The sequence below is a fragment of the Streptomyces sp. NPDC021100 genome, assembly GCF_044333095.1.
GTDB lineage: Bacteria > Actinomycetota > Actinomycetes > Streptomycetales > Streptomycetaceae > Streptomyces.
In genome coordinates this window covers 165,916-252,118 of sequence record NZ_JBIRQH010000011.1, presented here as the reverse complement: position 1 = coordinate 252,118, position 86,203 = coordinate 165,916, and the positions used below count along the sequence as shown (strand labels likewise).

At 72.1% G+C, this 86,203-nt stretch carries 74 protein-coding genes, 1 tRNA gene, 1 pseudogene and 1 CRISPR repeat array; of the genes and pseudogenes, 47 read left to right on the top strand and 29 right to left on the bottom strand.

Features of this window, described 5'->3' with window-relative positions:
- Positions 1 to 199: 199 nt before the first annotated feature.
- The 3 genes from ybaK to ACH4PU_RS21440 all read right to left on the bottom strand — a co-directional run bounded on the left by ybaK (position 200) and on the right by ACH4PU_RS21440 (position 3,113).
- Positions 200 to 697 carry a Cys-tRNA(Pro) deacylase gene (gene ybaK / locus ACH4PU_RS21450; protein WP_398274174.1) on the bottom strand — a complete coding sequence of 166 codons (498 nt, stop codon included), beginning with the start codon at positions 695 to 697 and terminating at the stop codon, positions 200 to 202.
- A gap of 16 nt (positions 698 to 713) precedes the next feature.
- Entirely contained in the window at positions 714 to 1,451 is a 738-nt protein-coding gene (locus ACH4PU_RS21445; RefSeq protein ID WP_398274171.1) for an LON peptidase substrate-binding domain-containing protein, read from the bottom strand.
- Between the two features lie 63 nt (positions 1,452 to 1,514).
- Positions 1,515 to 3,113 (bottom strand): oxidoreductase, encoded by a 1,599-nt coding sequence (locus tag ACH4PU_RS21440; protein ID WP_398274168.1) that lies wholly within the window; start codon positions 3,111 to 3,113, stop codon positions 1,515 to 1,517.
- A gap of 245 nt (positions 3,114 to 3,358) precedes the next feature.
- Between ACH4PU_RS21440 and hisD the strand changes: the two genes are divergently transcribed.
- The 8 genes from hisD to hisF are packed head-to-tail and all read left to right on the top strand — an operon-like array spanning position 3,359 to position 9,051.
- Entirely contained in the window at positions 3,359 to 4,684 is a 1,326-nt protein-coding gene (hisD, locus tag ACH4PU_RS21435) for a histidinol dehydrogenase (protein ID WP_398274165.1), read from the top strand.
- Positions 4,681 to 5,784 carry a histidinol-phosphate transaminase gene (locus tag ACH4PU_RS21430; RefSeq protein ID WP_398274162.1) on the top strand — a complete coding sequence of 368 codons (1,104 nt, stop codon included), beginning with the start codon at positions 4,681 to 4,683 and terminating at the stop codon, positions 5,782 to 5,784. The genes hisD and ACH4PU_RS21430 overlap by 4 nt, the downstream gene beginning before the upstream one ends.
- A complete protein-coding gene (gene hisB / locus ACH4PU_RS21425; RefSeq protein ID WP_398274158.1) occupies positions 5,781 to 6,377 on the top strand; it encodes an imidazoleglycerol-phosphate dehydratase HisB in 597 nt (198 codons plus the stop codon). The genes ACH4PU_RS21430 and hisB overlap by 4 nt, the downstream gene beginning before the upstream one ends.
- Positions 6,374 to 6,541: a hypothetical protein gene (locus tag ACH4PU_RS21420; RefSeq protein ID WP_223766975.1), complete on the top strand. Its 168-nt coding sequence runs from the start codon at positions 6,374 to 6,376 to the stop codon at positions 6,539 to 6,541. Before hisB ends, ACH4PU_RS21420 begins: the two co-directional genes overlap by 4 nt.
- On the top strand, positions 6,538 to 7,173 hold the full coding sequence (gene hisH / locus ACH4PU_RS21415) for an imidazole glycerol phosphate synthase subunit HisH (protein WP_398274154.1): 636 nt from the start codon (positions 6,538 to 6,540) through the stop codon (positions 7,171 to 7,173). The genes ACH4PU_RS21420 and hisH overlap by 4 nt, the downstream gene beginning before the upstream one ends.
- On the top strand, positions 7,173 to 7,898 hold the full coding sequence (gene priA, locus ACH4PU_RS21410) for a bifunctional 1-(5-phosphoribosyl)-5-((5-phosphoribosylamino)methylideneamino)imidazole-4-carboxamide isomerase/phosphoribosylanthranilate isomerase PriA (RefSeq protein ID WP_398274150.1): 726 nt from the start codon (positions 7,173 to 7,175) through the stop codon (positions 7,896 to 7,898). Before hisH ends, priA begins: the two co-directional genes overlap by 1 nt.
- Complete coding sequence (locus ACH4PU_RS21405; RefSeq protein WP_398274147.1) at positions 7,895 to 8,299, top strand: RidA family protein; 405 nt, start codon at positions 7,895 to 7,897, stop codon at positions 8,297 to 8,299. Before priA ends, ACH4PU_RS21405 begins: the two co-directional genes overlap by 4 nt.
- Positions 8,296 to 9,051, top strand: coding sequence for an imidazole glycerol phosphate synthase subunit HisF (gene hisF, locus ACH4PU_RS21400; protein ID WP_004955311.1), 756 nt, complete (start codon positions 8,296 to 8,298; stop codon positions 9,049 to 9,051). The genes ACH4PU_RS21405 and hisF overlap by 4 nt, the downstream gene beginning before the upstream one ends.
- Positions 9,052 to 9,272: 221 nt before the next feature.
- Here the strand turns inward: hisF and ACH4PU_RS21395 are convergent, their stop codons facing one another.
- Both ACH4PU_RS21395 and ACH4PU_RS21390 read right to left on the bottom strand, forming a co-directional pair.
- Complete coding sequence (locus ACH4PU_RS21395) at positions 9,273 to 9,905, bottom strand: TIGR03085 family metal-binding protein (protein ID WP_398274143.1); 633 nt, start codon at positions 9,903 to 9,905, stop codon at positions 9,273 to 9,275.
- A 71-nt stretch (positions 9,906 to 9,976) separates the two neighbouring features.
- On the bottom strand, positions 9,977 to 10,870 hold the full coding sequence (locus tag ACH4PU_RS21390; RefSeq protein ID WP_398274140.1) for a hypothetical protein: 894 nt from the start codon (positions 10,868 to 10,870) through the stop codon (positions 9,977 to 9,979).
- A 64-nt stretch (positions 10,871 to 10,934) separates the two neighbouring features.
- Here ACH4PU_RS21390 and hisI point away from each other — a divergent pair, with 64 nt between their 5' ends.
- The 15 genes from hisI (at position 10,935) to ACH4PU_RS21315 (ending at position 27,994) form a co-directional block, all read left to right on the top strand.
- Complete coding sequence (gene hisI / locus ACH4PU_RS21385) at positions 10,935 to 11,360, top strand: phosphoribosyl-AMP cyclohydrolase (protein ID WP_398274137.1); 426 nt, start codon at positions 10,935 to 10,937, stop codon at positions 11,358 to 11,360.
- Positions 11,361 to 11,371: 11 nt separating this feature from the next.
- Entirely contained in the window at positions 11,372 to 12,922 is a 1,551-nt protein-coding gene (locus ACH4PU_RS21380; RefSeq protein ID WP_398274134.1) for an anthranilate synthase component I, read from the top strand.
- A 43-nt stretch (positions 12,923 to 12,965) separates the two neighbouring features.
- Positions 12,966 to 13,616: a TIGR02234 family membrane protein gene (locus ACH4PU_RS21375; RefSeq protein ID WP_398274131.1), complete on the top strand. Its 651-nt coding sequence runs from the start codon at positions 12,966 to 12,968 to the stop codon at positions 13,614 to 13,616.
- A 150-nt stretch (positions 13,617 to 13,766) separates the two neighbouring features.
- The gene (locus tag ACH4PU_RS21370; RefSeq protein WP_398274127.1) at positions 13,767 to 14,009 is read left to right on the top strand and encodes an HGxxPAAW family protein; all 243 of its coding nucleotides are present in this window, start codon (positions 13,767 to 13,769) and stop codon (positions 14,007 to 14,009) included.
- A 131-nt stretch (positions 14,010 to 14,140) separates the two neighbouring features.
- Entirely contained in the window at positions 14,141 to 14,590 is a 450-nt protein-coding gene (locus ACH4PU_RS21365) for a DUF2752 domain-containing protein (RefSeq protein ID WP_398274124.1), read from the top strand.
- A 136-nt stretch (positions 14,591 to 14,726) separates the two neighbouring features.
- Positions 14,727 to 15,536 (top strand): indole-3-glycerol phosphate synthase TrpC, encoded by an 810-nt coding sequence (gene trpC / locus ACH4PU_RS21360; RefSeq protein ID WP_398274121.1) that lies wholly within the window; start codon positions 14,727 to 14,729, stop codon positions 15,534 to 15,536.
- 7 nt (positions 15,537 to 15,543) lie between these two features.
- Positions 15,544 to 15,696: a tryptophan biosynthesis modulator TrpM gene (gene trpM / locus ACH4PU_RS21355; RefSeq protein WP_398274117.1), complete on the top strand. Its 153-nt coding sequence runs from the start codon at positions 15,544 to 15,546 to the stop codon at positions 15,694 to 15,696.
- A 70-nt stretch (positions 15,697 to 15,766) separates the two neighbouring features.
- Positions 15,767 to 17,050 (top strand): tryptophan synthase subunit beta, encoded by a 1,284-nt coding sequence (gene trpB, locus ACH4PU_RS21350; protein WP_398274114.1) that lies wholly within the window; start codon positions 15,767 to 15,769, stop codon positions 17,048 to 17,050.
- Entirely contained in the window at positions 17,047 to 17,865 is an 819-nt protein-coding gene (gene trpA, locus ACH4PU_RS21345) for a tryptophan synthase subunit alpha (protein ID WP_398274111.1), read from the top strand. The genes trpB and trpA overlap by 4 nt, the downstream gene beginning before the upstream one ends.
- 128 nt (positions 17,866 to 17,993) lie before the next feature.
- Positions 17,994 to 18,782: a thioredoxin domain-containing protein gene (locus ACH4PU_RS21340; RefSeq protein WP_398274108.1), complete on the top strand. Its 789-nt coding sequence runs from the start codon at positions 17,994 to 17,996 to the stop codon at positions 18,780 to 18,782.
- Between the two features lie 111 nt (positions 18,783 to 18,893).
- On the top strand, positions 18,894 to 19,844 hold the full coding sequence (lgt, locus tag ACH4PU_RS21335) for a prolipoprotein diacylglyceryl transferase (RefSeq protein WP_398274105.1): 951 nt from the start codon (positions 18,894 to 18,896) through the stop codon (positions 19,842 to 19,844).
- 349 nt (positions 19,845 to 20,193) lie between these two features.
- Positions 20,194 to 20,925 (top strand): VIT1/CCC1 transporter family protein, encoded by a 732-nt coding sequence (locus ACH4PU_RS21330; RefSeq protein ID WP_398274102.1) that lies wholly within the window; start codon positions 20,194 to 20,196, stop codon positions 20,923 to 20,925.
- A 316-nt stretch (positions 20,926 to 21,241) separates the two neighbouring features.
- Entirely contained in the window at positions 21,242 to 25,789 is a 4,548-nt protein-coding gene (gltB, locus tag ACH4PU_RS21325) for a glutamate synthase large subunit (RefSeq protein WP_398274100.1), read from the top strand.
- Positions 25,782 to 27,242 (top strand): glutamate synthase subunit beta, encoded by a 1,461-nt coding sequence (locus ACH4PU_RS21320; protein WP_398274097.1) that lies wholly within the window; start codon positions 25,782 to 25,784, stop codon positions 27,240 to 27,242. The genes gltB and ACH4PU_RS21320 overlap by 8 nt, the downstream gene beginning before the upstream one ends.
- A gap of 185 nt (positions 27,243 to 27,427) precedes the next feature.
- The gene (locus ACH4PU_RS21315) at positions 27,428 to 27,994 is read left to right on the top strand and encodes a hypothetical protein (protein ID WP_398274094.1); all 567 of its coding nucleotides are present in this window, start codon (positions 27,428 to 27,430) and stop codon (positions 27,992 to 27,994) included.
- A gap of 121 nt (positions 27,995 to 28,115) precedes the next feature.
- A CRISPR array of direct repeats spans positions 28,116 to 28,814; the repeat unit is 28 nt; unit sequence GTGGTCCCCGCGCACGCGGGGGTGGCCC.
- A gap of 38 nt (positions 28,815 to 28,852) precedes the next feature.
- On the opposite strand, the pseudogene ACH4PU_RS21310 reads toward ACH4PU_RS21315, so the two are convergent.
- Both ACH4PU_RS21310 and ACH4PU_RS21305 read right to left on the bottom strand, forming a co-directional pair.
- Positions 28,853 to 29,038 (bottom strand): annotated as a pseudogene (locus ACH4PU_RS21310) (DUF397 domain-containing protein); the annotation flags it as partial.
- Entirely contained in the window at positions 29,035 to 29,916 is an 882-nt protein-coding gene (locus ACH4PU_RS21305) for a helix-turn-helix domain-containing protein (RefSeq protein ID WP_398274091.1), read from the bottom strand. The gene ACH4PU_RS21305 and the pseudogene ACH4PU_RS21310, both read right to left, overlap by 4 nt.
- A 282-nt stretch (positions 29,917 to 30,198) precedes the next feature.
- Between ACH4PU_RS21305 and ACH4PU_RS21300 the strand changes: the two genes are divergently transcribed.
- The 3 genes from ACH4PU_RS21300 (at position 30,199) to ACH4PU_RS21290 (ending at position 33,810) form a co-directional block, all read left to right on the top strand.
- Positions 30,199 to 30,744 carry a hypothetical protein gene (locus ACH4PU_RS21300; protein WP_398274088.1) on the top strand — a complete coding sequence of 182 codons (546 nt, stop codon included), beginning with the start codon at positions 30,199 to 30,201 and terminating at the stop codon, positions 30,742 to 30,744.
- A 134-nt stretch (positions 30,745 to 30,878) separates the two neighbouring features.
- Positions 30,879 to 32,870 carry a flavin monoamine oxidase family protein gene (locus ACH4PU_RS21295; protein ID WP_398274085.1) on the top strand — a complete coding sequence of 664 codons (1,992 nt, stop codon included), beginning with the start codon at positions 30,879 to 30,881 and terminating at the stop codon, positions 32,868 to 32,870.
- A 61-nt stretch (positions 32,871 to 32,931) separates the two neighbouring features.
- Entirely contained in the window at positions 32,932 to 33,810 is an 879-nt protein-coding gene (locus tag ACH4PU_RS21290) for a hypothetical protein (RefSeq protein WP_398274082.1), read from the top strand.
- 76 nt (positions 33,811 to 33,886) lie between these two features.
- Here the strand turns inward: ACH4PU_RS21290 and ACH4PU_RS21285 are convergent, their stop codons facing one another.
- Positions 33,887 to 34,543: a hypothetical protein gene (locus tag ACH4PU_RS21285; protein ID WP_398274079.1), complete on the bottom strand. Its 657-nt coding sequence runs from the start codon at positions 34,541 to 34,543 to the stop codon at positions 33,887 to 33,889.
- A 130-nt stretch (positions 34,544 to 34,673) separates the two neighbouring features.
- Here ACH4PU_RS21285 and ACH4PU_RS21280 point away from each other — a divergent pair, with 130 nt between their 5' ends.
- Positions 34,674 to 35,207 (top strand): hypothetical protein, encoded by a 534-nt coding sequence (locus tag ACH4PU_RS21280; RefSeq protein ID WP_398274076.1) that lies wholly within the window; start codon positions 34,674 to 34,676, stop codon positions 35,205 to 35,207.
- Positions 35,208 to 35,243: 36 nt separating this feature from the next.
- Here the strand turns inward: ACH4PU_RS21280 and ACH4PU_RS21275 are convergent, their stop codons facing one another.
- From ACH4PU_RS21275 to ACH4PU_RS21265, 3 genes are all read right to left on the bottom strand, one after another.
- On the bottom strand, positions 35,244 to 35,912 hold the full coding sequence (locus tag ACH4PU_RS21275; RefSeq protein WP_398274074.1) for a calcium-binding protein: 669 nt from the start codon (positions 35,910 to 35,912) through the stop codon (positions 35,244 to 35,246).
- On the bottom strand, positions 35,909 to 37,165 hold the full coding sequence (gene wecB / locus ACH4PU_RS21270; RefSeq protein ID WP_398274071.1) for a non-hydrolyzing UDP-N-acetylglucosamine 2-epimerase: 1,257 nt from the start codon (positions 37,163 to 37,165) through the stop codon (positions 35,909 to 35,911). The genes ACH4PU_RS21275 and wecB overlap by 4 nt, the downstream gene beginning before the upstream one ends.
- A gap of 217 nt (positions 37,166 to 37,382) precedes the next feature.
- Positions 37,383 to 38,750, bottom strand: a complete 1,368-nt coding sequence (locus ACH4PU_RS21265; RefSeq protein ID WP_398274068.1) for a glycosyltransferase — start codon at positions 38,748 to 38,750, stop codon at positions 37,383 to 37,385.
- A gap of 687 nt (positions 38,751 to 39,437) precedes the next feature.
- Here ACH4PU_RS21265 and ACH4PU_RS21260 point away from each other — a divergent pair.
- Together ACH4PU_RS21260 and ACH4PU_RS21255 are read left to right on the top strand one after the other, a co-directional pair.
- Complete coding sequence (locus ACH4PU_RS21260; protein ID WP_398274065.1) at positions 39,438 to 41,282, top strand: DUF2334 domain-containing protein; 1,845 nt, start codon at positions 39,438 to 39,440, stop codon at positions 41,280 to 41,282.
- Positions 41,279 to 42,361: a glycoside hydrolase family 113 gene (locus tag ACH4PU_RS21255; protein ID WP_398274062.1), complete on the top strand. Its 1,083-nt coding sequence runs from the start codon at positions 41,279 to 41,281 to the stop codon at positions 42,359 to 42,361. Before ACH4PU_RS21260 ends, ACH4PU_RS21255 begins: the two co-directional genes overlap by 4 nt.
- A 122-nt stretch (positions 42,362 to 42,483) precedes the next feature.
- Here the strand turns inward: ACH4PU_RS21255 and ACH4PU_RS21250 are convergent, their stop codons facing one another.
- Positions 42,484 to 43,380, bottom strand: coding sequence for a hypothetical protein (locus tag ACH4PU_RS21250; protein WP_398274189.1), 897 nt, complete (start codon positions 43,378 to 43,380; stop codon positions 42,484 to 42,486).
- A 248-nt stretch (positions 43,381 to 43,628) separates the two neighbouring features.
- Here ACH4PU_RS21250 and ACH4PU_RS21245 point away from each other — a divergent pair, with 248 nt between their 5' ends.
- The 4 genes from ACH4PU_RS21245 (at position 43,629) to ACH4PU_RS21230 (ending at position 47,370) form a co-directional block, all read left to right on the top strand.
- Positions 43,629 to 44,420 (top strand): serine protease, encoded by a 792-nt coding sequence (locus ACH4PU_RS21245; RefSeq protein ID WP_398274059.1) that lies wholly within the window; start codon positions 43,629 to 43,631, stop codon positions 44,418 to 44,420.
- Between the two features lie 312 nt (positions 44,421 to 44,732).
- Entirely contained in the window at positions 44,733 to 45,329 is a 597-nt protein-coding gene (locus ACH4PU_RS21240; protein WP_398274056.1) for a hypothetical protein, read from the top strand.
- A 206-nt stretch (positions 45,330 to 45,535) separates the two neighbouring features.
- Positions 45,536 to 46,222, top strand: coding sequence for a response regulator (locus ACH4PU_RS21235; protein ID WP_398274053.1), 687 nt, complete (start codon positions 45,536 to 45,538; stop codon positions 46,220 to 46,222).
- Entirely contained in the window at positions 46,219 to 47,370 is a 1,152-nt protein-coding gene (locus ACH4PU_RS21230) for a sensor histidine kinase (protein WP_398274050.1), read from the top strand. The genes ACH4PU_RS21235 and ACH4PU_RS21230 overlap by 4 nt, the downstream gene beginning before the upstream one ends.
- Before the next feature lie 75 nt (positions 47,371 to 47,445).
- Here ACH4PU_RS21230 and ACH4PU_RS21225 read toward each other — a convergent pair whose 3' ends face one another.
- Entirely contained in the window at positions 47,446 to 48,135 is a 690-nt protein-coding gene (locus tag ACH4PU_RS21225) for a ClpP family protease (protein ID WP_398274047.1), read from the bottom strand.
- Positions 48,136 to 48,224: 89 nt separating this feature from the next.
- Here ACH4PU_RS21225 and ACH4PU_RS21220 point away from each other — a divergent pair, with 89 nt between their 5' ends.
- A complete protein-coding gene (locus ACH4PU_RS21220) occupies positions 48,225 to 49,280 on the top strand; it encodes a LysR family transcriptional regulator (RefSeq protein ID WP_398274044.1) in 1,056 nt (351 codons plus the stop codon).
- Between the two features lie 104 nt (positions 49,281 to 49,384).
- Here the strand turns inward: ACH4PU_RS21220 and ACH4PU_RS21215 are convergent, their stop codons facing one another.
- Entirely contained in the window at positions 49,385 to 49,759 is a 375-nt protein-coding gene (locus tag ACH4PU_RS21215) for a VOC family protein (RefSeq protein WP_398274041.1), read from the bottom strand.
- A gap of 489 nt (positions 49,760 to 50,248) precedes the next feature.
- Entirely contained in the window at positions 50,249 to 52,003 is a 1,755-nt protein-coding gene (locus ACH4PU_RS21210) for a beta-galactosidase family protein (RefSeq protein ID WP_398274038.1), read from the bottom strand.
- 353 nt (positions 52,004 to 52,356) lie between these two features.
- Between ACH4PU_RS21210 and ACH4PU_RS21205 the strand changes: the two genes are divergently transcribed.
- Positions 52,357 to 52,755: a chorismate mutase gene (locus tag ACH4PU_RS21205; protein WP_398274035.1), complete on the top strand. Its 399-nt coding sequence runs from the start codon at positions 52,357 to 52,359 to the stop codon at positions 52,753 to 52,755.
- A 226-nt stretch (positions 52,756 to 52,981) separates the two neighbouring features.
- Complete coding sequence (gene pepN / locus ACH4PU_RS21200) at positions 52,982 to 55,498, top strand: aminopeptidase N (RefSeq protein ID WP_398274032.1); 2,517 nt, start codon at positions 52,982 to 52,984, stop codon at positions 55,496 to 55,498.
- Between the two features lie 107 nt (positions 55,499 to 55,605).
- Here the strand turns inward: pepN and ACH4PU_RS21195 are convergent, their stop codons facing one another.
- Positions 55,606 to 56,160 (bottom strand): F0F1 ATP synthase subunit B, encoded by a 555-nt coding sequence (locus ACH4PU_RS21195; protein ID WP_398274029.1) that lies wholly within the window; start codon positions 56,158 to 56,160, stop codon positions 55,606 to 55,608.
- Between the two features lie 251 nt (positions 56,161 to 56,411).
- Between ACH4PU_RS21195 and ACH4PU_RS21190 the strand changes: the two genes are divergently transcribed.
- Positions 56,412 to 57,842, top strand: coding sequence for a lysine N(6)-hydroxylase/L-ornithine N(5)-oxygenase family protein (locus ACH4PU_RS21190; RefSeq protein WP_398274026.1), 1,431 nt, complete (start codon positions 56,412 to 56,414; stop codon positions 57,840 to 57,842).
- Here ACH4PU_RS21190 and ACH4PU_RS21185 read toward each other — a convergent pair.
- Complete coding sequence (locus tag ACH4PU_RS21185; protein ID WP_398274186.1) at positions 57,798 to 59,630, bottom strand: bifunctional metallophosphatase/5'-nucleotidase; 1,833 nt, start codon at positions 59,628 to 59,630, stop codon at positions 57,798 to 57,800. The two genes, ACH4PU_RS21190 and ACH4PU_RS21185, sit on opposite strands and share 45 nt — an antisense overlap.
- A 222-nt stretch (positions 59,631 to 59,852) precedes the next feature.
- Here ACH4PU_RS21185 and ACH4PU_RS21180 point away from each other — a divergent pair, with 222 nt between their 5' ends.
- Both ACH4PU_RS21180 and pyk read left to right on the top strand, forming a co-directional pair.
- A complete protein-coding gene (locus ACH4PU_RS21180; RefSeq protein WP_185943685.1) occupies positions 59,853 to 60,545 on the top strand; it encodes an SIMPL domain-containing protein in 693 nt (230 codons plus the stop codon).
- A 155-nt stretch (positions 60,546 to 60,700) separates the two neighbouring features.
- Complete coding sequence (gene pyk, locus ACH4PU_RS21175; protein WP_185943686.1) at positions 60,701 to 62,137, top strand: pyruvate kinase; 1,437 nt, start codon at positions 60,701 to 60,703, stop codon at positions 62,135 to 62,137.
- Between the two features lie 15 nt (positions 62,138 to 62,152).
- On the opposite strand, the gene ACH4PU_RS21170 is transcribed toward pyk, so the two are convergent.
- Positions 62,153 to 62,941: a helix-turn-helix domain-containing protein gene (locus ACH4PU_RS21170; RefSeq protein WP_398274021.1), complete on the bottom strand. Its 789-nt coding sequence runs from the start codon at positions 62,939 to 62,941 to the stop codon at positions 62,153 to 62,155.
- Between the two features lie 86 nt (positions 62,942 to 63,027).
- A tRNA-Leu gene (locus ACH4PU_RS21165) sits at positions 63,028 to 63,111 on the bottom strand.
- Positions 63,112 to 63,200: 89 nt separating this feature from the next.
- Here ACH4PU_RS21165 and ACH4PU_RS21160 point away from each other — a divergent pair.
- Entirely contained in the window at positions 63,201 to 63,860 is a 660-nt protein-coding gene (locus ACH4PU_RS21160) for an ANTAR domain-containing response regulator (protein WP_185943688.1), read from the top strand.
- A gap of 81 nt (positions 63,861 to 63,941) precedes the next feature.
- On the opposite strand, the gene ACH4PU_RS21155 is transcribed toward ACH4PU_RS21160, so the two are convergent.
- The 7 genes from ACH4PU_RS21155 to ACH4PU_RS21125 form a co-directional block, all read right to left on the bottom strand.
- A complete protein-coding gene (locus ACH4PU_RS21155) occupies positions 63,942 to 64,658 on the bottom strand; it encodes an ABC transporter ATP-binding protein (protein ID WP_398274017.1) in 717 nt (238 codons plus the stop codon).
- Positions 64,655 to 65,578, bottom strand: a complete 924-nt coding sequence (locus ACH4PU_RS21150) for an ABC transporter ATP-binding protein (RefSeq protein WP_398274183.1) — start codon at positions 65,576 to 65,578, stop codon at positions 64,655 to 64,657. The genes ACH4PU_RS21155 and ACH4PU_RS21150 overlap by 4 nt, the downstream gene beginning before the upstream one ends.
- 77 nt (positions 65,579 to 65,655) lie before the next feature.
- Positions 65,656 to 67,548: a branched-chain amino acid ABC transporter permease gene (locus ACH4PU_RS21145; protein ID WP_398274014.1), complete on the bottom strand. Its 1,893-nt coding sequence runs from the start codon at positions 67,546 to 67,548 to the stop codon at positions 65,656 to 65,658.
- A gap of 59 nt (positions 67,549 to 67,607) precedes the next feature.
- On the bottom strand, positions 67,608 to 68,537 hold the full coding sequence (locus tag ACH4PU_RS21140; protein ID WP_398274011.1) for a branched-chain amino acid ABC transporter permease: 930 nt from the start codon (positions 68,535 to 68,537) through the stop codon (positions 67,608 to 67,610).
- A 226-nt stretch (positions 68,538 to 68,763) separates the two neighbouring features.
- Entirely contained in the window at positions 68,764 to 69,987 is a 1,224-nt protein-coding gene (locus ACH4PU_RS21135; protein WP_398274180.1) for a branched-chain amino acid ABC transporter substrate-binding protein, read from the bottom strand.
- Between the two features lie 296 nt (positions 69,988 to 70,283).
- Positions 70,284 to 70,751 (bottom strand): PaaI family thioesterase, encoded by a 468-nt coding sequence (locus tag ACH4PU_RS21130; protein WP_398274008.1) that lies wholly within the window; start codon positions 70,749 to 70,751, stop codon positions 70,284 to 70,286.
- 93 nt (positions 70,752 to 70,844) lie between these two features.
- Entirely contained in the window at positions 70,845 to 73,139 is a 2,295-nt protein-coding gene (locus ACH4PU_RS21125; RefSeq protein ID WP_398274005.1) for an FdhF/YdeP family oxidoreductase, read from the bottom strand.
- A 129-nt stretch (positions 73,140 to 73,268) separates the two neighbouring features.
- Here ACH4PU_RS21125 and polA point away from each other — a divergent pair, with 129 nt between their 5' ends.
- Positions 73,269 to 76,121 carry a DNA polymerase I gene (polA, locus tag ACH4PU_RS21120; RefSeq protein ID WP_398274002.1) on the top strand — a complete coding sequence of 951 codons (2,853 nt, stop codon included), beginning with the start codon at positions 73,269 to 73,271 and terminating at the stop codon, positions 76,119 to 76,121.
- 214 nt (positions 76,122 to 76,335) lie between these two features.
- Positions 76,336 to 76,527 carry a hypothetical protein gene (locus ACH4PU_RS21115; RefSeq protein WP_004953055.1) on the top strand — a complete coding sequence of 64 codons (192 nt, stop codon included), beginning with the start codon at positions 76,336 to 76,338 and terminating at the stop codon, positions 76,525 to 76,527.
- 19 nt (positions 76,528 to 76,546) lie between these two features.
- On the opposite strand, the gene hrpB is transcribed toward ACH4PU_RS21115, so the two are convergent.
- The gene (gene hrpB, locus ACH4PU_RS21110) at positions 76,547 to 79,084 is read right to left on the bottom strand and encodes an ATP-dependent helicase HrpB (protein ID WP_398273997.1); all 2,538 of its coding nucleotides are present in this window, start codon (positions 79,082 to 79,084) and stop codon (positions 76,547 to 76,549) included.
- Between the two features lie 223 nt (positions 79,085 to 79,307).
- Here hrpB and ACH4PU_RS21105 point away from each other — a divergent pair, with 223 nt between their 5' ends.
- Positions 79,308 to 80,843: an L-lactate permease gene (locus tag ACH4PU_RS21105; RefSeq protein WP_398273994.1), complete on the top strand. Its 1,536-nt coding sequence runs from the start codon at positions 79,308 to 79,310 to the stop codon at positions 80,841 to 80,843.
- A gap of 86 nt (positions 80,844 to 80,929) precedes the next feature.
- On the opposite strand, the gene ACH4PU_RS21100 is transcribed toward ACH4PU_RS21105, so the two are convergent.
- Entirely contained in the window at positions 80,930 to 81,781 is an 852-nt protein-coding gene (locus tag ACH4PU_RS21100) for a class I SAM-dependent methyltransferase (RefSeq protein WP_398273991.1), read from the bottom strand.
- Between the two features lie 372 nt (positions 81,782 to 82,153).
- Between ACH4PU_RS21100 and rpsA the strand changes: the two genes are divergently transcribed.
- From rpsA to ACH4PU_RS21080, 4 genes are all read left to right on the top strand, one after another.
- Entirely contained in the window at positions 82,154 to 83,659 is a 1,506-nt protein-coding gene (gene rpsA, locus ACH4PU_RS21095) for a 30S ribosomal protein S1 (RefSeq protein WP_185943698.1), read from the top strand.
- 160 nt (positions 83,660 to 83,819) lie between these two features.
- Positions 83,820 to 84,764: a proteasome assembly chaperone family protein gene (locus ACH4PU_RS21090; protein WP_398273988.1), complete on the top strand. Its 945-nt coding sequence runs from the start codon at positions 83,820 to 83,822 to the stop codon at positions 84,762 to 84,764.
- Between the two features lie 25 nt (positions 84,765 to 84,789).
- Positions 84,790 to 85,404, top strand: coding sequence for a dephospho-CoA kinase (coaE, locus tag ACH4PU_RS21085; RefSeq protein WP_398273985.1), 615 nt, complete (start codon positions 84,790 to 84,792; stop codon positions 85,402 to 85,404).
- A 104-nt stretch (positions 85,405 to 85,508) separates the two neighbouring features.
- Positions 85,509 to 85,877 (top strand): tetratricopeptide repeat protein, encoded by a 369-nt coding sequence (locus ACH4PU_RS21080; protein WP_185943701.1) that lies wholly within the window; start codon positions 85,509 to 85,511, stop codon positions 85,875 to 85,877.
- A gap of 31 nt (positions 85,878 to 85,908) precedes the next feature.
- Here ACH4PU_RS21080 and ACH4PU_RS21075 read toward each other — a convergent pair whose 3' ends face one another.
- Positions 85,909 to 86,190, bottom strand: a complete 282-nt coding sequence (locus ACH4PU_RS21075) for a DUF6343 family protein (protein ID WP_398273981.1) — start codon at positions 86,188 to 86,190, stop codon at positions 85,909 to 85,911.
- Positions 86,191 to 86,203: the final 13 nt, after the last annotated feature.

The window sequence follows — 86,203 nt, the reverse complement described above, 5'->3', positions numbered from 1 at the left end:
TGCCCCGGTCCCGCCCTTTCACCGTTTCTTGCGGGGGCGAGCCCCCGCACCCCCGAAGCGCCCTGCGGGCGCTGTCCTCAAACGCCGGACGGGCTGGATATCAGCCCGTCCGGCGTTTGAGGACGAGCGGCGAAGCCGCGAAAAGCGGGGTCTGGGGCGCAGCCCCAGGAAACGGCGAAGGGGCGGGACCGGGGCACCCTCACCCCCGCGCGATCTCCGCGACCCTCGCCCCCGTCAGCTCCACCAGAACCCCCGGCTCCAGCTCCACTTCCAGCCCCCGGCGGCCCGCCGACACGTGGATCGTGGGATGAGCGAGAGCCGACGCGTCCACCGCCGTAGGCAGCCGCTTCCGCTGCCCCAGCGGCGAGATGCCGCCCCGCACGTACCCCGTGGTCCGCTCCGCCGCCGCCGGATCCGCCATCGCGGCCCGCTTGCCGCCCACCGCCGCCGCCAGGGCTTTCAGATCCAGGGAGCCGCTGACGGGGACGACGGCCACCGTCAGGGTGCCGTCGACCTCGGCGACCAGCGTCTTGAAGACGCGGCCGGGCGCCACGCCCAGGGCGTCGGCGGCCTCCTCGCCGTAGGAGGCGGACGCCGGGTCGTGGGTGTAGGCGTGCAGGGTGAAGGGGACGCCCGCCTTCTCCAGGGCGACTATGGCGGGGGTGCCGCCCGACTTTCCCGCGGCCTTCTTCGCCACAGCCCGTCGCCTCCGCTCAGTTGGGACTCGTCGGCCGCCGGGTGAAGTCCACCGCGGGCAGCGAGGGGAGCTTACCGATCAAGGCGGTCTCGGTGCGCAGCAGTCTCAGTTCGTCCGCCAGGCGGGACGCGGTGTCGGGGGCCTGGAGGAGCCGCTGCTTGGCCGGGACGTCGAGCATGGCGGCCGAGGCGACCAGGTACGAGAGCACGGACGGCTCTTCGGGGATGTCCTGCCGGCCGGCCAGGGTGCGTTCGCTGGCCCCCGCCAGCCGCTTCTGGTAGGCGCGGAACGCCCGCAGCACTCCGGAGGCGAGGGCGCCGGCCCCCTCGCCGGGACGTTCCTCCAGCTCCTCCGTCTCGCCGGTGAGGAACGGACCGGAGGCGTCGACCGACAGCAGCCGGAACCGGGTCGTCCCGGTGGCCAGGACCTCGTACGTGCCGTCCGGCCGCTCCCGCAGGGTCGCGGCCTCGGCCACGCAGCCGACGGCGTGGAACGCGGCGAGCGGGTCCGGGCCGAAGCCCGTCGCCGGGCCCGGTTCCGGCCGGGTCCCGTCCGGCAGGCCGGGGGCGCTGTGGGCCACCTCGAAGCCGTCGCGGATGGCCACGACACCGAACCGGCGCGGGGCGTCGTCGGGCAGTTCCGCGAGGTGGCGCATCATCGCGCGGTACCGCTGCTCGAAGACGTTCAGAGGCAGCACGAGGCCCGGGAACAGCACCGAGTTGAGGGGGAAGATCGGCAGGCGCGCGGTGGTCACAGCCGGTAAGCCTAGGCCCTGCGGGGGCGGGAGCGCTCCCTCCTGCCCCGCCCCCGGCCTCCGTCACTGCCGGCGCAGCAGCCGGGACGCGCCCGCCGCGACCGTCGTCGCCAGCACCCAGCCGATCAGCACCAGCGCCGTGGCCAGCCACTGCCCCGTCCCCTCGGTCTTCCACGCCTGGCCCTGCCCGAGGTCGACGACGGGCAGCAGCAGGTCCAGGGTGTAGAGCGCCGCGTTCCAGGTGGGCGACTCCTCGGGCTTGACCGGCGGCAGCGGGTGGCGGGCGAACCACAGGGTGCCCAGGGCCCACAGCACGGCCATCCAGAGCGCGGCCCGCCCGGGGCGGTAGCCGTAGGCGACCGTCCAGTCCTGGAGGTAGCCCCACGCCTTCCCGGCCAGGGGCAGCGTCTCGCGGCGGCGGCGCTGCTTGGCCAGCAGCACCGCCCGGGCGTCGGTGTCCTCGCCGCTGTCCCGCAGCGAGGCGGCCAGGCACTCGTAGGGCTCGGGCGCGTACTCGGGCGTCGCGGCGGACACCCACTCCAGCCGCCGCGGCAGCGGGAACGGGCCGTGCGGTATCAGCGTCTCGTACGAGAACCCGGCCATCACCAGCCCGCCCGGCCCCGGCCAGCTCTCCCACCGGTCGACGAGGTTGACCACCCGGGCGCCGGACAGCACCACCCGCCCGTGCTCCGGCCGCTGCCCGAGGAAGCGCAGCTCCGGCGTCTGGATGCGGCGCAGCGACACCTCCTGGCCGTCGGAGAGCGCCAGCCGCGCCCCGCTGAAGTCGAGCGCGTCGCCGAACCGCCCGTCGTCCAGCCGCATCCCGCCCTCGCAGCTGAAGTTGCGCAGCCGCGTCCCGTACGCCGGGCCGGTCGGGGAGATCCCGTACGGGGGAGTGGCGCCGGACACCGGGCCGTCCTCGGCGGCGGGCGTGAGGTAGACGGTGCGTTCGACGGTGAGCTGCGGGGCGTTGAGCGCCCGCCGCCCGAAGGGGTTGCTGAGAGTGGTGCCGCGCAGGCTGAGCGAGGCGCCTATCTTCGCGCCGCGCAGGCTCAGCTCCCCGTACGCCCTGGCGAGCTCGGCCTGGAGGTCCTGGCCGACGGTGAGGCCGTCGGCGGCGATGCACACCCCGCGCCGGTCGCGGCGGACCACGGCCTGGTTGAGCAGCAGGTCGGTGCCGACGCGGGCGTCGCTGAGCCGGATCCCGCGCCGGACGACGCAGCGCGGCAGGTGCAGGTCGCCCTCGGTGTGCAGCCGGGCGGCCTCCAGCCGGGGCAGGGTGCAGCCGACCAGCCGCAGGGTGGTGAACCGGCACTCGGGCAGCAGCACCTGCTGCTCGAAGCGGCAGTTCCGCAGCTCCACGTAAGGGACGACCGTGCCGCCGGAGAGGTCCAGCAGCCCGGTGATCTGCACCCCGTTGAGCTTGAGCGCCGGCACCCGGCCGGGTAACGCGGGCGGTCCGTCGAGCAGCAGCAGCGCGATCACCCGGGCCCGCACACTGCGCTCGGGGCCCCAGGTGTACGGGCCGTCGGGGTCGTTCCGCTCCGGGTGCGGGGTGCGCAGGTCGTGGGTGGTGCCGGAGCGGAACGCCCGCCACATGCCCTGTTCGGCGGGGGTGAGCTCCAGGCCGGGGGGCGGATCTCCGTCGGGCGACGCGGTCACGGTTCCCTCCCTCTCGCACGCTCGGGCGGCGCCCGGCGCCTGTCACCCCCGTGGCGCGGGCCCCGCGTACTGGCTCGATTCCCGGTGGGTGACCCCTTGAACACGCAGCGTGCGACGACTTTGACGGGCGCCCGTCAAGCTCCTCGGCCGGTGGGTGCCACGGAGTGAAGATCCATTCCCGGCCGGCGTATCACTGAGTGGTACGGAGAGCCGTGCGCCGGGACGGGTCTGAGACAATTGGCCATGTGATCTCCCGAATCGATCTGCGCGGCGGAGCCGTCACCGACGGCGTCATCGACCGCGACCTGCTGCCCCGAGCCGAACTCGACGTCGAGGCCGCCCTGGAGAAGGTGCGGCCCATCTGCGAGGACGTGCATCATCGCGGGACGGCGGCACTGATCGACTACGCGGAGAAGTTCGACGGCGTCACCATCGACCGGGTGCGCGTCGCGCCCGAGGCGATCGAGCGCGCCCTGGCGGAGCTGGACCCGGCGGTCCGCGCCGCGCTGGAGGAGTCCATCCGCCGCGCCCGCCTCGTCCACCGCGAGCAGCGCCGCACCGACAAGACCGTCACCGTCGTCCCCGGCGGCACGGTCACCGAGCGCTGGGTGCCCGTCGAGCGCGTCGGCCTGTACGTGCCGGGCGGCAACGCCGTCTACCCGTCGTCCGTCGTGATGAACGTCGTGCCCGCGCAGGAGGCCGGTGTCGCCTCGCTCGCCGTCTCGTCGCCGCCGCAGAAGGACTTCGGCGGCCTCCCGCACCCGACCATCCTCGCCGCCTGCGCCCTGCTCGGCGTCGACGAGGTGTACGCGGCCGGCGGCGCCCAGGCCATCGCCATGTTCGCTTACGGCACCGACGAGTGCCGGCCCGCCCAGCTCGTCACCGGTCCCGGCAACATCTGGGTCGCCGCCGCCAAGCGGCTGCTCAAGGGCCGTATCGGCATCGACGCCGAGGCCGGCCCGACCGAGATCGCGATCCTCGCCGACGACACCGCCGACCCGGCGCACGTCGCCGCCGACCTGATCAGCCAGGCCGAGCACGACACGCTGGCCGCCGCCGTCCTCGTCACGCCCTCCGAGGCGCTCGCCGAGGCCGTCGAGGCCGAGCTGAAGACCCAGGTCGCGGCCACCAAGCACGCCGAGCGCATCACCGAGGCGCTGGCCGGGCGGCAGTCCGGCATCGTCCTCGTCGACGACCTCGGCCAGGGCCTCGCCGTCGTCGACGCCTACGCCGCCGAGCACCTGGAGATCCAGACCGCCGACGCCTCCGCCGTCGCCGCCCGGGTCCGCAACGCCGGCGCGGTTTTCGTCGGCCCGTACGCGCCCGTCTCCCTCGGCGATTACTGCGCCGGCTCCAACCACGTCCTGCCCACCGGCGGCTGCGCCTGCCACTCCTCCGGGCTGTCCGTGCAGTCCTTCCTGCGCGGCATCCACGTCGTCGACTACAGCCGCGACGCGCTCGCCGACGTCACCCACCACGTGGTGACGCTCGCCGAGGCGGAGGACCTGCCGGCGCACGGCGCGGCGCTCAAGGCGAGGTTCGGATGGAAGGTTCCCGGTAAGAGCGCGTGACCCGCATCGACGACCTCCCCCTCCGGGACGAACTGCGCGGCAAGACCCCGTACGGCGCGCCGCAGCTCGACGTCCCCGTCCGGCTGAACACCAACGAGAACCCCTACCCGCTGCCCGAGGCCCTGGTCGCCCGGATCGCCGAGCGCGTCGCCGAGGCCGCCCGGGACCTCAACCGCTACCCCGACCGGGACGCGGTCGAGCTGCGCACCCGGCTCGCGGCGTACCTCACCCGCACCGGCGGGCACGAGGTCGCGTGCGGGAACGTGTGGGCGGCCAACGGCTCCAACGAGGTCCTCCAGCAGCTGCTGCAGACCTTCGGCGGGCCCGGCCGCACGGCGATGGGCTTCGAGCCCTCGTACTCGATGCACGCCCTGATCTCGCGCGGCACCGGCACCGGCTGGCTCGCCGGGCCGCGCCGGGACGACTTCACCATCGACGTGGACGCGGCGGTCGCGGCCATCGCCGAGCACCGCCCCGACGTCGTCTTCGTCTGCTCGCCCAACAACCCCACCGGCACCGCCGTCGACGCGGAGACCGTGCTGCGGCTGTACGACGCGGCGCAGGCGGCCAAGCCGTCGATGGTCGTCGTCGACGAGGCGTACGGCGAGTTCAGCCACCACCCGTCGCTGCTGCCGCTGATCGAGGGCCGGCCGCACCTCGTCGTCTCGCGGACGATGTCCAAGGCGTTCGGCGCGGCCGGGCTGCGGCTGGGCTACCTCGCCGCCGACCCGGCGGTGGTGGACGCCGTGCAGCTCGTCCGGCTGCCGTACCACCTCTCGTCCGTCACCCAGGCGACCGCCCTCGCGGCGCTGGAGCACACCGACACGCTGCTCGGCTACGTCGAGCGGCTCAAGTCCGAGCGGGACCGCCTGGTCACCGAGCTGCGGGCGATGGGCTGCGAGGTCACCGCGTCCGACGCGAACTTCGTCCAGTTCGGGGTGTTCGAGGACGCCCACGCCGCCTGGCAGGCCATTCTCGACCGGGGCGTCCTGGTCCGGGACAACGGCGTGCCCGGCCGGCTGCGGGTCACCGCAGGCACCCCCGAGGAGAACGACGCGTTCCTGGACGCGGTGCGCGCCGTCATGAAGGAGAACCGATGAACCACCGCGTGGGTCGCGTCGAGCGGACCACCAAGGAGACGTCCGTCCTGGTCGAGATAGACCTCGACGGGACCGGGCAGGTCGACGTGTCGACGGGCGTCGGCTTCTACGACCACATGCTCGACCAGCTCGGCCGGCACGGGCTGTTCGACCTCACCGTCAAGACCGACGGCGACCTGCACATCGACACCCACCACACCATCGAGGACACCGCCCTCGCGCTGGGCGCCGCCTTCCGGCAGGCGCTCGGCGACAAGGTGGGCATCTACCGCTTCGGCAACTGCACGGTCCCACTGGACGAGTCGCTGGCCCAGGTGACCGTCGACCTCTCCGGCCGGCCGTACCTGGTGCACACCGAGCCCGAGAGCATCGCGCCGATGATCGGCACCTACGACACGACGATGACCCGGCACATACTGGAGTCCTTCGTCGCCCAGGCGCAGATCGCGCTGCACGTCCACGTGCCGTACGGGCGCAACGCGCACCACATCGTCGAGTGCCAGTTCAAGGCGCTGGCGCGGGCGCTGCGGTACGCGTGCGAGCGCGACCCGCGGGCCGCCGGAATCCTCCCGTCCACGAAGGGTGCGCTGTGAACGGCCTCTCCACCGCCCTGATCCTCGTGGGCCTGTTCCTGGTCGGCGGGATCATCTCCTTCGCCAAGCAGGGGATGCCCAAGGGCGTCATCGTGCTGCTCGGCATCGGGGCCGCGATGGCCCTGACCGCCGGTGTGATGCGGATCGAAAGCCTGTGGTCATGAGCAAGAAGGTTGTTGTCTTCGACTACGGATTCGGCAACGTCCGGTCCGCCGAGCGGGCCCTCGCCCACGTCGGCGCCGATGTCGAGATCACCCGCGACTTCGACCGGGCCATGAACGCCGACGGCCTCCTCGTCCCCGGCGTCGGCGCGTTCGCCGCCTGTATGAGCGGGCTGCGCGCGGCCCGCGGCGACTGGATCGTCGACCGGCGGCTGTCCGGCGGCCGGCCCGTGATGGGCATCTGCGTCGGCATGCAGGTCCTCTTCGCCCGGGGCGTCGAACACGGCGTCGAGACCGACGGCCTGGACGAGTGGCCCGGCACGGTCGAGCCGCTCAAGGCCCCGGTCGTCCCGCACATGGGGTGGAACACCGTCGCCCCCGCCGAGGGCTCCGCCCTCTTCGCCGGGCTCGACGCGGACACCCGCTACTACTTCGTGCACTCCTACGCCGTCCGCGACTGGAGCCTCGAGGTCACCAGCGAGGCCATCAAGCCGCCCCTGGTGACCTGGGCCGAGCACGGCGAGCCGTTCGTGGCGGCCGTCGAGAACGGGCCCCTGTGGGCCACCCAGTTCCACCCCGAGAAGTCCGGCGACGCCGGATCCCAGCTGCTGACCAACTGGATCGAGACCCTCTGATGCCCAAGCTCGAACTCCTCCCCGCCGTCGACGTCCGCGACGGCCAGGCCGTACGGCTCGTCCATGGCGAGTCGGGCTCCGAGACCTCGTACGGTGATCCGCTGGCCGCCGCCCGCGCCTGGCAGCAGGCCGGCGCCGAGTGGCTGCACCTCGTCGACCTGGACGCCGCCTTCGGCACCGGCGACAACCGGGAGCGGATCGCCGAGGTCGTCCGGGCCATGGACATCAAGGTCGAACTGTCCGGCGGCATCCGCGACGACGCCTCGCTGGCCGCCGCCCTCGCCACCGGCTGCACCCGCGTCAACCTGGGCACGGCCGCCCTGGAGACCCCCGAGTGGGTCGCCAAGGTGATCGCCGAGCACGGCGACAGGATCGCCGTCGGCCTCGACGTGCGCGGCACCACCCTGCGCGGCCGCGGCTGGACCCGCGACGGCGGCGACCTCTACGAGACGCTCGCCCGCCTCGACTCCGAGGGCTGCGCCCGCTACGTCGTCACCGACATCGCCAAGGACGGCACCCTCCAGGGCCCCAACCTGGAGCTGCTGAAGAACGTCTGCGCGGCCACCGACAAGCCGGTCGTCGCCTCCGGCGGCGTCTCCTCCCTTGACGACCTGCGGGCGATCGCCAGTCTGGTACCGGAGGGTGTCGAAGGCGCGATCGTGGGCAAGGCCCTCTACGCGAAGGCGTTCACCTTGGAAGAGGCCCTGGAGGCAGTGTCCGTATGAGTGAGACCCCGGCCCCGCAGCGCGTACAGACAGACAGTCCCTGGGAAGCGACGATCGGCTTCGCGCGCGCCGTGGCGGCCGGGGACCGGGTGCACGTCGCCGGGACCATGCCGCTCGTCGACGGCGTCCTCCAGGGCGAGGGCGACCCCTACGAGCAGGCCCGGGCCGCCTTCTCCAACGCGCTCTCCGCGCTGGAGGAGTTCGGCCTCGGCCCCGAGTCCGTCGTCCGCACCCGGATGTACCTGACCCACGCGCGGGACGTGGACGCGGTCGGCCGCGCCCACAAGGAGCTCTTCGACGGGATCCGGCCCGCCGCGACCATGGTCGTCGTGTCCGGCTTCGTCGACTCGCGCGTCCTGGTCGAAGTAGAAGTCGAAGCATTCAGAGGAGCATCGGCGTGACCCTCGCGGTCCGAGTCATCCCCTGCCTGGACGTGGACAACGGCCGCGTCGTCAAGGGGGTCAACTTCCAGAACCTGCGCGACGCGGGCGACCCCGTCGAGATGGCCCGCGTCTACGGGCGGGAAGGCGCCGACGAGCTCACCTTCCTCGACATCACGGCCTCTTCCGGTAATCGTGAGACCACTTATGACGTGGTGCGGCGGACCGCCGAGCAGGTGTTCATCCCGCTGACGGTGGGCGGTGGCGTGCGGACCGCCGACGACGTCGACAAGCTGCTGCGGGCGGGGGCGGACAAGGTGGGTGTGAACACCGCCGCCATCGAGCGGCCGGACCTCGTACGGGAGATCGCCGAGCGGTTCGGGCGGCAGGTGCTGGTGTTGTCCGTCGACGCGCGGCGGACTCCGTCCGGGTCCTTCGAGGTCACCACCCATGGTGGGCGGCGGGGGACCGGGCTCGACGCGGTCGAGTGGGCCCATCGGGCGGCGGAGCTGGGGGCGGGGGAGATCCTGCTCAACTCGATGGACGCGGATGGGACGAAGGACGGGTACGACACGGAGATGATCGCCGCTGTGCGGCGGCATGTGTCGGTGCCTGTGATTGCCAGTGGCGGGGCGGGGAAGCTTGCCGATTTCGCGCCGGCGGTCGCGGCGGGGGCGGACGCGGTGCTCGCGGCTTCCGTTTTTCACTTCGGTGATCTGCGGATTGGGGAGGTCAAGGGGGCGTTGCGGGATGCGGGGCATCCTGTGCGGTGAGGTTTGCCCCGGTCCCGCCCTTTCACCGTTTCTTGCGGGGGAGGGCCGCCGCACCCCCCGAAGCGCGCTGCGCGCGCTGTCCTCAAACGCCGGACGGGCTGGATCGTGCCTGAGCGGGCACTATCAGCCCGTGCGGCGTTTGAGCACGAGCGGCGGAGCCGCGACAAGGGGGTCTGGGGCGCAGCCCCAGGAAACGGCGAAAGGGAGGGTCCGGGGCGCCCTCACAACCCCAGACGCGCAGCCAGCAGCTTCGCCTTCGCGACCTCGTCGCCCTCCAGTTCCACCCGCGCCGCGGCCTGCCGCCCGAAGGCGAACAGCGTCAGCTCACCGGGTTCACCGGTGACGGTGACGACGGGAACGCCCCGGTTCCCCACGGCCGTACGGCCGTCGGGCCGGCGGAGGACGACGCCGACAGGAGCCTTGCGGCCCAGGACCCGGGCCATCTTCTCCAGGCGGGCCCAGAGCGCGTCGGCGAAGACGGGATCGAGCTCGCGCGGCGTCCAGTCGGACTGGGCGCGGCGGACGTCCTCGGTGTGGACGTAGAACTCGACGGTGTTGGCCGCCTCGTCGATCTGCTTGAGGGCGAACGGCGAGGTGCGCGGCGGCCCGGTCCGGATGAGCTGGATCAGTTCCTCGTAGGGCTTGGCGGCGAACTCCGCCTGGACCCGTTCCAGGCGGGCGGCCAGCGGTTTGAACAGGACGCCCGCCGCGGCGTCGGAGCGGCGTTCGCGCACCACGACGTGGGCCGCGAGATCGCGGGCGCTCCACCCCTGGCAGAGCGTCGGGGCGTTCGGGCCCGCGGTCTCCAACAGATCCGCGAGAAGCAGGCGTTCGCGCTGTGCGTGGGTCGACATGGCGGCAGCCTACGGTCGGTGCCGCCGCCGTGCCACGGCGCCGCGCCCGCCGGCCGCTCGGGCAGGGCCGGCTACTCGGGCAGGGGGGCCGTCAGCTTGGCGCCGCCCGGCTTGTCGCTGCGGGCGATCCAGCAGGTGACCCGGCGCTCGCCGGTCAGCAGGTACGTCCGCTCGTTGGGGTAGAGGGCGAAGTAGTAGTACAGGCGGCCGTCGTTCACGGCGCGCAGCCGCCGCTCGGCGTCCGGCTTGCACAGGCCGCGGGCCTTGTCCTGGATCTCCGACTCGGTCAGCAGGCCGTTGCTCAGCGTCCGGTTGGTGATCGCCTCGCCGTCGTGGCTGCCGTCGCAGGACTTCTTCTCGACGCGGGTGACGGACGGGGTCATCGCCGGGTGGTCGAAGCACTCGCCGGGCTTGACGACGACCATGGGCACCACGATCGACGAGGAACCGGAGGGCGACGGCTCGGCGGAGGACGTCGGCGGCAGGGGTATGTGGGGGAGCGTCGGCAGCGGCGACGGTCTGTACGTCGGGGCCTCGCTCGACGAGGTGCTGGGGGAGGACGAGCCCTTGGCGGACGGCTTGTCGTCGCCGCCCGAGTCCTTGGTGGCGAAGATGACGCCGCCCACGATCAGGCCGACCACCAGCACCGCGCCCACCACGATGGCGGCCACCTTCGCTCCGCCGCCCCCCGAGGGCGGCGGAGCCATCCCGGGCTGCGACCCGTAAGGGCCGTATCCCGGCGGCTGGTTCTGGCCGTACGGCTGCGGGCCCTGCCCGTACGGGGACGGGCCGCCGTAGGGCGGCTGCCCGCCGTACGGGGGCTGCCCACCGGGGCCCTGCTGTCCGTCGCCGCCGTACGGGGGCTGCTCGGGCGGCGGCCCGAAGCCCGACGGCGGCCCGAAGCCGCCGCCGCCCCCGGGCGGCTGCGGCGGGTTGGAGGGAGGGGGAGGAGGCGGTGAGGTCATGACGGAAGCATGCCGTATCCCTCGGACATCCATGCGACCGGTCCAGGAGCGGCACAATGGCTCCATGACCGGCAAGCCCCTTTCCAGTTCCGAGCCCGGCCCCACCGGCTCCTCTCGCTCCTCCCGTCCCGCCGCCCCCGGCAGCACCGCGCTCGACCCCGCCGTCGCCGCGCGCCTCAAGCGCACCGCCGAGGGCCTGGTGCCGGCCGTCGCCCAGCAGTACGACACCGGCGAGGTGCTGATGCTCGGCTGGATGGACGACGAGGCACTGCACCGCACCCTCACCACCGGCCGCTGCACCTACTGGAGCCGCAGCCGCAACGAGTACTGGGTCAAGGGCGACACCTCCGGCCACGTCCAGCACGTCAAGTCCGTGGCCCTGGACTGCGACGGCGACACCCTCCTCGTCAAGGTCGACCAGACCGGTCCGGCGTGCCACACCGGGACGCGCACCTGTTTCGACGCCGGAGAGCTGCCGTTGGGCCAGTAGGCTCCGCTGGCATGGCTGCCACCTCCACCGCTCCGGGGCCCGCTCAGCTCCCCGACGCCGACACCTTCCGCGCGCTGGCCAAGGACCGCCGGGTCATCCCGGTCACCCGGCGCTTCCTGGCCGACGGCGACACCCCCGTCGCCCTCTACCGCAAGCTCGCCGCCGAGCGGCCGGGCACGTTCCTGCTGGAGTCCGCGGAACAGGGCCGGAGCTGGTCGCGCTACTCGTTCATCGGCGTCCGCAGCGCCGCCACCCTCACGGCGCGGGACGGCGAGACCCACTGGCTGGGCACCCCGCCCGTCGGCGTCCCCGTCGACGGCGACCCGCTGCGCACCCTGCGGGCGACCGTCGAGGCGCTGCACACCCCGCGCGACCTGATCGAGGGCGCCGGGCTGCCGCCCTTCACCGGCGGCATGGTCGGCTACCTGGGCTACGACGTCGTCCGCCGCCTGGAGAAGATCGGCGACCGGCACGGGGAGGGCGACGGCCTCGGGCTGCCCGAACTCACCATGCTGCTCACCTCCGACCTCGCCGTCCTCGACCACTGGAACGGCACGGTCCTGCTGATCGCCAACGCGATCAACCACAACGACCTGGAGACGGGCGTCGACGAGGCGTACGCGGACGCCGTGGCCCGCCTCGACGCGATGACCGCCGACCTGCACCGGCCCGTCCCCACCCACCCGACCGTGCTGCCGTCCGCCGAGCTGCCGGAGTTCACCGCCCGCTGGGGCGGCGCCGACTACCAGGCGGCCGTCGAGGACATCAAGGAGCGCATCCGGGCGGGCGAGGCGTTCCAGGTGGTGCCGTCGCAGCGGTTCGAGACGCCGTGCGCGGCCTCCGCGCTGGACGTCTACCGGGTGCTGCGGGCCACCAACCCCAGCCCGTACATGTACCTCTTCCAGTTCGACGGCTTCGAGGTCGTCGGCTCCAGCCCCGAGGCGCTGGTGAAGGTCGAGGACGGGCGGGCCATGGTCCACCCCATCGCCGGCACCCGCCCGCGCGGCGCCACCCCGCAGGCCGACGCCGCCCTCGCCGAGGAGCTCCTCGCCGACCCGAAGGAGCGGGCCGAGCACCTGATGCTCGTCGACCTCGGCCGCAACGACCTGGGCCGGGTCTGCGAGCCGGGCAGCGTCGAGGTCGTCGACTTCATGTCGATCGAGCGCTACAGCCACGTCATGCACATCGTCTCCACCGTCACCGGCCGTCTCGCGCCGGGCCGGACGGCGTTCGACGTGCTCACCGCCTGCTTCCCGGCCGGCACCCTCTCCGGCGCCCCCAAGCCCCGGGCCATGCAGATCATCGAGGAGCTCGAACCGTCCCGCCGCGGCCTGTACGGCGGCTGCGTCGGCTACCTGGACTTCGCCGGGGACTCGGACACCGCCATCGCCATCCGCACCGCCGTGCTGCGCGACGGCACCGCCTACGTCCAGGCGGGCGCGGGCGTCGTCGCCGACTCCGACCCGGTCGCGGAGGACACCGAGTGCCGCAACAAGGCCGCCGCCGTGCTGCGGGCCGTGCACGGCGCCGCCCGGCTCACCCGCCCGGGGGCACCCGCGTGACCCCGGCTGCGCGGCACGCGCGGGCGCAGGGGATAGTGGGAGGGTGAGCGCAGCCGTACCCCACCCCCGCACCCGCACCGAGCCCGCACCCGGCCGGAGCGCCCGGCGCAGCGTCGGCGCCGCCCTCTTCCTCACGGCGGCCGGCGCCGCGCTCGTGCTGCTCGCCGGCGGCCGGACGTGGGTCGAGGGCACGGCGGCGGGCGTCCGCGACGCGGCCCGCGAGCAGGCCACCGGCCAGGACGTCACCGGCCTGCCCGGTGCCCTCGCCATCGTCGGCCTGGCCGCGCTCGTCGCGGTCTTCGCCGTGCGGCGGGCCGGCCGGACGCTGGTCGCCGCGGTGCTGGCGCTGTGCGGCGCGGGCGTCGTCGTGGGCAGCGTCACCGGCGCTTCCGACACCGGGGCCCTGGAGGAGAAGGCGGCCAGGACCACCGGCCTGTCCACTGCCGCCGTCGAGCACGTCAGCCACACCCCCTGGCCCTGGGTGGCCCTGGCCGGCGGCGTCCTGCTGCTGCTCGCCGGGCTGCTCGCGCTGCGCTACGGCCGGCACTGGCCCGCCATGGGCGGCCGGTACGAGCGCGACGGCACTCCGCGCCCCCGCCGGCCGCGCCGCGCGCCGGACCCCGAGCGGCCCGAGGAGATCTGGAAGGCCCTCGACCGGGGGGAGGACCCCACCGGCGACGCCGCGCCCCGGTAGCCGCCGCCCGGGCGGTTCCCCGTCGGCCTCATGCCCGTTCACGCCCACCCCACGTCGAGACGGTCACGGGCCGTCAGGGACAATGACCGCGAGGGTCATGCGCCGCCCGCAGGCGCGATTCGGCGACCCCCAGCAACGAGGAGTCAAGTCATGTCGGGTCAGGTACACCACGGAAAGACCCCGGCCGCCTGGACCGGTGTCATCATTTCCTTCATCGGCTTCTGTGTCGCCAGCGCGTTCATCGTGATGGCCAAGCCGGTCGGTTTCTGGGCCGGTGTCGGCGTCATCTTCCTCGGCGCGATCGTCGGCGGCATCATGCGCCTCATGGGCCTCGGCCAGGCCCCCAAGATGGGTTCGCGGCCCAAGGCCGAGGCGCAGCCGCAGAACGGCTGACCGGCGGTCCCCGTACCCGCACCGCCCTCGCGCGAAGGCGCGGCCCGGAACCCGTACCCGATCGATCGCTCCGATCATCCGTACGGGCGTCCCGAGCCGCGCCTTCGCGCGTTCCGGCGGACACTGGCGACGTGAGGGAGCCTGCTGCCAGACCGGGCCCTGCCCCCGGCCGGGCCGCCGCGCCGTCCGTCCGCCGGCTGGGCGCGCCGCTCGGCGTCGCCGCGGGGCTCGGCGCGGCGGCGGCCCTGATCGGGGCGGTGGACCCGAACGAGCCGGGTCATTACCCCGTCTGCCCGCTGCTCCACTTCACCGGCCTGCTCTGCCCCGCCTGCGGCGGTCTGCGCGGCCTGCACGCCCTGCTGCACGGCGACCTCCCCGCCGCCCTGCGCGCCAACGCCCTCGCCGTCCCCGGCTACGCCGTCTTCGCCGTCCTCTGGGCGGCCTGGTGCGTCCGCGCGGTGCGCCGCGACGGCGGGATGCCGCTGGCCCTGCGGCCGGTCCACTGGTGGGGGATCGGTCTGCTGGTGCTGGCCTTCACCGTGGTGCGGAACCTGCCGTGCGGGGCGGTGCTCGCCCCGTGACACCCGGTGGCCGCGACGCCGCCGTCAACCGGATGCGCGACCCGCGCCCGGCGGCAAGTACCATCACAGTGTGCTGGTGGGACGAGTACGAACCGCATCAGCCCAGATCATCCGAGCCCGGAAGGGGGCCGCTCGCGTGAGTGTGCTCGACGAGATCATCGACGGAGTCCGTGCCGACCTGGCGGAACGGCAGGCGCGCGTCGGCCTCGACGAGCTCAAGGAGCGGGCCGCGAAGGCCCCGCAGGTCAGGGACGGCGCCGCCGCCCTGCGCGGCGAGAACGTCTCCGTGATCTGCGAGGTCAAGCGCTCCAGCCCCTCCAAGGGCGCGCTGGCCGCCATCGCCGACCCCGCCGGGCTCGCCGCCGACTACGAGGCCGGTGGCGCCTCCGTCATCAGCGTGCTGACCGAGCAGCGCCGCTTCGGCGGCTCGCTCGCCGACCTGGAGGCCGTTCGCGCCAAGGTCGACATCCCGGTCCTGCGCAAGGACTTCATCGTCACCGCCTACCAGCTCTGGGAGGCCCGCGCCTACGGCGCCGACCTCGCCCTGCTGATCGTCGCCGCCCTGGAGCAGGAGGCCCTCGTCTCCCTGATCGAGCGGGCCGAGTCCATCGGGCTCACCCCGCTGGTCGAAGTGCACGACGAGGACGAGGTCGAGCGGGCGGTGGCCGCCGGCGCCCGCGTCATCGGCGTCAACGCGCGCGACCTGAAGACGCTGGAGGTCGACCGGGGCACCTTCGCCCGGGTCGCCCCCGAGATCCCGGACGGCATCGTGAAGATCGCCGAGTCCGGTGTGCGCGGCCCGCACGACCTCATCGCCTACGCCAACGACGGCGCCGACGCGGTGCTCGTCGGCGAGTCCCTGGTCACCGGGCGCGACCCGAAGGGGGCCGTCGCCGACCTGGTCGCCGCCGGCGCCCACCCGGCTCTGCGGCACGGCAGGAGCTGAGGACGGCATGACCGCGTACGCGCGCCTGGCCCGGGGGTGCCGCCCCCGGGGCTGTCGCGCGCCGGCGCGGCGGGTGCGCGGCCGCAGGGTGCGCTACCACATCGGGTGCGAGCCCGGACAGATCAACGGGCGCCGATGGCGCGGGACCGCTCAGCCGTAGTCGGTCCTTTCGGTGAGCGCGGGGTGCCTTCTCCGCGCCCGCCGCCCCTTTCTGTCACAGGAGTACCTCCGTGTCCTCTGAGTTCTTCGTTCCCGACCCCGCGGGCCAGGTGCCCAGCGCGGCGGGCTACTTCGGCGCCTTCGGCGGCACCTTCATCCCCGAGGCGCTGGTCGCCGCCGTGGACGAGGTCGCCGTCGCCTACGAGAAGGCCAAGTCCGACCCGTCCTTCGCCGCCGAGCTCGACGAGCTGATGGTCCACTACACCGGGCGCCCCAGCTCCCTCACCGAGGTGCCGCGGTTCGCCGAACACGCGGGCGGCGCCCGGGTGTTCCTCAAGCGCGAGGACCTCAACCACACCGGGTCCCACAAGATCAACAACGTGCTGGGCCAGGCCCTGCTCACCCAGCGGATGGGCAAGACGCGCGTCATCGCGGAGACCGGCGCCGGCCAGCACGGCGTCGCCACCGCCACCGCCTGCGCCCTCTTCGGCCTCGAATGCACCATCTACATGGGCGAGGTCGACACCGAGCGGCAGGCCCTCAACGTCGCCCGGATGCGGATGCTCGGCGCCGAGGTCATCGCCGTGAAGTCCGGCAGCCGCACCCTGAAGGACGCCATCAACGAGGCGTTCCGCGACTGGGTCGCCAACGTCGACCGCACCCACTACCTGTTCGGCACGGTCGCCGGGCCGCACCCCTTCCCGGCCATGGTCCGCGACTTCCACCGGGTCATCGGCGTCGAGGCCCGCCGGCAGATCCTGGAGCGCGCCGGGCGGCTGCCCGACGCGGCCGTCGCCTGCGTCGGCGGCGGCTCCAACGCCATCGGCCTGTTCCACGCCTTCATCCCCGACGCGGGCGTCCGGCTCATCGGCTGCGAGCCCGCCGGACACGGCGTCGAGACCGGCGAGCACGCGGCCACCCTGACCGCGGGCGAGCCGGGCATCCTGCACGGCTCCCGGTCCTATGTCCTCCAGGACGACGAGGGGCAGATCACCGAGCCGTACTCCATCTCGGCCGGCCTGGACTATCCCGGCGTCGGACCCGAGCACGCCTACCTCAAGGACTCCGGGCGCGGCGAGTACCGGGCGGTCACCGACGACGCCGCGATGCGGGCGCTGCGCCTGCTGTCCCGCACCGAGGGCATCATCCCGGCCATCGAGAGCGCCCACGCGCTGGCCGGCGCCCTGGAGGTCGGCCGGGAGCTGGGCCGGGACGGCCTGATCGTCGTCAACCTGTCCGGCCGCGGCGACAAGGACATGGACACCGCCGCCCGCTACTTCGGCCTCTACGACACCGACGCCGAGGTGGCCGCCGACCGCACCGCCACCGCAGAGATCGAGGGGGACGCCAAGTGACCGGAAACGTCGAGCTGTTGGCCGACACCCTCGCCGCCGCGAAGGCCGAGGACCGCGCCGCGCTCATCGCCTACCTCCCGGCCGGCTTCCCGACCGTGGACGGCGGCATCGCGGCGATCAAGGCCGTCTTCGACGGCGGGGCGGACGTGGTGGAGGTGGGGCTGCCGCACAGCGACCCCGTCCTCGACGGCCCCGTCATCCAGACCGCCGACGACATCGCCCTGAAGGGCGGCGTCCGGATCGCGGACGTCATGCGGACGGTCCGGGAGGCCCACGCGGCCACCGGCAAGCCCGTGCTCGTCATGACGTACTGGAACCCCATCGACCGCTACGGCGTCGAGCGCTTCACCGCCGAGCTCGCCGAGGCGGGCGGCGCGGGCTGCATCCTGCCCGACCTGCCGGTGCAGGAATCGGAGCTGTGGCGGGAGCACGCCGGCCGGCACGGCCTCGCGACGGTCTTCGTCGTGGCGCCGAGCAGCAAGGACGAGCGACTCGCCACGATCACCGCGGCGGGCAGCGGCTTCGTCTACGCGGCCTCGCTGATGGGCGTCACCGGAACCCGGGCGTCCGTCGGAGCCCAGGCGAAGGAGCTGGTCGAGCGCACCCGGGCCACCGGCACCGCGCTGCCCGTCTGCGTCGGGCTCGGCGTCTCCGACGCGGCGCAGGCCGCCGAGGTCGCCGGGTTCGCGGACGGGGTCATCGTCGGCTCGGCGTTCGTCAAGCGGATGCTGGACGCTCCGGACGAGGCGGCCGGGCTCGTGGCGGTCAGGGAGCTGGCCGGGGAGCTGGCGGACGGCGTCCGCAAGCGGGGCTGATCCCGGGGCGTGACCTCGGGACTGATCCTTGGGCGTGATCCCGGGGCAGGTGGGGCCGGGTAATCCGTTCGAAGGAACCTGGGACCGGGGGTGCGCTGGGGCGCACCCCCGGTTCGTTGTACGGGGACGTGAACGAGAAGCACAGCGAGGGAAAGCGCAGCGCCCGCGAGCGGCTGCAGGAACAGCGCCAGAAGGACGCCGCCCGCGCCAAGCGCAAACGGGCGATGATCGCGGGGCTGGCGGTGGTGGGGGTGCTGGGGACCGGCGCCGGGGTCGCGGCGGTCGTCGCGAACACGGGCGGGGGGAAGAAGGACGAGGCGGCGGGCCCGCCGCTGCCACCGCAGGGGGCGCTCGGCAAGGACGGCTCCACCATCCCGGTCGGAAAGAAGGCCGCCAAGGCCACCCTCACCGTCTACGAGGACTTCCGCTGCCCGGCCTGCGGCCTGTTCGAGAACGCGTACCGGGACACCGTGCGCGACCTGGAGCAGGAGGGCAAGCTCAAGACCGAGTACCACATCGTCACCCTCATCGACCGGAACCTGGGCGGCACGGGCTCGCTCCGGGCCGCCAACGCGGCGGCGTGCGCACAGGACGCCGGCAAGTTCGCGGCGTTCCACGACGTCCTCTACAAGAACCAGCCGCCCGAGACGAAGGACGCCTTCGCCGAGACCTCCCGGCTGTACGAGCTCGCCGGGCAGGTGCCCGGGCTGAACACCCCCGGCTTCCAGAAGTGCGTGGACGACGGCATGCACGACAGCTGGGTGAAGCAGGCGCACGAGGCGTTCCGCAAGGGGGCCTACAAGGCGACGCCGACCGTGCTGCTCAACGGGAAGAGCGTCTACGGGGACCCCGCGCATCCGCTGACCCCGGCGAAGCTGCGGGAGATGACGGTGGCGGCCGCCAAGAAGAAGCACTGAGGCGACGGGCCGGGGGCCTGTGCCGCGTGCGGGGCACGGGGCCCGTTACGCAGCTGTTGTCCCGGGTGGGTTGCCGGTCGCGCGCCCCGGCAGGGTAGCGTCGGTGGTGCCATGAATCTCGCATACATTCCCAGCCCGTCGACCGGCGTCCTCCACCTGGGGCCGGTCCCGCTGCGCGGCTATGCCTTCTGCATCATCATCGGCGTCTTCGCCGCCGTCTGGCTCGGCAACCGACGCTGGGTCGCGCGCGGCGGCCGGGTCGGGACCGTCGCCGACATCGCCGTCTGGGCCGTGCCCTTCGGCCTCGTCGGCGGCCGGCTCTACCACGTGATCACCGACTACGAGCTGTACTTCGGCGAGGGCCGGAACTGGGTCGACTCCTTCAAGATCTGGGAGGGCGGCCTCGGCATCTGGGGCGCGGTGGCCCTGGGCGCGGTCGGCGCCTGGATCGGCTGCCGTCGGCGCGGCATCCCGCTGCCCGCCTGGGCCGACGCCGTCGCCCCCGGCATCGCCGTGGCCCAGGCGATCGGCCGGTGGGGCAACTGGTTCAACCAGGAGCTCTACGGGAAGCCGACGGATCTGCCGTGGGCGCTGAAGATCGACGCGGATCCGGCGATCGGTCGGGTCGCCGGTACGTACCATCCGACGTTCCTGTACGAGTCGCTGTGGTGCCTCGGCGTCGCCGCCCTGGTGATCTGGGCCGACCGGCGCTTCAAGCTGGGGCATGGGCGGGCGTTCGCGCTGTACGTCGCGGCGTACACGGTGGGGCGCTTCTGGACGGAGTACCTGCGGGTGGACGACGCGCACCATGTGCTGGGGCTGCGGCTCAACGGGTGGACGTCGATTCTGGTGTTCATCGCGGCGGTGGTGTACATCGTCGTGTCCTCGAAGAAGGTCCCTGGGCGGGAGGCCGTGGTCGAGCCGGGCGTCTCCGACGCGGCGCTGGACGAGTCCGGTCCGGACGTGAAGGATGCTCCGCCCGCCGTGAAGGACGCTCCTCCGGCGAAGCCTGCGGATGCTCCGAAGCCGGCGGATGGCCCTGAGGCGGCCAAGAAGCTCTGAGCGTTGCGCTGGGCGGGATGGGGGTGCCCCTGTCCCGCCCCTTCCCGTTTCTTGCGGGGGCTGCGCCCCCGCACCCCCGAAACCGCGCTCCGCGCGGTTGTCCTCAAACGCCGGACGGGCTATATCAGCCCGTCCGGCGTTTGAGGACGAGCGGCGAAGCCGCGACAAGCGGGGTCTGGGGCGCAGCCCAGGAAACGGCGAAAGGGCGGGACCGGGGCACCGCAAAACCCCAGGTCAGCGAGGTAAGTTCGGCCTTCCTTGCTAGCGCGGACATGCCATCCGCGCGTACCTTCGAACCGGTAGGGATCAGGGCGCAAGGCCCGCCCCCCCGGCGAAGGAGCAACTCACCATGGCCGTCCTCGACACCGCCGCCACCACGCACATAGCCCACCGCGACAACCACACGCACCGCGATGTGAACGGCGGCTGGCTGCGCCCGGCCGTGTTCGGGGCGATGGACGGCCTCGTGTCGAACCTGGCGCTGCTGACGGGCGTCGCGGGCGGGGACGCCACCTCGCAGACGCTGGTGATCACGGGGCTCGCCGGCCTCGCCGCGGGTGCGTTCTCGATGGCGGTGGGGGAGTACACGTCCGTCGCGTCGCAGCGCGAGCTGGTCCTCGCGGAGCTGGACATCGAGCGGCGTGAGCTGCGGAAGCACCCGACCGACGAGCTGGAGGAGCTGGCCGCGCTCTACGAGTCGCGCGGGGTGGAGCCGGCGCTCGCGCGGGAGGTGGCCCGGCAGCTGTCGAAGGACCCGGAGCAGGCGCTGGAGATCCACGCCCGCGAGGAGCTGGGTATCGACCCCTCCGACCTGCCCTCGCCGATGACGGCGGCGCTCGCCTCGTTCGGTTCGTTCGCGCTGGGCGCGCTGCTGCCCGTCCTCCCGTATCTGCTGGGCGCCACGCAGCTGTGGCCCGCGGTGCTGCTGGCGCTGCTGGGGCTGTTCGCGTGCGGTGCGGTCGTCGCCCGGGTGACGGCGCGCAGCTGGTGGTTCAGCGGGCTGCGGCAGCTGCTGCTGGGCGGGGCGGCGGCCGGTGTGACGTATCTCCTGGGTATTGCCTTCGGGACCGCTGTCGGGTGATGCTCTATGCGGGTCACCGCATAACGAACGGACGTCACGAGCTGGTTTCCGCGCGGTTTCAACCCTTCGGCAACAGGGCACATCTTCACAAGCGCCCGTGGGCAGTGCGGCCCGCGTCGAGTGCGCTCCACCCTCGTGGGTCTCTGTAGATCCCCGTAGATCTCCGTGAGTCTCGTCCCTGTTGTCCACATAGTGGAATCCATCTTCCACTGTGCGAGAAGCGGGTCATCATGTAACCTGCACCAAATTTCGCGGAGGGCCAGCGTCGTCCCTCGGCACATGCACCGCCATGAATGCCAAGACGACGGGAGCGCCGATGCGTTCTGCATCCCACCCCGCTCAGCAGGGGATGTACGACCCCCGCCATGAGCACGACGCCTGCGGCGTCGGCTTTGTCGCGACACTGACCGGCGAGGCGAGCCACGCCCTGGTGGAACAGGCGCTCACCGTCCTGCGCAACCTGGAGCACCGCGGCGCCACCGGCTCCGAGCCGGACTCGGGTGACGGTGCCGGCATCCTCCTCCAGGTCCCGGACGCCTTCCTCCGCGAGGCCGTGGACTTCGCCCTCCCGGAGCCGGGCGCGTACGCCGTCGGCATCGCGTTCCTGCCCGCCGACGAGGAGGGCGTCGTCCCGCGCATCGAGACGATCGCCGCCGAGGAAGGGCTGACCGTCCTCGGCTGGCGTACCGTCTCCGTCGCCCCCGAGCTGCTGGGCAGCACCGCCCGCGCCACCATGCCGGAGTTCCGGCAGCTGTTCGTGGCGGACGGGGACGGGGAGAGCCGCGGAATCGCCCTGGACCGCAAGGCGTTCGTGCTGCGCAAGCGCGCCGAGCGCGAGGCCGGTGTCTACTTCCCGTCGCTCTCCGCCCGCACGATCGTCTACAAGGGCATGCTGACCACCGGCCAGCTGGAGCCCTTCTTCCCGGACCTGTCCGACCGCCGGTTCGCCACGGCCATCGCGCTGGTCCACTCCCGCTTCTCCACCAACACGTTCCCGAGCTGGCCGCTCGCCCACCCGTACCGGTTCGTCGCCCACAACGGTGAGATCAACACCGTCAACGGCAACCGCAACTGGATGCGCGCCCGCGAATCGCAGCTCGCGTCCGGGCTGTTCGGGTCGGCGGAGAGCCTGGAGCGGACGTTCCCCGTCTGCACCCCCGACGCGTCCGACTCCGCCTCCTTCGACGAGGTGCTGGAGCTCCTGCACCTGGGCGGGCGTTCGCTGCCGCACAGCGTGCTGATGATGATCCCCGAGGCATGGGAGCACCATGCCTCCATGGATCCGGCCCGGCGCGCCTTCTACCAGTACCACTCCACCCTGATGGAGCCCTGGGACGGCCCGGCCTGTGTCACCTTCACCGACGGCACCCTCGTCGGCGCCGTTCTCGACCGCAACGGGCTGCGTCCGGGCCGGTACTGGGTCACCGACGACGGGCTGGTCGTCCTCTCCTCCGAGGTCGGCGTCCTGGACCTCGACCCCGCCAAGGTCGTCCGCAAGGGCCGCCTCCAGCCGGGGAAGATGTTCCTGGTCGACACCGCCGGCCACCGCATCATCGAGGACGACGAGATCAAGGCCGGCCTCGCCGCCGAACAGCCGTACAAGGAGTGGCTGGAGGCCGGGCTCATCGAGCTCAAGGACCTCCCCGAGCGCGAGCACATCGTGCACACCCACGCCTCCGTCACCCGCCGCCAGCAGACCTTCGGCTACACCGAAGAGGAGCTGCGCGTCATCCTCGCGCCGATGGCCAACGCCGGTGTGGAGCCGATCGGTTCGATGGGCACGGACTCGCCGATCGCCGCGCTCTCCGAGCGGCCGAGGCTGCTCTTCGACTACTTCACCCAGCTCTTCGCCCAGGTCACCAACCCGCCACTGGACGCGATCCGGGAAGAGCTGGTCACCTCGCTGGTCTCGTCCCTCGGTCCGCAGGGCAACCTGCTGGAGCCGACGGCCGCGTCCTGCCGCAGCGTCACCCTGCCGTTTCCGGTCATCGACAACGACGAGCTCGCCAAGCTCATCCACATCAACGCCGACGGCGACCTCCCCGGCCTCAAGGCCGCCACCCTCTCCGGCCTCTACCGGGTCTCCGGCGGCGGCGAGGCACTGGCCGCGCGGCTGGAGGCGATGTGCGCGGAGGCCGACGCGGCCATCGCGGGCGGCGCCCGGCTGATCGTCCTCTCCGACCGGCACTCCGACGCCGAACACGCCCCCATCCCGTCGCTGCTCCTCACCTCGGCCATCCACCACCACCTCATCCGCACCAAGCAGCGCACCCAGGTGGGTCTGCTGGTCGAGGCCGGGGACGTCCGCGAGGTGCACCACGTCGCGCTGCTCATCGGTTACGGCGCGGCGGCCGTCAACCCCTACCTCGCCATGGAGTCCGTCGAGGACCTGGTCAGGGCGGGGACGTTCCTCAGCGGCATCGCGCCCGAGGACGCCATCCGCAACCTCATCAAGGCGCTGGGGAAGGGCGTGCTGAAGGTGATGTCCAAGATGGGCATCTCCACCGTCGCCTCCTACCGCGGTGCCCAGGTCTTCGAGGCCGTCGGGCTCGACGAGGCGTTCGTCGACACGTACTTCCACGGCACGCCCACCAAGATCGGCGGGGCCGGTCTGGACGTGATCGCCCGCGAGGTCGCCGCCCGGCACGCCAAGGCGTACCCCGCCACCGGCATCCCCGCCACCCACCGGCGGCTGGAGATCGGCGGCGAGTACCAGTGGCGGCGGGAGGGCGAGCCGCACCTGTTCGACCCCGACACCGTCTTCCGGCTCCAGCACGCCACCCGCACCCGTCGCTACGACATCTTCAAGCAGTACACCGGGCGCGTGAACGAGCAGTCGGAGCGGCTGATGACGCTCCGCGGGCTGTTCGCGTTCGCGAGCGACCGGCAGCCCGTGCCGCTGGACGAGGTCGAGCCGGTGAGCGAGATCGTCAAGCGGTTCTCGACCGGCGCGATGTCGTACGGGTCGATCTCGCAGGAGGCTCACGAGACCCTGGCCATCGCCATGAACCGGCTGGGCGGCAAGTCCAACACCGGCGAGGGCGGCGAGGACCCGGAGCGGCTGTACGACCCGGCGCGGCGCAGCGCCATCAAGCAGGTCGCGTCGGGGCGCTTCGGGGTTACCAGCGAATACCTGGTCAACGCGGACGACATCCAGATCAAGATGGCCCAGGGCGCCAAGCCTGGCGAGGGCGGCCAGCTGCCCGGCCACAAGGTCTACCCGTGGGTCGCCAAGACGCGGCACTCCACGCCGGGCGTCGGCCTCATCTCCCCGCCGCCGCACCACGACATCTACTCGATCGAGGACCTCGCCCAGCTCATCCACGACCTGAAGAACGCCAACCCGGCCGCCCGCATCCATGTGAAGCTGGTGTCCGAGGTGGGGGTCGGTACGGTCGCGGCGGGTGTGTCGAAGGCGCACGCCGATGTCGTTCTGATCTCCGGGCACGACGGGGGGACCGGTGCCTCGCCGCTGACCTCGCTGAAGCACGCGGGCGGCCCCTGGGAGCTGGGCCTGGCGGAAGCCCAGCAGACGCTGCTGCTCAACGGGTTGCGCGACCGGATCGTCGTCCAGGCCGACGGGCAGCTCAAGACCGGGCGGGACGTCGTGATCGCGGCGCTGCTCGGCGCGGAGGAGTTCGGCTTCGCGACCGCGCCGCTCGTCGTCTCCGGATGCGTGATGATGCGCGTCTGCCACCTGGACACCTGCCCGGTCGGCATCGCCACCCAGAACCCCGTGCTGCGCGAACGGTTCGCAGGCAAGGCCGAGTTCGTCGTCAACTTCTTCGAGTTCATCGCGGAGGAGGTGCGGGAGCTGCTCGCCGAGCTGGGCTTCCGCAGCCTTGAGGAGGCCGTCGGGCACGCCGAACTCCTGGACACCGGGCGGGCCGTGGACCACTGGAAGGCGCAGGGCCTGGACCTCGCCCCGCTGTTCCACGTCCCCGAGCTGCCCGCGGGCGCCGTCCGGCACCACGCCGTCGCCCAGGACCACGGGCTGGCCAAGGCGCTCGACAACCAGCTGATCAAGCTGGCCGCCGACGCGCTCGACACGGTGGGTGCGGAGGAGGCGCAGCCCGTGCGGGCGCAGGTGCCGGTCCGCAACATCAATCGGACCGTCGGCACCATGCTCGGCCACGAGGTCACCAAGCGGTACGGCGGTGCCGGGCTGCCCGACGACACCATCGACATCACGTTCACCGGCTCGGCCGGGCAGTCGTTCGGCGCCTTCCTGCCGCGCGGCGTCACCCTGCGGCTGGAGGGCGACGCCAACGACTACGTCGGCAAGGGGCTCTCCGGCGGCCGGATCGTCGTCCGGCCGGACCGGGCCGCCGACCACCTCGCCGAGTACTCCACCATCGCGGGCAACACGATTGGTTACGGCGCCACGGGTGGCGAGATGTTCCTGCGGGGCGCGGTCGGGGAGCGGTTCTGCGTCCGCAACTCGGGCGCGGTGGTCGTGTCGGAGGGCGTCGGCGACCACGGCTGCGAGTACATGACGGGCGGCCGGGCCGTCGTCCTCGGCCCGACGGGACGGAACTTCGCGGCCGGCATGTCCGGTGGCGTCGCCTACGTCGTGGACCTGGACCCGCACAACGTCAACAAGGAGCTGGCGGGGGCGGTCGGTTCCCTGGATGCCGCTGACGCGCGGTGGCTGCACGGCGTCGTGCGCCGCCACCAGGAGGAGACGGGATCCACTGTCGCGGCCGGCCTCCTCGCCGACTGGGACGCGGCGGTGGCGCGCTTCCGCAAGGTCGTCCCGCCCACGTACCAGGCAGTGCTCGCCGCCAAGGACGCCGCCGAGCGAGCCGGTCTCTCCGAGACCGAGACCCACGAGAAGATGATGGAGGCGGCGACCCATGGCTGATCCGAAGGGCTTCCTGACCACCGGGCGCGAGGTCGCCCGCACCCGTCCCGTCGAGGAGCGCGTCCGCGACTGGAACGAGGTGTACGTCCCGGGGGCATTGCTGCCGATCATCAGCAAGCAGGCCGGGCGGTGTATGGACTGTGGCATTCCGTTCTGCCACAACGGCTGTCCGCTGGGGAACCTCATCCCCGAGTGGAACGACTACGCGTGGCGGGGCGACTGGCGGGCGGCGAGCGAGCGGCTGCACGCGACGAACAACTTCCCCGAGTTCACCGGGCGGTTGTGCCCCGCGCCGTGCGAGTCGGCGTGCGTGCTGGGCATCAACCAGCAGCCCGTCACCATCAAGAACGTCGAGGTGACGATCGTCGACAAGGCGTGGGAGGCGGGCGACGTCACCCCGCAGCCGCCGGAGCGGTTGTCGGGCAAGACGGTCGCCGTCATCGGCTCCGGCCCGGCCGGCCTCGCGGCAGCGCAGCAGTTGACCCGGGCGGGTCACACGGTGGCGGTGTACGAGCGCGCCGATCGGATCGGCGGGCTGCTGCGGTACGGCATCCCCGAATTCAAGATGGAGAAGCGCCACATCAACCGGCGCATCGAGCAGATGCGGGCGGAGGGGACGAAGTTCCGCACGGAGGTCGAGATCGGTCGTGACGTCGACGCGGCGAAGCTGCGCGGGCGGTACGACGCGGTGGTCGTGGCGGCGGGTGCGACGACGTCGCGCGATCTGCCGGTGCCTGGGCGGGAGTTGCGGGGGATCCACTTCGCGATGGAGTACCTGCCGGTCGCCAACAAGGTGCAGGAGGGCGACTACGTGGCGCCCACCATCACGGCGGAGGGCAAGCACGTGGTGGTGATCGGTGGCGGTGACACGGGTGCGGACTGTGTCGGGACGGCCCACCGGCAGGGTGCGTTGTCGGTGACGCAGCTGGAGATCATGCCGCGGCCGGGGGAGGAGCGGTCGGCTGGTCAGCCGTGGCCGACGTTCCCGATGCTGTACAAGGTCACCTCGGCGCACGAGGAGGGCGGGGAGCGGGTGTACTCCGTCTCCACGACCCACTTCGAGGGCGACGAGGAGGGGCGTGTGCAGTGGCTGCACCTGGTGGAGGTGGAGTTCCGGGAAGGGAAGCCGGAGCGGAAGCCGGGGACGGAGCGGCGGATTCCGGCGCAGTTGGTGACGTTGGCGATGGGCTTCACGGGCACGGATCGCGCCAATGGTCTCGTGGAGCAGCTGGGGCTGGAGCTGGACGCGCGCGGGAATGTGGCGCGGGACGAGTCGTACGCGACGAACGTGCCGGGTGTTTTCGTGGCGGGTGACGCGGGGCGTGGCCAGTCGCTGATCGTCTGGGCGATCGCGGAGGGCCGCTCGGCGGCGCGTGCCGTCGACCGCTACCTGACGGGGGCGAGCACGCTGCCGGCACCGATCCGGCCTACGGACCGGGCGCTGGCGGTCTGAGGCGCTGGTTGTCGGCTGGTTCTCGTGACGTCCGTGCTCCCGATGTCGGCCGGGGGCACGGACGTTGCGTTTACGTCGAGTTGGCGGTGGGGCGTGGCCGAAAGGGGTGCCGGCGCTTGGCGCCGGTGAGGGCGCGGTGGTCGTATCGCATGCATCCGATCAACGGCTCTCATGGGAGGCACGACATGCGACGGCTGACGACAGCGGCCACGGTCTTGGTGTTGGTGGCGATCGGCCTGACGGGCACGGCGGGCGTGGCGGACGCGGCGCCGGCGCCGGTCTCCGTCAGCGCGGAGTGCCCGACGGGCTGGGGCAGCGCGGACAAGTCGTCGGAGGGGCACGAGTACCGTGCGTTGAAGAACATCCGTACCGGCAGCCACGCGTGCTACGACCGCATCGTCTTCGACCTGGGGAGCGCGGCATCCGGGCTGGGGTACCGGGTCGGGTACGTGGACGAGTTCCACCAGGACGGCTCGGGCGACCTGATACCGGTCAAGGGCGGCGCCATCCTGCAGGTGTACGTCAACGCCCCGAGCTACGACCCGAACACGGGCCAGCGCACTTACCCTGGCCGCGGCCGCCAGCCCCTGCCGGGTGTGGATCTCACCGGTTACCGCACCTTCCAGGACACGAAGTTCGGCGCGAGCTTCGAGGGGCAGACTCAGGTGGCCGTGGGGGTACGGGCCCGGCTGCCGTTCCGGGCGGAGCAGGTGGGGGACAAGTTGGTGGTGGATGTGGCGCATAGCTGGTGAGGTGGGGTTGACGGTGGGGTGCGGTGGGCGCGGCGTGATGGTCGGTATGCGGGCTTTGCCGGACTCTCGGGAAGTGAAGGGAAACCCGGGTCGGCCCGGATAAAACCGCAGGTAGCGAAGTGTGGTCCCCGCGCACGCGGGGGTGGCCCCTCCACATGGCCTGGGTGGTCGGCGCCCACATGGTGGTCCCCGCGCACGCGGGGGTGGCCCGCGTTCTCGCAGATCATGCGCGATCTGCTCGTAGTGGTCCCCGCGCACGCGGGGGTGGCCCGACGGCGTGAGCGTCCTGATGGGCGCTGACAATATGGTCCCCGCGCACGCGGGGGTGGCCCACGGGCGGGGCCCTGCGCCCCGGACGGACGGCAGTGGTCCTCGCGCACGCGGGGGTGGCCCTCCTTCGTGCCAGCGCACGCCGGCGCGCAGCACGTGGTCCCCGCGCACGCGGGGGTGGCCCGCACAAGCTCAAGGACTGGGCCGATGACCTCTCGTGGCCCCCGCGCACGCGGGGGTGGCCCGCTCGATCCCCGGCGTCGACAAGGCCGAGGACTGTGGTCCCCGCGCAGGCGGGGGTGGCCCCCACAGCGTGCAGCTCTACCGGCCGGAGCGGTAGTGGTCCCCGCGCAGGCGGGGGTGGCCCCACGTGGCCAGCATGGGCGATGAACCTGCCACGGTGGTCCCCGCGCAGGCGGGGGTGGCCCGAACGACGTCAACGTCGTCTGCGTCCCCTACCCGTGCTCCCCGCGCACGCGGGGGTGGACCGATGGCGAGGAATGCGGCCTGGGTCGGCTGCTGGTGGTCCTCGCGCACGTGGGACTGGCCCGGGGGTCGTAGCAGTTCACCAGCGACGAAGGAGCAAAACGTGCTCCAACTTCCAGCTGGCAAGCGGAAGTATCCGCGCCCAGGGTCCTTCGAGTCTCGGACGGCGACCCCGAGGCCGGGCAGTTCGGCTATCTCGACGCAGCCGTTGCCGCCGTTGCTATGCGAAGACTTGCGCCAAGTGACACCCGTCAGGTCGAGGGTGCAGAGGTCTGCCTTGCGGTTCATGACGAGTCGCTCTCCATGGTCTTCTTGATGATCTCCCGGGACTGGTCCACCGGGAGAGCGGCGGCGACCGTGCGGTCGAAGGCGCCCTCAAACATCTCCACGTGCTCGGTGCCCTCCACGAACTGTCCGCCGACGACGTTCTCGGTGACGACGACCGTCGGCCATGGGGAGGGGAACCGGACGATCTCGAACAGGCCCATCATGGCCGGGTTCGGTGCCATGGCCATGGGCAGGATCTGGATGGTGATGTTCGGCAGGTCCGACATGTCGAGCAGGTGCCGGAGCTGGTCACGCATGAGCGTCGGGTGGGCCGCGAAACGCTGGTGCAGTACCGCCTCGTGGATGACGGCCCAGAAGTTCAGCGGCGGGCGCCCGCCTTCCCTTCTCGTCGTCAGGACGGCCTGCCGGGCCTTGCGGACCTCGGCGAAGGCGGTGACCTCATCGGCGGGTCGCCAGAACGAGGAAGCGGCGATGATCTCCCGGGCGTAGGCGCCGGTCTGGAAGAGACCCGGGATCAGGTTCGGTGAGCAGATCCGGGTGCTCTCGGCGTCGGACTCCAAGGACAGGTAGTCCTTGACGTGCGCGTCCACCACGCTGGCGTAGGTCGTCCACCAGCCCTTCTTCGCCGCGTCTCGGGCCAGTGCCTCGATCGCCATGAGGATGTCCGGGGCGTCCACGCCGTAGATGCCCAGGAGCTTCGACGCCTCGACAGGGCGGATGTGCGCCTTGGCGTTCTCGATCTTGGACAGTTTGGTGCGGTCCCACCCCATGACCTCGGCGACGCGATCGAGGCTCATGCCCGCCTGGTTGCGGTACTTGCGAAGTGCCTCGCCGAGGCGCCGCCTTCGCAACGTCGGCTGGGCTGGTTGGTTCGGCATGGACTGATCGTCCTCCAGGGGTGGCGAACTGCCGCGCTGTGGTTACGGATTGGCCCGTGGGGGTTGCATTGTGCCCGCGTGGGGTCCGGCGAGTCGATAGAACGGAAATTCGGCATGTGCCAATTCAGGTAGCTAGGTTGCTTGGCTGGGTTCCGTGCGGGCATTCTGCCGGAGCCAGGGTGATGCGCGTCACAGTCGCGCTCTCCGTGGTGATCAGTGTTCGGTCGGCTGCCGCCCCGGCCGTCGTCCCAGTTCGCGTCTTCGCTCATGCTGGAGTTCCCCATGCCCTCCCAGTCCTCGCGGGAAGAGCACAGCCGCCCGACGTTGCACCAGCAGCTCAAGGCCAGACACCCGCTCGTACCGTCCGCCCTGGCACATGGCGGCCCTGGTGGTCGGGATCTCGTCGGGGTCCGTATCGGCTTGTCCGAGTCCGGGGGCCGGTCGGTGGGTGGTGCCAGGTACGTCGTGTTGCGTATCGACGACGAGCACGGCGCCGCCCTGGCCCCGTTGGACGTGGTGACGATCAAGGCGACGATCAGGCGGTCCCTTGGTGAGCCGCTGTCGGCGGACGAGCGGAGCGCGGTCAACGAGGACCTCAAGGGCCACCTCGGACTGCTGATGCCGATCGTCGCCGGGGCGCACCCCGAACTGGTCGCCTCCGTCGGGCGCCGGCTTGAGTACGAGCCGCCGGACGCGTACCGGTATCCGGAATGCGCCCGGCAGTGGGGCGAGGAATCCGCCCGCACCGCCGAACAGCTGCTCGGACTCGCCCTTGCCGACGAAGACGCCGAGCATCGGCACGCCGGAGTGTGTAATCCAGGCGGGTAAACCGCTGCTTTGCCGAAGCCCGCTGTACTCATGGGGCGCACGGAAGGGCGGCGGGCGCCCCTGCGCTCGCACGTTCAGGTGGCGGGCGTTGATCAGACGGTCATATCCCTTGCGTCGCACCCTATGCAGGACGCATGGATGAACTCCCCACCGCCGACGGCCAACCGACCGTCTCCCGCAGACAGTTCGCCGTCGCCGCCGGTGCGACCACCGCCGCCGTCGCCGCGCTCGGTGCGCCTGCCGCCGTACCGGCGGCGGCCGCCGCGCCCGCCAAGTCCAGCGCCGACTGGGGCACTTGCGTGGATGTGGCCAGAGCCCTGCTCGTCGTCGACGAGCACGATCGGCCGTTGGTACCCGAGTACAAGAGGATCCTCGACGACGGGCTGCCGCGCACCGGCAAGAAGACGGCGAGGAAGGTACTCGTCGTGGGCGCCGGGCCGGCCGGGCTGGTGGCGGCCTGGTTGCTGAAGCGGGCCGGGCATCACGTGACGCTGCTGGAGGCCAACGGCAACCGGGTCGGCGGGCGGATCAAGACGTTCCGGAAGGGTGGGCACGAGCACGCGGTGCAGCCGTTCGCGGATCCCCGGCAGTACGCGGAGGCCGGGGCCATGCGCATCCCCGGCAGCCACCCGCTGGTGATGAGCCTGATCGACGGGCTCGGGGTGAAGCGCCGGCCCTTCTACCTCGTGGATGTGGACGGGCAGGGCAAGCCCGTCAACCACGCCTGGCTGCACGTCAACGGGATCCGGATGCGGCGTGCCGACTACGCCAAGGATCCTCGGAAGATCAACCGGTCGTTCGGCGTTCCGCGTGAGCTGTGGGACACGCCGTCGTCCACGATCCTGCGGCGCGTGCTCGATCCCGTCCGCGACGAGTTCAGCACCGCCGGGGCGGACGGCAAGCGCGTCGACAAGCCGATGCCCGAGCGGGTGAAGGGGTGGGCCCGGGTCATCCAGAAGTACGGGGACTGGTCGATGTACCGGTTCCTCACCGAGGAGGCCGGGTTCGACGAGCGCACGCTCGATCTCGTCGGGACGCTGGAGAATCTCACGTCCCGGCTGCCGCTGTCGTTCGTGCACAGCTTCATCAGCCAGTCGCTGATCAGTCCGGACACCGCGTTCTGGGAGCTGGTCGGCGGGACCGCGTCGCTGCCGGACGCGCTGCTGAAGAAGGTCGACGACGTGCTGCGCCTCGACCGGCGGGCGACGCGCATCGAGTACTGGTCGCCGGACCGGACGGGAGCCGACCGGGCGACCCACGTCCGCGAGGGCGGGCCGCACGTGTGGATCGACACCGTGTCCGAGGGCCGCGACGGCAAGGTCGCCCGCGAGCAGTTCACCGGCGACCTCGCGATCGTCACCGTGCCGTTCACCGGGCTGCGGCACGTGCAGGTCAGCCCGCTGATGTCGTACGGCAAGCGGCGCGCGGTCACCGAGCTGCACTACGACAGCGCCACCAAGGTGCTGCTCGAATTCAGCCGCCGGTGGTGGGAGTTCAGCGAGGAGGACTGGAAGCGGGAGCTCGAAGCGACAGGGAAGGGGCTGTACGCCAAGTACCGGGACGGCAAGGCTCCCGCCGACGGCAGTCTCCTCGGCACCCACCCCTCCGTCCCGCACGGACACATCAGCCAGGCACAGCGCGCCCACTACGCCGCCAACTACTGGGAAGGGCGCGACCAGCCCGAGGCGGCGCACATCGTCGGCGGGGGGTCCATCTCCGACAACCCCAACCGGTTCATGATCAACCCCTCCCACCCCGTGCCCGGCAGCGAGGGCGGCGTCGTCCTCGCCGTCTACTGCTGGGCCGACGACGCGACGCGCTGGGACTCCCTCGACGACGAGGCCCGCTACCCGCACGCCCTCTGCGGGCTGCAACAGATCTACGGGCAGCGCGTCGAGGTCTTCTACACCGGCGCCGGCCGCACCCAGAGCTGGCTGCGCGACCCGTACGCGTACGGCGAGGCGTCCGTCCTCCTGCCCGGCCAGCACACCGAACTCCTCGGCGCCATCCGGGAACCCGAGGGTCCTCTTCATTTCGCCGGCGACCACACGTCCGTCAAACCGTCCTGGATCGAGGGCGCCGTCGAATCCGGTGTCCGGGCGGCGCTGGAGGCGCATCTCGCCTGAGGGGGAGTCGCGGGCGGCTGGGATCATGGCAGCTCCTGCCGCCCGCCCCCGAGGTGAGTTCTTGAAGAGCACGGCCCTCCGCCCGCACGCGACGCTGCCCGGCCCGTACGACGCCGGGACCGTCCTGGCGACCACCGTCGACGCCCGGGGCAACGCCCTGTGGCTGCTCTGCCCGGACGCGGAAACCGTACGGAACCCGTACGGGCCGTCGTACCCGAAGCCCCGCCGGTACCCCTTCGACGCCCTGCTCGTCAGCAGCGACGGCACGCCCCCGGTCGAACGCGCCCTGGCCGGGGTACGGGTGCGGCCGTTCGCCCTGGACGTCCTGCCCGACGGCCGGGTCCTGCTGGTCGGGGGCGGCGCCGGCGAGCCGAACGCCTGGCTCTTCGGACGCGACGGCCGGTCCCCGCGCCGCTTCTCCATCGGCCGCGGGGCCCGTTTCGTACGGGCCGACCGCCGGGGCGCCCTCTGGAGCGCCTACTCCGACGAGGGGATCCACAGCGACCCGCTCGCCGCCGCCGGCCTCGTCCGCCGGGACGGCCACGGCACCCCGCAGTGGTCCCTCACACCCCCGGACGGCCTCCCGTACCCGGTCGACGCGGACGCCCTCACCGTCGACGACGACGGCGCCGCCTGGTTTGCCTACCATCCGTCGCCCCGCCTCCTCCACATCGATGCCGACGGCCGGATCACCTCCTGGACGACACCGGTCGCCCGCCCCCGGGGCATCGCGGCCCATGGCACGGAGGTCACCCTCCTCGCCGACGGCCTGCTGTACCGCTGCCGGGCCTCCGCCGGCACCCTCGACCCGCTCGGCGAAACCCGGCCCGCCCTCCCCGACGGCACACCCCTCACCCGGTACACCGACGTCGTCGGACACGGACGGCGGCTCTACGTGCGCGGGAAGTCCGTGCGGCAGTGGTACGTCTTGGACACCTGAGCGCCGGGGCCGGTCCGGGCGCGGCTTCTCCGCTCCTCAAGCCATGGCGGATCAGCGCTCCTCAACTCGTGCCGGTTCAGCCCTTGATGGAGAAGAAGAGGGTGTCCTGCGTGTACCAGTCGAGCCGCTCACGGGCCCATATCCAGTTGTCGTGTTCGTCGTCCAGCATGCCGATCAGGATGTTGACGTCGTGGGTGAGCTCGGGGTCGACCCGGTCCAGGACCCGGCGGTAGGCGTCGGCGGCGGGCTTGGCCTTGGCCAGCGGGAGCCGGCCGAAGTCCGGGGACCCGTCCGTGGGGTGGGGGAGGGGGAAGGGGATTCCGTCGGGCGGTCCGGCGAAGAGGTATCCGTAGGGCAGCAGGTCGGCGTCCACGCCCAGGCGGCGGAGCTCGTTGTCCAGCAGGCCGAAGAAGGTGGAGGGCTTGGAGTACGAGCCCAGGTCGGCGGGATCGGAGGCGTTGGCGTCGATGATGTGCTGGAGCGCGCTGTAGTAGGCGTTGGCCGCGTACTCGGCCGTCGAGCCGGCGTGGCCGGCTATGAGGTGGTCGAGGGCCTCGGGGATGGTCAGGCCCCAGTCGATGTCCTGGCGTTCGAGCCGGAGTTGGTCGGCCTCCGCGCATGCGCGCATGTCGGCGAGGATGTCGCGCTGGTCGGCGGAGAGGCTGTCCCCGGCTCCGAGGAAGGCCACGACGTGCGCTTGGTCCGCGGTGCTGTACGAGATGATCCGGCTCATGGTCGGCATCCTGCCACCCGCCACTGACATCGCGGGCGTCAGGCGGGCCCGGGCGGCCGCTGAGCGGCCGGCGGACCGTGGGGTTATCGTTCTCGCCATCCGGACGGGGGAGCGACAACGGGGGAGAGGCATGAGCGAGCGCCTGGGGCCGATCGAGCGGGTCGGCGGGCGGTGGGTCGTCGGGGACACGGAGTGGGCGAAACGGCCCCACCTGGAGTTCGGGGCGGAGGGGGTCCTGCGGCACGAGCCGGGGAAGGACGGGCCCGAGCTCGTCCCGTGGGGCAGGTTCATGAGCCTGCACCTGGCGGCCACGTACACCAGGCTGGAGTCCTCGACGACGCTGGCCGTCCTGTCCGGTGGCAAATTCCTGGGCCGGCGCACCTGCTCCCTGCACGGGACGCTGCGGCACCCCTACGAGCCGTGGACCGCCTGCTACGGACACCACGAGCGGCGCTACCGCACCAGCGAACTCGTCCTCGCGCAGTTCCTCGTCTCCCTGGCCTTCGAGGCGGGCCCGGCCCGGCGGCTCGGTGACCCGCGGTGGATGGCGGAGGCCGTCGGACGGCTGGCGCCGCTGCGGGTGCGCAAACTGCGCGAGGCGCGGGCGGCGGTGGCGGAGGTCGTCCGGGACCTCGACGAGGCCGAGGTGAGAGATGCGGAGTGAGCCGCGGAGTGAGCCGCCTCCCCGGCGGCCACGGCCTCACGTCTCCGCCGACCGTGCCACCACCTCGCTGAACACCACCCGCGCGTCCTCCGTGTACACCCCCACGCTCCCCTTCAGATAAGGGCGTTCGTGGTCCTCGTACGCGACGAGGCCGCGGCCGTCGACGCTGATCTCCATGCGGGCGCCGCGCTGGGCGATGCGGACGTCCGAGGTGCGGCCGACGGGGAATGACTCGCCGCCGGTGGCGAGGAAGCGCTGGCCGCCGGGGTAGGCGGGGTCGCGTTTGCCGAGTTCCCAGCCGTTGGGCTTGAGGGTGACGTAGTAGAAGTGCTCGGGGTCGGTGTAGGCCCAGACCAGCCAGGGCACTTCCCACGGGTTCGGCTTGGGGGTGCGGAGCTGGGCGACGGTGCGCATGCGGGCCTCGTAGTCCACGTTCTCGTACGTCGCCGTGGAGACGACGAGGCCGGCGTGGGTCTCTTCGGGGCGCCGGGCCGGCTTGGGGGAGAGGGCCAGGCCGTCGTGGCGGCCGACGGTGGTGCCGTGGCCGTCGAAGACCGCCCGCCATGGTCCGTGGACCGTGCCCTCGGCCCACGGCCGTTCCGGCGCGCCCCCGCCGCCCCACAGGGCGTCCGCCGCGAAACCGAGGCCGACGAGCACGGCGACGGCGAGGGCGGCGAGGGCGAGCTGCCGGTGAACTCTGCTCATGCCGTCGAGTATGACCCCGGGCCCTCGGGAAGGCGGGCGATCACCGGATCGGTGGACTGATCGGTGGACGGGAGGCCCGCGTCGATGGACGGCATGCCCGCGTCCGTGGACGGAACGTCCGCGTCCGCGCCGAAGTCCTCCGCGAGCTGGGCGATGATGCGTTCGGTCGCGTGGCCGTCGCCGAACGGATTTCCGGCTTCCGCCATGCGGGCGTACTCGGCGGGGTCGTCCAGGAGCCGTTCCGTCGCCGCCAGGATCGCGTCGGGCACGGTGCCGACGAGCCGGGCCGCGCCCGCCTCGACGGCCTCCGGGCGTTCGGTCGTGGTGCGCAGGACGAGGGCCGGCTTGCCGAGGGAGGGGGCCTCCTCCTGGACGCCGCCGGAGTCGGTGAGGACGAGGTCGCAGGCGGCCAGGGTGGCCGAGAAGTCGAGGTAGCCGAGGGGCTCGACGACGCGGACGCGCGGGTGGCCGGACAACTCGGGCAGCAGCGCGTCGCGCACGGCCGGGCTCTTGTGCAGCGGGAGCAGGATCTCGACGTCGCCGCGGGTGGCGAGTCGGCGTATCGCCCGGCCCATGCCGCGCATGGTGTCGCCCTGGTTCTCGCGGCGGTGCAGGGTGAGGAGGACGCGGCGCAGGCCGGTGGCGGTGCCGGCGGTGAACTGGCTCCGGCCGGTGCCTCGTTCGAGTACCCAGAGGAGGTTGTCGATCACCGTGTTGCCCGTGGTGAAGACCTCCGAGGCGGGCACCCCTTCGGCCCTGAGGTGACCGGCGGCGCGCGGCGTCGGGGCGAAGTGCCAGCGGGCCACCCGGCCGATGAGCCGCCGGTTGAGCTCCTCGGGGAACGGGTTGTCGAGGACCCCGGTGCGCAGCCCCGCCTCGACGTGGGCGACCGGCACGTGCTCGTAGAAGGCGGCGAGCGCGCCGGTGAGGGCGGTGGTGGTGTCGCCCTGGACGAGGACGACGTCCGGGCGCAGGTCGCGGACCACCTCGCCGAGGCCGTCGACGAGACGGGCGGTGAGGGTGGAGAGTTCCTGCCGGTCCCGCATGACGTCCAGTTCGGTGCGGTCGGGCACCTGGAGCAGGTCCAGCATCTGGTGCAGCATCTCGCGGTGCTGCCCGGTGGTCACGACGAGGGGCTCGAACAGCGGTGAGGCCGCCATGGCGCGGGCCACGGGGGCGAGTTTGATGGCCTCCGGGCGGGTGCCGAGGATGAGCATGGCGCGCACCGGGGCGCTGATCAGGTTCGGGGACATGGGTCTCCCTGGGTGTGGTGGTGCCGGTGGGTGGGGAGTGCGGTGCCGTCCGTTGTGCTGTGGTGTGGTTGCACGAGCCGGGGCGGCGTTATGTGCCGGGTGGATGCGCTGGGCGGGTGTCCCGGCGTATGCGCCAGGCGTACGCGTCGGGGTGGGTGTGGCGCGGGCGTGGCGGGCGTGCACGCCCCGCGCCGGCGGCGTCGGGTGCGCGCCGCCCTCAGGTGCGCGCCGTCTTGAGCCAGGTGCGCTTGCCCGTGACCATCCGCCACAGGCCCCACCACCCGGCGGCGAACCAGATGTAGCCGTAGAAGATGAAGACGTGGGACAGCAGGACCGCCCTGACGAAGCCGAGGCCTTGCTCCCGCCGCGAGTACACCCAGCCGTACACATAGGCCGCGGTGAAGGACAGCACGTACGGGCCGAGCACCCACATCGGGGAGATCAGCGGCCGTCCGGCCTCGATCGAGCCGACGGCCGTGCCGGCGACGGCGACCAGGAAGGACACCGGCAGCAGCGAGGTCAGCAGGATCAGCACCGGGCTGGAGAGGTGGTAGAGCAGGTCCACGGCGGCCCGGGTGGGCACCTCTTTGACGATCAGCGGGACGAGCCCGGCCGACTGGAGGTGGCCCTGGAACCAGCGCGACCGCTGCCGCACCAGCCGCCGGACGTCGAGGACGGCCTGCTGGGAGACGGCGGCGGAGGTGCAGTGCTGGTTGGTCCAGCCGCGGGCGATCAGCCGGACGCCGAGGTCGAGATCCTCGGTGAGGGAGTCGCTCCACGGTCCCGAGCCGTCCGGGCCCAGCAGGGTGTCCAGCGCGGCCAGCCGCATGAACTGCCCGTTCCCGCCCATCCCGACGCTGCCGATGTAGCGGCGGGCGCTCTGGAAGATGTCGCCGTAGATGACGAACTCCATGTCCTGGAGCCGGGCGAGCAGGCCCTTGTGTCGGTTGTACATCCGCACACCGATCTGGGTGCCGCCGGTGCGCGGGTTGTCGAAGTACGGGTCGACCGCCTGGACCACATGCTGGTCGAGCCGGCCGTCGGCGTCCACGACGCAGACGATGACGTCGCGGGGGTCGTGGCCGTCCAGCAGACCGGACGAACGCAGGTGCGCGATACCGGCGTTGAGGGCCGCGCCCTTGCCCTTGCGGGCGTTCGGCAGATGTCTCTGCAACAGGTGCACCGTGCCCGGGTGGGCGGCGCAGGCCGCGCGGGCGATGTCGGCCGTGCGGTCGTCGGAGGCGTCGTCGATGACCAGCGCCAGGGTGTTGCGGGCCGGCAGCGCGGTGATCCGCGCCAGGCTCTCGGCCAGCACCTTCTCCTCGTTGAGGCACGCGAGGAGGAAGACGTAGCAGCGCTGTTCCCGGGGGCCGCGCGCACGGCGGAAGCGGCGCCGGGAGATGAGGAACAGGGAGGTGTTGTAGACGCCGGCCATCACGATGATGGCGATGCTCGACCAGAGCAGCAGATCGTCGAGCGGGAGGCCGCCGATCAGGGTGCCGTCGGTCGTGGACGCGTCGGTGGTGAGCGTGCCGGGTGCGAGTGCGCCGGTGGTGAGCGCGGCGGTGGCGAGTGCGTCGGTCATGAGCGGCCACCGGAATTCCGTATCGCGTACCAGAATTTCAGCGAAAGCAGGACGGCGGCTATCGAACAGTAGAGCAGGAAGCCGGCCCCCGCCGCCTCCTGGAGCCCTTTCGCGTAGGGCAGGCCCGGCATCACTTTCGGTGCCGCAGTCAGACCGGCCAAGGGCACAACGGTGCCCAGTGCAGGTTTTCCGTACATGGGTTCCCCCCCATTTTCCGCCTCCTGCGAGGCGTGCGCTGGGAACGTACCAGACCTTCGGTCGGACCGGTCCTACATCAGGGAAGTCATGGAATTCAAGGGCGTAAATTCTTGTGACTGATCAGTAGTTCTGGCAGTTCACGCCGAGGGTGGGGCTGGTGTGACCTGCGGTCTGAACCATCCACCCGGCGGGAATCGACGGAGAGAGGAGCCGGCCGGGATCGGAAGAGAGCGGTCCGCCTTTCCGGAATTGTAACGGGGGTGTCACTGATATCCGGAAGCGCATTGACGCTCCGTCGGACGCCCCACCAGAATCTGCCAACTGTCGGCGCGATGCCGGCCATGCCTCGACGGCAGTCAGGGGGGAATGAGGATGAGAATTTCCCGCAGAAGCCCGGGAAAGACCAGAATTTCGCTAACGCTTTCGATAGTCGCGGCCCTCGTGGGCGGATTCGCGATTTCGGAGGGCTCCGGAGCCGCCGGTGCGCCGGTGGACGCCCGGTCCCGCGCGTCCCACGCCTTGCAGGGCACCGGGCCGGCCGCGCTCTCCGGGGTCGGCGTCAAGGACCTCAAGTCCTGGCAGTCCGCCCGGCTCTCCAACGACCGGCTGCGCCGGTCGGGCAAGCTCGTCGTCCGGCGGGCGGCGGCGGGCGGTACCAGCGGCACCGGTAGCACGGGCGGGGCCGGCGGGACGAGCGCCCGTCAGGCCCTCGCACCCCGAAGCACCACCGCGGCCGCGACGGCCGTCCCCGCCGTCGCCCCGGCCACCGCCAGGACCCAGGGGCCGGCCGTCGTCCAGCCGGCCGCCGCGGCCGGGACCTCGGCGCTGGTCCTCTACGACAACACCGGCCCCTACGGTTACCTGGGCGAGCTCTACGCCATGGCCGCCGCCAACCTCGCGGGCCACTTCGGCACCGTGACCGCCAAGCCCGTCTCGGCGTACACCGCGGGCCTGGTCAACCAGTACACGGCCACGGTCTACCTCGGGTCGACGTACTACGGCGGCACCGTCCCGGACGCCGTCCCGGCCGCGTTCTACCAGGACGCGCTGGCCACCTCCCACCCGGTCACCTGGGTCGGGGACAACATCTGGGGCATGGCCAACGCCGTCGGCGTCGACGCCTTCAAGCAGCACTACGGCTGGGACCCCACCAACTCGTTCTACGAGAGCGGCGGCACGGTCGGGAACATCACCCAGGTCACGTACAAGGGACAGCAGCTCACCCGGAAGATCCCCGCCGGGTACGACGGCGGAGTGCTGCACCCGGCGCTGCTGACCGGGCCGGGCTACCCCCAGGTCAACCAGCTGGCCCAGGCCACCGACGCCAACTCCGGTGACACCAGCCCCTGGGCGATCCGTTCGGGCAACCTCACGTACGTCGGCGAGATCCCGTTCACCTACGTCTCCGAGAGCGACCGGGTGATCGTCTTCGAGGACCTGCTCTTCGACGGGCTCGCCCCCGCCACCGCCGAACGGCACCGGGCGTTCGTCCGGCTGGAGGACATCAGTCCGAAGTCCGACCCCACCGAGCTGCGCCAGGCGGCGGATTACCTCTACGGCCAGAAGATCCCGTACGGGATCAACGTCATCCCCGTCTACACGGACCCCAAGGGCGTCTACAACGGCGGGAAGGCCGAGACCGTCACGCTCGCCCAGAGCCCCCAGGTCGTCTCCGCCCTCAAGTACATGCTGGCGCACGGCGCGGTGCTGATGGACCACGGCTACACCCACCAGTACAGCAACGTGAACAACCCGTACAGCGGAGTCACCGGCGACGACTTCGAGTTCTTCCGCGCGCACGTCGACGCGTCCGACAACGTGATCTACGACGGGCCGCCCGCCGAGGACTCAACTCTCTGGGCGCAAACGCGAGTTACGTCCGCCCTCGCGGCCTTCGCGACGGCTGGGCTGCCGAAGCCGACGCTGTGGACAACGCCACACTACGCGGCCTCCGCGACCGACTACCGTGTCCTCGGTCAGAACTTCTCCGCGCGTCTGGAGAGAACCTTGTACTTCGCAGGAACCCTGCCCGGCACCACCGTGAACACCGGCCAGTACATCGGCCAGTTCTTCCCGTACGCCGTGAAGGACGTCTACGGCACCACGGTCCTGCCGGAGAACCTCGGCAACTACGAGCCCCAGCCGTACAACAACCACCCGGCCCGGCTCCCCGCCGACCTGGTCGCCTCCGCCAAGGCCAACCTGGCCGTCCGTGACGGCGTGGCCAGCTTCTTCTACCACCCGTACTACGGGACGGCCCCGCTCCAGCAGACGGTGGACGGCATCCGCGCCCTCGGGTACACCTTCGTCGGCCCCACGGACCTGAACCAGTGAGCGCGAAGAAGAGGGCGGCCGCCGCGCTGGCGGCCGCGGCCGCCCTCTTCCTCGCGGGCTGCTCCGCCGACGACTCCTCGGACGCGCCCGCGACCCCGCCCGCCGGCACCGCGAGCGGCGGGGCGAGCAAGCGCCCCGACAGCCGGAAGGAGGTCCCGCTGAAAGGGATCACGCTCCCCGCCTGGAACCGCAAGGACTACGAGAAACCCGAGGCCAAAACGTATCTGCGGCAGATCGCCGCGACCGGCGCCCGCTGGGTGACCTTCACCCCCACCTGGTACCAGGACAAGCTCACCGACTCCGGTATGCGCCCCACCGACGAGACCGCCGACGACGACAGCCTGCGCCACATCGTCCGCCTCGCCCACGACGCCGGCCTCAAGACCATGATCAAGCCGCATGTGGACCTGAAGGGCGGCGAGGACCGCTCCGGCATCCGGCCCGCCGACCCGGACGCCTGGTTCGCGGCGTACGAACGCTTCATCACCCACTACGCGGACCTCGCCCGCGAGACCGGCGCCGAGCAGTTCTCCGTCGGCACCGAACTCACCGGCGTCTCGCGGGACGGCGACCACTGGAAGAAGACCGTCGCCGCCGTCCGCGCCCGCTACAAGGGCCCGCTCACCTACGCGGCCAACTACGACGAGTACCGCGACGTCGCGTTCTGGAAGAGCCTCGACCTCATCGGCATCGACGCCTACTGGCCGCTCGGCGACAAGCCCACCGCCGACGTGGGGCGGCTGCGCGAGGCGTGGCAGCCGGTGGTGAAGGAACTGGCCGCGTTCTCCGCCGCCCAGGGGCGCAAGATCCTCTTCACCGAGGCCGGCTACGTCAGCCAGAAGGGCAGCACCACCGCCCCGTACTCCTGGACCGTCAGCAAGTCCGCCGGCGACGCCGAACAGGCCGCCGGGTACGAGGCGTTGCTGGCCGCCTTCGAGGGACAGAAGTGGTGGGCCGGGGTGTGCTGGTGGATGTGGGACGACTGGCCGGACACGGGGGAGACGCCGAAGAAGCTCGCGTACACGCCGCACGGGAAGCCGGCGGAGCAGGTGCTGCGGAAGTGGTGGGGGAACGGGTGAGTCCGGCTCCTTCGAAGGGGGGTGCCTCGGGGGGAAGGGTTTCTTAGGCGGGAGGGGTGCCTCCGGGGGGCTCAGGCGGGGTGCCTCAGATGGAAGAAACGCCTCACGTCGAAGGCGGTGCCTCACGTCTCACAGTCGTGCACGCTCCCGCACAGGCCGCACCGGGCCCGTAGCCGCCCCTGGACCGGAACCCGGATGCGCTGGTGGCAGGTGGGGCAGGGGAAGCTGACGCGCTGCGGGTCGCGCCCCTCGAACGCGTACCCGGCGGCGGGTGACGCCTGGCCCGTGCCGCGCTCGGCCGCCCGGCGGTCGCGCGCGTAGCGGTGCCGCCCGAGCCGGCCCGCCGCGGCCAGCGGCGGACGCCGCGCCTCCTGGCGGGCCCGCGCCGCGCCCGCGACGTAGGCGTCGTGGGCGCGCGGGCTGGTGAACCAGGTCCGGGGGTCCTCGGCGAAGACCTCGGCGCGCTGGGCCAGGACGTAGCCGAACTCCTCCGGGGTGAGGTAGCCGAGCTTCTGCGTGCTGACCGCGTCCTCGCGGTACGCGTCGAGCAGCAGCCAGCCGGCGCCGAGGTAGGCGGCGACGGTGTCGGTGAGGATCTCGTTGTCCCGGGTGCCGGGGAAGGCGAGGCCCAGCCGGTGCAGGTAGACGTGGGTCACCTCGTGGGCGAGGGCGGCGCCGATGTCCTTGCGGTGCTTCTTGAAGCGGGAGTTGAGCTCGATGAAGTACTCGGGTCCCGCGGCGAGTTCGACGTTCCCGGCGTGCCGCATGTCGCGGAAGGAGACGATCATCCGGGCGTCCGGGAGCCGCAGGTGCCGCACCATGACGCCGGCGATCCGCTGGACGCCCAGGTAGGGATCCTCGTCGTCGGAGAACGCGACGTCGAACGGCGGGACGCTGAGCGCGAAGGTGCGCAGGGTGTCGGGCGAGAGCCGCCGGTAGAGGGCGGTGATCGCGGAGTGCACCGTGCCCAGGTGCGGGAATCCGTGGAGGATCTCGACGTCCGTGCCCACCAGCACCACCCCCGCGGCTCCGCCGGCCCCCTGTCCTCCCACCTTACGCGCACACCGGCGCACACCGGGCCACACCGGATCCGACTGGCCGGAAGCGTCCTTGCCGCCACCGGCGCACGCTCCGATACTCGGCACACCGCGCCCACCGGGTTCCACTGGGGCGACAAGCATCGGCAGCTTGTCATGAACATGATTAAGTGTGATCACCTGTGACGGATCCCGGCGGGCGCCCCAACCCCCCCACGAAGGGAACCGCCTTGAGCACTCACCTCACCGCCCTCAAGAGAACCGTCGCCGTCGGCGCGGCGGCCGTCGCCGCGCTCGGCCTCCAGGCCGGCTGGGCGCAGGCCGACGACCCCGCACCCCGGCCCGTCGTCGGCGGCGTCCTCGCGCAGCAGGGCGAGTTCCCCTGGATGGTCCGCCTCTCCATGGGCTGCGGCGGCGCCCTCTACACCCGGCAGATCGTCCTCACCGCCGCGCACTGCGTCGACGGCAGCGGCGCCAACACGTCGATCACCGTCACCGCGGGCGCCGTCGACCTCAACTCCTCGCAGGCGATCAAGGTCAAGTCCACCGAGGTCCTCCAGGCGCCCGGCTACAACGGCAGCGGCAAGGACTGGGCCCTCATCAAACTCGCCCGCCCCCTCGACCTCCCCACCCTGAAGACCGCCGACACCACCGCGTACGACTCCGGCACCTTCACCGTCGTCGGCTGGGGCGCCACCCGCGAGGGCGGCGGCCAGCAGACGAAACTGCGCAAGGCGCAGGTGCCGTACGTCGACGACGCCACGTGTGGCAAGGCGTACGGGAGCAGTCTGATACCGGGCGAGGAGATCTGCGCCGGTTACGTGGACCAGGGCGGGGTGGACACCTGCCAGGGGGACTCCGGCGGGCCCATGTTCCGCAAGGACGACGCGGGGGCCTGGGTGCAGGTCGGGATCGTGAGCTGGGGTACGGGATGTGCGCGGCCCGGGTATCCCGGCGTGTACACGCAGGTGAGCACGTTCGCGGGCGACATCGCAGAGGGGGCGGCGGGGTTGGGCGGCTGAGTAGGGGGTCACACGCCGGACGGGCTGAGGCCGGCCCGCCCGGCGTGTGAGGGCCGGGGCGTCCTCTCCGGGGGAGCACGCGGCGTGCTGTGGGGTGCGGGGGCTCGCTCCCGTAGGAAACGGGGGGCGGGACCGGGGCGCCCCCACCGCCCGACCCCGGTATGACGCGCGGCACCGCACCGTCATCCTTTCGGCCGAGCCGGAACACCCCCAAGATGGCCCGCCGGTCGAGGTGTACGCGGCACGAAGGCCCGTAACGTGGATCCGCGGCCCCCGCCGCACCCGCAGGACCACGACAGAAAGAGCACCTCCGTGCCCGCCAGGACCCGTATCGCCGCCGTCGCCCTCCTCGCCGCCGCGAGCGCGGTGCTCCTGCCGGTGACCGGCGCGCAGGCGGCGGACGCCGGGCACCGCGACCGCACCGGCGAGGAGTGGGCCGTGGTCCGCCACGACGGACCCCGCGAGCCGTCGGACGCCCCCGCCGCGTCCCGGGAGGAGACCGCCGTTCACCCGGCCGCGGGAACGGACGGGCACACCGTGAACCCCCGTCAGCGCGACCCCCGCTTCACCCACCGGGAGCACCCCGGCGTGTCGCGCCCCGCGGCGCGGCTCCGGCCGGCCGGACGGCTCCACGGGGTGCGGCAGGCCGAGCGGATCACGCGGGCCGGACAGGGGGCGAAGGCCGAACCGGCGGGGGTCAAGCGCGTCAAGCCCGTCAAGCCGGTGAAGCGCCACGAGGCCGCCAGCAACCCCGTCCGCCGCATGGTGCAGGCCGGCCAGACCGTCGGAGGCCGGCGGGACGTCGGCAAGCCTCTCGTCGTGGGCGGCGCGGCGCTCCTGGCCGTCGGCGGGGGCGTGTACGGGCTGCGCCTCGCGAGCCGCCGCCGCGCAACGCGCGCCGACGCGTAGACGGCACGCCCCGCTCCCGCTCCCGGGATCCCGTTCCCGCTGCTGTTGCGGCCCCACGCCGCCCCCGGTGACATGGAGGGACGCGCGGCGGACGGCCGGAACCGGCCAGGGGCCGGCCCGAGGACGACCCGGCGACCGCCCGGGCGGGACGAGCACCCAGGGGACTAAGGGACCAGGACTGAGGGACCAAGGGACTAGGGGACGACATGGCGATCACCGTCGTCATCGCGGACGACCAGGAGATGGTCCGCACCGGCTTCCGGATGATCCTGGAGAGCCAGCCCGACATCGACGTCGTCGCCGACGTCGTGGACGGCGAGGCCGCGCTGGCCGCCGTCGAGGAGCACCGGCCCGACGTGCTGCTCCTCGACATCCGCATGCCCAAGCTGGACGGGCTGGAGGTCACCCGCCGGCTCTCCGCGCTCACCGCCGCCGAACCGGAGCGCGGCGGACGCCCCCGCATCGTCATCGTCACCACCTTCGACCTCGACGAGTACGTCCACTCGGCGCTCCGCGACGGCGCCTCCGGGTTCCTGCTGAAGGACGCCAGTCCGGCCATGCTCGTCGAGGCGGTGCACGCCGCCGCCGTCGGCGACTCCCTGATCTCGCCCGCCATCACCGTGCGGCTGCTCCGCGACCTCGCCCCGGCCGGGACCCCTGGTACGGAACGCCCCATGAGGACCCCCTCCGAACCGCTGACCGAACGCGAGGAGAGCGTCGTCCGCTGCCTCGCGCGCGGCGCCACCAACGCCGAGATCGCCGCCGAGCTGTTCATCTCCCTGTCCACGGTCAAGACCCACCTGGCCAACGTGCAGCTGAAGCTCGACGCCCGGAACCGCGTCGAGATCGCCGCCTGGGCCTGGGAGAGCGGGCTGGCCACGGGCGGTACGTGAGCGGGCGCGCCGGGTTCGCCGCCCGGCACCCGCACCGGGCCACCGTCGCCAAGGGCGTGCTCGCCCTCTTCCTGCTCGGCCTGGTCGGCTTCGAGGGCTTCGTCCTCGCCCGGCAGCCCAGCCCGCCGCACGCCGTCGTCCTGGCGTCGGGCGTCGCCGTCTGCCTGTGCGCCGTCCCGTACGCGTGGATCCCCCTCGACCTGCGCGCGGGCGTCGCGGTCGGCGTGTCCTGGACGACGTCCGCCGTGCTGATGGCCGGGCCGCACCCCGGCGCGGTCTGGGGGATGGGGGAGGACGTGGCCCTGCTGGTGCTGCTCACCAACGTCGTCCAACGCTCCCCGGCCCGGCGCGCGGCCCTCCTCGGGCCGGCGCTCGCCCTGGCGGCGCTCGCCGCGCCGGTGCGCGACCTCGACCCGGGCCGGTTCACGGCCGTGTTCACCCTGCTGACGGTGGTCGTCGGCGCGTACTCGCTGATGCTGCGCGCCCAGTCGGCCCAGCGTGTCCGCGACATGGCGGCGGTCCGGACCGCCGAGCGCCTGGAACTCGCCCGCGAGCTCCACGACCTCGTCGCCCACCACGTCACCGGCATCGCCGTGCAGGCCCAGGCGGCCCGTTTCACCTCCGTCGAGGGGGACGCCGCCGCCCGGGCGTTCGAGCGCATCGAGGGGTCGGCCGGGGAGGCGCTCGGCGCCATGCGCCGCCTCGTCGGCATCCTGCGCGAGGGCGCCGAACCCGAGACCGAGCCCGTTGCCGGCCTCCCCGAGGTGCGGACGCTCACGGAACGGTTCACCCGCACCGGCCCGCCCGTCGCCCTCTACATCGAGCAGGGCATGGAGAAGTGGCTTCCGGGCGACGTCGCCGCCGCCGTCCACCGCGTCGTCCGTGAGGCCCTGACCAACATCCGCAAGCACGCCGCCGACGCCACGGCCGTCCGCATCGGCGTCCGCGGCGTCCCCGAGGGCGTCGAACTCCGCATCGCCGACGACGGTCGGCACCCCGCCCAGCTCACCGACGCGGCGCGCGGGGGCGGCTTCGGCCTCGTCGGGCTGGCGGAACGCGCCAAGGCCATGGGCGGGCGGCTCACCGCCGGGCCGGCGCCGGAGGGCGGGTGGCTGATCACCGCGGTGTTCCCGGTGGAGCGGCGCTAGGCGGCGGGGCTGGGCGGCAGAGCTGGGTGGCGGGGGCTGGGCGGCGGCGCTTGGCGGTGGGGCTGGGCGGCGGCGCTAGGCGGCGGCGCGGAAACCGGAGAGCTCGTCCGCCGAGGCGATGACGCGGTCGACGAAGCCGTATTCCAGAGCCTCCTGGGCCGTGAAGTAGTGGTCCCGGTCGGAGTCCGCCTCGATCCGCTCCACCGGCCGGCCCGTGTGGTGGGCGATCCGCTCCTGCACCAGCCGCTTGACCGCCCGCATCTGGTCGATCTGGATCCTGATGTCCGACGCGGAACCCGCGAGTCCAGCCGACGGCTGGTGCATGAGGATGCTCGCGTGCGGCAGCGCGTACCGCTTTCCGGGCGCCCCCGCGCAGAGCAGGAACTGCCCCATGGACGCCGTGAAGCCCAGGGAGAGGGTGGCGACGTCGTTCGGGATGAACTGCATGACGTCGTAGATGGCCAGTCCGGCGGTGATCGAGCCGCCGGGGGAATTGATGTAGAGGTGGATGTCGCGGTGCCGGTCCTCGGCGGAGAGGAGCAGCATCTCGGCGCAGATCCGGTTGGCGATCTCGTCGTCGACCTGCTGCCCGAGCACGATGATCCGGTTCCGCAGCAGCCGCTGGAAGACGGGCTCCGCGGCGGGGGTGGCGGGGGCGGGGGCGGACGAGGCGGGCGTGATGGGCGTGGTGGGCTTGGTGAGGGGGGCGAGGGAGGTGAGGCTGACGAGGGGGGAGAGACCGGACGACGGCGGATATGCGCTCATGACGTCAGGAAAACCGCAGCTCAGGGCTGGTGTCCAACAACTTCTGCGGACGCTTTGACAACCCCGGGTTGTCAGTTGAGGCTGGCGCCATGGAACCCGATCTCCCGGGCATGCGCGCCTTCGTCGCCGTCGCCGAGGAACTGCACTTCGGCCGGGCCGCCGCCCGCCTCTTCCTCACCCAGCAGGCGCTGTCCAAACGCGTCCGCCGCCTGGAGGACGCCCTCGGCGCGCCACTCCTCGAACGCACCACCCGCAGCGTCGAACTCACCGCCGCCGGACGGCGGTTGCTGCCACTCGCCGTGGACGCCGTCACCGCCTTCGACGCGGCCGTCCACGCCGCCCGGGGCACGGTGCGCGCGCTGCGCGTCGAGGTGTTCGCCGAGCGGTTCACGCCGCTGCGGGTGCTGCGCGAGACGGTCGCCCGGACGCCCGGGATACGGGTCGACCCCAGTATGCGGCAGGGGCTGGCGCTCGCCCTTCCGGCCGTGCTGGGCCGGGAGCTCGACGCCGCGTTCGGCCGCGTCCACGACCTCGGCCGGCCCTGGCCCGCCGACCTCCTCCACCGGCCCGTCCGCCTCGAACCGCTGCACGCCTATGTGCTCGCCGGGCACCCCCTCGCCGAGCGGGCGGCCGTCCGCTCGGCCGACCTGCGGGACGCCGGGATCGCCATGCCCGACCCCGGCGGCGCGGAGGAGTGGCGTGGCTATCTGACCCGGTTCTGCACGGAGTTCGGCATTCCGCTGCACTTCACCGCACCGGCGGTGGGCGCCCGCGACTACGAGGAGCACATGCGGCGCGAGGGGCGTGCGGTGGCGGTGGGGGAGGCCGGGATGGACCTGCCGCACGACGGACGCCTGCGCCGCCTCCCGATCGTGGACCCCGCGCCCCTGTATTTGTGGTCCGTCACCTGGCACCGCTCCCATCGCGATCCCCAGTTGGCCGCCTTGCTGCGTGCTTTGCCGCACCCGGAGGTGCCCGGTGGGAGGCGGTCCGGTTCCACGGCGGCGGTTGGGGGTGCGGGATGGCCGGAGGGCGCGGGATGGCCGGACGACGTCTGGCTGCCGGAACCCGACCGGGCGGAGCTGACGGCACACCGGACGCGCCGACCCGGGGCCGGCGAGTCCGTGACGCCGGCGAGTCCGTGACGGGCCTGTGACGGCTGGTGGGTCCGTGATGCCAGTGCACCCGTGATGCCAGTGCACCCGTGATGCCAGTGCACCTGTGATGCCAGTAAACCCGTGAAGGTCTGCTATCCGTAGCAGAGGCAGAACGGGTGCCCCGCGGGGTCGGCGAAGACCCGGAACCCCGACGTCGTCCCACCGCTGTCATGCAGGAACCGTGCGCCGAGACCGGTCACCTCCCGCTGCGCGCGCTCCAGGTCGTCCCGGGTGCCGACGGAGAAGTCCAGGTGGAACTGCTGGGGGTGCTCCGGATCCGGCCAGCGCGGCGGACGGTGGTCCGCCGCCTTCTGGAAGGCGATCCGGGTGCTGCTCTCGGGGTCGTTCAGCCACACCCAGGCGGGGTCGCTCGCGTCGACCTTCCAGCCCAGGATCGCCCCGTAAAAGGCCGCGAGCGCCGAGGGGTCCGGACAGTCGATGACGGTGCAGTCCAGTTTCGCGATCATGTTGCGATGCTCCTTCACCTCCGGTGGGTTGTCCACCGGGCAAGAACAAACCGTGCGTCCTGGGATGGGGGTGACGTCCGTGACGTGAGGGAAGTGTTGAGGCGAACATCCGACCAGTTGGTTCGGTCCGGACGGCTTCACGTCGCACCATCTGGGAACAACACCTCCACAGGGCCCGTCCCGCTGGTCACCGTCATCGGCCGGTGATCAGCGGGACGGAGGTATGTACGGCTCCGATCCGTCGGCCGTCCGTCTGCCGGCCGTCCGTCCGTCGGCCCGGTCGGGCCCGGTCGGCCCGTCCGCTCGGCGGCCTGGCGACTTGGCCGTCCGGCAGGCCGACCGCCGCCCGGCCCGTCGGCCACTTCGTCTGCTACTCCGCCGACCGTCGCGCCGACCGCTGCGGGTCGGCTCGTCGGCGGCGGGAGGACCGCTGCGCACGGCTCCGGCCTCGCCGGGTCGCTCGCCCCGCGACCTGTCATGCCGTCCCGCCTACCCCGGAACCGGCGCCAGCAACGGCCGCATCGTCCCCGCCCGTTCCATCTCCAGCACCAGCAGCTCGTTCCGCCCCGCACGTAACACCGGCCCCGGCACCCAGAGAGCGTGTTGCGGCCCGTCGGACCAGTACCGGCCCAGGCAGAAACCGTTCACCCAGACGAACCCCCGTACCCAGCCCGGCAGTCGGAGCACCGCGTCACCGCCCTCCGGCACCCGGAAGGCCCCTCGGTAGACCCCCGGCTCCCGCCCTGCGGCCGGCCGCCACCGCACCACCGCGAGCGCGCCCTCCTCCTCGAACGCCGCGAGCCGGAGCCCCCGCGCCCGTACGCCGTGGACGTACTGTCCCCCGTGCAGCAGCCCACCCGTCAGCCCCTTCCGTTCGCCCAGCCGCGGACCGTAGTTGACCCTCCCCAGCGACTCCACCCACAACTCGACCGACGCCGGCCCCGGTACGTCCCCGATCAGCCCGTCCTCGGCGCGCAGCACGGCCGTCCGCACCCCGTCCACGGACACGACCGCGAGGTCGCGCAGCCCGGCCACCCGCAGGGGGAGCGCCCGGCGCGGTCCCGGGACCGTGAACCGGTAGCGGACGATCCCCCGGTCCACCCCCAGCTCCTCGAACGACGGCGGCAGCACGGCCTCCCGCGCGGCCCCACCCAGCGCGTCCATCACCTCCGCGGGCGGCGCCCACCGTGTGAGCTCCGCGCGTACCGGCTCCCGCAGTGCCGGGGGAGCGGGTGGCGGTTCCGGCGGCGGACCGTCCCCGTAGGCGGCCAGCACCTCGCGGAAGGCATGGAACTTGGCGGTCGGCCGGCCGTACTCGTCGACGGGCGCGTCGTAGTCGTACGACGTCGTCGTCGGGCGGAGCGCGCCCCGGTGCTCCGCGCCGGCCCGGTTCGCCCCCGCCCAGCCGCCGAAGTTCGTCCCGCCGTGCGCCATGTAGACGTTCACGGACGCCCCGCACTCCAGGACCTCCCGCAGCGCCTCCGCCGCCTCCCCGGCGTCCCGCGCGGCCGGCGCACCACCCCAGTGGGCGAACCATCCGCACCAGAACTCCATGCACATCGACGGCCCGGCCGGCCGGTGCCGGCGCAGCACCCGGAACGCCTCCCGCGCCCCCGAACCGAAGTTCACCGTCGCCGTGGCGCCGGGGACCGTCCCGCCGGTGAGCATGTGGTCCTCCGGCCCGTCCGACGTCACCAGCGGCACCACCACCCCCGAGGCCCGCAGCCGGCCCACAAGGTGCTCGAGGTAGGGCTGATCGCTGCCGTACGAGCCGTACTCGTTCTCCACCTGCACCAGCACGACCGGGCCGCCCCGGCCGAACTGCCGCCCGACGAGCTCGGCGCCCACCGCCTCCAGCCAGCCGTCCACCGCGTGCAGGAACTCGGGATCGCTCGTCCGCACCCGGCGTCCCAGCCGTCCCGTGAGCCAGTGCGGCAACCCCCCGTTCTCCCACTCCGCGCAGATGTACGGCCCGGGGCGCACGATCGCGTACAGGCCCGCCGCGTCGGCCGCGTCCAGGAACCGGCCCAGCTCGCCCACGTCGTGGGGCCGTCCTTCGACGGGCTCGTGCCGGTTCCACGGGACGTACGTCTCCACGCAGTTGAGCCCCATCGCCCGCAGCATCGCCAGCCGGTGCGGCCAGTGCCCCTCGTGCACCCGGAAGTAGTGCAGCGCCCCCGACAGCAGCCGCACCTCGCGTCCGTCGATCCGGAACCCGTCCTCCGCCACGGTGAAGTCCGGCACAGCAGCCCCCCAGCCCCGTCGGCCCGCCCGAGCGGCCCGGGCCGCGCCCATCCTGACCCACACCGGGGGCCGCCGTCACCGGGGCGAGGGGCGCGACGAGGGGCGTACCACCGGGCCACCGGACCGCCGGAGCACGGGCCGCGACACCGTCCGCCGCCCGGCACCCGCCCCGCCTTCCGTTCCCTCTCTCGATCCACCTCCTGCCTCACTGGCCCCGGTCGTCCCACTCGCCCCGCTGGTCCTCTCCTCCCGGCCATCGGCCGCCGCCCCCGCGCCTTCCGGGGCCACCGGACCGGCACCGGCCGGATCATCGAGTCGGCATGGGCCGCCCGTTGCGCATAAGGTCGGTCGATATGAACGACAGCACCAATTCCGACCGCCCCGGCGCCGACCGCTCCGGCCCCGTCCCGTCCGGCGATGCGGGTCCGGCCGCCACCGCCGCCGCGGCCGGAGCGGGCGCGCCCGACGACGCCGTGCGGGCCGAGCTCTCCCGGCTGCGGGACAGCATCGACAACATCGACGCCGCGGTGATCCATATGCTCGCCGAGCGCTTCAAGTGCACCCAGCAGGTCGGCCACCTCAAGGCCGCGCACAAGATGCCGCCCGCCGACCCGGCCCGCGAGGCCCGCCAGATCGCCCGGCTGCGCCTCCTCGCCGAGAACGCGAAGCTCGATCCTGCCTTCGCCGAGAAGTTCCTCAACTTCATCGTCGCCGAGGTCATCCGGCACCACGAGACCATCGCCCGCGCCTGACGGCCGTCCGCCCTCCGGAGAGCCCCGGCGCCCACGCCGGGGGCGCTCCCGCGGACGGCCGGGACCGGGCCGCCGGCCCTCGCCGTCCCCGCCGGCCCCCGCACACGCACCGCCTCCCCCCCGGCCGTGCCTCCGCCGGCCGTCCGCGGGCCCGGACGCCGTCCCCCGCGCGACGGTCAGGCCCACTCCCGAAACGCCTCGTCCCCCGTCGGGGAGCTGCGGCAGCATGGCCCCCATGACCGTACTGACGCGCGACGAAGCACAGGCCAGGGCCCGGCTCCTGGACGTCCACAGCTATGACATCGACCTCGATCTCACCCGCGGCGAAGAGCGCTTCCGCTCCACCACGGTCATCCGCTTCCACGCCCGCACCCCAGGCGACACCTTCGTCGAAGTCCGCCCCGCCGCCCTCCTGAGCGCCACCCTCGACGGCCGCCCCCTCGACACCGCCACCCTCGACGACAACCGGCTCCCCCTCGCCGCACTCACCCCCGGCGACCACGAACTCCGCGTCGAGGCGGACATGCGCTACTCCCGCACCGGCGAGGGCATGCACCGCTTCACCGACCCCGTCGACGGCGAGACCTACCTCTACACCCAGCTGTTCCTCGACGACGTCCAGCGCGTCTTCGCCGCCTTCGACCAGCCCGACCTCAAGGCCGTCTTCTCCGCCACCGTCACCGCGCCCCCCGCCTGGACGGTCCTCGGCAACACCGTCGCCACCCGCGTCGGACCGCCCACCGAAGGCCGCTGGAAGCTGCCCGCCGGCCGGCCCCTCAGCACGTACTTCGTCGCCTTCGCCGCCGGCCCCTGGCACACCGTCCGCACCGAACACGCCGGGCTGCCCTTCGCCCTGCACTGCCGGCGGTCCCTCGCACCGCACCTGGACGCCGACGCCGAGGAACTCCTCGACCTCACCCGCCGCTGCTTCGACCGCTTCCACCAGATCTTCGACGAGCCCTACCCCTTCGACTCCTACGACCAGGCGTTCGTCCCCGAATACAACTTCGGCGCCATGGAGAACCCCGGACTCGTCGTCCTCCGCGACGAATACGTCTTCCGCTCCGCCGCCACCGACACCGAGCGGCAAACCCGCGCCGTCACCATCGCCCACGAAATGGCCCACATGTGGTTCGGCGACCTCGTCACCCTGAAGTGGTGGGACGACATCTGGCTCAACGAGTCCTTCGCCGAGTACATGGGTTACCAAGTCCTGGCCGACGCCACCCATCTCACCGGCACCTGGACCGAGTTCGGCATCAGCCGCAAGGCCTGGGGCTACGCCGCCGACCAGCGCGAGACCACCCACCCCGTCGCCCCCGAACCCGGCGCCGTCCACGACACCGCCACCGCCCTCCTCAACTTCGACGGCATCTCCTACGCCAAGGGCGCCTCCGCCCTCCGCCAACTCGTCGCCTGGCTCGGCGAGAAGGACTTCCTCGCCGGCATCAACGCCCACTTCACCCGGCACCGCTTCGGCAACGCCACCCTCGCCGACTTCCTCGACTCCCTCGCCGGCGCCACCGAACGCGACGTCCACGCCTGGGCCGCCCGATGGCTCCGCACCACCGGCGTCGACACCCTCACCCCCCGGATCACCACCACCGACGGCGGCTGGGAACTCACCGTCGACCACGAGGGCAACCGCCCCCACCGCATCGCCGTCGGCCTCTACGACCACACCCCCGACGACACCGGGCGCCTCACCGCCCGCGCCCGCACGGAGATCGACCTCCCCGGTCCCCCCGGCCCCGCCCTCACCGGCACCGGCCCCCGGCCCGCCCTCGTCCTCCTCAACGACGGCGACCTCGGCTACGCCAAGATCCGCCTCGACCCCGCCTCCCACGACACCGCCCTCGGGGCCCTCTCCGGCCTGCCCGACCCCCTCACCCGCGCGGTCGTCTGGAACTCCCTCCGCGACCAGGTCCGCGACGGCCTGCTGGCCCCCGCCGCCTACCTGCGGGCCACCCGCGACCACCTGCCGCACGAGACCGACAACGCCGTCGTCGAAGGCGTCCTCACCTTCGCCCGCGACCAGATCGCCGACGTCTACCTCCCGGCAGGCCACCGCGACGACGCCCTCGCCGCCCTCCGCGACACCTGCCACGACCTCCTGCGCCGCACCGAGCGCGGCATCGCCCCCGGCCCGCGCCTCGCCGCCGTCCGCACCCTCATCGACAGTGCCGCCACGGACGCCGCCCTCCACGACTGGCTCCGCGCCGGCAGCGTCCCCGGCGGACCCGCCCTCGACCCCGAACTCCGCTGGCGCGTCCTCACCCGCCTCGCCGTCCTCGGCGCCGTCACCCCCGACGCCATCGACACCGAACTCGCCGCGGACCCCAGCGCCACCGGCCGGGAAGGCGCCGCCCGCTGCCGCGCCGCCCTCCCCGACCCCGCCGCCAAACAAGCGGCCTGGCACGCCCTCTACGAGGACGACAGCCTCTCCGCCTACCTCTGGACCGCCACCGCCCAGGGCTTCTGGCAGGCCGAACAGCTCGACCTCACCCGCCCCTACCGCGACCGCTACCACCCCGACGCGACGGCACTCGCCGCCCGCCGCGGCACCGCCCTCGCCAAAGCCGCCGGCAACCATGGATTCCCCCGTCCCCACATCGACCACGACACGCTGCGCCTCGGCGAGGAATGCCTGAGCGGCACGGAACCGACCCCCGCGCTCAGGCGGCAGCTCCGCGACCGGCTCGACGACCTCCGTCGAGCCCTCACCGTTCGCTACGCACAGTGAACACCACTCCACTGACAATGACCCCCGCCGACCCCGCCACGGCATGACAAAGGCGCCCGCACCCCGGTCGGGGGTGCGGGCGCCAGGCCCGAAAAACGCTGCCTACGTCAGCCGCGCTTGTCCTCGATCGCGTCCGCCGGCTCGGCCCTGCGGAGCTCCTCCAGGAAGCGGTCCACGATGCCGCTCTCCCGCGCGTACGTCTCGACCGACTCGCCGACGATGCGGCCCGCCAGCTCGGTGGCCAGCGCACCGACCTGCTCGCGCAGCTGCGCCTCGGCCATCGTGCGCTCCGCGTCGATCATCGCGTGACCGGCGGAGATGATCTCGTCGCGCTGGCGCTGGCCCTCGGCCCGCAGCTCGGCGATGATCGCGTTGCCCTGCTCGACCGACTCCTGGCGCAGCCGCGCGGCCTCGTGCCGGGCCTCGGCCAGCAGCGCCTGGTACTCGGCGTGGACCCGCTCCGCCTCGGCGCGCGTCTCCTCCGCCTCGCCGATGCGCCCCTCCGTGGCCTGCTCACGCTCGGTGAGGACCTTGTTGATCCGGGGCAGGATCCCCTTCGCGATCACCGCGAAGACGAGGAAAAACAGCACCAGACCGAGGACGAGCGGGGCAACGTCCGGCTTCAGCGGTCCGATGTCGAGAGCGAGGTTCATCATGGCCATGAGGTGCAGGGTAGTCGAAGCCGCCCCCGGGGCGCGCCCCGCACCCCGTCCCGCGCCCCTTTGCCGTGCGCGACCCCCAACTTCCCGCCCGCGCGCGGACCGTACCCCCATCGGGGGAAACATCCCCCACAAGGCGTCACGCCGCAGGTACAGCCGGTAGCTTGAAGCGGTCCTGATGTATCGAACAAAAAGGGCATAAACGACTTGTCCGGCTGTGTTCGCCGCCGCCCACGGGAAGGCCGCACCCCCGCATGAGCAACCCCCCGAGCTCCGACCACACCCCCGACGCGCCCCTCGACTTCGCGGGCATCGGCATCGGCCCCTTCAACCTCTCCCTGGCCGCCCTCGCCCACCCGCTGTCCGACCTCCACGCGGCCTTCTATGACGAGAATCACACGTTCCGCTGGCACCCCGGGCTGCTCATCGACGGCGCTCGCATCCAGGTCCCCTTCCTCGCCGACCTCGTGACCCTCGCCGACCCCACCAGCCCCTGGACCTTCCTCAACTACCTCAAGACCCGCGAACGCCTCTACCCCTTCTACTTCGCCGAGCGCTTCCACATCACGCGCGCCGAATACGACGCCTACTGCCGCTGGGTCAGCGAGAACCTCACCGGCCTCCACTTCGGCCACCACATCGACGCCGTCCGCTGGAACCCCGAACGCGTCCTCTTCGAAATCGACTACACCCAGCTCGACCGCGACGGCGAGGCCGAAGCCCTGGGCCGCACCTACGCCCGCAACGTCGTCCTCGGCATCGGCACCACCCCCGACATCCCCGAGCCCCTCCGCCCCCTCGTCGAGGCCCACGGCGTCCCCGTCCACCACTCCGCCGACTACCTCGACCACCGCGCCGACCTCCTCGCCGCCGACCACGTCACCGTCATCGGCTCCGGGCAGTCCGGCGCCGAGATCTTCCTCGACCTGCTCCGCCACCGCCCCGTCGGCCGCGAGAAGCTCCACTGGCTCGCCCGCACCCCCGCCTTCGCCCCGACCGAGACCAGCCGGCTCGGCCGCGAACACTTCACCCCCGACTACGGCCAGTACTTCCACGCCCTCCCCGAACCCGTCCGCGACCAAGCCCTGCCCCAGCAATGGCAGCTCCAGCAGGGCATCGACCCCGCCACCATCACCGCCATCCACGACGAGCTCTACCGCCGCAGCCTCCACGGCGGCTGGCCCGACACCACCCTCACCCCGGGCGTCTTCGTCCGCACCGCCGGACGCGTCGGCACCACCCGCGTCGAGCTCCACCTCGAACACCACCAGCAAGGCACCCGCTCACGCCTCACCACCGACGCCGTCGTCCTCGCCACCGGCTACCGCGAACGCCGCGTCGACCGCCTCCTCGCCGCCCTCGACCCCTACATCCGCCGCGACTCCGGCGGCCGGCCCCGCATCGACGCCCAGCACCGCCTCGTCCTCGACCCCTTGGTCAAGGGCGCCGTCCACGTCCAGAACGCCGAAACCCACGCCCACGGCATCGGCAGCTCCGACCTCGGCCTCGCCGCCTGGCGCAGCGCCACCATCCTCAACGCCGTCACCGGCACCACCCACTACCCCCTGCCCCACCGCACCGCCTTCACCACCTTCGGCCTGGAGCCGCGGCCCACGCCACGGCCCCACACCGCGTCCGCCTCAGAAAAGCGGCACACCATCCCGCGTCAGCTTCCAGTCCACTGACGCGAACTTCGCCACATCGATCACCTGCTGGGCCTTCACCCAGCCGATGATCGTGTTACGGATCTCCTCCGAATTCGCCCACACCTGCTTCGCCCGCGCCACATGCGGGAAATTACCGCCGCCGCTCGCCCGGTAGTTGTTCACCGCCAGCACGAACTGCGCGGAATCGTCCAGCGGCTTCCCGTCGAACAGCAGCTTCCCGATCCGCGCACCCGGCGCCTTCGCGATGTCGATCTCGTAGGAGAGGCCACTCACCACGTCGTAGTTGTAATCCGGAATGCTCTCCGCGTTCGTGAGCTTCGCCGGATCCACCGGCGCACCCGCCGGCGTCCGCACGTAATACCGCGCCGAGAACTCCAGGTACTCCCGCAGCTGCGCACCGGTCAGCACCCGGGCTTCCAGCGTGTTCTCGAACGGATACAGCCCCGCCACCTGACGGACCGACACCGGCCCCGCAGGAACCGCCGCCGTCCGCGAGAAACACGACGCCTGCGACAGCACCGGCAACGACGCGTACGCCGTACCCCTCAGCGCCGAACGCACCGTCTCCGCCTGGACGTGATTGATGAAATCGATGATCGGCGTGTCCCGGTACGGCGCCTCCGCCGCGTCCATCACCGCCGTCGACGTCCCGATCCGCTGGTTCACATAGGCCACCACCTTCCGGTGCTGCCCCCGCACCAGACCGGTGACCGTCGCGTCCTCCTCGGCCGTGTTCGAGTTCAGCACCTTCGACGACACCGACGCGACCTGCCAGCGGCCCCGCTCCCACACCAGATCGAAGTCGAACAGCGTCAACCGCTGCCCCCACTTCAACGGCTCGGACAGCACCACCGGCCGACCCGTCTCCTTGTTCACCACCCGGTACTCCGGCACCTCCACATGGGCGTGCCCCACGAGAATCGCGTCGATCCCCGGCACCCGCTCCGCCACCAACGCCGCCGCGTTCTCCACATAAGGCAGCGCGTCACCGTAGGACGACGTACCGCTCATCCCCGAATGCGCCGACACGATCACGACGTCCGCACCCATCGACCGCAGCCGCGGCACCCACTTCGCCGCCTGCTCCTCAAGGCCCGGGAAAACCATCTTCCCCTGCACATTCGCCTTGTCCCAGATCGCGATCCCCGGATTCGTCAGACCCAGCACCGCCACCCGCACATCACGCCCGTGCGGCGTCCGCATCCGCTTGATGACATACGGCCGGAACGCCGGCCGCATCGTCTTCGCGTCCAGCGCGTTCGCGCCCAGCAACGGGAAGTGGCACTGCTGCTCGAACTTCCGCAGCACCGGAATGCCGTAATTGAACTCGTGGTTGCCCAGCGCCGCCGCGTCATATCCCATGGAGTTCATCGCCAGCGCCATCGGATGCACCGGGCCGCGGGCCCCGGTGATCGGCTCCACCCGTGCGTAGTAGTACGCGAGCTGCGTCCCCTGAATCGTGTCGCCCGCGTCGATGAGCAGCGTGTTCCGCCGCCCCTTCTCCTTGCGGACCTGCTTCACCAGCGTCGAGATCTTCGCCAGGCCCACATCGTTGTGCGCCTTGTCGTCGAACTCGGCATCGGTGAAATAGTCCCAGTTGAAGACGTTCCCGTGCAGATCCGTGGTGCCCATGACGGTGAACGCGTACCGCTTCGTCCTGCCGTGCCCGCGGCCCCCGTGCGCTCCCTGTCCCGCGAGGGGCTGCTCGGCGGCCGCCGCCGACGCGGCGCCCACCGCACCGGTGAGGGCCACACCCGCCCCCGTAGCAGCCGTACGCCCCAGGAAACGCCTGCGGTTCAGCGGCATCGAATTCCCCATCCCTTTACCTGTCACCTGACGATCTCACCGCGGCCGGCCGAGAGCCGGCCGCGTCCGACAGCGGCACCGGACGGCCGCAACACCACGAACCCCCGGTACAACGCGCGTAGATTCTGGCCCCCACAGGCGCCATGGCAACACCCTTACAAGGTTGCGATCCGATGACTCCGGACAGTCCCGCCGACGAACACGGACTGGGACGCTAGCCCCATGACCGCAACCGAGCCGTTGCCCTACGGAACCCCCGACACGCCACGCGTCGCCGTCCGGGGCGAGGCGCACCTCGAAGTCGACCCCGAAATCGCCCGCCTCGGAATCACCATCAGCGCCCGCGGCACCGACCGTCACAAAGCCCTGGACGACCTCACCCGACGCAACAACCACATCATCGAACTCCTCAAAACCCACGGCGACGCCGTCGAGAAAATCGAAACCGGCGCCGTCACCATCACCCCCCAACTCAACGACAAAGGCCGCCACGAACGCATCCGCGCCTACCGCGGCCACGTCCACCTCACCGCCACCCTCAGCGACTTCACCATCCTCGGCGAACTCACCACCCGCCTCTCCGACCTCGAACTCACCCGCATCGACGGCCCCTGGTGGGCCCTGCGCGCCAACTCGCCCGCCCACCGCGAAGCCCGCCGCCAAGCCGTCCACGACGCCGTCCAACGCGCCCGCGAATACGCCGAAGCACTCGGCTCCCACCTCGTCGCCCTCGTCGAGCTCGCCGACACCGGAGCCGAACACCCCGCCCCCGCCGCACCCCCCGCCCGCCCCGCCATACTCCGCAGCGCCGGCTACGCCGGCTCCGCCCCACCCGCCCTCGACCTCGAACCCCAGCGCCAGAGCGTCTACGCCCACGTCAACGCACGGTTGACCATGACCCCGCCGATCCTGTGAACCGGTGCGCGCGGGGGCGTTGACAAGGTCTCCCGCCGCTCATCGGAGCGCCCCCGCGCACGTTTCACTAGTTGTCAACAGACCTTTACCCAACGGACTTTGGGTGGCCGTGTCCGGCAGATTCTCTACCCGCCGGTAGGTCATAAGGTCGTGCCATGCGCCGAGCGAAAATCGTCTGCACCCTGGGGCCCGCCACCGACTCGTACGAGCAGATCAAGGCCCTCGTCGAAGCCGGCATGGACGTCGCCCGCTTCAACCTGAGCCATGGCACTCACGCCGACCACGAGGCGCGGTACGAACGGGTGCGCAAGGCCGCCGAGGAGACCGGCCGCAACGTCGGGGTCCTCGCCGACCTTCAAGGCCCGAAGATCCGCCTCGGCCGGTTCCTCGAAGGCCCGGTACTCCTTGAACGCGGCGACACCTTCACCATCACCGTCGAGGACGTCCTCGGCGACCGCCACCGCTGCGGCACCACCTACGACGGCCTCGCCGCCGACGTCACCCGCGGCGAACGCATCCTCGTCGACGACGGCCGCGTCACCCTCGAGGTCACCGAAGTCAACGGACCGCGCGTCCACACCGTCGTCCTTGAGGGCGGCATGGTCTCCGACCACAAGGGCCTCAACCTCCCCGGCGTCGCCGTCTCCGTCCCCGCCCTCTCCGAGAAGGACGTCGAAGACCTCCGCTGGGCCATCACCACCGGCGCCGACATCGTCGCCCTCTCCTTCGTCCGCAGCGCGCGGGACATCGACGACGTCCACCGCGTCATGGACGAGGAGGGCCGCCGCCTCCCCGTCCTCGCGAAGATCGAGAAGCCGCAGGCGGTCGAGAACCTCGACGGCATCGTCGCCGCCTTCGACGGCATCATGGTCGCGCGCGGCGACCTCGGCGTCGAAATGCCGCTCGAAACGGTCCCGATCGTCCAGAAGCGCGCCATCAAACTGGCCAAGCGCAATGCCAAACCCGTCATCGTCGCCACCCAGATGCTCGACTCCATGATCGACGCATCCCGCCCCACCCGCGCCGAGGCATCCGACGTCGCCAACGCCGTCATCGACGGCACCGACGCCGTGATGCTCTCCGGCGAGACCAGCGTCGGCAAATACCCCATCGAAACCGTCCGCACCATGAGCCGCATCCTCCAGGCGGCCGAAGAGGACATCCTCGCCCAGGGGCTCCCCCCGCTCACCGAACGCAGCAAGCCCCGCACCCAGGGCGGCGCCGTCGCCCGCGCCGCCGCCGAGATGGGCGACTTCCTCGGCGCCAAGTTCCTCGTCGCCTTCACCCAGTCCGGCGACACCGTCCGCCGCCTCTCCCGCTACCGCTCGCCCATCCCCCTCCTCGCCTTCACCCCCGAACCCGCCACCCGCTCCCAGCTCAACCTCACCTGGGGCGTCGAGACCTTCCTCGGGCCCATGGTGCAGACCACCGACGAAATGGTCAGCCAGGTCGACGAATACCTGCTCCGCATCGGACGCTGCCGCAAGGGCGACATGGTCATCATCACGGCCGGCTCCCCGCCCGGCACTCCTGGTACGACCAACCTCGTGCGGGTGCACCACATCGGGGAGGACGACGGGCCGAAGGGGTAGGCGAGGCCTGGGGGATCAGTATTTCGGGCCGATGTGGGCGTCCATGAGGGCGACGGAGGCGCGGCGGGCGACCGAGATGTTGTACGGGTCGGCGCCGCGCCGGGTGATCTTCCAGGCGACACCGACCTTGTCGAGGGTGTCGCAGTAGAGCTGCCGGATGTCGTCGGACTTGTTGGTGAAGAGGTAGCGAGGATACTCGTAGCGTTTACTCACTCCCTGGACGGCTCTGGTGGTCCAGTTCGTGATGCGGCAGCCGTCGGAGTGGATGAGTCCGCGAACGAACTCCCAAGGGCGGGCGTTGACGATCTGCTGCTGCCAGGGTTCGAGTGCGATCCGGCGCTCGTGCTTCTTCCCCGGCCCGTGCTGGGGGAACAGGCACCACAGGTGTTTCGAGTAGACCTTCACGTTGCGGCAGCCGGTCCGCCTGACGCGGCAGACCTTGTTGTCGGGCAACACTGCTTGCATGGCCGCTTCGCATGCGTCCATGAGCCCGGGCCAGTCCTCGGCACAGGTGATCATCAGGCTCGGCGCTCGGTGCTGGGAGTACTGGATGATGTGGCCGTCACCCAGGTAGAGGCCGAGCAGGTAGGAATACGCCGCCTCGTCCAGCGCACGGCCGTGGCATCGTGGGCACTGGGGGTCTGGGCGGCCTGGGCAGTCCCCGCGTCTTGAGCGGTCGACGTGCAGCCAGTAGCCGACCGTGCCGATGGGGACGCCGAGTCTTCGTGCTACGTCGGCGTTGGACACTCCGGAGTGGAGAAGATCGAGAGCCTTCTGTCGCACTGCGCTGCCGTGAAACTCCATGCCATCACAGTGCGTTACAGAATGTGAGCGTGGAGTAGAGGTGGGTAAAGTTCACGAGAAGGTGAACATCCGCTTTTACTGTTAAGTGCCGGGTATGGGATTCGAACCCACATGTCCTCGCGGACAGAGGTGTTTGAGACCTCCGCGTCAACCAGTTGCGCCAACCCGGCTGGACAGGCTGTGAGCAGCATACCGTGTGAGCATCGAGGGTCCCTACTAGGTAGGCTCATACACATCACCTGCTTGACCGAGGAGACCCGTGAGCGCCGCCGAGCCCCAGCCGCCCGTCGACGACGAGCCGCAGCACACCCCTCCGCACACCACCCGTGTCGTGATCGCCGAGGACGAGGCCCTCATCCGCCTTGATCTCAAGGAGATGCTCGAGGAAGAGGGCTATTCCGTCGTGGGTGAGGCGGGCGACGGGGAGACGGCGGTCGCGCTGGCGCGGGAGCACCGGCCGGATCTGGTGATCCTGGACGTGAAGATGCCCGTGCTCGACGGGATCTCCGCGGCCGAGCGGATCGCGGCCGAGTCGATCGCCCCCGTGCTGATGCTCACCGCGTTCTCGCAGCGTGAGCTCGTGGAGCGGGCGCGGGACGCCGGGGCCATGGCGTACCTGGTGAAGCCGTTCAGCAAGAGCGACGTCGTGCCGGCGATCGAGATGGCCGTCTCGCGGTTCACGGAGCTGAAGGCGCTGGAGAAGGAGGTCGCGGACCTCTCCCAGCGGCTGGAGACGCGCAAGCTGGTGGACCGGGCGAAGAGCGTTCTGCAGACGCAGTACGGGCTGACGGAGCCGGCGGCGTTCCGGTGGATCCAGAAGACGTCGATGGACCGCCGGATGTCGATGCAGCAGGTGGCGGAGGCCGTCATCGAGGACGCCCGGGAGAAGAAGGCGGCGAAGGAGCAGCAGTCGCAGTAGTGGCTGGTGAGTTGGGTGTGGGGTCCGTGTCCTGATGGGGGCGCGGACCCTTCGTGCTGCTCGGGGGCTGTGGGGTTGCGGTCAGTCCTCGCCGAGGTACGCCTTGCGTACGGACGTGTCGCCGAGGAGTTCCGTGCCGGTGCCGGAGAGGACGATGCGGCCGGTTTCCATGACGTGGCCGTGGTCGGCGAGGGTGAGGGCCGCCTGGGCGTTCTGTTCGACGAGGAGGATCGTCGTGCCGTCGGCCTTGAGCTCGGCGATGGTGGTCATGATCTTCTGCATCATGATCGGCGAGAGGCCCATGGAGGGTTCGTCGAGCATGAGGAGTTTGGGGCGGGACATCAGGGCGCGGGCCATGGCGAGCATCTGCTGTTCGCCGCCGGAGAGGGTGCCGGCGGGCTGGCGGGCGCGTTCGCCGAGGATGGGGAAGAGGCCGTAGGCGCGCTCGACGTCCTGGGCGATGGCGGCGGTGTCCTTGCGGAGGAAGGCGCCGAGCTGGAGGTTCTCGGCGATGGTGAGGCGGGGGAAGATGTGGCGGCCTTCGGGGGAGTGGGCGAGGCCGAGGGCGACGATGCGGTGGGCGGGGACCCGGGTGAGGGGTTTCCCGTTGAAGCGGATGCTGCCGGCCGTGGGGCGGAGGAGGCCGGAGAGGGTGCGGAGCGTGGTGGTTTTTCCGGCGCCGTTGGTGCCGATGAGGGTGACGATCTCCCCGGCGTGGACGGTGAAGGAGATGCCCTTGACGGCTTCGATCTTGCCGTAGGAGACGCGGAGGCCGCGGACTTCGAGGAGGGCCGTCATCGGGGGTCGTTCTCCTCGGGGTGGGGGCGGGTCGTGTCGTCGTCCGGGGCCGTCGGTGGGCTCGCGTCCCTCCGGGCCGCTGCCTCCGCCTGGGCGTGTGCCGCCAGGGCCGCCGTGGCGGTCGCCGCTTCCGCCGCCCGGGCCGCTTCCGCCGCCTCGACCTCGGCGGCCTCGTCCTGTCCCGGTGCGCCGTCGAAGGGGGTGCCGAGGTAGGCGGCGATGACGCGTTCGTCGCTCTGGACGGTGCGCGGGGTGCCCTCGACGAGCTTCCGGCCCTGGACGAGGACGGCGACGTGGTCGCAGAGGTTGAAGATGAAGCGCATGTCGTGCTCGATGACGAGGACGGCGATGCCCTGGTCGCGGATGGCGAGGACGAGGCGTTCGGCGGCGCGGGTCTCCTGGGGGTTCATGCCGGCGGTGGGTTCGTCGAGGAGGAGCAGGCCGGGGTCGCTGGCGAGGGCGCGGGCGATTTCGAGCCTGCGCTGTTCGCCGTAGGGGAGGTTGCGGGCGAGGTGGTCGGCCTTGTCGGCGAGGCCGGTGAACTCCAGGAGTTCGCGGGCGCGTTGGTGGGAGGCGCGTTCGGCGCGGTGGAAGCCGGGGCTGCGGAGGAGGGCGGAGAGGAGGCCCTCGTGGGTGCGGGTGTGGCGGCCGACGAGGACGTTCTCCAGGACGGTCATGCTGGGGAAGAGGCGGATGTTCTGGAAGGTGCGGGCGATGCCTGCCTGGGCGACGAGGTGGGGTTTGGCGGGGAGGATGGTGTCGCGGTAGACGACGGTGCCTTGGGTCGGGACGTAGAGGCCCGTGAGGCAGTTGAAGAAGGTGGTTTTTCCCGCGCCGTTGGGGCCGATGAGCCCGACGATCTGCCGGTCGTGCACGGTGAGGTCGACGGAGCGTACGGCGGTGAGGCCGCCGAAGCGCATGGTGACGCCGGTGGCGGTGAGGACGGGTGCGGCACTGGTGGCAGCGGTGGCGTCGGGGGCCCTGGTGGTCACGGTGGTTACGCCTCCGCTCGGGTGAGGGTCGCGGTGTCGGGGGCGGCGTCGTCGTGGAATTCGAGCTGTTTCCGGCGGTCGGCGACGAGGCCCTCGGGGCGGAAGCGCATCAGGAGGATGAGGGCGACTCCGAAGAGCAGGAGTTGGTAGTCCTGCATGAAGTCCATTTTGTTCGGGATGAGGTAGAGGAGGGCGGCGCCGACGAGGGGGCCGGTGATGGTGCCCATGCCGCCGAGGATGACGGCGGCGAGGAGGAAGGCGGAGTTGGGTGGGACGGTTCCGGCGAACTGGTACTGGTCGGGGGTGGCGGTGGTGATGACGTGGGCCTGGACGGTACCGGCGAGGCCGGCGAGCGCGGCGCCGAGGGCGAAGGCCAGGAGTTTAAGGCGGAAGGCGTTGATTCCCATGGCGGTGGCGGCCGTCTCGTCCTCGCGGATGGCGATCCAGGCGCGGCCGATGCGGGAGGCGGCGGCGCGGCGGAAGACGAGGACGACGGCGATGGTGGCGAGGAGCATGAGGAGGTAGTAGTTGCCGAAGCGGCCGATGGGGGTGCCCAGGAGGTCGTGGGTGTCGCCGAAGTCGAAGCCGCCGACGGCGAGATCGGGGATGTTGGGGATGCCCATGGCGCCGTTGGTGATGTCGGGGCCGGTCTTTCCGTTGAGGTTGAGCATGGTGATGCGGAAGATCTCGCCGAAGCCGAGAGTGACGATGGCGAGGTAGTCGCCGCGGAGACGGAGGGTGGGGGCGCCGATGAGGACGCCGAAGACGAGGGAGGTCCCGATGCCGGAGAGGACGGCCGCCCAGAACGGGAAGTGGACGCCGGCGGCGGATTCGGGGGAGCCGGAGACGAGGGCCGCGGTGTAGGCGCCGACGCCGAGGAAGGCGACGTAGCCGAGGTCGAGGAGGCCGGCGAGGCCGACGACGACGTTGAGGCCCAGGGCGACGGTGGCGAAGATGAGGATGCTGGTGGCCAGGTTGGTGTAGGTATCGCTGGTGAGGGTGAGGGGGAAGGCCGCGGCGGCGACGAAGGCGGCGGTGAGGGCGATGGTGCGGTGCCGGGCCGTGAGGGTGCTGAGGCGGGTGGTGAGGCCGGAGCGGCCGACGGCGGCGAGCCCGGCGCCGGCGAGCAGCAGGTAGCCGACGAAGAGTTCGCCGTATTCGGCTTCGATGCCGTAGGTGAAGAGGCCGAGGCCGAGGGCGAAGGCGGTGGCGATGAGGAGGATGTCGGCCCAGGCGGGGAGCGGGGTGGGGGCGGGGGTACGGCCGGGGGTGAGGGTGTGGCGGAAGCGGTGCCAGGGGTTGGCGGGGGCGGTGTGCTCCGGGCGGTCGGTGCCGGTTCCGTGATCCCTGCCGTCCCTGCTGCCCCCGCTGTCGCTGCTATCCCCGCCGTCTCCGTTGTCCGCGTCGTCCGCGCCGTCCGCGCCGTCTGTGCCTTCGACGCTCTCCATGCACTCCACGTCGGCCGGGTAGGGCCGCGCCGGGGGCAGGGCGAGGGCGCCGAGGACGGCGGCGAGGGTCGCGCCGCCGGCCAGGAAGCCGCCGGGTTCGAGGTTGACGAGGCCGCCGAGGTCGGTGGTGATGGCGCCGAGCGTGTACCAGGTGGCGGCGAAGGTGCCGAGGGCCAGGAGGAGGGTGGGGGCCGTGGTGCCCGAGGGGGCGAGCCAGCGCAGTCCGCGGATGCCGTAGCCGGCCAGGACGTGCAGCAGGGTGAGGGCGGCGCCGGCGAGGGTGATGTTCTGGAGGCCACCGGGATAGCCGGTGACGGTGAGGTTGCCGGGGAACGAGGTGGTCCAAGTCCAGGCGAGGAAGGTGGAGACGATCGCGAGGAGCGCTCCCGCACCCGTGACCAGGCGGGCGGCCGCCGGGGGCAGCGGGATCGTGGCGGGTGGCGAGGGCATGGCGGAGGCCGTGGCGGACGGTCGTCCTCCGTCGGTACGGCGGTGGAGGCGCACGGTCATCACGCCCGATCCGCGACGCGTTCGCCGAGCAGGCCCTGGGGCCTGAGCAGCAGGACGAGGATGAGGAGGACGAAGGCCCAGACGTCCTTCCAGGAGCCGCCGCCGAACTGGGACATGCCGGGGATCTCCTCGATGTAGCCGGTGGCGAGGGCTTCCGCGACGCCGAGGACGACGCCGCCCAGCATGGCGCCGTAGATGTTGCCGATGCCGCCGAGGACGGCCGCGGTGAAGGCTTTGAGGCCGGTGATGAAGCCCATGCGGAAGTCCACCTGTCCGTATTTGAGGCCGTGGGCGACGGCGGCGACGGCGGCGAAGGTGGCGCCGATGGCGAAGGCGATGACGATGATGCGGTCGGTGTTGATGCCCATGAGCTTCGCGGTGTCGGGGTCCTGGGCGGTGGCCTGCATGCCGCGGCCGGTGCGGGTCCTGGCGACGAAGAGGCCGAGGGCGAGCATGCACAGCGGGGCGGCGATCAGCAGGAAGACCTCGCCGCGCTGCACCGTGGCACCGAGGATCTTGAAGGACTCGCCCTTGAACTGGGGGAACACCCTGGCCTTCTTGGCGTCGGGGTACCACTTCCAGACGGCCTGTTGGAGGGCGATGGAGAGGCCGATGGCGGTGATGAGCGGGGCGAGGCGCGGGGCGCTGCGCAGGGGCCGGTAGGCGAAGCGTTCGGCGGCCACGGCGATGGCGACGGCGGCGGCGATGCCGCCGAGGATCATGAGGGGGAGTGCCAGGAGCAGCGCGGTGCCGTCGGGGAGGGCGAGGTGGACGGTGAGGGCGCCGAAGCCGCCGACCATGAAGATCTCGCCGTGGGCGAAGTTGATGAGTTGGACGATGCCGTAGACCATCGTGTACCCGATCGCGATGAGGCCGTACATCGCGCCGAGGATGAGTCCGTTGGCCAGCTGTTGCGGCAGTTCGTGCACCGCCGGGCCTCCGTGGGATGAGACGTGCGGGGGACATGCGCGGGAAGGGGGTGCGGGTGGCCGACGCGGGCCGGTGGGTCCGCGCCGGGGTGGTGGGCGCACGGCGAGGGTGGGGAGTGCCGGGAAAATCGTTTCGGCGTAAGTGATCCGGCGTACGTGATCCGGTGCGGGCGGTCCGGTGTGAGCGGTTCGGCGCAAGAGGCAGGCCGGTCGGCGTCGGGTTGGGTCAGCGCTTGAACTCGGCGCTGTGGCGGGCCTTCCAGGTGTTCCCCTCGACCTGGTAGGCGGTGATCATGGTGTTGGTGGTGTCGCCGTACTTGTCGAAGGAGACGGTTCCGGTGACGCCGTCGAACTTGACCTTGTTGAGGGCCTCGACGACCTTGGCGCGGGCGCCGTCGGGGAGTTTGCCGCCGTTGTCGGCGACGACGGCCTTGACGGCCTGGATGATGGCCCAGGTGGCGTCGTAGGTGGAGCCGCCGTACGCCTCGTAGCGGTCCTTGTAGCCCGCGGCTTTGTAGTCGGCGATGAACTTCTTGGCGGAGTCGAGTTCTTCGACGGGTTTGCCGACGGAGGTGGCGTAGTCGCCGGCGGACTTCTTGTTGAGTTTGATGTAGTCGGCGCTGTACATGCCGTCGCCGCCCATGAGGGGGGCTTTGACGCCGCTCTCCTTGAGCTGCTGGCTCAGGGGTGCGGCGGCCGGGTATTCGCCGCCGTAGAAGACGAGGTCGGCTCCGGAGCTCTTGGCCTTGGAGACGATGGCCTTGAAGTCGCGGTCCTCGGGGTTGACGTGTTCGGTGCCGGCGATCTTTCCGCCGAGTGCGGTGAACTGGGTGGAGAAGGCGGCCGCGAGGCCGACGCCGTAGGTCTTCTGGTCGTCGATGACGTAGGCGTTTTTGGCCTTGATCTGATCGTGGGCGTATTTTCCGCCGAAGGCGCCCTGGACCTCGTCGGTGGTGGCGGTACGGAAATAGGTGGTGAACTGCCGCTTGCGCTGGTCCTGTTTCCAGTCCTTGCCCTGGGTGAGGTCGGGGGTGGTGTTGGCCGGGGAGATGAGGGCCACGGTGTTGGACTGGGCGACCTGCTGCATGGACTGGGCGACGCTGGAGTTCAGGGGGCCGACGATGCCGACGACCTTCTTGTCGCCGGCGAGTTTGGTGGCGTTCTGCTGTCCGGAGGTGGGCTGGGCCTGGTCGTCCAGCGCGGACAGTTCGAAGGTGACGCCGGGGACTTCGTTGCTCTTGTTGGCGTTGGTGACGGCGAGGTGGGCGGAGTTCTTGATGCCCTGGCCCAGGGCGGAGAGATCACCGGTCAGGGGGGCGTCGAGGCCGATCACCACGGTGGTCTTCTTGCCACCCTTGTCGCCGTTGTCGCTCCCTTTGTCGTCGTCGCGTGATCCGCAGGCGCTCAGGGTCAGAGCCCCGGCGGTGAGTGCGGTGGTGAGCAGGAGCAGGGGACGGTGTCGCACGGTGGGTCCTTTCCCTGGCGCGGCGGCTTCGCTGAGGTGCTGGTGCCGTGTCGCTCGCCGGGCAAGGACGAAGGAGGGAACGGGTGCGAACCGCCCGGCGGGGTGGCGGATGGCCGTGACTGTAAGGGCTGGGTGACCGGCCGGGGCAGAGGTGCCGGGCAGGATGTGACTGTCTTGTTATGCCGGAGATCACATTCCGCAAGTGAGGATCCGGATCGGCCGGGCCGGGGTTCGCCGGGTGGCCGTGGAGGGCTCAACGGCCCTCCACGGGCCGGGACTTGTCAGGCGGACGTCTGCGGGTTGTCGCGGATGACGCAGGTGAGGCGGGCGGAGCAGACGCGCTTGCCCTGCTCGTCGGTGACGGCGATCTCGTAGGTGGCGCTGGTGCGCCCGCGGTGCACGGGGGTGGCGACGCCGGTGACGAGGCCGGAGCGGAGCCCGCGGTGGTGGGTGCAGTTGAGGTCGACGCCGACGGCGATCCGCGTGGGGCCGCCGTGCAGCATGGCGCCGACGGAGCCGAGCGTCTCGGCGAGCACGGCGGAGGCGCCGCCGTGGAGCAGCCCGTACGGCTGGGTGTTGCCCTCGACCGGCATGGTGCCGACGACGCGGTCGGGGGACGCCTCGACGACGCGGACGCCCATGCGCTCGCCGAGGTGGCCCGCCGAGAAGAGGGCGGGCAGGTCCAGGCCGCTGCCGGCCCAGGCGTCGAGGATCTCCTGCGGAAAGACGGTCCGGCTCTGTTCGCCCATGCTTCTCGGCTCCCCTGGTGCTCGTGGCGTACGTGAGGTGCACGTGACTTCAGGTGTGCCAAGCGCCTGAAGTAAATGCGTAGACGTTTGTTATCAGGTGGTGCTCACGGGGTGCTCGGTGGGTTCGAGCCGGATGACGACGGACTTGCTCGCGGGGGTGTTGCTCTGGTCCGCGGTGTGGTCGAGCGGCACCAGGACGTTGGTCTCGGGGTAGTAGGCGGCGGCGCAGCCGCGTGCCGTCGGGTAGTGGACGACGCGGAAGCCGGGGGCGCGCCGTTCGGTGCCGTCCGTCCATTCGCCGACGAGGTCGGCGTACGCGCCGTCGGCGAGCCCGTGGTCGCGGGCGTCGTCGGGGTGGAGGAGGACGACGCGGCGGCCGTTCTTGATGCCGCGGTAGCGGTCGTCGAGGCCGTAGATGGTGGTGTTGTACTGGTCGTGGGAGCGGATGGTCTGGAGGAGCAGACGGCCTTCCGGGACGTGCGGGAACTCGACGGGCGCGGCGGTGAAGTTGGCCTTCCCGGTGGTGGTGGGGAAGGTGCGGGAATCGCGGGGCGCGTGGGGCAGGGTGAAGCCGCCGGGGCGGGCGACGCGGGTGTTGAAGTCCTCGAAGCCGGGGATCACGCGGGCGATGCGGTCGCGGATGGCGTCGTAGTCCTCCTCGAAGCGCTCCCACGGGGTGGTGGAGGCGGTGCCGAGGACGGCGCGGGCCAGGCGGCAGACGATGGCGGGTTCGGAGAGCAGGTGCGGGCTCGCGGGGTCGAGGCGGCCGCGGGAGGCGTGGACCATGCCCATGGAGTCCTCGACGGTGACGAACTGGTCGCCACCGCGCTGCCGGTCGCGTTCGGTGCGGCCGAGGGTGGGCAGGATGAGGGCCCGCGCGCCGGTGATCACGTGCGAGCGGTTGAGCTTGGTGGAGACGTGGACCGTGAGGCGGGCGCGGCGGACGGCCGCTTCGGTGACGTCGGTGTCGGGGGTGGCGGAGACGAAGTTGCCGCCCATGGCGAGGAAGACCTTGGCCTGTCCGTCGCGGAGCGCCCGGATGGCGCGGACCACGTCGAGGCCGTGCTCGCGGGGCGGAGCGAAGCCGAACTCCTTCTCCAGGGCGTCGAGGAAGGCGGGGGCGGGGCGCTCGAAGATGCCCATGGTGCGGTCGCCCTGGACGTTGCTGTGGCCGCGGACCGGGCAGACGCCGGCGCCGGGGCGGCCGATCGCGCCGCGCAGCAGCAGGAGGTTGACGATCTCCTTGATGGTGACGACGGCGTGCTTGTGCTGGGTGAGACCCATGGCCCAGCAGACGACGGTGCGTTCCGAGGCGAGGACCATGCGCAGGGCCGCCAGGATCTCCTCCCGGGCCAGGCCGGTGGCGCGCAGGGTCTCGTCCCAGTCGGCGGTGCGGGCGAGGGCGGCGAACTCCTCGTAGCCGTGGGTGTGCTCGCGGACGAAGCCCTCGTCGACGGCGCCCTCGGTCTCCAGGACCAGCCGGTTGAGGAGGCGGAAGAGGGCCTGGTCGCCGCCGAGCCGGATCTTGAGGAAGAGGTCGGTGAGGGGGGTGCCGGAGCCGGCGAGGCCGCGCGCGTTCTGCGGGTTCTTGAACCGTTCGAGACCCGCCTCGGGCAGCGGGTTGACGGTCATGATCTTCGTGCCGCCGCGCTTGGCCTTCTCCAGGGCGGAGAGCATCCGGGGGTGGTTGGTGCCCGGGTTCTGCCCGGCGACGATGATCAGGTCGGCCTTGTAGAGGTCCTCCAGCAGGACGCTGCCCTTGCCGACGCCGAGGGTGTCGGTGAGGGCCGAGCCGGAGGACTCGTGGCACATGTTGGAGCAGTCGGGCAGGTTGTTGGTGCCGAACTCGCGGGCGAACAACTGGTAGAGGAACGCGGCCTCGTTGCTGGTGCGCCCGGAGGTGTAGAAGACGGCCTCGTCGGGCGACTCCAGGGCCCGCAGCTCGTCGGCGATGATGCCGAAGGCCCGCTCCCAGCTGACCGGCTCGTAGTGGTCCGCGCCCTCCGCGAGGTACATGGGACGGGTGAGGCGGCCTTGCTGGCCGAGCCAGTAGCCGCTGCGGCCGGCGAGGTCCGCGACCGAGTGGGCGGCGAAGAAGGCGGGGGTGATCCGCCGGAGCGTGGCCTCCTCGGCGACGGCCTTGGCGCCGTTCTCGCAGAACTCCGCGGTGTGCCGCTTGTCCGGCTCGGGCCAGGCGCAGCCCGGGCAGTCGAACCCGTCCTTCTGGTTGACCTTGAGCAGGGTGAGCGCGGTGCGCCGGACGCCCATCTGCCGCTGGGCGGCGCGCAGCGAGTGGCCGATGGCGGTGAGGCCCGCCGCGGCGTGCTGCGGGGCGGTGACCTCGGGGGCGTCCTGGACGGGGTCGCCGGTCGGTGGTTTGCCTGCCATGTCGTTCCCCCTGAGCGGTGAGGCGGTCGCGTGGAGTGCTGTTGGTGACGATCCTGTCACGGGGGTCGGACAGCCGGGGCGGCGGCGGTGTGGCGGGGATTGTCAGTGGGTCGTGGCAGGATCGGGGGCGTGGCAGCAAAGGCATCGAAATCACCGTCCGACGCGACCGAGCCGACCGGCCCCGAGGCCGTGGGGGGAGGTACGGGAGGCCGCCCCCGCCTGCTCTTGATGGACGGGCACTCCATGGCCTACCGGGCGTTCTTCGCGCTGCCCGCGGAGAACTTCACGACCTCCGGCGGCCAGCCGACGAACGCGGTGTACGGCTTCGCGTCGATGCTCGCGAACACCCTGCGTGACGAGAGCCCCACGCACTTCGCGGTGGCGTTCGACGTGTCGCGCAAGACGTGGCGTTCCGAGGAGTACGCGGAGTACAAGGCGACCCGGTCCAAGACCCCCGACGAGTTCAAGGGGCAGGTGGAGCTGATCGGCGAGCTGCTGGACCACATGCGGGTGCCGCGTTTCGCCGTCGACGGGTACGAGGCGGACGACGTCATCGCCACCCTGGCGGTCCAGGCCGAGGCCCAGGGCTTCGAGGTGTCGATCGTCACCGGCGACCGGGATTCGTTCCAGCTGGTCAGCGACGCCGTCACGGTGCTGTACCCGACCAAGGGCGTCTCGGAGCTGACCCGCTTCACGCCGGAGAAGGTCCAGGAGAAGTACGGCCTCTCGCCCGCCCAGTACCCGGACTTCGCGGCGCTGCGCGGCGACCCGTCGGACAATCTGCCGGGCATCCCGGGCGTCGGCGAGAAGACCGCCGCGAAGTGGATCAACCAGTTCGGTTCGTTCGCGGAGCTGGTGGAGCGGGCCGACGAGGTCAAGGGCAAGGCCGGGCAGAACCTGCGGGAGCACCTGGAGGCGGTCAAGCTCAACCGCCGCCTCACCGAGATGGTGCGCGACGTCGAGCTGTCGACGGGCCCGGAGGGCCTGGTCCGGGAGGCGTACGACCTCAGCGCGCTCGGCGAGCTGCTGGACCGGCTGGAGATCCGCAACCGGAGCCTGCGCGACCGGCTGTGGGGCACGGACCCGGCCGCGGTCGTCGAGGAGGCGGCCGAGGAGCTGGAGATCGAGCTGGACGGCCGCATGCTGGGGCAGGGCGAGCTGGCCGGCTGGCTGGCCGACATCCCGGCGGACGTGCCGGCCGCCGTGGTCGCCGGCTACGACTGGAAGCTCGGCACGGGCGACGTCCACGAGGTGGCGCTGGCCCTGCCGGACGACCGCGCGTGCTGGTTCGTCCCGCAGGAGCTGTCCGAGGACGACGACCGGGCGTTCGCCGCCTGGCTCGCCGACGCGGACCGCCCCAAGGTGCTGCACATGGGCAAGCGCGTCGTCCGCGTCTTCGCCGAGCGCGGCTGGCGGGTCGAGGGCGTCACCATGGACACCGCCGTCGCCGCCTACCTGGACGAGCCGGGCTCCCGGCCCTTCGAGACGGATCCACTCAACCGCCACCGGCAGAAGCGGGCCGGCAAGGTCCGCGTCAACAAGGGCAAGCGCCAGCTCACCGAGCTGGAGGTGCTGGTCGAGGACAAGCTCGGCCGGACCCTCCCGCGCGTCGACCCCGACAAGGCCGAGGCCGGCCAGCAGGCGTTCGACTTCGACGGCACGGCCGACAAGGAAGCGGCCGAGAAGCTGATGGTCGAAGGCCGCGCGGTCCTCGACCTGGGCGTCTTCTACGAGCGGAAGCTCGCCGGGACGGGCGCGCTGGAGCTCATGCGCGACCTGGAGCTCCCGGTCGGCGATCTGCTCGTCGCCATGGAGCGCGAGGGCATCGCCGTCGACCGGGCCCGCCTGGAGCGGCTGTCCGAGGAGTACCTGGGCGAGATCGAGCAGGCCGTCGCCGAGGCGCACCGCGCCGCCGGCCGCGAGTTCAACCTCTCCTCGCCCAAGCAGCTCCAGGAGATCCTCTTCGAGGAACTCGGCCTGCCCAAGACCAAGAAGATCAAGACCGGTTACACCACCGACGCCGACGCGCTGGCCTGGCTCGCCGCCCAGACGGAGAACGAGCTGCCGGTCGTCCTGCTGCGCCACCGCGACCGGGCCAAGCTCAAGACCACCGTCGACGGCCTGATCAACAACCTGGCGGCGGACGGCCGGATCCACACCACCTTCAACCAGATGGTGGCCGCCACCGGCCGGCTCTCCTCCACCGACCCCAACCTGCAGAACATCCCGGTGCGCACCGGCGACGGCAGCCGCATCCGCCGCTGCTTCGTGGTCGGCGAGGGCTTCGAGTCGCTGATGACGGCCGACTACAGCCAGATCGAACTGCGCGTCATGGCCCACCTGTCGGAGGACGAGGGCCTCATCGAGGCGTTCACCTCCGGCGAGGACCTGCACACCACGGTCGCGTCGCAGGTCTTCGGCGTGGCCAAGGCCGACGTCGACCCGGAGATGCGCCGCAAGATCAAGGCCATGTCGTACGGGCTCGCCTACGGCCTGTCCGCGTTCGGCCTCTCGCAGCAGCTCGGGATCTCCCCGGGCGAGGCGGGCGGCCTGATGGACACCTACTTCGAGCGGTTCGGCGGGGTGCGCGACTACCTGCGCCGGGTCGTCGAGGAGGCCCGCGCCACCGGCTACACCGAGACCATGCTCGGCCGCCGCCGCTACCTGCCCGACCTCAACAGCGACAACCGCCAGCGGCGGGAGATGGCGGAGCGGATGGCGCTCAACGCGCCGATCCAGGGCACCGCCGCCGACATCGTCAAGGTCGCCATGCTGCGGGTGGCCGAGGCTCTGGAGAAGGAGAAGCTGGCCACCCGGATGCTGCTCCAGGTGCATGACGAAATCGTGCTGGAGGTGGCCCCGGGCGAGCGGGAGAAGGTGGAGGAGCTGGTGCGCCGGGAGATGGCCGGGGCCACGAGCCTGCGGGCCCCGCTCGACGTGTCGGTGGGCGTCGGCGGCGACTGGGAGTCCGCCGCCCACTGAGCCGCCCGGCGAGAGCCGCCGCGCACCCGCCGACCGCGTAGGCCGTCGGCGGGTGCGCGCGTTTCCGGAGGCGCGCCGGGCCGGTGTTTCCGGAGAGACCTAAGTTTTTTCCGGGAGATCGGTGTGCGAACGCCCCTTCCGTGTCACACGATGGAGGGAAACCCGAACGGCCGGTCCCCCGCGGAGGGGGACCGCGGAGCAGAGGAGGCTCGCCGTGAAGGAGAGTCCCGAGGACGCGTCCACGGCATCAGCGCCGCAGCGGCTCTACACCGGGAGTGAGCGACCCTTCGACCCCGAGGACCTGGTCATGGCCTCGGGGCACGACGTCACTCCGGAACGGGTGGAGGCCGCCCGGCGGCACATCGAGGAGAAGGGCGCGGCGGCGCTGGAACGCTATCTGCCCTGACCGGCCCCGCCCGGCGCCCTCACCGGCGCCGGGCGTTCGCCCGCCGCGTGGGCTCCGCCGTCGACGGGTCCTCCGGCCAGGGGTGCCGCGGATAGCGGCCCCGCAGCTCGGCCCGGACCGCCCGGTAGCCGTCGCGCCAGAACGAGGCCAGGTCCGCCGTGACCGCCGCCGGGCGCCCGGCCGGTGACAGCAGGTGGACGAGGACGGGCACCCGCCCGCCGGCCACCGTCGGCGTCCGCTGCCAGCCGAACAGCTCCTGCAGCTTGACGGCCAGCACCGGCCGCCCGCTTCCGTAGTCCACGCGGATCCGCGACCCGCTGGGCACCTCGATCCGCTCCGGGGCCAGCTCGGCCAGCCGGGCCGCCTCCCCGCCCGCCCACGGAAGCAGCCGTTCCAAAGCGGCCCGGGCGTCCACCCGTTCCAGATCCGCGCGGCGCCGCGCGGCGTCCAGCTCCGGGCCCAGCCACGCCTCGGGGTCCCCCAGCAGTGCCTCGTCGGAGACGTCCGGCCAGGGCGCGCCCAGTTCGCGGTGGAGGAACGCGAGCCGCTCCCGCAGTCCGGTCGCCTCCGGATTCCAGCGCAGCAGCCCCGGCCCCTCGGCCCGCAGCCCCTCCACCAGGGCCGCGCGGAGGAGACCGCGGCCGGGGGAGGAGAGCGGCCGGGAGGCCAGCTCCACCGCGCCCAGCCGGGCCACGCGCCGGGCCACCACGTCACCGCGCTCCGCCGACCAGCACACCTCCTCCGCCTCGGCGAACAGCGCCCCGGCGGTCGCCCGGGCCGTGTGCTCGTCGATCACCGCGCCCAGCCGCACCCGCGCCGACGCCGAGGTGACCGGCCGGTCGGCCACGGCCACCGCCAGCCACGGCGCGCTGCGCAGCCGCGAACCGTCGCCCAGGACGGCACCGGTCCCCGACACCATCAGGAACGCCCCCTCGCCGCGCGCCCGCGCCACCCGCTCGGGGAACGCCAGCGCGGCGACCAGGCCCGCGGCGGCGTCGTCGGTGAGCGCACCCCCGGCATCCCCGGCCTTCTCCCCGGCGACACCGCGCAGGGCCGACTCCAGCCGCCGCGCCTCCGCCCGCCAGCGGGCGGCATAGGCGTCACCACCCCGGCGCGCGGCCCGCCAGACGGCCGCCAGGTCGTCGCCGTACGCGCGCGGCGGCTCCTCGCTCAACAGCGCCACGATCTCCGCCGTGCGCCGCGCCCCCACCTCGGCGGCGCCGTCCAGCAGGGCCCGGGCCAGCCGCGGGTGCACGCCCAGCCGGGCCATCCGGTGCCCGCGCGCGGTGGGGCGCCCGTCCGCGTCCACGGCGCCCGTGGCCGTCAGCACGGCGCGCGCGGCGGCCAGTGCGCCGGTGGGCGGTGGGTCCAGCAGCGCCAGCCCGCTCGCGTCCGGATCACCCCAGCAGGCCGCCTGGAGCGCGAACCCCGCCAGGTCGGCGACGAGGATCTCCGGCGCCGGGAACGCGGCCAGCCGCGTCTCGTCGGCCTCGGCCCAGCAGCGGTAGACGGTCCCCGGGGCCTCACGCCCCGCGCGCCCCGCCCGCTGCCGGCCGGCGGCCCGCGACGCCCGGACGGTGGCCAGCGCGCTCAGCCCGCGCGCGTGGTCCGTCCGCGGCTCCCGGGCCAGCCCGGAATCCACCACCACGCGGACGCCGGGCACGGTCAGGCTCGACTCCGCCACCGAGGTCGCCAGCACCACCCGCCGCGTCCCCGCCCCGCCCGCCAGAACCGCCTCCTGCACCGCCGCCGGAGCCCGTCCGTGCACCTGGAGAACCTCCGCCCCCAGCTCCGCCGGCCCGCCCAGCAGCCCCGCCACCCGGGCGATCTCGCCGACACCGGGCAGGAAACACAGCACGTCGCCCGCCCGCTCCCGCAGCGCCCGCCGCACCACCCCGGCCACGTGCTCCAGCAGCACCGGGTCCACGCGTGTCCCGTGCGGCGGCCGCACCGCCCGCTCCGGCGGCGCCCACACCGTCTCCACCGGGTGCGACACGCCTTCGGCGGTCACCACCGGCGCGTCACCGAGCAGCCGCGCCCAGCCCTCGGCGTCCGTCGTCGCCGACGCGGCGACCAGCCGCAGCTCCGGCCGCAGCGCGGCCCGCACGTCCAGCAGGAACGCCGCCGCCGTGTCGGCGTCCAGATGCCGCTCGTGGCACTCGTCGAGCACCACCACGTCGACCCCGGAGAGCTCCTGGTCGCGCTGGAGCCGCTGCAGCAGCACACCCGTCGTCACCACCTCCACGACGGTCCCGGGCCCCACCCTGCGCTCGCCGCGCACCGTGAACCCCACCCGGCCCCCGGCCTCCTCGCCCAGCAGCCACGCCATGCGCCGCGCCGCCGCGCGGGCGGCGATCCGCCGCGGCTCGGCCACCAGGACCCGCCGGACCGGGCCCTCCGGCCCTACGAGCCCCGCCAGGACCAGCGGCACCAGCGTCGTCTTGCCCGTGCCGGGCGGCGCGCAGAGCACGGCGGTGCCGTGCCCGTCCAGGGCGGAGACGAGCGCGGGCAGCGCACCGCGGACGGGAAGCCGGTCGAGGACGTCGGTACGGATCACGCGCACCAGTGTCGCCGACCCTTCGGAAACGGACGGATCCGCACCCCGACCACGCCATTCCGGCCATGAGATGACCGACTATCCGGAACCCCGTTGAGCGTTCCGCCGGGTGCGGCGCATGCTGCTCGCCCCTGCCCGCGCGGAACCGCGAGGACGGCCGGCCGCCACCGCGATTCCGCAGCTCAGCACCGGTCCGGTGGCAACCGGGCCGCAGAGGTCACCTGTGAACGCCGCTCTCGCCACCCTGCCCGTCCTCGTCACCCTGGTGCTCCTCGCCCTGGGCGTGCGCGCGCTGTACGCCGCCCTGGCGGCCCTGACGACCGCGCTGGTCCTCACCGCCACGGCCTTCCGCACGCCCCTGGACGACCTCGGCGACGCCCACTTGCGCATGGTGCCCACCGTCGTCGAACTCGCGGCGATCCTCTTCGGCGGCATCCTGCTCAGCGAACTGATGACCCGCACCGGCGCCCAGGCGCGCATGGGGGAGCGCCTCGGCAGCGCTTGCAGCTCACCGGGGCGCGCGGTGCTCCTGGTGACGCTGGGAGTCACCCCGTTCGCCGAGTCGCTGACCGGCTTCGGCATCGGAGTGATCGTCGCCATCCCGCTGCTGCGCCGGCTCGGCCTGCCCCCGGCGCGCGCCGCCGCGGCCGGCCTGCTCGGGCTGGTGACCGTCCCCTGGGGCTCGCTGGCGCCGGGCAGCCTGGTCGCGGCCGAACTCGGCGACGTCGGCTTCCAGCGGCTCGGCGTCGACTCCGCCCTGCTGTCCGCGCCCGTCTTCCTCATCTGCGGCGCCGCCGCCCTGGCCGTCGGCCTCGGCACCCGCCGCGCCCTGGCCGCCGCCGGCGACCTCGCCATCGCCGTGACCGCGCTCTGGGCCACCGTCTGGGCTGTCGACACCTACGTCGGCGTGCCCCCGGCCGGCGTGCTGGGCGGGCTCGTCACGATGGCCGTCCTGCTGCTCGTCTCCCGGCTGCGGGAGAGGAACGGCGGGGGCGGCGAGCCCGTCGGCCGCGCCCTGTCCCCGTACGGGTTCCTGGTCGCCGGCCTCCTGCTGAGCCGTGCGGCGCTGGAGGCGGCCGGGGTCACCGAGGGCTGGTGGACGGTCGTCGCCGGCCCCGCCGGCTGGCTGCCGCTGACCGCCGTCCTCGCCCCGCGCCTGCTGGGCGCCTCCGAGCCGGTGCTCGGCGGGGCCGCCCGCGCCGCGTTCGGCCGCTGGTGGCAGGTGGCCCTGACGACCGTCGTCTTCCTCGCCCTGGGCACCCTGCTCACCGTGACCGGCATGAGCCGGGAGATCGCCGGGGCGTGCGCCTCGCTCGGCTCCTCGTACCTCTTCCTCGCGCCCTGGATCGGCGCGGTCGGCGGGTTCCTGGCCGGCTCCAACACCGGGGCGAACGCGATGTTCGCCGCCGGTCAGGCCGAGACCGCCCGGGCGCTCGGCCACTCCGCGGCCCACCTCGTCGCCGTCCAGAACGTCAGCGCCGCACTGGCCTCCGGCGCCGCCGCCGCACGCGTCGCCCTGGCGGCGCAACTGGCGGAGAACGCGCCGGGCCCCGCTTCCGTACGCCCCCGGGCCGAGGACGTCCCGGCCGACGCGCCGGGGGCCGGCGGGACCGTCACCCGGGAGCTGACCGCGGCCCCGGCGGTCACGGAGACGGCCGCCGACACGCCGGTGGACACGCGCTGGGTGCTGCGTACGGTGCTGGGCGTGCACGCGCTGGTGTTCCTGACGACCGGCGTGATCGGCGTCCTGTGGGGCTGAGCCGCGGCCGGGCACCGTAGGAGCGGCGCGGCCCCGGTCCCGTTCGCAGGCGAGGGGGCATCAGTGCGCCCGCGGACGAAGGGCGCTCAGTCCCGTTCGCAGACGAAGATCGCCGTGCCCGGGATCAGGTGCCCGCGCAGCGGGGACCAGCCGCCCCACTCCTGTGTGTTCCAATCCGGCCATTCCGGCTCGACGAGGTCGACCAGCCGGAACCCGGCCGCCACCACGTCCCGCACCCGGTCGCCGAGGGTCCGGTGGTGCTCCACGTAGACGGCACGTCCTGTCTCGTCCTGCTCCACATAAGGGGTGCGGTCGAAGTAGGAGGCCGCGACGGACAGGCCCTCGGGGCCCGGCTCGTCCGGGAAGGCCCAGCGGATCGGGTGGGTGACGGAGAAGACCCACCGGCCGCCGGGCCGCAGCACCCGGCGCACCTCGCGCATCACCCGCACCGGGTCGGCCACGAACGGCACCGCGCCGTAGGCCGAACACGCCAGGTCGAAGGAGCCGTCCGCGAAGGGCAGCGCGCCGGCGTCCGCCTCCACCAGGGGGACGCCGCCGCCGATCCGCAGGGCGTGCTGGAGCTGGCGGTGCGAGAGGTCCAGGGCCACCGGACGAGCCCCCTGGGCGGCGAGCCAGCGCGAGCACTGGGCGGCCCCGGCGCCGATCTCCAGGACGTCCCGTCCGGCCAGGCCGGCGGCCGGGCCGAGCAGGCCGGCGTCCGCCTCGTCGAGCCCTTCCGGGCCCCAGACGAAACGGTCGTCGCCGAGGAAGGCCCCGTGCTCCCGCTGGTACTCGTCCGCGTTTCCGTCCCACCAGCCCCGGCTGGCCCGGCTGCTCTCGGTCTCGCCGGCGTTTCGCCTGGTCGCCTCCGGTTCGCCTGCCTCGGGACCCTGGAGGTCCTGGAGGTCCTGCCGCGGCTCGTACGTGTCTGGCGTCATCTGGGTGGTCGCGATCCCGGGGTGAGGGGGGTGAGGGGGGCTTGCGGGTAAGGTATTCGGCCGCCGGGAGGTCTCGAACGGCTCCCGCGAGGTGAGTTGTGCCGGATTCGGGGCATTTTGTCCCTGGTGTGCGCCTTCGCGCATTGACCGTGTCCGGCTGCCCCCGTATGCTACAAGTTGCGCTGCGAGCCTGCGCGCCTCGGACCGAGCAGGCCGCTTTCGTACTTGTTGTATGTCCCCTCGGTTGTCGAGGCGCTTCCGGAGTCATCCGGAGAGTGCGCTTCTAAGCTGTCCGGCTTCGGCGGTGCGATACACGGGCTCATGGCGTAGCAGTACCTACGACTCAATGTCCGTACCGGAGCCCTTTCCCACATGACGAGCAGCACCGAGACCACCGCCACCACCCCGCAGGTTGCGGTCAACGACATCGGTAACGAGGAAGCCTTCCTCGCCGCGATCGACGAGACGATCAAGTACTTCAACGACGGCGACATCGTCGACGGCGTCATCGTGAAGGTCGACCGGGACGAGGTCCTGCTCGACATCGGTTACAAGACCGAAGGCGTCATCCCTTCCCGCGAGCTCTCGATCAAGCACGACGTCGACCCGAATGAGGTCGTCAGCGTCGGTGACCAGGTCGAGGCCCTCGTTCTCCAGAAGGAGGACAAGGAAGGCCGCCTGATCCTCTCGAAGAAGCGCGCCCAGTACGAGCGTGCCTGGGGCACCATCGAGAAGATCAAGGAAGAGGACGGGATCGTCACCGGTACCGTCATCGAGGTCGTCAAGGGTGGTCTCATCCTCGACATCGGCCTCCGCGGCTTCCTCCCGGCCTCCCTGGTCGAGATGCGTCGCGTCCGCGACCTCCAGCCCTACGTGGGCAAGGAGCTCGAGGCGAAGATCATCGAGCTGGACAAGAACCGCAACAACGTGGTCCTGTCCCGCCGCGCCTGGCTGGAGCAGACCCAGAGCGAGGTCCGCCAGACCTTCCTCACCACCCTCCAGAAGGGTCAGGTGCGCTCCGGCGTCGTCTCCTCCATCGTCAACTTCGGTGCCTTCGTGGACCTGGGTGGCGTCGACGGTCTCGTCCACGTCTCCGAGCTGTCCTGGAAGCACATCGACCACCCGTCCGAGGTCGTCGAGGTCGGCCAGGAGGTCACGGTCGAGGTCCTGGACGTCGACATGGACCGCGAGCGCGTCTCCCTGTCGCTCAAGGCGACCCAGGAAGACCCGTGGCAGCAGTTCGCCCGGACCCACCAGATCGGTCAGGTCGTCCCGGGTAAGGTCACCAAGCTCGTTCCGTTCGGTGCGTTCGTGCGCGTCGACGAGGGCATCGAGGGCCTGGTCCACATCTCCGAGCTGGCCGAGCGCCACGTGGAGATCCCGGAGCAGGTCGTCCAGGTCAACGACGAGATCTTCGTCAAGGTCATCGACATCGACCTCGAGCGCCGCCGCATCAGCCTCTCGCTGAAGCAGGCCAACGAGTCCTTCGGTGCCGACCCGTCCGTGGTCGAGTTCGACCCGACCCTGTACGGCATGGCTGCGTCCTACGACGACCAGGGCAACTACATCTACCCCGAGGGCTTCGACCCCGAGGCCAACGACTGGCTGCCGGGTTACGAGAAGCAGCGCGAGGAGTGGGAGCGCCAGTACGCCGAGGCGCAGCAGCGCTTCGAGCAGCACCAGGCGCAGGTCATCAAGTCCCGCGAGGCCGACGAGCAGGCCGCTGCCGAGGGTGCTGCCGCTCCGGCCGCCGCCTCCGGTGCCGGCAACGTCTCCGGCGGTTCGTACTCCTCGGAGTCGGCCGACACCTCCGGCGCCCTGGCGTCGGACGAGGCGCTGGCCGCCCTCCGCGAGAAGCTCGCCGGCGGCCAGAGCTGAGGCTCTGACCGGCCGCGGCTGACCGCAGGCTGACGTGAGGCCCGTTCCCCTTCGGGGGAGCGGGCCTCACGCGCGTTCCGGGGCGTGCGGGCCGGGCCCGGGAATGGCGGCGGCGGTCAAGGGCGTTCCCTCCCAAGGAACATGAGGAGGAACGGTCACCGTGTTGGATCCGCAGGGTTTGTACGAATGGGAGCCCAAGGGGCTCGCCGTGGCCGACCTGGCCCTGGCTCAGGAAACCGCCGGCCTGGTCATGCTCTACCACTTCGAGGGCTACATCGACGCCGGAGCGACCGGTGAGCAGATCGTCGAGCGGCTGCTCGACCAGCTGCCGAACCAGGTCGTGGCCCGCTTCGACCACGACCGGCTCATCGACTACCGGGCGCGCCGCCCGCTGCTGACCTTCCAGCGGGACCGCTGGAGCGCCTACGAGACGCCGAAGATCGAGCTGCGGCTGGTCCAGGACGCCACCGGCGCGCCGTTCCTCCTGCTGTCCGGGCCGGAACCGGACGTCGAGTGGGAGCGGTTCGCCGCCGCCGTACGGGAGTTGGTGGAACGGCTGAACGTACGCCTTTCGGTCAACTTCCACGGCATCCCTATGGGCGTGCCGCACACCCGCCCCGTCGGCATCACCCCGCACGGCAACCGCGCGGAGCTGGTGCCGGGCCACCGCGGCCACTTCGACGAGGCGCAGGTGCCCGGCAGCGCCGAGGCGCTCCTCGAGTACCGGCTGACGGAGGCGGGCCACGACGTCCTCGGCATCGCCGCCCACGTTCCGCACTACGTCGCCCGCTCGCCCTACCCGGACGCCGCGCTGGTCACCCTGGAGGCGATCACCTCGGCCACCGGCCTGGTGCTGCCCAACGCCGCGCACGCGCTGCGCAGTCAGGCGCTGCGCACCCAGGAGGAGATCGAGCGGCAGGTCGCCGAGGGGGACGAGGAGCTGGTGGCGCTCGTCCGCGGGCTGGAGCACCAGTACGACGCGATGGCCGGCGCGGAGACGCGCGGGAACCTCGTCGCCGAGCCCCTGGAACTGCCCTCCGCGGACGAACTCGGCGCGGAGTTCGAGCGGTTCCTCGCCGACCGGGAGGGCGAGGGCGGCCGGTGAACCGGCGGCCGATAGCGTGGGGCCCATGGTGAAGGTGGGTCTCACGGGCGGTATCGGCGCGGGCAAGAGCGAGGTGTCGCGGCGGTTGGCCGCGCACGGAGCGGTGATCGTCGACTCGGACCGGATCGCGCGGGAGGTGGTGGAGCCGGGGACGGTCGGACTGGCCGCGATCGTCGCCGAGTTCGGGCCGGAGGTGCTGGCTCCGGACGGCTCCCTGGACCGTCCCCGCCTCGGTGCGGTCGTCTTCGCCGACGCCGGGCGGCTGGCCGCGCTGAACGCCATCGTCCATCCGCTGGTGCGGGCCCGGTCGGCCGAACTGGAGGCCGCGGCGGCGCCGGACGCGGTCGTCGTGCACGATGTGCCGCTCCTGGTCGAGAACGGCCTGGCCCCGCTGTACGACCTGGTCGTGGTGGTCGACGCCCGGGAGGACACGCGGCTGGACCGGCTGGTGCGGCTGCGGGGCATGGCGCCGGAGGAGGCCAGGGCCCGGATGGCCGCCCAGGCCACGCGTGAACAGCGGCTCGCGGCGGCCGACATCGTGATCGCCAACGACGGTCCGGTGGCCGAGCTGGAGGCCCGGGTGGACGAGGTGTGGGCCGGGCTGTGCGCGCGGGCGGCGGAGGGGCGAGGGGACTCCTAGAGCCACGCGCGGCCCTCCGCTGCACGGCCGGGAATAGGGCTTGACGCCCCGGCGTTGTGCGGGCCGCGTCCTTCGGGATTTTCGACAGGGAAGGGACCGTGCCCGTGGCCGAGCCGACACCCGAGACCCACGTCATCGACTTCCGCTCCGCCGAGCGGCTGCTGGACGCCCGCGATCCGCGCGGCGCGGTCAAGCTGCTGGACTCGGTCATCGCCTCCCATCCGGAGAACACCGCGGCCCGCCTGCTGCGGGCGCGCGCCTACTTCGCCGCCGCCCGGCTCCGCCCGGCCGAGCGCGAGTTCCAGCACGTGCTGGAACGCGAACCGGACAACGCCTTCGCCCACTTCGCCCTCGGCCGGACGCTCGTACGCTCGGGCCGGCCCGAGGAGGCCGTACGGCACTTCCGGCTGGCCGCGGCGCTCGACCCCCGGCCGGACTTCGTGGCGGCGGCCCGCTTCGACGACAAGGGCTGAGGGCGCCCGGCGCGGCGGGCCGGCGGCGCGGTCAGGGCCGTGGACCCGGCGGCCTGTCGTCCCGGAGCGGTTCGTAGGGCGGCACGTCGCGGCCCGGCTGGTAGTGCGCGCCCTGGTGGATGTGGTGGATCACCACCGAAAGATCCGCGACGGTCACCAGGGCCAGGGCCGCGAAGGCCGCCGCCCAGCCGGGATGGCCGGTGAGAGCGAACAGCGCGGCTCCCGCGCCGGAGAACACCAGGCCGAAGACGGCCAGCCCGCAGCGCAGCCGCAGCGGGCTGCGGGCCGTGAGGGGCTCGTTTCCCGTACGCATGGGCACCATCTCC

Coding starts and splice junctions, on each gene's coding strand:
- hisB (WP_398274158.1), top strand. CDS start 5,781: ATGAACCACCGCGTGGGTCGCGTCGAGCGGACCACCAAGGAGACGTCC.
- hisH (WP_398274154.1), top strand. CDS start 6,538: ATGAGCAAGAAGGTTGTTGTCTTCGACTACGGATTCGGCAACGTCCGG.
- priA (WP_398274150.1), top strand. CDS start 7,173: ATGCCCAAGCTCGAACTCCTCCCCGCCGTCGACGTCCGCGACGGCCAG.
- ACH4PU_RS21405 (WP_398274147.1), top strand. CDS start 7,895: ATGAGTGAGACCCCGGCCCCGCAGCGCGTACAGACAGACAGTCCCTGG.
- ACH4PU_RS21395 (WP_398274143.1), bottom strand. CDS start 9,905: ATGTCGACCCACGCACAGCGCGAACGCCTGCTTCTCGCGGATCTGTTG.
- ACH4PU_RS21390 (WP_398274140.1), bottom strand. CDS start 10,870: ATGACCTCACCGCCTCCTCCCCCTCCCTCCAACCCGCCGCAGCCGCCC.
- hisI (WP_398274137.1), top strand. CDS start 10,935: ATGACCGGCAAGCCCCTTTCCAGTTCCGAGCCCGGCCCCACCGGCTCC.
- ACH4PU_RS21380 (WP_398274134.1), top strand. CDS start 11,372: ATGGCTGCCACCTCCACCGCTCCGGGGCCCGCTCAGCTCCCCGACGCC.
- ACH4PU_RS21370 (WP_398274127.1), top strand. CDS start 13,767: ATGTCGGGTCAGGTACACCACGGAAAGACCCCGGCCGCCTGGACCGGT.
- trpM (WP_398274117.1), top strand. CDS start 15,544: ATGACCGCGTACGCGCGCCTGGCCCGGGGGTGCCGCCCCCGGGGCTGT.
- lgt (WP_398274105.1), top strand. CDS start 18,894: ATGAATCTCGCATACATTCCCAGCCCGTCGACCGGCGTCCTCCACCTG.
- ACH4PU_RS21330 (WP_398274102.1), top strand. CDS start 20,194: ATGGCCGTCCTCGACACCGCCGCCACCACGCACATAGCCCACCGCGAC.
- gltB (WP_398274100.1), top strand. CDS start 21,242: ATGCGTTCTGCATCCCACCCCGCTCAGCAGGGGATGTACGACCCCCGC.
- ACH4PU_RS21320 (WP_398274097.1), top strand. CDS start 25,782: ATGGCTGATCCGAAGGGCTTCCTGACCACCGGGCGCGAGGTCGCCCGC.
- ACH4PU_RS21315 (WP_398274094.1), top strand. CDS start 27,428: ATGCGACGGCTGACGACAGCGGCCACGGTCTTGGTGTTGGTGGCGATC.
- ACH4PU_RS21305 (WP_398274091.1), bottom strand. CDS start 29,916: ATGCCGAACCAACCAGCCCAGCCGACGTTGCGAAGGCGGCGCCTCGGC.
- ACH4PU_RS21300 (WP_398274088.1), top strand. CDS start 30,199: ATGCCCTCCCAGTCCTCGCGGGAAGAGCACAGCCGCCCGACGTTGCAC.
- ACH4PU_RS21295 (WP_398274085.1), top strand. CDS start 30,879: ATGGATGAACTCCCCACCGCCGACGGCCAACCGACCGTCTCCCGCAGA.
- ACH4PU_RS21285 (WP_398274079.1), bottom strand. CDS start 34,543: ATGAGCCGGATCATCTCGTACAGCACCGCGGACCAAGCGCACGTCGTG.
- ACH4PU_RS21280 (WP_398274076.1), top strand. CDS start 34,674: ATGAGCGAGCGCCTGGGGCCGATCGAGCGGGTCGGCGGGCGGTGGGTC.
- ACH4PU_RS21275 (WP_398274074.1), bottom strand. CDS start 35,912: ATGAGCAGAGTTCACCGGCAGCTCGCCCTCGCCGCCCTCGCCGTCGCC.
- wecB (WP_398274071.1), bottom strand. CDS start 37,165: ATGTCCCCGAACCTGATCAGCGCCCCGGTGCGCGCCATGCTCATCCTC.
- ACH4PU_RS21265 (WP_398274068.1), bottom strand. CDS start 38,750: ATGACCGACGCACTCGCCACCGCCGCGCTCACCACCGGCGCACTCGCA.
- ACH4PU_RS21235 (WP_398274053.1), top strand. CDS start 45,536: ATGGCGATCACCGTCGTCATCGCGGACGACCAGGAGATGGTCCGCACC.
- ACH4PU_RS21225 (WP_398274047.1), bottom strand. CDS start 48,135: ATGAGCGCATATCCGCCGTCGTCCGGTCTCTCCCCCCTCGTCAGCCTC.
- ACH4PU_RS21220 (WP_398274044.1), top strand. CDS start 48,225: ATGGAACCCGATCTCCCGGGCATGCGCGCCTTCGTCGCCGTCGCCGAG.
- ACH4PU_RS21215 (WP_398274041.1), bottom strand. CDS start 49,759: ATGATCGCGAAACTGGACTGCACCGTCATCGACTGTCCGGACCCCTCG.
- ACH4PU_RS21205 (WP_398274035.1), top strand. CDS start 52,357: ATGAACGACAGCACCAATTCCGACCGCCCCGGCGCCGACCGCTCCGGC.
- pepN (WP_398274032.1), top strand. CDS start 52,982: ATGGCCCCCATGACCGTACTGACGCGCGACGAAGCACAGGCCAGGGCC.
- ACH4PU_RS21195 (WP_398274029.1), bottom strand. CDS start 56,160: ATGGCCATGATGAACCTCGCTCTCGACATCGGACCGCTGAAGCCGGAC.
- ACH4PU_RS21190 (WP_398274026.1), top strand. CDS start 56,412: ATGAGCAACCCCCCGAGCTCCGACCACACCCCCGACGCGCCCCTCGAC.
- ACH4PU_RS21185 (WP_398274186.1), bottom strand. CDS start 59,630: ATGCCGCTGAACCGCAGGCGTTTCCTGGGGCGTACGGCTGCTACGGGG.
- ACH4PU_RS21180 (WP_185943685.1), top strand. CDS start 59,853: ATGACCGCAACCGAGCCGTTGCCCTACGGAACCCCCGACACGCCACGC.
- pyk (WP_185943686.1), top strand. CDS start 60,701: ATGCGCCGAGCGAAAATCGTCTGCACCCTGGGGCCCGCCACCGACTCG.
- ACH4PU_RS21170 (WP_398274021.1), bottom strand. CDS start 62,941: ATGGAGTTTCACGGCAGCGCAGTGCGACAGAAGGCTCTCGATCTTCTC.
- ACH4PU_RS21155 (WP_398274017.1), bottom strand. CDS start 64,658: ATGACGGCCCTCCTCGAAGTCCGCGGCCTCCGCGTCTCCTACGGCAAG.
- ACH4PU_RS21150 (WP_398274183.1), bottom strand. CDS start 65,578: ATGCGCTTCGGCGGCCTCACCGCCGTACGCTCCGTCGACCTCACCGTG.
- ACH4PU_RS21145 (WP_398274014.1), bottom strand. CDS start 67,548: ATGCCCTCGCCACCCGCCACGATCCCGCTGCCCCCGGCGGCCGCCCGC.
- ACH4PU_RS21130 (WP_398274008.1), bottom strand. CDS start 70,751: ATGGGCGAACAGAGCCGGACCGTCTTTCCGCAGGAGATCCTCGACGCC.
- ACH4PU_RS21125 (WP_398274005.1), bottom strand. CDS start 73,139: ATGGCAGGCAAACCACCGACCGGCGACCCCGTCCAGGACGCCCCCGAG.
- ACH4PU_RS21100 (WP_398273991.1), bottom strand. CDS start 81,781: ATGACGCCAGACACGTACGAGCCGCGGCAGGACCTCCAGGACCTCCAG.
- rpsA (WP_185943698.1), top strand. CDS start 82,154: ATGACGAGCAGCACCGAGACCACCGCCACCACCCCGCAGGTTGCGGTC.
- coaE (WP_398273985.1), top strand. CDS start 84,790: ATGGTGAAGGTGGGTCTCACGGGCGGTATCGGCGCGGGCAAGAGCGAG.
- ACH4PU_RS21075 (WP_398273981.1), bottom strand. CDS start 86,190: ATGCGTACGGGAAACGAGCCCCTCACGGCCCGCAGCCCGCTGCGGCTG.